Genomic DNA, 94,353 nt, shown 5'->3' with positions numbered 1-94,353 from the left:
CCACAGAATGATGTCACGCTGAAAATGCCGGCCTTTGAATGGGTTCATGTGCAGCTCCATCAGCAAAAGGGGATGATAAGTTTATCACCACCGACTATTTGCAACAGTGCCGTCCAGCAAACGGGATGTTCCGGAAGATAATAAGTATCATGATGTTCGTTCTGTAGCCTCAGATAATTTTCAACATCACTGAGCTGCCAGCTAGAATAAATAATATTTGAAAATCCGACGTTATACATATCAATTGTTGACATAACCTGATCAATATAATCATAGGAGCATTTATAAACTTTGATTCGTGACATGTCTTTTGTAAGTAGTTTCTGAGGGTCCGGGCTGAATACATTAATTTCCAGTGGGGTGAAAAACCCGTGTTCCGGGTACTGATAAAACTTAAGAGCCAAATTATGAGCAAGGGGAAGGTACAGGACGCGTTCTTCTGTCATTTTGCAAAATACATTAGGTGATACTGTAAATACCGGACGTGGTTCTGTACTGTAAAAGTGGTGCCCGGTATGAAATATATCCACACGATGTATTCCGGAAAAAACCTCTCCGCGTAGCCAGGCCATAGTGTCAATCATTGTTATTTTACCCTGAAGTGCGAGAAGGGAAAATAATACAAACATGGCCTTAGCTTTTTCGTCATCCCCAGAAGAAGAACGAGCTATACGAATCAGTTTCTGATAGATACTTAAAGCCGCCAACTCCGGCATAACGTCAGACAAAGAAATTGTTTCGGAAATGATATGCTGAAGGTTGTTTTTTACTAGGTTAATGAATGACTGAAATAACTCATTTTTACCCGGAAATCTGCTTTGCGGGTTATTGAGGTTAAGTAACATCTGAAATATAGCAAAACTTGCAAGCTTCTCTACCGGAAAATCATCAGTGTCACAGTTAGCCAGACGCGCGAAATTATGGTTCTGAACCAGATCCCGGACAAGCAAAGCCATATCCTGTTCATAATCACTGAGCTCATGCTCGATATCAAAAACCTCGCCTGTGTCACCGTCGGTAAGACGAAAGCAGTCCTTACAGACGGCCACGCTGGATATCGGTAGCGGGATGTCCTTTATGTCATTTTTGCCTTCTGCCGTAGGAACCACAACGTGGGCCCAGACCCGTTGCTTCTCCTTCGGACTCTGTGCCGTATCATCACTGCGGAAGTTCCTGAGAAACCACTGTGAGAGCATGTGCTGATTTCTGGTGTATCCCATAATAGTATCCTTACATCACTGAATACAATTTAATTATTGAGCACTTTTAATTCTTTAGACAGATCATATTTCCAGTCTGATGCAGATATTCTGACCACTCCGGACAGGTCTCCAGGAAATTCAACGCCATCTTCAACTATCGCAGCGACGAATTTACGCGATAGCTTGGACATGAGCCAGCCGTGTTCTAAAACAACATTCTGCCGGGCTCTTTTTTTTAGTTCAGTTTCATTCTTGGCTTTCCCTTCATCACAGGCAGTATAAAGCACCACTGCATAGGATACAGTGTCGATATGCTTCTCAAGCTTCTCGATTATGGTCTGTCCTTCATTGGCTTCATGATGAAGTATGACAGGCTGGAAACCTTCATTTGCCAGAAAAATGTAAACCTCGTTTTTTAGTTTATCATCGTGCCCATGGACAATGAATACTTTCTTCTTCATGTTTAACCCTGCATCGCTTGCCATCGTTGTCAACCCGCTGACTTGCTCAGTATTTTTTATTTTATTCTCACTAACAGAATGCTCAATAATTGGTGCGGTTTTATAGCTTGAAAGTATTTTAATAGATTCGCTCTGTAAATACTGTCGTCTTCGCCCCCAAGCTCCATCGCCACCTGTGACGTTTAAACCAACATTATTCTTAATGTCAGCGGGTGACATGGAGAATCTGATCCATGAAGGAATGGTGATAATATTATCGAGTTCAAGTAATTCCTGACGCAAGCGATAAAACTGCGAAGCATATTTATCAGGACTTGATGCGCCCTCATTTACAATGGTGACACACAGAGCAATGAATGTATTTACAGTGGCAATAACTGCTTCCGGTACTGCTGTGGAAGGGGATGATGTCATTTCCTCGGTAGTTGTATTTTCCTTCAGTATCACCTCAGCCTGATAGGTCGCAGGAATACCGCCTACACCCATTCTGAAGTTAGGTTCGATTACAATATATTCTTCAGTACCGCCATGCGGCATACTGCGTATAAGCAGATCCCCCTTTTCAATAGCAATATCGCTCCGGCTAATGAAAATCTTATTCTTTTGAACACTTCCTTTTATCCCATCAGTCCTGTCGCCATTTAGCTTAACAAGGGAAAGAGTGTCACGCTTCAGTTGTGCTAACGGCATGTATTACCCCGAAAAAAGGCTGGTTAGTGTGGCCGTTAGCATAGCAAATGGTGTGAGTAATTTCCCTTGCTCGGCTCGAGAAATGTTCTCCATACCCTAACAACAGAACCACCTAACCTATTATCTCCGTGTTAGCCGGAAACCGGATCTGCGCGGCAGAAAAGACGCAAATGATATGATAATTAAGAAATACACATAAAATCATATCAGATATGATTTTCATCATTAAAAATGAAACAATATCTGATATTATCAGAAATCAAGAGTACATAAATCATACATGATATGATTTTTACCTGTCAGAACATTATCAGATGGAGCGTGCAGGATGGATCAGGAAATGACGTTTTCACTCAGCTATGAACAACTGACCCGGTTTGCGGAACGACGCATCCGGGAATGCAATCTGGACAGCCAGGGCGCGATTTATCTCTGCGAGTCAGCCAAAGCCGGAGCCGTGCTGATCTTCTGGCATGAACTGGCCATAAATGGCTATGCCTCAATGAATGCCATAAAGAGACAGGAGCTCATTGACGCCGACTTTCAGCGCCTCAGAAACCTCATCTGGCCGGAGGATGACAGGTAATGACCCAGAGCCGCCGACCGTCGCCACTGCAGCGGAGAGTGCTGATTGTGCTGGCTGCGCTTGATGAAAAACGGCCGGGCCCCGTGCTGACGCGGGACCTGGAACGGGTGCTGGAGCGAAGCGGGGAAGCCCCGATCTACGGGCCAAACCTGCGCGCGTCCTGCCGTCGTCTGGAGGATGCCGGCTGGCTGCGTACCCTGCGCGCCCCGAATCTGCAGCTGGCTGTCGAGCTGACGGACGCCGGCCGGGCCGTGGCACAGCCTCTGCTGCAGGCAGAACAGGACCGCCTCCGGGCAGAACAGCGTGCGGCAGAAGTCGTCGTACTACCGCTGGTCCCGGCCGCAGGTCTGCCCGCAGAAGGCACTTCTGCCACTGATCTGGCGGTGGAGCTGAACGGCATGACGTATCAGGCCTGCCGTGGGGATTTTGTGGTGCGTCTCGACGGCAGCACCTGTCTGCAGTTATGGAATAAAGAAGGCAGGGTGATACGCCGGGAGGGCGATCCGCTGGAAGTGGCGCAGTGGCTGCAGGCCTGTCATGATGCCGGAATGGAGGTTCGCGTACAGATAAATGAAAGTGCCGCTCCGTAAGAACACGCCTGTGCACGGTTTACACATCATCCCATGGTGGCAGCCGGTTAACTTTCCTGCGCCACCAGTGGATAGGAGATATGATCAGTCATAACATTAAGTCTAAAATTACAGACATCTCAAAAAGTCTGTAGCATAAAAGAGGCCTGATGTAGAATACTGTGCAAAATAGAATATTAAAAGGATTTGATATATCCCCTGTTCACAGTTATATGTTTCTGAATTACATGGTGAATTCCCCCAACATAATGCTAGGATTTAAAAATGGCAGAAAAAAAGAAAAAAACTATTACTGGTCAAGTCTTGAACTCCATTAAAATTAACAAACTAAAATGTATAAATGGATTAAACGAGATTATTTTTAAACCTCATGCGTTAACCGCAATTTTAGGTCCAAATGGAAGCGGAAAATCAACAATACTCCATGCCATAGCAAGCATATACATGCCTGAAAAAGGTTTCCCCGGTGAAGACCATCGGTTAATGCATTTTTTTCCACGCAGTCCACATGCTGAATGGAACGGCAGTGACTTCATTGTAAATTTAACTTATCGTAAAGATGGTGTAATGATTGAAAATGAATTAAAAAATTATGGAAAAGCTGATGTTCGAGGCTCACGATGGATTCAGATTTATGCTCGTCGTCCTTTAAGAGAAGTTTACTATCTTGGCATTGATAAATGTGTTCCTATAATAGAATCAGAAAAAAAGAATAATATTCAGTATGAAACCAGCAGTGTCAGTAATGATTTAATAACAAACATTCTTCATTACGCCTCCTATATACTTAATAAACCATATACAAGTTTCAATCAACATCAACAACCCAATGGAAAAATATTGATTGGAGTTGAGTCAGAGGGACTGGCCTACTCATCATTAAGTATGAGCGCAGGAGAGCAAAAGATATTTTTAATTCTGGAAACAATATTAAAAGCGGACAAGAACGCCTTAATATTAATCGATGAATTAGATTTGCTGTTGCATGACGAAGCATTGAAAAAGTTAATAGACGTCATATCAACTCATGCCGAAGATAAAAATAAACAAATCATCTTCACTACCCATAGAGAAATGGTAACCACTTTATCAGACAAGATAAATATAAGACACGTCGTAAACATTCAAGGCCGTAGTTATTCATTTGAAGAAACAAAACCTGATGCTATAAACAGATTAACAGGTAAATCAACAACTCCCATTGAAATATATGTGGAAGATGATCTTGCTGTTGCAATAATAAATAAAATATGTTCTTTACTTAAGGCCAGCAGATATGTGAAAATATTTAAATTTGGCGCAGCTTCAAACGCATTCACTCTACTTGCCAGTACACTTATTCGTGGAGATAATCTATCTGATAAACTTTATATTCTTGATGGCGATAAATACTCCACAGAAAATGAAAAGAAAGCTGCTCTTGATAAAGTTTTCACCGGCACAGAATCACGAACTTATGAGTTAAAAGCGGCAGCGGAAGGAAAAATAAAACAATTTAATCTCCCAAATGGAGTTAAGCCTGAACAATACATTCATTATCTTATTACAAATGTCCCACTGGACGGATTGGGTGGAGAATATTTAGAAATAATAGAAGCAGCAAGGGATATCAGAGTTGAACTTGATGCTCATAATTATATCTCGAACATTTTAACTAAATTGGGCATTGATCGTCCGTCCGGGTTAACACGAGTGATGGATCTGGCCTCCAGGCATCCCGAATGGCATCAGTATGTAAGTGAAGTCACTGACTGGTTACAGCCCGTAGTTTCTGATTTAATGGAACGATTACCTGAGAATGATACAGTAGATATAACTTAAAATATCCAACCATCCCGAATGAGCAAATACAAAAGCTCATTTGGGATAATGATTAATATAATTATGCTGGCTCATTTCATGCCTGTCATAAAAAAACAACAAATTTTGTTCTGTTATTTTCTTAACGAAGATATTATGTTAATTGTGAAAATATGATATATATTATTATATAAGAACACATCGTAGAGGTTTTTATGGGGAAATATCAGGAAGAAAAGAAAACACCCATCATTATGGTGAAAAAACGTCGCACTCTTTTACCCCCTTCCTTATCTGAAAAAACAGGTGTTATCGCACGTTCAGAGACGGTAAAGATGGAAGATCCAGTATCTGTGGGAAGCAGTTCTCCTGCCGTCGATACTCATCCCCCTGAAGCTTCTGCCAGTAAGAAAAAAAGAAAAAGACGCCGTTTTCCACGCCAGCCTCATTGGACTCATGAATTTACTCACAATTGCGTGGAAAAAGTTAAGTCTCTGTTTCCCCATCTTCGCGCAGAAAGCGGGGGATTTCTTCCACTGAAAATTGGCATAACCAATGATTTTGCCGCATTCCTGACAGAACACCCTGAGACAGAACTGACACTGGATGAATGGTCCTGTGCAATATCCTGCATCACCACCCGACAGGTATATCTGCTGCGTACTGCTGTCGCAGGTATCCCTCGTTATGGACTGGATGGACTACCAGCAGGTCAGGTATCAGAATGCGATGCGCAGAATGCCAGACGCTGGCTGGCAGTAAGGGAAAAACAGAAGCTAAAGATGAAAACCATGCAGGAACAGACCGCGTCAACCGAAAAAATTGAGCGGTAATTTCATCACGATAACAGCAGGTTACCAACACAATGATATTCATTGTGAAGTATTCCTTTCAGGCCAGCTTATGTGTTTTTTGCAGGCTGCTGGTAGCCAGCAGCTTCAATTGATCCCCAAAATCAGGGAAACCTGCTGTGGCAAGTACATCTGCAACAATGTCTGCTTTGGTATGACCACGTTCAAGCCAAACGAGTTTGAGTTTGACTCCTGACTTTATAGTATTGTGCATATTCCGAGGTAATTCTGAATTACCAAATGGGCATTCAAAGGCAATCATCGCCCTGAAAAAGCAGGCTAACCGTTCATCTGCAGGAATAGCAAACAGGTGCCATTGCTGACATAAAGCTGAAACCATCTGCATGTTTACATGGAAGCGACTCAATCTGCCCGTAAGCGGAACAGAAATTCCCAGACGGCATGCCTGATAACGGGCAGCTGCAAAATGATGTGAGCCACCTTCATTCAGCCAATACAGCTTACGCTCAGTCCACGGATATTCAGCAAAGCGCATTCGATGGAGCCTTAACTCCCAGTACTGCATATTTTCTCTGAGATGTTCTTCATTTACCGGGGTAACCAGCCCAGGGCATCTCAGTAGAGGAAATTCATAAATGTCACCAATATCATACATCTCAGATTTCGATGCGGAGATACCCTGAATATCGGTGATATCACACGAAAAATGAGGAATATCTTCTTTGCTAATCAGATTCTGAACTTCGGGAACAACCATATGACATCGTTCTAAACCACGATAGTAGCCTGGCTTATAGAAATCTATCGTACATTGGCGAGAATCAGATGGTATCCATGATGGGGATATCCAGTCCTGCCAGTAAATCACCGATCGCGTCCATAGTGTATCGACAGGAGTTTTTAAAGGACACGGGATTAACTCCCCGGATGCAATCGCTCTTTCAAGTTGCCCTGGTCGCCCCAGAGAATGTCTTATTTTTTCATAGCCCCATCCAACTATACTGCGCAAAACAGAAAGTTGAGTTTTATCTGACAGCTCGGAAGATATGTATCTCTCTTTTTTATCATTCATATATTTTTATTCAGACGATCAATTTTTTCCTGATAATAATGATAAAAGTATTGATTGTTAACAGATGCCGCGCCAGCGGCATGGAAGGCGGCACTCCATTGTTTCATATGATACCGGAGTAAAACCGCCGAAGCCCGGCGTAAGCCGGTACGTATTGATAGATTTCACCTTACCCATCCCCAGCCCTGCCAGACCATACCCGCTTTCAGCTATGAGAGAGCTTCTGTGCGCGGTCGGAGTGGTCCCGACGAGGGTTTACCCGAAGTCGGGGCGTATCTCCGCGTTAGCGGGCCGTGAGGGCCGCTTACGAGCGTGTACTGAGGACTTCCAGCCAGAAGACTGACAGCGATGACAATGTAGTTACAACATTCATAATTAAAAGCGATGTTGTTCCCGCCCTTTGGGCGGGGGCGGCCTCGCTTTTCAGTTATGAGGGGTGGGCACGGTGCTGCGTTTGTGTGGTGTTTTTATTCCTGATGTTTTTTTGTTGTGGTTCCAGAACGGTGAGGTTCGGGGCCCGCGCGTCAGCGTGGGAGGTGCTTTTAGATTCTGAGCGGCGCGGCCTTGGCCGCTGCAAGCGAAGGCCTCTTTGTGTTTGTTCACAGTGGTTTCAGAGATAAAGACTTTCCCTGCGGCGAAGCAACGCAGGGGATTAAATGATGGGGTTAAGAGTATATTGCAGGTTTGCTGTTTCAGGTTTGCAGCTTCTTAAAGTTCTTTGTTTGCGGATTTATGTGGATAACTGAAACAACGTGGCCACGTTCTGATGACTGATGCGTGGTTTTATGGGCAGATATGCCCCTCTGAGGGGATTTAAGGTGACTACTAAGGATTTTGGGCTGAGCGGAATCTGCGCCGAAAGCCCCGGAGGGGCTGGCGATGATTCAGTGCTGAGGGAATGATGCTGTCTAGTGCGGTGGCGGGGCAGCCAGCGTCAGTTCAAGCTGACGCAACTCCCTGATGGCCAGTCGCTTCAGATGGTCATCGGAACAGAAATAGGCTTCATCCGGCGGCAGACGCTTCCGGAGATACTCAGCCATCTCATAAATCTGCTGGTCAACAGGTAATTTCTTCAGGCGGTTGGCACGCTTGCTGGCTGCGGCTTTTTCACGGCGCTTCTTCAGGGCATCCTGGCTGCGCTGCAGATACCAGCGTTTTCTGGCCGCATGAACGGAGATATCTTCATCCTCACGCAGAACACCTTCCCGAATGAGCTGCTGGCGGATTTCACTTTCACGCAGTCGTTTCTGCTGCTGTTCGTGAAGTTTTACCATGTCGACGCCCAGCATCTGCCAGCCAGCCGGTGTTATCCAGACGTAACGTGGCAGACGCTGGCGGGTTTCACGGTCCCACAGGGTTTCCTCTGAAACACCCAGCACACCAAAACGTACCTGTTCGGCCAGCAAACGGGAAAGGCGGGAGACCGTCACTTCCAGTTCCGGAATAACCTTCCCCTTGCTGTCTTTCGGGCTGATTTCTCTGGCCAGACGGGAAACACTCATGCCTACGGTATGTGTGCCCGCATCACTGAAGCTGACCAGAACCGGCCAGATGGCATCGAGGAGGCGTTGTTTTTCCGGACGGAAAGCATATTTGCGACCGGCATACATTCGTTTCTGCACGTAAAAAGGATGCAGAGACATGTGCATGCGCAGGCTCTGCTCGCCGGTCACCGGGTCCTTTTTCACCAGACGGTTGTAGGCGTGCCCGAGCTGCCCGCTCAGCGCCTTATAGCGCTCAGGACGATACCAGGACGGATTTTCGCATTTGGGTTTGGTGGAGTGCTCACCGCGACGACGCTTCGTGCGCTTCCTTTCCGGTTCAACCAGGAAAGTGGTCGCCCTTCCCGCTTCATAGTCTTCCCAGAAACGGATCTGCTCTTCGGGTGCTAACTGACTCCAGTGTACTGCGTTATATGGAGTATTCTTCAGACCTGCCACAAGCTGTCGCTTATGGCGGAGCGATTGTGCCGTGTATTTATACACTGCACAGGGTTGAATCTCTGGTACGGTTTCATTATACTTTACCCGTATTCTGTGAGGCCCCCACTATCTTTCGTCGTTCCGCCAAGTTCGTAAGAAAGATAGTGGGGGTTTTCCTTTTATGGCTTCCGGAGCATCTTCAGTCTTCTGACTTACTGCCCGTACATGCCATCTCTCCTGAATGCCTTATGGTGCATTCTACCGTCCGGCTTTCGCCGCTTTGCTCCACAGAGTGCCACCCTCTGCACAGCTAATAACAGCCGAAATATACCCGCTTTACGTTAATTTGAAAAGCATTACAACGATCTCTTCTCTTCCAGTGCCTCCTCACCGATACCTCTAATGAGTTAATCCTGACCTGCGTCAAAAAAATAAAATCTATTTTTAAAAGCAGATTTTTCTGCTTTAGATCCTTCTTTTGGATTAAAAGATCGACTTTTGTTCTACTCACGATCATTTATCTTACAACCGATCCACCTAACAGAATAATATTCTGTTTTAAGACAATTAAACGATCTAAAAAACCTTTAAAAAATCATTTTGTAGATCATTCGATCGTAAATAGAATAATTCTTAGATAATAAAACCATTTGTTACACAGCCCGCCAATTGTGTAACAACAGCCTCTACAAGAGCATATTTGTTCATATGTTCGTCAGAACTGCGGATTGTCTGGACGAGGGTCAGACACCGTTTCGTGCATATGGACCAGCATGTTCGAACGCCACAAAGCAGAAGCATCATGCCTGGATCGCTTCGGCGCGGAGCGTTAAGTTTTGACGCTTTTTTGTATGTTTTTTAAGCGGTTAGTTGACTCGGTACGTTATACTAAGTACCCTTTACTGGTCACAGGCAAAACTGTGATCGGGCGTAGGAACCCGCGTAGTCATCGTCGGCGCAGAAGTTAATTTCTTCATTTGGCGTCGTTTTTTGCCATACCATAAAGACAGGAACTTGTATTTCTTGTCGTCATCTATGGTAGCTCAGGCGGGGCAGGCATTAGCCTGGCCGGTTTCCGATGACGCCGGTATTCCTACCCCCGTCTGGGCTATCACCAATGAGCGTAGGAACTCGGTGATAGCGTTTTTAGTTGTCATCGGAGACCTTTGCTATGTCACCTCAAATGATACAGAAACTCCCGGCCATCACTCTGTTGGAAGGCATGTTTCCCGAGCTATCAACAAACCAGCTTAAAGTCTGCGTTTTTTACGCAATGGGTGTTCCTTACGACGCCATTGCTCAGAACTGTCGACTTTCTCCCGAAACGGTACGAACCTACCTGAAGCGAAGCCTGAAGAATTTAAATCTGGAAGGATATGATGCACTTCGCTCTGCCGTGCTGATGCGAACGTTCGTTTTCATGATTAGCAATACAGCTAAAGAAAACGAAAAAATGTGAACAGGTGTCCCCATTAAAGGGGACACTTTCATGGAAATTGCATTTTGCACTTTACAGGCGATCCCAAATTGATAAACATAAACACCAAGCACAAGTTACTTTAATAAAGCAAATCACTTCAGACGGTGTCCCAGTTATTTGTATCTGGCTCATGCCAGATATATGGCGACCTTACTCTGAACTGACGTGCTGATGTTTTATTTCGCGTATCACAATACTGTGCCACTGTATTGCTGATATTAGTGCTTAGCCGTTCTTTATCTGTGAGTTCGCCAAATCACCGATACAGAACGTACTAGAGTCTGCTGGTTATATGCCTGTCAGAACTGCAGTTTATCCAGATATGGGCTGGACACTGCTTCAGACATATGATTTAGCATATTCGCCTGACATCGCAAAATCGTCCATCATGGATCGGTTTTGCGCGGAGCGTTGAACTTCGTGAATATAGAACACCTGAATAACCGGAACTGGTATCTTGCGCAATATAATACAGCCGGCAAAAACAGAGAATCTTTATTCTCATGGCTGAATGAGCAAAACGTCGTACCATGGACTCCATTAATAACAAGAAAGATAAGACGGGCAGACTCCAGGTGCTGTTACCGTGAAAGAATATTCGCTATTTTTCCAGGGTACTTTTTTATTCTGGCTAATTTTGACATTCAACCAGTATCGGCATTACGTCGCCATAGCGCCTTCATTGATTTCGTGAAGTTTGGCGGTGAAATAAAACCCGTCAATAAAGATATTGTTGATGGATTAATGAAGATTTACCCGGACCCTGTGCTAAATCCGGGAGCCAGGGAAGAGCTGAATGCGGCTTCCAGCATATGGCTGACAAAAGCACAATATCAGTATCTCCTCAGAATGGAAAATACTCTCCAGCCTGAGTCGAGGATATCCCTGCTCCTGGAACTGGTATCAAATGCCGAACATCACGGCTTTATGGAGCGCCTTGTAAACATCCCATAGCCAGTATTTCCCGGCCTTCGGGCCGGGCTTTTTTCAATTCAAGAGAATATTCTGGAGTGAAGCCTGCACGAATCCATCCCCACCATGGACTCCCCCTGTCTTTTGATGGAACCGTGTATTTCTTAATGGCGAAAGAAATAAAAGGCTTCACCCCAGAGTATTTATTCGTTTTTTCAAAGGCCGGCCCGTGCCATCACGTGTGGCGGAGAGAACGGACACCGGTCTTCTTTTCATCTCACAGTAGGACATTCGCATGACCACGACAGAACATCCCGTGCGCCAGTTGCTCTGGTGTGCACTGAATGCCCTGAAAACGGCACAGGAAAACCACAATATAACCAGTGAAACCGGATTACGGCATTACCTGCTTGAATGGCTTTCTGGTGCCAGCAGACATCCTGAGTTCCGTAGTCTCCCTGGCGAAATCATGGCGTTAAAAGCATTGACCGAAAAAGATCGCAATATTCCCATCATCGGAACGCTGAATACGCTCTTTCTCAGCTCTGCCACTGTCGGGGAATGTCCGTTGTTTCGTTTTCGGGCTGCGCTGGGTAAATTACAGAAAGCAGGCTGGCGCACTTATGTCTGCCCATGGCCTGAGAGGGTGTTCAATGAATCCATTGAACGGGCCTGTTCCGGGAAACGCCATCTGCTACAACTAAGTCGCACCGAAGAGTGTTTTCTACCGACAGGCGATATGAGGGCACCAGTTACGTTGCAGCTGATCACTCCACTACACCGCAAAACTATGCAGCTTCTGGAAACGGCAGAGTTAATATTCTCCGACGAAAGATTTCAGGTGGTGAGAGGATACGAACATCAATTCGGGATCGAACGCAGAGAAACCCTCTTTCACACCCTATTTATCGGGCTGCCCAGCTTGCCAGAAGATGTCTGGGGTGCAACACAGGAACAGACGACTATCACATTACACTGAGGATGTGTAATCCCCGGCATACCCCGTTTCCAGTCTTCGCAGCCTGTACCGCCCTTCCTGCCGTTTCCGACATTCTTTCTGTCACTACTCGCTTGTGCCGTTTTTTCGCAACCGGTACGTGCAGTTATGACGGTACAGCTGCTTCTTTTCCCGTTCCGGAAGGAGTCTTTGATGCCACAGCAACATCCCGGACGACTGCAAATACTGGTCGTCGACGCACACTGCAAACGCAGGCTGTTTTCAACGAAAACACCGACAGACCCCGATGAGCTTGCCCGACGTTTCTGCACGCCGGATAACTGTCTCGTGGTGGTACTACGCGACAACCGATTTCTGTTCCGACTGGAACGTGCTCCCGGCAGCCACTGCCGCTGGCACAAGGGCAGCAGCTCCCGCCATCAGCATCTACAGGACTGGCTATCATGAACGCAACTGAAGCAAAATGTTTATTCTTTTCCTGTGCCGGAGTGCTCATCCTTCTGGCGTACTGCATCCAGTTATTAGACGATGCTCGCTGGAAACAATACAGACAAGAACACCAGTGCACCGTGACGGACTCCCGTGAATCTGAACCCGGTTTAATATTCACCCGTCCTGCCCAGGAGGCCTGGACATGCAACGATGGCTCTGTCCACTGGAAAAAACTCGACCCTAACCGTGACGGACTTCTGTACGGAGAATAATCAATGACCAAATTAATTTGGACTGTTTATTATGTTGTCCTACTCACAATTTTCTGTGTGGGGATATTTACTGCAATACATTATCTGATTTCAAGAGAAACAACAGATGACGAATCTGACATTAATACCCTGTACCTTGATTCATTTAAAAGTAAAAACAACTGCAAATCATTTGAAACTAACACCAATTTACTGGATAAAAATGGTAACCCTGTGGAAATAATGGTGTGTGATGATCAGGAACTGCATTTTTTTGTTCCAAAGAATTAAACAGTTAATCCTCCTTACTCTGTTATTTTAGTCGCCTGCCTCAGCCAACATGAAAAATAATAACGCACCATTATATCTCTGGTTGCTTTGGTGTACGCTTTGTCTGTACATCACTACCCCATGGCAATACTTACGTTATCCATTCACTGACAACATATCATTGCCTTATATGTTATATTTCTTTGTGGTGGTTGTGATTTGCATTTTCCCACTACTTTTCAGATGTGTACTTCTTATTGTAAGGTCTGCATCTAAATACGACTTCACATTCTTTGTGAAGAAGAAAAAGGGCAGCAATAAATCAACTATACATCTTAGCCCCTATGCTGACACACATTGCCCGGAGTCAATGAGGAAACACTGGGATGTGTTGCTTTCTCTGATATCAAAAGCAATTAATAATGACGAAATCATTGTCATGCATTCACATCTCTTTACTCCGGCAAGAATAAGAAAACTTATAAAGAGACTGGAATCTTATGGTTTGAATTTCTCCGTTATTACATACCCACGGAAAACAAGCCTGTACGAAAGATTATCAATTCCTTTTGTATATCTCTTATTTCAGTGGTCTCTCCCACATTTGCATTCGGACGGAATGACAGTCGTCATTCGACCTCACCAGACCCACTACACCAATTAAAAAATACATTTAGATATAAAAAGAACGCCCATAAACAGGATTTTTATTTTCACAAAAAATCCCAAAACACTGGCTTAATTGGCTATTCACAACCTCGCCTTTAAAATAACATGCAACATTAAAACTCAAAAGACAGAATAATGAAAATACTAATCAACAATATTAAAGACCCAAGCAAACTTCTGAATGCGACTAAAACGGGACATTCAGGAGTAATTCTCTCAATATCGGTATACATTACCCATCCAATTGCACATAAAATAATGAACCCTTACTTAAAGTCCGCATTAACTAACAAACACGTATATACGAACACGGAGTCTCCGTTATGAAAAAAAACTATCTGACACTTATACTGCCGTCATTATTGTCCGGCTGTGCCGGAATTTCCGGCAGCAATAACGTGGCACCATCAGATACGCCTGCTCTGGTTTTTGTTGACGGACAAATCAGTGAAAGTGCTGGCGTTCTGGCACTTACGCAACAACGTCTTTCTCCACCTAAAATAACTCCCCCCCCGAGAGTCAGCGTGCCAGAGACAGTAAAAACAGCACAGCCAGTAAGCGAATCCCGACCGTTACCTTCACCTACAATAAGTCAGAATTTCTCCCGGTTAATCATTACAGGCAAGCCTGGTAGCGCCCCTGTAACACTATCGCCGACGGCCCGTAACCGGACCGTCAGTCAGTGGATAAAAACATTACTACCGGAAGGATGGAAATTCAGACAAGAGAATGCAGCCACGCCCAAACTGAATACCAAACTGGTTTCATGGTCTGCCAATGATCAGTGGACCCGTTCTCTGAACCGGTTGCTGGAAGAACAACACCTCTGGGGCCATCTGGACTGGGATAATAAAACGTTGACCGTCACAACATCGGCTGCTGCACCGGCACAGGACACGGCAACCACTATCTCGCCAGCAGCCATGGTAACCACATCCACTTCCCCGGAGTCACCAACGACAGCAAATAGCCAGAACAAACCACGAAACCCATTCAGGGGAAACAGCGTATCTCCGTCTACGCCCGCAGCAATCCCGACTCCGACCGGCTCTACAGTCAAGTCTATCCCACTCATGACCGGGACCCCTGTCAAACCGGTATCTCAGGGTAAAGAGTGGCGTGCGCCGGCAGGCACTACATTAAGGGAAAACATTATTAAGTGGGCAGAAGAAACAAAATGCGAAAGCATGGCATCAACGCACTGGATGGTCATATGGCCACTTTCTGTAACCGATTACCGTCTGGATGCACCTTTGATGTTCCGGGGATCATTTGAATCAGCCATGGAGCAGGTATTTGAGTTATATCGGACCGCGCAAAAACCTTTATACGCACAGGCCTCCCGCATGCAGTGCATCATTACAGTTTCTGATACAAGGGATGGTCGCTAATGGGATGGCTGGTCATGGCCGTCGGCCTGACCATTCTGATTATCACTGGAAGCTACCAGAATCAGCAGATGTCTGAAACCACGAACGCCCAGCAATATGCAAGTGCATCTGTATGGGCAAGTCAGATACTAATGATTGCTAACAGAATCAATGATATCAGATACGTATCAGGCCAGCAGGACGGAGTAATTTCTTCAGATAAACTGGCTCTCCCTGTCACTCCGGACTCCCGAATTAAACATCAGTTACAACAGGGACGTCTGTGGGTATGGATGCCTGAACAACCAGGACTTGTTGAAACTTTGCGTTCAAAAAGTCGTGGTTCTGCACTAATAGGGATCTTCCAAAACGGGCAACTCACCTGGCTATCAGGAACTGTAACCGGTCTGACACCCCCAGCAGGCATTACTGCTGGTTCTGTCGTCTACGTTAACTAATCTGGATATATTCATGAAAAAATCACACCAGCGTTCAATGAAGCTGGCGGTGCTCCCCTGCATGATCGCCGTCGCTCTTTCTATCTCCGGATGTACTTTCAGAGAAATCAATAAAATGCAGAAAAAAGCACAGGAAGACTCAGCACATGCCTGGGAAAAGGTATCAGCCCTTTCTGCCCGTAAATCGCAGGCTCTTACCTGGCTCGATAATCAATGGATAAACCCTGTTCCGGTCGCTCAGGTATCAAGAGAGAAAAAACAAACAGCTCCGGCCTGCTACATCACGCAGGCAAGAAAAGGAGAGATCACTCTGCAGGAACTGGGGCAACGTATTACTGCCGTATGCGGCATCCCTGTGATCATCACGCCTGACGCAGCCAATTCAACTCTTGAAGGAGGCGCTACCCGCCAGATGACAGGAACATTACCAGCACCAGATGAAAATGGACGTCTACCGTTAAGCAGCCTGGGCAGCACAACAATGACTACCTCCACTCAGCCATTAACGCTGAATAACCTCATGTGGCAGGGAGATATCAATGGTCTTCTGGATCTGATGGCCAGCCGGAGTGGTCTGTACTGGCGCATGGATAATGGTCGGATTGTATTCTATCTGACTGAAACCAGAACGTATCCACTTCATATGCTGAACACCAAAACCAGCAGCAGTTCCAGTGTCAGCTCTGGCTCAACAAGCACAATGGGGGCAACAGGAGGCCAGGATAACTCAGCATCCGGTGATGCTACGTCCTCTCAGAGCACAACCGTCGGTCAGGAATACGACCTGTATGAAGACATCCGGAAAACTATTGAAGCGATGCTGACACCAGAAAAAGGCCGTTACTGGTTATCTGCATCGAGCTCAACGCTAACAGTCACTGATACTCCTGCTGTCCAGGAAGCCGTCGCACGATATGTGGACGAACAAAACAGTATTATGAACCGCCAGGTAGCCCTGAACGTACAGGTTCTGAGCGTCAGCAATACCAGAAACGAGCAGTTCGGTCTGGACTGGAATCTTGTTTACAAATCGCTACATTCCGCCGGAGCAACGTTGAACAATGCAAGCGGAGATTTTACAGGCGCTACATCTGCAGGCGTATCAATTCTGGATACGGCAACAGGGAATGCCGCCAAATTCAGCGGTTCCAGCCTTCTGATTAAAGCACTGAGTGAACAAGGCGATGTCAGCGTTGTAACTTCACAAGAAAGCACTGTCACAAACCTGACGCCGGTACCTATCCAGATGGCAGATCAGACAGTTTACGTCGCCCAGTCAGCAACAACTACGACTACGGATGTAGGAGCAACAACAACATTAACACCGGGCATGATCACCACTGGATTCAATATGACCCTGCTGCCTTTAATTCAGAAAACAGGCAATCTCCAGTTGCAGATGAACTTTAATCTGTCTGATCCCCCAACTATCCGTAGCTTTACGTCAAAAGACGGAAACAGTTACATCGAAATGCCATATACCAAACTGCGTTCACTGAGCCAGAAGGTCAATCTGAAAGAAGGGCAATCACTTGTCGTTACTGGTTTCGATCAGAACAATACGACGACAAGTAAAGCCGGTACGTTTACGCCAGCAAATCCATTATTTGGTGGTTCACAAACCGGGAAAAATGAACGCAGCACGCTTGTGATCATCATTACCCCGACTTTCCCGTCAGGAGGCAATAATGGCTGATGAAGATATCAACCCGGTAGTGCTTCTCGCAGATCCTAAAGTAAATCATCGCGTGTGGGCTGCCTGTCTTAAATGGACTCCTGTCGTAAAAAAACAGCGCGTCCCCTCACATCATAAACACAAGTCTCATGTAAAACCCAGACGGCTTACCTCCCTGAAAGTGACTGTAGGCAGCAGAAATTCCCGTGGAAAGATCAGCCGCCTTACCGGCACAGGAATACTGACCAGGCCAGAACGCAATCATTATTTTTCCCTGGCACTGGCTTTCTGCTCATGGGTCAGAAATGGATACGGTGTCTTCCGGTACAGCGATAAGGAGCTCTTATTCCTTGCTTCCATTAATGGCCAGCCTGCCGTTATGGCTGACTTATCAGGAAATGATGCCGACGTTGCCCAAAAGGTCAGCCTTTTTCTGGCGATGAACGAAGAGCCCCCCGAAAAATGGCAGGTTGTATCGTCTCTGGAACATCCTGATAACTGGGAAAGTATTATTACCCGGTTATCATCAGCAGACCTCCGCCGTTGCAAACTTACTGTCGGCAATCGCAGCAAATTCACACTTCCTGCCGTACTGTTTTTAGTAGCAGCCGGCGCAGGCACAGTATTCTGGATGACTCAGCCAGAGCCTGATGTCGGACCGACCGCCGAGGAGATAGCTGCACGGGCAAGATTACAGTTTAAAAAGCTCGAACCACCACCGGAGCTCCCGCATCCATGGGCGTCACAACCTGTAATCAGTGATTTTCTGAAAGCCTGCGCGGACCTTCGAAAACCATCACCGGTCGCGCTAGAAGGCTGGAAACTTACCGGTGGAACATGTACTCCCGAGACATTCACACTGATTTACGAACGACAGCCAGGAGGAACTATTGAAGGCTTTCTGGCAAGAAGCAAAGAAATCTTTAATGTTATTCCTGACTTTAACCTTAAAGATGGTGCACGCCTGGCTTCTGTAACCCGACCACTGCCTTCCCTGCCCCGCAGGGATGAGGCAGTCCCTGCCCCCTCAGAACAACTGATGCGGGTGTTCACGTGGTTTCAGAAAAAACAGTTAACGCCGGCCATTAATGAAATAGCCATACCGGAACCATTACCAGGTAACGATGGTGAACCAGCCCCTGTTCAGAAATGGAAAGAATATCAGTTCAGTTTATCAACGCCTGTAAATCCTGATGAGTTGTTCCCTTTATTTCAGGATACCGGCGTTCGTCTGAGCAATATCCATTTTGAATTAAACGGCGGTACTTTCAGTTATTCCTCAGAAGGTCATATATATGCGTCCAGGTAAATTACTCATTATTCCATCCATATTTTTCTTCTCTGGTTTTTCATTTGCAACAACACAACCTCTTGTCACAATAGGAGAACTTGAAGCACAACAAAACCGGAATATTCTTTTACAGGCAAAAGTTCAGGGCGCACAGCTACAGAAACAACTCGAAGAATCAGATGTTAATCTGTCATCTGAAACTGTTTCAGGTTTCTCTGGTGTGACTGCCTCCTTGCCATCAGTTTCAGAGCAGCCGACATCTAAAAACAGAAAGGAATTGCCCGTTATTATGGAAATAAACGGCAAAGATAAACGTCTTCATGCCGTTCTTCGCATGGCTGATGGACGTCAGACAAGCGTCACCACTGGTAGCCAGCTTCCGGGTACATCCGTCACGGTGAAGTCGATCTCATTGTCTGGCGTCACGTTGAGTGATGGCACCACCCTTACTTTCTGAGTGATGTGATATGGACAAATATAATCTGAAGGATGCTCTCCTTTTTATATCCCGGGGAGACACCCATGAAATTCTCATCGAAACAAATCAGCGAACAAGACCTGACGTACAGAGTAATCTCCAGGAACTGCTAAACTTATACCCTGACATCACCCCAAAAGTAGTCTCGCTGTCTGAGTTACAGGAAGCCGGTCAGGATGATGAAAATAAAGGTCCGAAAGAACGGATTATTCATCTGAAAGATCTTGCAGATGTTAGTGAAAGTGAGAAGAAAGTTCTCTCCTATTTTGAAACAGCCAGAAAACTTGGTGCTTCAGATATTCATTTTTTAATTTCAGAGTCTATTTTCAAAGTTCGCATGAGAATATTCGGTGAACTGCAAACTGTAGATGAAGATCAACCTGCGTTGGGTTATTCACTTTGCGCAACAGCCATTCTGTCAATGGCTGATGTGACTGAAACCAGTTTCTTCCCTCAAAGGGAACAGGATGCGCGCCTGTCCCCACAATTAATGCGAAAAATAGGAATATTTGGTGCACGATACAGTCACAGACCTACGGGAGATGGTCTGATTGCAGTTATGCGCCTGATACCCGATGACGGAGACAAAGTTCCCACGTTTAAGCAACTGGGCTTTATACCGGAGCAAATCCGGTTGCTGAACGTCATGCTGCGCCGCCCGGAAGGGAAAATAGTTCTGTCTGGTCCAACAGGTTCAGGTAAATCAACAACGTTACGCAGTGCCTGCCGTGTATATCTTGACGATAATCAGGGGCGACACCTGCTGACGATCGAAGATCCGCTGGAAGGACAGATTCTGGGGGCAACACAAACCCCGATTATCTGTGACAAATCCGACGAAGAGGCCGTCAAACTGGCATGGAGTCGTGCTATTTCATCGGCAATGCGACTTGACCCCGATGCCATCATGGAAGGGGAAATGCGCGATCTTGTCTCGATGATGTCAACAACCTACGCGGCTCAGACCGGTCACATCGTTCTGACGACATTACATACAAACTCAGCTCTGGGTATACCGGAGCGGATGATTACGATGGGTATGAATGCCGATCTTATTTGCGATGCGCAATTACTGATTGGGATGATCAGCCAGCGTCTTGTACCAACTCTGTGTCCCTCCTGCCGTATTCCATGGGAAAAGCGAGTACCTGAACTTAGCGAAGACGACCGCGCTTACCTTGAGCGGCACTGCAATAAAGATTCACTCTGCAGTACAGATAATATCTGGTTCCGAAATCCTCACGGATGCTCCGACTGTAATCACGACGTAATTATTAACGGCAGAAAGCGCGGTGAAATAGGTAAAGGCCTCACCGGCAGGACCGTAATTGCTGAAGTGATAGAACCTGATAATCGCTTATTTCAGATTCTGAAAACACGCGGCAAAGTTGCAGCACGTAAATACTGGCTTGAAAACATGCATGGCATCAGTCGTGTAGAGCATCTTCTTCGCCGTATCAATGAAGGCCTGGTGGACCCTCTTGAAGCCGACAGAATCATCCCTCTGGACGAAGACGAACGCCTCAGCATCGATGATGCCTAACAGGAGAACAACATGCGTGAAATGAATTTCAGTCAACGGCTGAGACGTTTCATTGTCAGAAAAACGTTCAGCGCCCCCTACAGGGTGCAGTTTTACGAAGCTCTGCGTTTTCTGCTGGAAAATAAACAGCCATTAAAGACCGCACTGGAACAGATGCGGGATGCCTGGACAGACTTTGGACGAAAATGGCATCCCTTTGCTGAACTGGCCACAGACTGTATTGAGTCTCTTCGTGAAAACAGTGGCGAAAACTCTCTGGAATATACTCTTGGTTTATGGGTTCCCCAGGAAGAGGCTGCAGTAATCAGTGCCGGAATAAGAAGTGGTTCCATTGTGGATGCATTACAATTTGCCACCACACTTACAGATGCCAAAAAGCAACTCCATCAGGCCATATGGCAAATGGCTATTTACCCGGTGGGGTTGTTAATCATGATGACGGGGACATTATATGTTCTTAATACAGAGCTAATACCTGTACTGAGCAAAATAAGCTCCCCTGATTCATGGAGTGGTGCTCTTGGTTTTCTCTATGGATTATCTTTGTTTGTCGATAATTACGGCGCTATATGTGCCGTTCTTTTTGCAGTGGTCACAGGTGTAATATCATGGTCTCTGAAAAACTGGAAAAGCCGCTCTTTGGCTGACAATATAATGCCATGGAGTATTTATAAGGATATACAGGGGGCAGCATTCCTCCTGAATATGGCTGCACTTCTGAAAGCCAAAATGACAACGCTCAACTCACTGAACGTTCTTCAGGACTTTGCATCACCATGGTTAAGCACACGCCTTGACAGCATTATTTACCGCGTACGCCAGGGGGATCACCTTGGGCTGGCTTTGCGTCAGTGCGGTTATCAGTTCCCATCCAGGGAAGCAGCCAACTTCCTGTCTTTATTACAGGGAGATGGCGCAACGGAGCTAATCGGCAATTATGGCCAACGGTGGCTTGTACAAACGCTGGAGCGAGTAAAAAAACGAGCAGCTGTTGTGCGTTTAATTATGCTGATATTTCTTGTCATGTCACTCCTGTTACTGGTCATGGCCGTTGTAGACATTCAGTCTATTGGCGACAACAGTATGGGTAATCTTTAAATAAAACGAGGTATTTATGTTAATCCAAAATATTGATGTTAACGCTCTGAAGAAAAATGAGAAAGAAACGTCTCATGACAAAGGCTGGGGTATTATGGAACAGGGTGCAATAGCACTTGTTGTAATTATCGTACTTGCCCTTGTTTTTGGTGGATTGTATATGTTGCGTTCACGAACCGGTGTGGCAAATGAAAGTTCGAACATACAGACAATCATCACAAGTACTCAGGGGCTGCTAAAAGGTAGCGATGGATATACGTTTACCAGTGGAACCAAAATGACGGGTGCTCTCATTCAGATGGGTGGCGTACCCAAGACTATGACAGTGCGTGGTACTCCATCATCAGGTACAGCAACGCTCTATAACTCATGGGGCGGTGCCGTAACTGTTGCTCCGGCTTCAACATCAGGTTTCAACAATGGTTTTACCGTCACCTATGAAAAAGTCCCACAGGATGCCTGTATCCAGATTGCCACACAAATCAGTCGTACTGGTTTAACTAACGGTATTACCCTGAACAGTACGACTCACAATGATGGAAAAGTCACTACTGAAGAAGCCAGTGCGCAATGCACAGCTGATAATGGCAGCACCGGTACAAACAAACTAATCTTCACCATCAATGGCTAAGGAGTTTTAATGTCCGGGGGTAAAGTGCCCCTCAGACTTATTTCATTAATCCTGCTTTGTTCTCTTATTTATCCCGCCCGAGCTTCATACATCGCCCCCAAACAAATCTGGACTAACAAGTGGGACAATTGCTTTGCCGCCGCCGGCGCACGCTATCAAATTGAACCATTATTGTTGAAGGCCATTTCTGCCGGGGAATCTTCATTGAAGCCGGGCGCAATTAACATAAATAAGGACAGAAAAACAGGCAAAGCCAGTAGTACGGATTATGGGTTGATGCAAATAAACTCAACCCATATTCCAAAGCTTATAAAGATGGGCGTAATCAAAAAGTCTGAGGATTTAATTACCAAACCATGTCTTAATATCCATATAGGAAGCTGGATACTGGCAAGACATTTTCAGATATGTGGCGTCAGCTGGAATTGCCTTGGATCATACAATGCCGGATTCCGTAAGGACAGACATGAAACAAGAGAGCAATATGCTAATAAAGTATGGACAATTTATCGTGACATGAAAGGGATATGCCTTCCCGGGCAGGGAGGCAGACAATGCAGACAATCGTAGGCATAAGTCTCTCCCCTGTTTATATCCTCCCATTGATGTTCATATTTTCCATTATTGGACGAACTCTGTTATTCAGAGTTCGTTATTTTTTATCTGATACAGAACATCTCTGGTATAAGACACACACTGCAGTTCTGTCAGGAATATGGCTATATAGTATAGCTGTGGCATTAATTATTTTATCGCCATCCCAACTTCTCTACCGTATTCATGCTGTTCTTATTCTTTCGTTCATGCTGCAAATGGCAGTAACGGATGCACTAACAGGCCTCTTACCTGGTACATTCACCAGGCGTTTTTTAATCGCTGGAATATTATCACAAATCACAACTGATATATGGTGGCTCCGTGCAACAGAAATTGTCTCTGCCGCAATTGTCTTATTCTGTCTGCATAAACTGGTTAACCGCCATCGTCTTAATATTGGCACAGGAGACCTGTGGCTTATTGCAGGTATTACCGCATGGTCAGGGCTATATAACGCCATATGGAGTGTGTTGCTGGGCGCAGGAGGATTTGTCTTATGGCATTCAACATGGTGCATAAAAGGACATAAAGAAGGCCCACTGGGTCCATGGCTGTGTCTTGGCCATGTCCTTTTGCTACTGGATAATCTTTATCAACCACTATGGGTAATCTGATGAAAAAATATGACCGAGGCTGGGCATCGCTGGAAATTGGCGCGGCTTTATTGATTGTTATGATCATAGTTGCCTGGGGAGCAGGCATATGGCAGGACTATTTAAAAACCAAAGGTTGGCAGGCTGAAGCTCGTCTTGTCAGCAACTGGGCCAGTGCAGCCCGCTCTTATATAGGGAAAAACTACACAACTCTCCAGGCAAGTAGTACCACATCAACCCCTGCCGTTATCACGACAACCATGCTGAAAAATACCGGCTTTTTGTCCAGCGGCTTTATTGAGACAAACAGCGAGGGGCAGCGGTTACAGGCATATGTAGTTCGAAACGCCCAAAACCCGGAATTACTACAGGCAATGGTTGTATCCAGTGGTGGCACCCCTTATCCAGTGAAAGCACTTATCCAGATGGCTAAGGATATTACCACTGGTCTTGGTGGATATATCCAGGACGGCAAAACAGCCACAGGTGCATTACGTTCCTGGTCAGTAGCTTTAAGTAATTATGGTGCCAAAAGCGGTAACGGGCATATTGCCGTACTGTTATCGACAGATGAACTTAGTGGTGCAGCAGAGGACACTGATCGTCTTTACAGATTCCAGGTCAATGGTCGCCCTGACTTAAACAAAATGCACACGGCCATTGATATGGGATCAAATAACCTGAATAACATTGGGGCAGTAAATGCCCAGACTGGTAATTTCAGCGGCAATGTGAATGGTGTAAATGGCACTTTCAGCGGTCAGGTAAAAGGCAATAGCGGAAACTTTGACGTAAATGTCACCGCTGGCGGTGATATCAGAAGTAATAATGGTTGGTTAATTACTCGTAACAGCAAAGGCTGGCTCAATGAAACTCACGGTGGCGGATTTTATATGTCCGACGGATCATGGGTTCGAAGTGTAAACAACAAGGGCATCTATACCGGCGGTCAGGTGAAAGGCGGTACTGTTCGTGCTGATGGTCGCCTTTATACTGGTGAATACTTACAACTGGAAAGAACTGCCGTTGCTGGCGCATCATGTTCGCCTAACGGCCTTGTAGGCCGCGATAATACAGGGGCAATACTTTCGTGCCAATCCGGTACGTGGAGGACAATAGGTGGAAAACTCAAAGTTACTCAGCTTTCCACCACAGGTTATCTGGGGCAATTCGACTTCTGTGCCATTGCCAGAATGGGCAACGCAGAGGATGCCCACTACTGCCAGGTAGTTGAGAGCCCAGCAGGTTCACGCAAATGGTACAAATACGAGCATAAGACAGGTTGTATTGCGTCGTGTGTAACGCTCAATTAAGTTTGATATCCAAATAGTGACTGCTCCCCGCCCTGTCGGGCGAGGCTTCCCACTTCTCAGGCCGCAACCGTCTGTGCGACGGATTTACGCTGGCCTCCATGGGCAGAGACGACGAGTCCCGCCGCCTTTAGTTCCAGTATTCCTTTTTGCCGGATGTTGAGTGCCGCATTGATATCGCGGTCGTGCTCTGCTCCACACTCAGGGCATCGCCAGATGCGTTTATGAAGTGGCATTTCCGGCATTTTGTAACCACAACAATGGCACGTTTTCGAACTGGCAAACCACTGGTCGAGTTTTACCAGGTGAACGCCTTTTATGGCGAACGTGTCCCATCTCCCGGAGCGTTACCTGTTAACGACCCTGACTACATTATGATTTGCCCTCTGAACCCGGGCAGCACCCCGCTGTAAACATCATTCGAAACACATACAGAAAGGCGAGTTGCAACAACTCGCCAAACACATTCGATCTGCATGATCGAAATTATTCGTTTCACCAGAAAAAACACCGAAGATACAATAACCACATGAGCTGAAAAGACTTTTTCAGTCGGAGGAACAATGAGACTGAATACGATCGGTATTGCGGCCCGAATGATGCTCTCGCTGGACAAAAAAGCAATCGGCGAAAAACTCATCAACGGTCGTCAGATAAACCCGACACCACTGCAGGTCCGTTACCCACAAGGGGTAAGAGAAGTTCTGGGGATAATGAGCGAACAATTAGCCATATCCACCGCTGATTTAACCCGAATCCTACTTGAGGATGCTCTTCATAATATGTTTATGCCTGCGGATAACACCACAGGAAACATAATAAGCAGAATTGAATACATCATGCTGTCGCATGATATAAATGCGCCATTACTGGCAACATTGCTGTCGCCATGGAATATCCGCTCCACGGTAATACAGGACCCGGCCAGACTTGCAGACTATCTTTCAGTTGACGCTCTCGAACATCTTGCTGAATGTTTTAATCTCAATCCGGACTGGCTGAATGGCCATGAAAACTATCCGATAGCGTTGTCCGGTGAATGGCCAGATACTGCTGATAATTTCAGAATGCTTATTAATGATAGCAGCAACACTGAAGTTATTTTCTGGCATAGTTTCCCCTTCGCAGGAAACACGAAAAGAGAATATTGCGGGGTAATATTGAGACAGGAAAAAGAAATAAATGGCTCTTTAATATATCCGGCACTATCATTATCACCAACACTTCTGAACGATGAAAAAAGAAAATGGTTAACTGAATATACAACCAGGCAGAATACAACAATGTCTTTGCGACGCGTTACGTTGAGACCTGGCCTTGCCGGAAATCTTATTACAGGGCAAATACTACCTGTCAGCTTATTTAATACGTCTTTATTACCCTGGTAAATACCAGATAGTACCAAAGTAAAAATTTACGGCACATCCGTGTCATAGCGTTGTTTTGTCTAAATTCTGATAAACAGGAAATTAAATGATGAAGAAAAATCATATTACCCGCACCATCATTGCATCTGCTGTATTATTTTCCTTTAACGCTGCAGCAGCGACGTCATATTTTGAAGCGCGTAACGATGCAATGGGTGGCACCGGGGTAGCATCTTCCCATTATGGTGTGGCACCTCTGGCAAACCCGGCTTTACTGACAAAGCACAACAGCAATGATGATTTCAGCCTTCTTCTGCCGTCTGTTGGGGCACAAGTTGCTGATCCTGATGATGTATCAAATAAAGCTGATGATGTTAAAGATGACTGGGATTTGTTTGACAGTGCTGTAGATAACCAGCATGGCGTACAACAGGCAGCGGCAAATCTTAAACATCGTCTGCAGGAATTCCGCAATATCAATGCAGATGCTCAGGTAGGTGTATCAGCTGTAGCAGCCATGGCAAATGACACTCTGCCGTTTGCCCTTATGGTCAAGTCTTACGGAACTGTCAGCGTAAACGGAAAAGTAAACGATGCAGACCTGGATTATCTGGACAAAGTTGCCAATGGAACAATTACCGACGTCGATAAGAATGCCCTGACCTCACGCGCATTCGGGCGTGCAGCTGTAATTACCGACGTCGGAATTTCATTTGCCAAAGAACTGGAAACGGCCGGACAAAAATGGTCTCTTGGCGTCACACCAAAATATCAGCGTGTGGACCTGTTTAACTACAACGTAACGGTTCGTGATTACGACAAAGACGATTTTGACGGTGACAAGTACCACAACACGAAAAACGGATTCAACGCCGATATTGGTGCTTATACAGACCTGAATGACAACTGGACTGTCGGTCTTGTTGCCCAGAACATCATTCCACGCAGTATTGATACTAAAGTCGTCAATGGCTTTAAAGAAACCTTCAAAATTCGTCCACAGGCAACCGCCGGTGTATCCTGGCATAATGACCTGTTTACCACTGCTCTTGACGTTGATCTGACTCCTGCCAGTGGCTTCACTTCTGACAGCAAACGTCAGTTTGCAAGTGTTGGTGCTGAATTTAACGCATGGAAATGGGCGCAATTGCGTGCCGGTTATCGTCAGAACATGGCATCAAACTCCGGAAGCGCCTTCACCGCTGGCGTTGGTATCTCTCCATTTGACGTCGTACATATCGATGTTTCCGGCCTGGTAGGAACTGACCACGATTACGGTGCAATGGCACAACTTCAGTTCACTTTCTGATTACAGTCCCCGCCCCCGGCACTAAACCCGGGGGTATTTTTATATTCAGTTTAAATAACATGATGAAACCACGTTCTTCTTATTCAAAAACAGCATTCATTCTTTTATTTTCTGTTTTCCTGGTAGCGGCAGTGACAAAAGCAAAAAGTTCGCTTCCCGATATCACACTGGAACAGGCAAAAGAAATTAATGCTGATAACACCGTTATTTTCCTTTTCCGCCATGGAGAACGTTGCGACCGTTCAGATATGCCCTGCTATTCGGATAAGAGCGGAATCACTATTACCGGTACAGAGAAAGCACAGCAGGAAGGTATTAAGTTCGCAACAATCTTCAGTGAATATGATATTTACTCCAGCAATGCGGTAAGAACCATACAAACTGCAAAATTCTTCTCCGGTAAAGAACCCGTCGTTATGGACAGTTTATCAAACTGCAATAATGATCTTTATAAGACGCTTGAATCAATCGCAAGAAAATCTCATAAAAGGAACATAGTAATAATGACACATAATCATTGTTTATCATTTCTGGCCAGAGATAGGCTCGGCAAGAAATTCAAACCGGCGTACCTTGATGCCCTGATCATGCATTACGATGGTACCCGGCTCATACTTGACGGAAAATACAACAAAGAGGCATAGAGGATATTTGAATTTACATAAATTCTGATATACTCAGTAAGATACAAGAGTGTACGGGCACATGTACCTGTCTGAATTGCAGGTTATCCGGACGAGGGCCGGGAACTGTTTCAGGGACAAGCGCCGGTACATTCGATTCATAAATCGTCGAGTCATCCATCATGGATCGATTCGGCGCGGAGCGTTAAAGATTACGCTCATATTCGTTTTATGTCTGACGACACATCAACCAGCCAGTATCAGGAATAATCACCTTCAGTAAACTATGAGGCTATTTACCTGGCCACACTGGCATTTATTTCCGGTAACGCAAGTATAGCCGGAAACAAACATCATCCTGTCTGTACCGGAGCACCGGTATATCCCATTCTGATTTAACTGCTCAGGAATTATTATGAACCGTATTATACCTGCGGGGTGTCTTGCCGCCCTTTTTCTGGCTGGCTGCAACTCCCCTTCTCAGCATACTCCTGTTCCGCGTAACTACGGTGCTGCCTCTGATGTGGCGGTTACCCGACACACTCAGTACACATTATGGGACAAAGGTGTGTTTTCCGGCCAACTTCTGGTTTCAACGGGGTCTCATCTTCTGACAGCTAACAGCGATCGCCTTTCCTTTGACTGGGAAGGTGATGCGATTGAATTACTGAACGAACTGGCCAGAGTCAGGGGGATGCAGTTTAACTACAATGGTGTCCGCCTGCCGTTACCAGTCAACCTTCACGTCCGGGATATGACGTTTTCCAATACGTTGAGACTTATTGAAGCCCAGACAGCCTGGAGAGCAACAATCCATCAATATCCGGGCCTGTTACAGGTCAGCTTCATGCAGCCGGAGAACCGGAAAAAATGAAAGTACTCACCTCTCTCATTTTGCCAGTAATACTGCTTACTGGTTGTTCTTCTTCCCCCACCATCTCGCCAGGTGGTGTCAATACGCCACCACCTGACATTAATGCATGGCTTAAACCACGAAGTGAAAAGCCCGATAGTCTGTCAGAAACCCGCTGGAAAATGCTGACCGACGCAGGTAAAACGCTTGGATTTCGTGGTGGCAAGGCTCAGCGTTCATGGGAGCTGATTCAGGCACTCAACGCCCGGGAAAGCACACTTAATGCCTTATACGATTTCCGGCCACTGATTAGCCCGGAAGGCTGGCTACCACCGGTTATTGATGAAGCACAGGACGTAGCTCATATCACGCCAGATCAAATCCGGACCTCTTCCCGGGTCTGGACCATCATTCGCCCTGAACGCTTTGTCAGCAATCCACCGGGCTGGCGTGACTGGCTTCTCCGGGGGCTTTCAACAACAGCCACTCCGGGTACAGAAGGCAGCGTCGTTCCAGAAGACAGCGTGCAACGAAAAGTGTGGGAAACCGCATTACGGCAGGGATGGCAGGAAGGAAGACAAAACGCCGACCTGACGCTTGAAGCCAACCAGAAAACCCTCACCCGTGATTACCGGGGCATGATGCTGTACTCACTTCTCTGGCGTCAGGGCATGATCACCCGTCCGGATGTTTCTGATCAAATGCAAACCGTTACAGGTGACGGGAAAAAACTGGTCACTGGAGATCGTGTTCGTCGCCTTAAAAATCATGCGGAATTCAATCTTCAGAAATCTCACTGGCGTCCGCTTATAGGCACTGAAGGAGGCTCCCGATGAATATTCCTGATGAGTTTGGTCTTTTTCCGTTTCAGCGTTTCACTGCAGATGAACTACGGCATTTCTTTGTCTGGTGTGCCGCACATAAAGTCAGTGATGTGGATCTGACCGGTGGGTCACCAGTATCTGTCAGTCGCTTTGGCCGACGGGTGCGTTGTTCCAGTGCAACGTTACCAACCACACTCATGTCCTCCCTGATTGATGAACTGTTCGGTCGGGAAGTCATTCCCCGCGTTCTGGCAGGCAATCCGGTTGACAGGACGATACAGATTAACGGGGATGCCTCCGGTCGCTATGGTCTTAAACGCGGAGAACGCATCCGGTTACGCTCTCACCTCATTCAGGGCACATCTGGTGCGGAGGAGAAAGCAATATCAATAACCATGCGTGTCATCCCGACAGAAATACCGGACATTCTCTCCATGAACATTGAGCCAGACCTGCTTGAAGCAATGGTCTGCAAAAGCGGTCTGGGATTTGTATGTGGTGAAACCGGGTCAGGAAAATCAACGCTGTGTTCAGCACTGTACCGTTACATTATGGACAATTTCCCCGACGCCAAAATCGTGACATATGAAGACCCGGTGGAATATATCCTGGGAAATGAAAACGATCTGCTCCCACCGCATCAGGCAGAAATCGGGCGTGATGTGGTCAGTTTTGCTGCCGGACTGCGTTCTGCGGTACGACGTAATCCCGAAATTATCGGTGTTGGTGAGATCAGGGATAACGAAACCGCCGACGCAGCGGTACAGGCAGGCAACACCGGGCATTACTGCCTGAGCACCATGCATACGAAATCTCCTGGTGAAACGCTGGCACGTCTTCTTGGGCTGTTTCCCCCTGTCATCAGGGATTCGATGGCCTGGGCAGTCCTGTCACTGTTGCAGTTCATTCTGGTTCAGGTTCTGGTCAGAACAAATGACGGTGGTCGTAAAGCAGTCCGGGAATATATCGTCATTAACGATGAGCTTCGCGACAATCTTTCCGGAATGCCACATGCAGAGTGGGGGCATCACATTGATGCCATAATCCGGCAGGAGAAGCGCCGTATCCGGGACCAGATTCTGGAAATGTATATCCGGAATGAAGTTGACCGAAGAGAAGCGATTCTTTTTATCCCGCCAGGGGAGTTACGGTCATGAAAAGAGAAGGTTTCTGGCGATATGCAACACCGCCAGTCAACATCCAGGGCGTACCTCTGCCGTTCACCATGATTTATCTGTTTATATGCCCCTTTCCCTCCAAAACAACCTTCTGGATTTGCACCGGCATCATTTTATTTTTCGTTATTCTCGACCGTTCAGGCTGGACTGTCAGGACTATCTGTACTCGCATTTTCAGCATTCTGAGAGGGGCCATCGCCTCCGGTCGTCCATGGTGGTATCGCCACCATACGGAATCACCACGAGACTGGACTGGCCTCGATTAAATTCTGGAGTCTTTATGTCAGGTAAAAAAACTATCGTTACTCTGCTCCGGGTATCGCTACTGGCATGCCCGTTACTGTTCACGACACCATCGTTTGCAATGATCGACACGCCATCCGTGAAGGTCGGCTTTTCCCCTGAAGGAAGCGCATCCGCTCTGGTGCTTGACACAATCAACAGTGCGGAAAGCTCCATCAGGATGATGGCATATTCCTTCACCGACCCGGATGTAATGCATGCGCTGGCAAAAGCGAAAAAACGCGGAGTGGACGTCCGTATTGTTGTTGATGACAAGGGGAATACGAACCGGGCAAGTCAGGAAGCGATGAAATATATCAACCTGCTGGACATTCCTCTCCGGACTGTAGATGCCTTCCCCATCCATCACGACAAAGTCATCATTGTTGACGGAAACACGGTTGAAACTGGCTCCTATAACTTCTCTCGTGCTGCTGCACGCAAGAATTCAGAGAATGTCGTTGTGCTCAAGAATATGCCGGATGTAGCCGCACAATATCTTGAACACTGGCAGGCTCGCTGGAATAAGGGTACAGACTGGAGACCCTGACAAACATTTCTCCCCCGATTTTCTATCCCCCCAGCCACCCCCGGCTTCCGGCGGTGGTTTTTTTCCGTCTTTTTTCAGGAGAAGCACTCATGCCGTCTGTATCCCGCTACCGCACCTGGCTTGCCGTGCCTGCAGATGAAATAGAAGATCTCAAAAAAGCACATCCCCCGATGAACGGGCACACGCCCGTCATCTGGGACAAGGAGCACAAACTCTGGTTCGCCCGCCCGGGGGCGGACCTGTCCAAGCTGGACCGCTGGCTGCCCCGGCCACAGGACGTCTCCATGAACGGCAGTGATCCGGTCACCGAGTTTGCCCAGGTTCTGGAGAATGCCGGACTGGTTCTGAAAGAACTGCCGGTCATGGACGGGAAAATCCACCGTGTCCCGACCGCCGATGACAAAAAAGGACAAAAAAGTGGCGCATATCGCGGCTTCCTGGACGGCAGACCTGCCGGCTGGTACAGGGATTATCGCAGCGCGGATGATTCGCCGATCACCTGGACCTTCTCCGGCGGAGAACAGACAGATCCCCGCGCAAGACTCCACCTGAAAGCGCATTCAATGCAACGCAGGGAGGACGCGGAGCGGGAACTGAAAGCACAGTACAACCGACAGGCCGCGTATGCCCGCCGCTATATCAACAAATGGCCGCAGGCCACAGCACATGAATACCTGACCCGGAAAGGCATTCAGGCTGCACCGGGGGTGCGGGTAAACAACAAAAATGAACTGGTTATTCCCTTCAGTAACCGTAACGGCGCGATACGCTCTTACCAGCGTATTCCGGTCACCGGGGGGAAAGATGCCCGCATCCTGATAGATTCGGAGAAAACCGGTAACTGGTTTGCGCTGGGCACACCGCGCAACGGTCAGCCGGTACTGTTTGCCGAGGGCTATGCCACTGCCGCCTCCCTGCACGAATCCACGGGCCTTCCGGTACTGATGACGGTGGATGGAGGCAACATGATTGCCGTTGCCGAAAATGCCCGGCAAAAGTGGACGCAAAGCCCCTTTATCTTCTGTGCCGACAACGATCATGCAATCCGGGTTAACAAAGGTATCGTCAGTGCAACAAAAGCCGCAGAACTGACAGGAGGATCGGTCATCTTTCCTGCGTTCACCGATGCCGAAAAAGCGCAGGGGCTGACCGATTTCAATGACCTGGACGCAAGCCGGGGACGGGCCGCTTTTCAGCATGTCATCAACGCCCAGTTAGAACACATCGGGGTTTCCACCCCCAACAGTAACACCCCGGAAATCCGGGAGGCACTGGTGATCGGCAACCTCGTTTTTACACCGGTCCACACTGAGGAAAAAACCATGACTCCGACAGAATATCCTGAAACATCACCCGATACAGGGCACAGCCATGACCAGGGACCTTCTCTGCAGTCCGCCACGCAGCAGGAACAACCAGTTGCTTCCAGCAGTAACATTGCTGATGAAACACTGTCATTTACCAGTCACGCCACTGAAAATAACGGCAAAGATGAGCGGCACCCTGATAACGTTCAGGCGCAAACGGAAAGCTCTGTAGTTCAGGACTCCCCTGCAGAATCACCGGCATCCCCGGAAAGTACAACGGCGTCTGCCCCTGATGAACCCGCTCATCCGGCGGAACCTCCGGAAAAAGTTGTCTCTGTGGCCACAGATAAAGACTGGCGTGAATTTGAAGCCGAACTGTCACAACCGGAAAAAAACGAGTTACAACAGGAGTCCGGCACTTCACCAGAAATACCGGCCCCTGCTGCTGCCCCCGCCGCCCCTGAAGACAGCCCCTCATCTGAAACCATGAATGAATCAACCGAACCATCACCTTCCCCTGATGCAGTCAAAGAGGAAATGACCGTGATGACGGAGCCTGATGACAAACAAAGCACCGGAATATCCCCGGATACTCCCCGGGAAGAGGCGGTCAGCCATGTAACTGAAGACATTCCCCTTCAGCCAGAGCCGTTCCTTCCTGAGTCAGATGGCCCTGAAGAATACGAAGACTACAGCGCATATCAGGAGCTGATGAACAATGAAAATCCTGAGCATCTGCAGGAAAACAGTGATATGCCGTCGCAACCGGACACAGGCCACGTTCAGGCAGATGAGTCAGAACTTCAGGCCACAACAGCCACTATAGAACCGGCTGTCCGGGATGAACCCACTCCGCAGCAACCTGTTCAGAGCACATCACCTTCTGATAATACTTCATCGTTTCTCGACAAAGCGCGTGGCCTTTTTACGCGTAAAAAAACGGATTCACAGGCGCATGAGAACAGTGATCCCACGCCCTCAGCGGAAACCACGACGACTCCACCGATACCTGACAGTATTGTCTACGCCCCGGAACGTTCTGATGCACCGATATCGCTCAACATGGACGAAATTCTTAAAGAGCTTGACTGGGAAAAACGAGCAGACAGAACCGTCCTGTACAAACTGGATGGCAAACCTGCCTTCATTGACCGGGTAAACCGGCTGGAAATGGTCAACGGTGCCAGCAATGACGATCGCAGCGTTCTGGCCGCACTTGCTGTGGCCACCAAATTTTATGGGGGCGTCATAGAGCTGACGGGCAGTGATGCCTTTAAGCAAAAAGCAATGCAGTTGATTATCGAGCACAACATCGATGTCCGGATGAAATTGCCAGATCAACGGGCTGAACTAGAAAAATTACGCAAGGAAATGGCTGTCAGTAAGGATGCAGTTGTCACCCATCAGCCAACACCGGAACTTAACCGGAATACCCCTGAACAACCAGCAGTCCCAGACCCTGTTCAGGAAAAAGAAGCCACACAATCCCCGGCGTCCCCAGTAGCCCCTGAAGCATCAACCGTCAGCACCGTCCCTGCATCATCACCGGCTGAACCTGGCAAAACGGCAGATGCGGCACAAGGTGAAGAACCACCAGGAAAACTTCGCCCGGGAGAGAGCGTGACTGCCGTACTGCACAATTTTGGTCGTGCTGAATATGCACCCGGCAAAGGAGAGAGTTTCTTTGTTGAGCTTAAAAACCGCAGTGGCAGCAAACTCTACTGGGGGGAACAACTGGAAAGTCTGGTCAAAAACCATCAGAAAGGTGACGTGGTGACACTGACACTTCAGAACCGCGAACAATTCATCCTCCCGGGAGAGCAAAAAGCACGTTTCCGGAATAAGTGGTCCATGGAGTCAGTTACCAACGGGATCTCGGTATCACATGATAATCCGGATAAAGGTCAGCGTATTCAGGCGATTCCGGTCGAAACCTTTATGAAAGTGGCTGCGCAAATCAGCCAGGGGTGGCCCGAAGAGATGAAAGCGTTACGTATGCCAGAAAACGTCGGCTCACATCTGTTTATCGGTGAAGACCGACATCCGGTCTCCGCGCCACAGAACGCAAATCAGGTAACAGAAATAACCAGCGCAGCCCCTGACAAGCTGACACCTGTTCTGGGATCAGTGGATAAGGATACGCGTGAACTCAACCTGCTACTTGTCCAGAGTGCCGATGAACATCTGCAGGGTGTGGTCCGGCTGAACGGCACATTGTATCCGGCACTGGCCACCCCATCAGCCGACAACAGTCAGCTGGTTATCAATGCGCTGACCGACAAAGGTTTACGCTTTGCAGGTTATGGTGAAGCGGTAAACCACGATGCTGACAGCACGAATCGCCCCGCACCGGAGCTTATGCAGTTTCATCTGAAAACCCGGGAAGAACCGCTTTTTGCTGCTGTCTACACGCCGGAAAAACAACCTGATGCGTTGTACCGGAACCTGGGCTTCGAGCAGTCATGGCAGCAGTGGTCCAACAACCAAAAGCCGGAGGACAGGCAGGAAAAAACTCTGCATCAGGATCTCTCCCACAGCCCCGGCCGATGAGCCGGTAAGGAAGCCATATGAACATGCATAAGTCTCTGGTTGCCGTGCTCGGCCTTATCCTGATTTCATCCACGGCAAGTGCTGCAACCTGTCGTGCGGGTAGCGCGGCACAGGCCGGCAGTAATACAGGATATGAGCGAGCACGTGCAGCTGCGGATGCATGGTCACAACGTGAAAACGATGTTTCCTCATCCCTGCAGTCCTGTCTGTCACGAATCAAAAAAATCAGCATAAACCTCCCCCAGTTCCCCAGCCTTGACGACATTCTGTCGCAGCTGGAAAACCAGGTCTGCGACGCGGTCGTGGACAAGGTGAATGAAAAGCTGCCGGGGAATATTGATCCCTGGAAGGACTACAACCTATGACCGAAAATACCGAGCCATCCTCGCCATCACATCCGGCACCTGACCCGGAAATACTGAAGAGCACAATCAGGGCTATGAAGCAGTCAGAACAGCGGGCAAATAATGTCCCTGCGCTGATAAAAGCGCTTTTATGTACGGGCACATGTCTTCTTATCAGTATTACTGGTAACGCCATTCAGTACTGGCACTCAACGAATGTGGAGCGCGAATATTTCGCTACAGACAATGGTCGTCTGGTCAGGCTGGCACCAACAAGTCAGCCAGCATGGAGTCAGAATGATGCAATGGCCTTTGGCAGCCAGGCACTGGCGACCGCATTCAACCTGGATTTTGTGCACTATCGTTCACAGATCTCCTCCCTGTCTCCGCGTTTTTCTGACGAAGGTTTTGTCGGATATGTGAATGCATTACAGGCATCTAACATTCTGGAGACGATCAAGAAAGAGAAGATGAATCTGACCGCCACGACAGGTGCTGGCGTTCTGGTACGACAGGGACAAATGTCCGACGGCGTATGGTTCTGGACATTCCAGTATCCTGTCCGTATGCGTCTGGTCGGCCAGACAACCAGCAAGCCAGAACAGTCTTTTGTTTTCGAAATCACCATCCAGCGTGTTGACCCCAGACTGAAACCATCCGGTATGGAAATCCGGCAGATGATCTCCCGTAACGCCGGACCGAACTCCTGAGATAAGTAATATGCAATCACGTTATTTACTGAGCACACTGCTCCTGGTGTGCAGCGCCGCCACGTCTGCAGATAACGCAGGATGGCAGAACGCACGCACACCACAAACGACAAATTCTGCCAGCGATCACGTTCAGAACGCCTCCCAAAACACCGGAGGTGTTCCGGCTACACTGGTAAAAGGTGAGCTGCCTGCCCCCGGGCAGGCCAGCCCGCTGGTACAGGATGCGGCAAGGCTTGATTCTGAGCTCTCCGCCGATGAGATTCGCTCACTACGCAGTCTCATGGCGGATAACGAGCGGGCCATCAATGCGCCCATCACCAGTGTTGTACCCCGTATCAGCTCTCTGACAGTTAATCTGTCCCCCGGTGCCAGCCTTCCTCTTGTTCGCACAGCCATGAACAACCTGAGCGTGGTGACATTTACCGATATCAACGGTTCACCATGGCCACAATCCGATCCTCCTTATAACGCGGCACCAAAACTCTTTGATGTGCAGTACAACGAGAACATGGTGACAATCACACCATTGCGGCCATGGGCATCCGGAAACATTTCTGTCTACCTGAAAGGTCTGTCGGTACCGGTCATCCTGAACGTAACCAGTGGCGAAACAGATACGCCGTCATCCAGTCAGGAAATGGACAGTCGTCTGGATCTGCGAATACCACGGCAGGGACCAACCAGCCCGGTTGTCTCCATCCCGACGGATAAGATCGCCCTGCATGATGCAACATTACAGGCATTTCTGGATGGTATTCCTCCCCGGGACCCTTCAGTTAAGAGGCTGAAATTCACAGGTAATGTCCCGGATACAACGATCTGGCAACACGGCGATGACCTTCTGGTTCGTTCCCGGGCGATGTTGCGCGATGAATTTGAACAGACCTTGTCCTCTGCCGACGGAACTCATCTCTGGAAGCTTCCCGTCACCCCACTACTGACTTTCTCTGTGAATGGCCAGTCCGTTCACGTGACACCAGAACTGGAGTAATCATGAGTGCTGAACAGGATGCCGGTAAATCCGGAAAGAAACTGGCTGCCCTGCTTGGACTGGGCAGCATCATCTTATTTGGCGGCGGCTATATCACGTTTTCCAAACTATCAGGGAGTAACAGCGATATGCAGTCAGCCGTGAACATTAACAGTGCAGCAAGCGGCGGAACGCGCAGCGTTACCGAAACGCCTCACTATCGTGAACTGTTAAGAGCGGATAATGAACGAGGGGCCGCAGCTGCAGCCCGCAATAATCAGACGTTCATTGCCAGTCTTCCACAGGGGCTTGATATTCCGGACACTCCGGAAAAGCAACAACAGCCTGCAGCAAAACCGGAAAACTATGCTCATCGCCAGGCTTCCGGCACACCACAGGAGGATCGAGCAGCCAGTGAAAAACGTATGGAGCGGCTGCAAAAGCTGATTGTAAGAATAAAAGATCAGCATCCTGCCGGTAGTACACCAACCATAGCAACGACTATGTGGAATAAATCTCCGGCAGAAACAACAGGGCAGAATGGTATGCAGCAATTCGCATTACAGAATGCCAGCCTGTCCACGCCTGTAGCAGAAAAAGGGATACAACTGATACCTGCTCTGACCCGTATACCGGCATATATTGATACTGCAGTGGATTCTGATAACCCGTCATCCAAGGTTATCGCAACCATTCCCGCTGGCCCCTGGGCAGGGGCAACGCTGTTCAGTCCGGGAGTCAAACTGGTGGGTAACGGCGTGGAGATCCATTTCGACCGGATGAGCTGGAACGGCATGGACCTTAAGGTCAATGCATATGCTCAACGGGAAGACAACCTGATGTCATCCGTGGCCAGCAATGTGAATACACGCTGGTTTAAACATATCATTCTGCCGTCAGTGTTAGGAGGTGTGGGCAGTATTGGCACACTTTATAAAGATGCCAACACGCAGGTTATTCAGGGTAACTATGGCACGGTTACCGGACGCGTGGGAATGCCCAGTGGTGAAGCTGTTGCGGGCGTTATTGCCGGTGGTATGGCGGAAAGAGGAAGTCAGATATTAACCCGCCAGGCAGAAAGTGAGCCCTATAAACAGGTAGAAGTGTATCAGCATGAAGTCGTATCAATTCTGTTTGTTGACCCGGTAATGACAAACGACGCCAGGTCATCTTCCCTTTCCAGTGGCATTTCCCCTTCAGTTAATCGTACATCACAGGCGGAACAACGCTCGCAGGCACGAATGCAGACAGCCATGGAGCAAAGAAAAGCTGTGATGCAACGTCGGTATGATGAACAACCGGAGACACCATAATGAAACCTGAAACAGAAATAGATGAAACCGGCAGCTTCGGTGAACCCGAAGAGAAACCCGCCCCCTTCTGGAAACGTTCCGTCTGGGGGATATCTGTAGCAACATGGGGGCTATGTGCAGTCGTGTTGCTCGCAGCCATATGGTATCTGTTCCTGAGAGCGCCATCGGAAACAGGCATGCCTCCGTTTAATGATGCGGATGCTGGCGTACAGACCTGGCAAACCACACAAGAATCATCACCTTCCGTTCAGTCCACTGAGACTATGACTGTCCGGACAGGAGAAGATATGAGCCAGCTTGCCCGGGATGTAAAAACAGAGCTGGATAACCGCGATGAAAAAATTCAGGCAACACTGAATATGCTTCACGACAGCATTAACAAGCTGGGCGAAGCTATAAAAAAGGATGAAGAATACGCACAGGAAACACGCCGTCAGCTGGATGATATCCGGAGCCGCCTGAACGGAATAATGACACAGAAAAGCGTCACTGAATCCTCTTCCACACCGCATCCAGCAAAGAAAAAAACGTCGTCTGTACTTAACGGAATGAAAATCATGTCGATGGAAACTGGTATGGCCTGGATTCGCTGGCAGGGTAGTACCTGGGCTGTCAGAGAAGGTCAGACGCTGGGCAATGTGGTGATCCAGCGGATTGATCCGACTACCCGGACCATCATCACCAGTGCAGGGACGTTACGCTGATGAACATGGATGCCCTGACCGCCATTGAGAACTTTGCCAGCAGTATTTTCAGTGCCGGAATGGATTTCCTGTTTACCTGGGGAGAATTCATCGGGGTGATCAGCATGATTACCCTGTTTGCCCGCGCCCGTTCAGCCGGTCCGGTAAAAATGTCTCCAGGAAAATTTATTGCGGGGATGTTAACCAGCTGCATGCTCGTATCACTCCCGGCAATGATTAACGCCGGAGGCGTACAAATGGGATTCAGGGCTGACTCATTTGGCCCGATTGCATATGTACAACCTCAGACGTTTGGCGCTGCTGCTGGCGCAGCAAATGCAGTTCTGTCGCTGGCCAAGCTGGCCGGTGTTGGATTTGTCATGAACGGGATATCCATCTGGCGCAAGGCCGGACTCGATGGACATACCGCACTGAGTGCCAGTGAATCCGTCAGTAAGGGAAACGTCAAATTTATTGCCGGCGTCCTGCTGGTCTTTATCGATCGTGTCCTCAATGCCCTGCTGGCAAGCATTGGAATCGTCTTCTGATTTTTTTCACCTTCATATAAACCACTGATATATCCATTTAAGGAGAAACTATGTCACGTATTCGTGTCGTAGCGGCCCGTCTGTACGCCGCATTTATCCACGCACAACTGTTTGTAATGTCATGCCGGAGCAAACTGACTAAGTTCCTGCTGCTCATTCCCATGATGTTGCTGCCCAAAGCCGTTCTTGCCGATGGAGATCTTGCCGATATGGTTCGCAATGTCGAACAAGGTGCCAAAACAGCACAGTCATCATCACTGACTATTGCGCAGTTCATCGGCGTAATTCTGTTTCTCGGGGGCCTGATTGGCCTGAAAAAAGTTGGGAAACAAGGGGGGATGGGACTGGCTGGTTGCATTGTATCTATCGTCATTGGGGCGGTACTTGTCGCCGGACCTGAAATGATGAGTCGCAGCCAGAAACAGTTGGGGATTTCCTCAATTTCCATTGGCTAATCTTGTCCAGGGCACTGGCATTTATCCGGTGCCCTTCCTATTCGGCAATACAAGGAGGCACATATGTCTGCCTGGAGCCCGGAGCACATAACGTTACGACGAACAGAAAACGGCAATGTGATTGCCCACGACAGTCGGGACGATCAGGAATTCATTTTTGCAGAATGCGGTTCCGATGAAATCGCAAACATCATTCTGGAAGCCGTGAAATGTTACACCAGTACGGAGCCTGCTCATGCAACACAGCATTAAAGACTTGTGGTTGTATCCCTTTCCAGAAATTGATGTGGTTCATACTCAGGAGGCACTGTTACCGGAACCGGAATTAACAACGCCCGGTCGATGTATCTGCTGCCGGCAAAACGTCAGGCACCGTTTCAGACTGGATGACTCATGGCCACTCAGACAGCTTACCGACACAATCAGTAACACACGAGTTCGTCTTAATAAGGCCACAGAACATCTGGTTAAGTTAATCAGGCGTGGTGAACCAGTCGCAACCGGCAAAAAGGAAAAGTACAACACGGCAGTAAAAGCCGCTGAACGGGCGCTTGAGCATGCCCGTCTGTCTGCCAGACGTCTTTCACTCCGCCATGTACAGAAAGCTGAAATCACCAGTACAGAGCCGTTGTCAGAGAAAGAGCAGGAGCTGTTTCATGAAGACGGCCCGCCTTACAGCTTATGTGCTTTCTGCCACGCCTGGCATTCACTGAATGGTTATGCCGCAGCACAGGGCGTTATGGTGTGGCTACCCGACCTTCATCCATCCACGGTCGTGGCCCTTAACCGTCGTTCATTACAGGAAGTTTTCAGTAATGATAAGTTCCGGGTCCGGCGAGGACGGGAAGCGCTCTCTGCACTGATGCAAAACAGACTGGCGGTTGAGGATAAATTCCGAAGTTTCCGCCCGGCCGATTTCGCTGACGTTTTTCGTCGCTACCCACCTTCCGGTCGTTCGCCTCTGCGTGAAAAAATGAACGGTATTGCCCTGATTCTGACACCAGATTCATTCATCAAAAAAGAATACGTTGATTGATTTTTCTTCATGCCACTCCAGCGCGGGGTGGCATTAAAAAAATCAAACTGCACAAACCTCCCTCCTGTAAGTCCGGAGTTCCCTCACCTATGAACATAAACCGTTTAATCTTCACTATCGAAGACTGTCTGAACACGCTATCCCGTTTCTCTGTCGCAAGCAGTTTTGTTGAGTATTGCGATTTACGTACTGTAATTGGTCTGGACAGACAGGATCGTGAACGTCGCCCATGGCTGAATTCGCCCTATATTGCAGCCACAAAGCGTGGAGAATATCTCTCTGTCTTTGAAGTCAGCGGTGCTTTCAGGGAAATGGATGAAGCATCCGACCAGACTGGCCCAGGTTCACTGGAATCGCTGATCACCAGCATGAGTGACAGCCTGAATACGGCATATAAAAACAGCGGTCATAAAATCAGCTTCGTTTTTGAGCGTGATCCTGACATGGGAAAAGAAGAAATCGAAGACATGGTCGCCCCACAAAAGCGCTCACTGGCTAATACAGGTATCCAGTTACAGGATGTGGTCGATGAGAAAGTCACAACACTGTCCCCATGGCTGGTCCGGGAGCGTTGCTGGCTGGCGATCTGGAGTGGACCCGACCTTATCAGCAACAGCGATCGCACCGCCCATGATGAGCTTGTCAGAAGACTGGCTGAACGGGTACCGAAAGCACGCTTTGCCCAGTCCCCCTGGCAGTGGACCTTATCTGCACTGAAAATCCGCCACGAAGCTTTTCTTGATAATGTGGAACAGGCACTGAGACATTCATCTGATGGCCTGATTCTCCGGCTACTGGATATACACGAGGTCGGGCGTGAAATACGTCGTCAGACAGAACGGCACAGCACACCGCGTAACTGGCAACCCCACCTGCCTGAAGATGCCCAGCCAGCGGGATATCGCTGGACTGACGATGAATCCGTACTACATGCTCCTTCATTGCATTTGCAGTTATTCAACACTCAGGTGACCACACAGGGCAACCTGGTTCAGGCGGGCGGACTCTGGCACGGAATGGTATCGATTACTTTACCTCCGCAAAATCTGCAGACGTTTAACGAACTGGTCCGTGCCGTCCCCCGCGCAGTCCCCTGGCGCATCAGAATGGATCTGATGCCCGGCGGGATGAAGGCTCTTAATCTGAAGAAAACGCTTCTGACTTACAGCAGCTTCATTTCTGCCGTTCGTCCAATGTATGAATCCGTTATGACCCTGGCGGCAACGGATGAAAAAGAACCTGTCTGCATAATGAGCATCATGGCCTCCACGTGGGGAAAAACACGTGAAATATGCACACGAAACCAGGCCATTCTGAAATCGGCCATTGAAGGCTGGGGCGTATGTGGCACCACGACAACATTTGGCGATCCCCGACGCGCCTGGGTGAATACCATTCTCGCGGCATCCGGAGGCTCCGGCCCGGTTCCCCTGTATCCCCCGTTGTCACATGCCATCTCGCTTTTCCCGCTTAACAGGGCAGGCTCTGTCTGGCGAGGTAAAGGGAATCTTATGTTACATACAGAAGACGGTTCCGCATTTGAGGTTGGTCTGGCGTCATCCCAACAAAATAAACATACAGAACTGGCACCAGGCGATCCGGGACTGGGTAAATCAGTTCTGATTAATACGTTGTCGGAAATACAGATATCATCTGCTCAGAAAAACCTGCCCTTCATTGCCTATATCGATAAGGGATACAGTGCTCAGGGACTGGTTCAGCTTATTCGCGACAGTCTTCCTCCGGAAAGAAAAGACGAAGCTGTCGGTATTATTCTGAGCAATGATCCGGAATACACCCGTAACCTTTTTGACGTGATGTACGGCGCTAAAAAGCCTATTACGCCGGAAAAGAATTTCATGTCATCTGTGCTGTGTGCTCTCTGTGTCGATACCGGTACCGGTCAACCCTGTAACCCCGGAGACACCCGACAAATTATCAACCTGCTTATCGAGCTGGCTTTTAAAGAGTACGGTGAAAATAATCCGCGACTTTATCGCGCCTCAACGGAAGAACTGGTGGATTCAGCACTGCAGGACTCGGGACTGTATGAAAAACATGATGCAGCCTGGTGGGCCAGATCAACCTGGTTCGAAGTCCGGGATATGCTCCACAATGCCGGGTATATCATGGCGGCTCAGCGGGCACATTATCAGGCAATGCCCCAGCTTCCCGAAGTGTCCTCGATGCTGGGCCATACCAGTCTCAGGGATGTTTTCGGTACTGTTCAGCGTGATGGTTCAAACGAACTTCTGCTGGACTACATCCGCCGCGCTCTCGAGCAGGGACATAACGACTACCCCATGATATCCGGGTATACCCGGTTTATGATCAACCCGGAAACCCGGGTCATCGCTGTCGATCTGAATAATGTTGCCGGTGACAAAACGCCTGCAGGCAGGCTTAAAACCGGCATCATGTACCTGCTTGCAGGTCAGATCGCCGGTGGTGACTTCACCCTGCCACAATACAGGGATGAAGTGTTAAAGCAGCTTCCACGGGAATACCATGAAATCGCTCTTAAACGTATTAACCAACTTGATCAGGAGGTTAAGACAAAAGTTTATGATGAACTGCATAACGCCCGGGGCATTGACTTCATCTGGGAAAATCTGGATACCCAGGAGCGTGAGCAACGCAAGTTTGCTATCCGCACGGTTCTGAGTACGCAGTATCTGAGGGACTACCCGGAAAGCGTTCTTAAGTCAGCAAATACTCTCTGGTTACTGCGCTACAAACCCGAAGATATCCCCGTACTGAGGGATAACTTCAACGTGCCTGAATTTATGCTGAAACGCTTCCTGAAAATGCCGGAAGGCCCGGCACCAGATGGTAGTGGTGTTCCTGTTCTGGGAGTATTCAGGGTAAAAAGTGGCACGCTTGCGAGAATACTCAAATTTACCGTCGGTCCACTGGAGCTATGGGCGCTGAACTCATCGCCAAAAGACAGTGCCCTGCGTAAAACACTGACAAATAAGTTAGGTTCAGTTCGGGCACGTAAGATTCTGGCCGAAAACTTCCCCAGAGGTTCTGCAACGTCATTAATTGAGCACCGGGCGGGCCAACATAACAGTGACAATGTTATTGAAGAACTGGCCTCGGAGCTCATCCGAAAACAGGGATACAATCTCTGATGTGTACAATTCATATCACCCCACGCTGCCGGAGACCTGCCAGAGGGCAGGTATTTCTTAAAAAACTTGAGGTAAAAGGTGACAGTTTCTCATTCACTCTGCCGTCACGTGTCTTCAGGTTACATCCGGCCCCCAATCCCAGAGTGATATACGCCTCGGATGCCAGAACACAGGGAAAGGTTACAGGCATGCGGCTGTTGTTGCCGTCCAGCACAGATGAGCTGATAACAACGGCAATATGGCAGGTTTCTGTCCCGGATGAAGCACCATTCGACGTTCAGCATGTCATCCAGTGGATACTCCCTTCACCGCTGGCTTCGCTGATGTCCGATGATACCTGGTTATGGCCATCCGTTCCCGGAACGCCGGCACTGAGTGCCGGTGACTGGCCTGTAATGGATACTGACCCTTCCACCTTACGGCGCGTCAGACGTCGTTCTTTCAGCATCATCGATAACCGGAACAGGAAAGGTTATATCACCAGGCGATATCAGTGTTTCCCACTGGCCCCACTACCTGAAGACAGAAAATACGACAGCCTTCCTGACCTTGTGCTCCACCCCGAGCAGGAGACAATAAAATGCAAAGAAAAACATTACTCGCAGCCCTTATAGCTATCCTGAATGGAACGGCATACCAGGCTCATGCTTATTCAGTCACCGTCGTCGCCAGCCGTCCCGTTGAACAGCAGGTCGTCCCCAGAATGGAGGCCATCAAAGGTGTGCTGAGTGACATACTGAGTACCCAGACAGCCACGGGTACCGCTATCAATCAGAACTCTGAAAAGCTGGCAAGTGTCATTGCCCAGAACGGACAGGCGACACGTCAGCAGATGATTTTCAGTAATGAAACTCAGCGCCTCGAGGAGGCACGGAAAAGCTTCACCGTGCCAGACTCCATCTGCAGTGAATCCGCATCAGGGATTGCAACAGAAAGCAAAAGTGCCTCAGCATCCGCAGCCTCAAAACTCAGTAAAGGTGGCGGTGTGAGCAACCGTAGCATCCGCGACCGTCTGGCCAGCGCAGCAAACTCTCCCGTGCGGGAAGCTTATGATGGCGCGGCCATACACGCCAGTTACTGTACAGAAGCAGAATATGCACGTTTTGGAGGAACCGCCGTTTGTCCTTCTGTGGGCGAAATACCAGGTGGAGACAGTCAGGTACGCTCGATTTACCACGGCGCAGGTACAGCGGACACACCTGCGGCACTGACATGGGATCAGAAGCAAATAGATGCAGCGACTGCTTACATGAAAAACACTTCCCGCCCCTCTGCCGGTCGTGCTCTGGGTAAAGGAGAAGTGAATACCCAGAGTGGGCGAACCTACGTCGGACTCCAGAACGAATACAACGGCATCATTGATTCTGCGTCGAATCCCCAACTGACGTTGATTGCTGACAGCACGCCTAATGAAAGCACACGTAAAGCACTGGCTGAAACACTGCAGTCAGACTCAGCGGCCGCTTACTTCGACCAGGTGGCTTCACCAGAAGCAAAAGCACGGGGATATATGAGTACCCGTGAGTTTGAAGCTTTTGAGGCTGGCCGGCGCTACGCCAACACAGCATACCTGGTGGATTTACAGGAAATGCAGGGGGATAACCTGCTCCGTGAACTGGTAAGAATCACTGCGCAAATGAACTGGCAGCTGAACGATCTGAAAGAACAGATCCGCCAGGGTAATGTTATCTCTGGCCAGCAACTGGCTCTGACTGCCCGCCAGTATTATGAAAAACAACTCGGTAGCCTTGAGAAAACAATCAATCAGGCAAACGCACGTTGAAAGCTGACGTCAGAACAGGACTGAAAAAATGAATAAGTTACCGGAAAATTCAGACCAGACGAAAAACGTCAAAAAATCACCATCCATAACCCGCATAGCCACCCGGGGGATTATTAACATTTTTGTTCCTCTGATGGAGACTCGCCTGATAACGAATTCTGTACAGCATATGCTGGAACAACAAAAACGCAGGCTGGACAGATTTCGTCAGGTAAATAATAAAAAGGCGCAACTCCACCTCACGTGGGAAGAAGCTCTGCAGGCCAGCCATATGTCAGTAGACGATCTGGATCGTCGTTTCCGCCGGCGCAGAACAGTATGGCGATTCTGTTGCTGGAGTCTGCTGGCCATCGCTTTGTTTCTCAGTGGTATGCTCTTTGCCGCCTCTTCATTACCTCTTACGACTCTGGTACGCGCCATCAGCACTCTTGTGTTGATACTGTCAGGCGTCGCTCTTTGTGCTTCCAGAGCACTGATTGTTACATACCGCCTCTGGCAGTTGCATGAACGAAAAGTCAGCGAACCCGAGCAGGGGACTTTCCGTGATTTTCTGAACGACCGCAATGGCTGGCGCAATGCCACATTAATTGCCGTAACCAGTAAACAATACTGATCACGTCCAGATGCCAGTACCACTGGCATGTCGCCATCCCCCTTAATTAAATCCTGTGTGGCCTTTGCCCATACGCAATTCTATTCCGGAGTTACTGTGAAAATTTTACTTCGCGCACTCTGTGCAGGCCTTGCTATATCCTCACTGCCGGCAATGGCTTCAGTGACCTATCAGGATATTGTGTCTGCCGCAACCAATCCTGACGATCTGTCCCGTCAGGCGCTGGTCACGATATTCGGTGATGTAGTCACCAATCCACTGTCAACCAGCGCCCCCACTCTGATCGGAAGCATGTTCGGGGCGTTCAACAGTATCATCGCCGTACTTGCCGTTGTCTGGTTTATGTTCATTGGTATCCGTCATGTTGTGCGTTCGGGGCATCAGGGACAGGTATTCAGCACCGGACGCGATATCGTCGGCACACTGAGTGTCGTTGCAGGTTTTCTGATGATCGTTCCAACCGGAAATGGCTGGAGTATCGCTCAGCTCATTATGTTATGGGGCGCATCGATAATGGGGGTTGGGTCCGCCAATGTGATGGTGCAACTTGCCGCTGATAATATCGCAAATGGTTATTCAATGACTGTACAGCCAGTTCAGGCATCCACACGAACAGCAGCGCGTGGCATTTTTGAAATGGAACTGTGTAAGTATGCGGTTAACGCAGGACTAAATGATTTTAATCAGACGGTCAAATCCTCGACTTCACTGATGACAGAATCAGCTAAAACCGCCAGTGGTAATTACACTGTCACGGTATCCAATGGCAGCGGTATCTGTGGTTCAGCCAGCCTGTCAGTAGAAGGAAACGGAACTACAGATCAATCGACGATTGGAAAATTCTTTAATCCCTTCAGTAAAAACGAATACAGCGGTGTTATCTCAGCACAACGTGCAGCCATGGATAATATGATTAGCGACATGGACAACGCTGCCAGTGAGTTTGTGACAACATTTCTGGAAAAAAGAAATTCTGGCAACGGAACATTGCCGGATATCGAGACACGGATTCAGAGAGCAGCCGACGAGTATGAACGCGCTGTACAAAAATCGCTACCTATTGATAACGGAGAACAATCCAGGAAAGAAGCTCTCAAGTCTTATCTCACAACCTATGGATGGGTGACGCTTGGCGCGTGGTATCAGACCTTTGCCACTGCTAACCAGCGTCTGGCAGAGCTGGCTGACAGAGCTCCAGCTGTAACTTCAATGTCATCACTTGGGGAAGTTGGCGATACTGATTTATTTAGTGCTGTTATGGGGGCATACAAGACTCAATTACAGAACTCCACATATACTCCAACGATAGGAACGATAACAACTCAAGATGAAAGTAATGCAGCTAATAGCACAGACCCACAAAGTGTGGTCATGAAAAGTATAGCGCCAACCATATTAAAATGGACAAACCAAGCTGCTACTGAATGGTCAGGAACAGGAACAACCAGCAACCAAGTTAACCCATTAATTAAGATGAAAAACATCGGCGATTATACATTGGGTACAACAGAAATTCTCTGGACAGGATATACAACTGTCAGAGTTCTCGCGACAATGGGTGATAACTCTATTTTCGGAAAGGCTGTTAATTTGTTCTCTGGATTACCTAAAGGATTTGTTGCTCTGCTGGATGCTGCAGCTCCCCCAATATATTTCTTGTTGTTCCTGTTGTTTTGTGCGGGTTTTTCCTTATCAATTTACCTACCATTTATACCATTCATTTTCTGGATGACAGGCATTGGGAACTGGATAGTAAGCGTATTAATAGGATGCACCGCCGGGCCTCTGTGGGCAGCAACACATCTAGGAACATCAGAGGACAGAGGAAGTCGAGCAGCTTACGGATATATATACTTAATTGACAGCATGATAAGACCACCTCTCATGGTATTCGGTTTCTTTTTTGCCTCTGTCGCCATCATTGCCGTCGGCACAATATTAAACTCACTGTTTGGCGCAGCACTAGTTAACGTACAGGTAAAATCATTAACAGGGATATTCAGCCTTGCCGGGTTCCTGCTAATTTACGCCCGTATGTGTACAACGTCTGTAGCTGCAATATTTGCTTTACAAGCATATCTTCCTGACCATGTTATCAATTTCTTGGGTGGTAGAGATGGTGTAAATACTCTTGGCAACCTCACCTCATCAGTAAAAGATATTTTTGCAGGTTCTAATAGAAATATTAGACACAGCCCTGGAGTTAGAGAGGACAGACTAAAAAATGTCACAAAGGATGATAATAAAGATGGAATAAAAGGATAATTTTAATAAAACAACCTTGCCATAAACACTCAATCGCATTAAAATATCGATGAGTGTTTATGGAGGGTTTATTATGCAAATGGTAAAAACAATCAATAGATATCCTGCTTGGTGGACATTATATTACGCCCTTAGATTTATATATTTCATAAGCATACCAGTGTTATCCATTTTTATTCTTTTCGGAGTGCTCTCCATTACATCTTCAAGATATGTGACGCAAGAAGATTATATTTATACTTGCGTCTGTCTGTTTTTACTAATTGCCCCTGCAATATTGATGTATTCCCGAGCAAGCTCAAGAAAAGACAAAATAAAAAAAATTGTCGCGGAGATAAAAAACACCGGTTTTTATTCACCTGACAAAGAATATGAGGGACTGTCTTTTACTCAGGGCGTCTATTTTGGCGTGGATACCAAAAAAGGCACTATGCTGTATGCTCGTGCTTACCCTGGAAATATAATGGATATTATCGGCTTTGACATTGACAACTTCACACGCACTGTGACCGACGCCAAGACACTAGAGATTTATACAAAATACATAAATATACCAATGGTCTCAATTCCGTCAGGATGCATCCATCCCAAAATGATGGCGGATACAATGCATGCAATGGCAGAAAGAGGATATGATTACCCTGTCGACTTTCCTCGCCTAATTCAGGAGAAGCGTAAGGAGTGGGAGCAGATTGCAGGCATGCCTGTAGCCGAAGTATTTTAAGATAAGCTCCCTCCATAACAGCCGGTTCAAATGAGCCGGCTTTTGTTCATTACAACAGATAACTTATGCCGTTACCGATAAATTCGACCAAGTGCTTTAATCGCAGCAATTTTTATTTCCATATCATCACTTTGACTCAATCTATGTAATTCACGAGTAATGTTCTCCGCCTGACACCGGCCTTCACCTAATGCATAGATCGCAGCAAGTGTAACGTCTTTTGATTTACTCTTCATCATTTCAAACAAGAAAGTATTAGCTATCGCAGGAGGCATGCTCATAATCAATCCTCTTCATGAAATAAACAATGGCACTCACTTACAAACAGGAGTCCACTATCGCAAGCGACTCAACTTAGCAATATCTCTCAATTTGAATGAAAAAACCAGATGGCATGTGACAGGGAACCGTCCGCATGATGTCCGTGACCATTTAACCCCATAAGCTAACCTTGTCACAAACGGGCGCAGAACAGCCTGCCAGACAGACAGACAACAAAACAAAAATCCAAGATAAAACATGAATACCGGTATCTCAATGCGAAGAAATAATCTCCGTAGAAACCCCCATGAGAAAAATATCATATGGGAGAAAATCGCAATTATCACAGCCAGCGCATTCATTATTTTCGCTGTGCTCTGGCATTAATTATTTTCAACACAAAAAGGAAAAAACAATGAATCTGGTAGACGCCTTTGTCAAAAAAGTAATATCCGAGCCATATGAAGAATATGGAAAATGGTGGATAGATGTTGAATACATTTCATGGGGTGTTCCCGGGAAAACAAGACTGATGTTTGAGTCAAAGGAGCAGGCACTGGAAGTTAAAGAAGGGTACAAATTTTTAACGTGAGATCTCTTTTTGTTAAAGGGCAGGAAGCGGTAACTCCCTGCCCTTAGTTACGTTTCCAGGCTTATCAGTCGACAAGTTCCCGGATCAGTTCCAGAACAGCAATCAGCGCGTTTGCAACGGCAACTACTGCCCTGAGAACGATGATTAACAGATTAATCATCCGCTTCTCCATCACTGGAGGAAATCACCGTTGCTTACTCTTACATTGCCTGTCACAACGGCACTTTCAGTGTTAGTTGAAAAGAGACTTCCTCCTGCCAGAGCACTGAACACAGCACCACCTGTTTGTTCAGCCAGGACTTAAAATCTTGCATCCATAGTCCCGATGGATATCACGGCAGAAGTGTCGCCAGACAGAGCTAACCTGCGGATTATAAGGATGGTTGCTATCAAATGAACAGCTCGCTATTATAAGAACGTTAGTTGAAAAGAGATTTCCTCCGGTCAGGGCCACCCACTCTGTAACGGAACAGTAAAAAAACCGACCTCACCAGTCGGTTTTTTTACATCTGTTGTTTCTCAAAATCCGCCCGACATGCCCGTCACACCGAGGAAACTCATGCTCTGAATCAGAACCAATCATCTCAACTTTGCCGTCTCCTGAAAAAACTGGCACATTCAGTTCGATAACTACCCATAAATACAGAGAGAAAATCCGATGTCAGAAAAGTGGAGTAAAGAATTCGACTCTTGCTTTCAGGTGGGGAGCATAGAAGAAATTGCCGATGCTCTCGAGAAACGCAGCGGAAGCGAGGAAAACGCGTTAGCCATGCTGGCAATGACAGCCTTCACACTCATGACCCGACGTGGTATCTGCGAAATGCAGAACGTGGCCCCCGATGGCAAAGGCATTCGGCTGGAGCTAATCGGCTTCAGGGAAAATGAAACAATACCGGATACGCTTCATTGAAGAAGAAAGGGCGCAATGAGGTCAGCCTTCGCAACAAAGCGGCGGCAGAAAACCTGCCGCCGTGTTGCCCGTTAACGTTTAACTTCGTAGGCTAACGTTGCCACAAGCACTGTGTTTCCCTGCTGGAGCCGGAGTCCGCAAAGCGAATCCCTCACCATCCAGACAAAACACAGAATCGTCACACAGATGACGATTAACATCATTAAAAACGTTCGCTGTGGCATCATAGCCCCTCCATTGCCTTACGGCGGTTATCGGGCTACTATAATGTTGTCTAGGCATTACAGTAGAGCCCTTGGTTGATTGATAAAAAAATCTCCAGGGGCTTTCTGCTGTATACCGTCCACAAAACGCTTTCGGCATACAGCCTCAAGCGCCCGCAGCTATTCTAACGACTTTCGTATCTGCAACAATCCTTTTATCGCACGGCTAATTCCTCTGGTTAGCTCTTATCGCCTGCAAATAAATTTTTAACCTTTCCGTTTGATTTAAATTCCAGAAATGGAGACTTTGTCATGTCTTACAATCGACAGCCTGTCGCAGAAGATCCTATGCAGATATGGGGCGCTGTTGGTGTCCTTCTTATCCTGCTGCTATTCGTTATATGGTTATTCTTGCCGGAAGTGGTTTACGCCAGCTGCCTGATTCTTCATACCTTATGGGGACTGGTTGACTGGGGACCATTTCATAACTATGCAGCACCACGATACAACCTGCTTGCCATGACCGGTAACAACGCCGCCAACATAAGCTATAGCCAGTGGGTTAACGTCATGGAGCAGACCATAGGTATTCTGTGGATGTACCTCTTACCTGTGACACTCTGGTGTTTGTGGGAGTGGTATCAACATCCGGGACAAAGTCGTTTCACCCGCAGACCAGTAGATATTACCCGACTGCCACACATCTTTGCTTCGTTGTCCCCTGCTATCGCCCCTGTACTGGCAGATGGTGATCCGGAAAAACTCTTTCATGGTGGCAAACGACCTGAACGGCGGGTTGCTCTCACCCCGGAAGCATTTGTCGAGCAGCATACTCTCATCACCAATATGCAGCTCGATGTTGCAGCTGCAAGACGATGTTTCATGGCCCAGTTGGGTAAACCTTTAACGTCCTGGAAAGACATGGCACCACATGAAAAAGCGCTCTTTGCCATATTTGGTCTTCAGTATTTCCTGGATGATCGTAAGGCAGCATTAAAGCTCATGGATACACTGAACCTCTCATGCAGAATTAAAAGCAAACGGGACAGTGGGAAATTCTGTACCCCTATTTATTCACTGGCCAAATCAGCTTTCCAGAGAGTGATTAAAAGCAACGGAGCACAGCAATGGCTGAAACAACATCGCTACGTCCGCAGTGGGCTGGTCTGGCTGTATGCACATGACCTGCGGCTTACGCCACCCAACTGGATTTGGCTGAAAGGCGTGGACAGGACGCTGTTTTATGCATTACACCGCGCCAATACCACGAAAGGATTTATTGAAGGCGCTGGCGTGGTGGCCGTTGCACGTGCAGAGGCCGAAGCCATGCGTTTTGGTCTTCCCTGCCCTGAACCCTGTGTTGATGAAGCGGTGGAAGGCTTACGGCGGGATATGCTCAGTCTCGGTCTTATCTGGGATGAACCACAACCAGATCGCGACCGGAAACGCCGCATCCTGACCAACTGGTCCCTCACCGACGACATCCTGCCCCGCACACCTGCTACAGACAACGAATTCTGATTATCCGGAGAACTGAAAATGACAATCGAGTACTTTGCAACACGCATTGCAAAACATATTTCCGTGCAGGCAATCTGGCCGGATGGCAGGACAGAAATTATTGCCGTCCTTCCACGGGATGCCCTGTCAGGGCTGGTAACACGAAATAATCAACTGATTCATATAGCCTTTGACGCCATGGGCACCCGTAACAGAGAAACCGTCCTGATTGATAAACAGGAGCATAACGCTGACCAGATACTTACAGCTATTGATTCCTGCCTGCGCCTTGAATATCTGATGGAACGCCGCTTCAGCAGAACACCTTTGTTCCGTGGCATAATCGCCAGCGTTGTGCTGTTCGTAATGGCAACGATTGGCTTCTCTCTGTTCCGCTATGTTGATCGTGTATTCTGGAATGATACAACGCCTGAAGCAGTACAGACAGCAGGTGAGCCACGACTGCTACCCCCTCACCTGAATCACACTGTGCCATTAAATGAAGGCATTCAACTCCCGGTTCCCCCGAAAAAAGACGTCCAGGTCCCGGAGAAAACAATCACAGGCAAAAATCCGGAAGCCGCAGCTGCGCGACATAATCTGGCTACTGTTCTGAAGCGGAACGCCGATCGGGGCATGTTTACCATCAACCTGTCATCCGGTCATGAACGAACCCTGTTCGCATTTCTCGATCCTGCCTGTCCTAACTGCAGACTTCTGGAGCCGGCCTTAAAACGCCTGGCCAGCGACTTCAATGTCGTTATCTACCCGGTTTCAGTTATTGGTGGAGAGGAATCCACCGACCGTGTGGCACCACTGCTGTGTGAAAAAGATGCTCAGAAACGTGCTGCCGGCTGGCACCGACTGTATTCCGCAGATAACGGAATGATGACGCCATCAGAAGAAACAACGCCTGCAGATGAAACATGCCTGAAAGCAGCCAGAGCTGCGATTGATGTTAACAATGTCGCCTTCCGTAAGTTCGGATTTGCCGGTACCCCATGGGTGCTGTCCGACACCGGCTGGCATCTGCCTACAGGAATTCTGCAGGAAACTGGCACGCTTAATTTATTCCTGAAAACCACCGACAGCGAGTCTGGCCATGAGTGAACATCGCGTTAACCCCGAGCTTTTACACCGTACAGCCTGGGGAAATCCTGTCTGGAATGCACTCCAGAGTCTCAATATCTATGGCTTTTGCCTGGTGGCAAGTCTTGTGGCCAGTTTTATCTGGCCACTTGCATTACCGGCATGTCTGTTGTTCACACTGATAACAATGCTGGTATTTAGTCTGCAGCGATGGCGCTGCCCTCTTCGTATGCCCATGACGCTGGAATGTGCTGACCCGTCACAGGACAGAATGATTAAAAGAAGTCTTTTCAGCTTCTGGCCAACCCTGTTCCAGTATGAGGTCATTCTGGAATCACCGGCCAGCGGCATATTCTATGTTGGTTATCAACGCGTCAGGGATATTGGCAGGGAGTTATGGCTGAGTATGGACGATCTGACCCGCCATATAATGTTTTTCGCCACCACCGGTGGCGGTAAAACGGAAACCATCTTTGCCTGGGCGATTAACCCACTTTGCTGGGCAAGAGGATTCACCCTTGTCGATGGCAAGGCACAGAATGATACGGCAAGAACGATCTGGTATCTGGCCAGACGCTTTGGACGTGAAGACGATGTGGAAGTCATTAACTTCATGAACGGAGGAAAATCCCGCAGTGAAATCATTCTGAGTGGTGAAAAAACGCGTCCTCAGTCAAATACCTGGAATCCCTTCTGTTACAGCACTGAGGCATTCACAGCGGAGACAATGCAGTCAATGCTGCCCCAGAACGTCCAGGGGGGCGAGTGGCAGTCCCGGGCCATTGCCATGAATAAGGCACTAGTATTTGGTACTAAATTCTGGTGTGTGCGCGAAGGCAAAACAATGTCGCTGCAGATGCTCCGTGAACATATGACTCTCGAAGGGATGGCCAGACTTTACTGTCGTGGCCTCGATGATCAGTGGCCGGAAGAAGCTATCGCACCGTTACGTAACTACCTTCAGGACGTTCCCGGTTTCGACCTGTCGCTGGTCAGGACACCATCAGCCTGGACGGAAGAACCCAGAAAACAACATGCTTATCTCTCCGGGCAGTTTTCTGAAACTTTCAGCACATTCACGGAAGCATTCGGGGATATTTTTGCTGAAGATTCCGGTGATATCGATATCCGTGACAGCATTCACAGCGACAGGATTCTGATGGTAATGATCCCCGCTCTGGATACATCAGCGCATACAACGTCTGCTCTTGGACGAATGTTTATCACCCAGAAAAGTATGATTCTCGCCCGTGATTTGGGCTACCGCCTCGAAGGAACTGATTCCGATGCACTGGAAGTCAAAAAATATAAGGGGCGTTTCCCTTATCTGTGTTTCCTTGATGAAGTGGGGGCATACTATACGGACCGTATTGCTGTGGAAGCCACTCAGGTGCGTTCACTGGATTTTGCTCTGATTTTGATGGCACAGGACCAGGAACGTATAGAAGGACAGACAACAGCCACGAATACTGCAACACTGATGCAGAACACGGGGACAAAATTTGCCGGCAGGATTGTCAGCGAGGGTAGTACGGCCAGAACGCTGAAAAGCGCCGCCGGTGAAGAAGCCAGGGCGAGAATGAACAACCTGCAGCGTCAGGACGGCATATTTGGTGAATCATGGATTGACAGCCCACAAATCAGCATCCTGATGGAAAGCAAGATAAATGTTCAGGAGTTGATTGAACTTCATCCTGGCGAGTTCTTTTCTATTTTCCGGGGAGAAACCGTACCATCAGCATCATTCTTCATCCCTGACGATGAGAAAAGCTGCAGCAGCGATCCCGTTGTTATAAACAGGTATATCAGCGTGGATGCGCCACGCCTGGACCGTCTCCGCCGTCTTGTTCCCCGTACTACTCAACGTCGAATACCGTCACCGGAAAATGTCAGTGCCATCATTGGCGTCCTGACTGCAAAACCCTCCAGAAAAAGACGAAAAATTCGCACAGAGCCGCACACGATCGTGGATACATTCCAGCAACGCATTGCAGGACGTCAGGCGGCTATGGCAATGCTGGAAGAGTACGACACAGATATCAACGCACGTGAAAGTGCCTTGTGGGAAACAGCGGTGAATACGCTTAAAACGACCACACGGGAAGAGCGACGAATTCGCTATATCACGCTGAACAGACCAGAACTACCTGAAACAAAAGAGGAAAATCAGATATCAGTGAGAGCAGAAAGAGCAGGTATAAACCTGTTAACGCTTCCACAGGACAATAACCACCCGACAGGGCGTCCTGTAAACGGGTTTCATCATAAAAAAACCAACCGTCCGGACTGGGACGGAATGTACTGAACAGTGGCCGCGCCGGATTCTGGCGCGGCCTTTTTTTTAACCTGGAGAAGGCGGTTCCCAGCGTTTATCCTGCTCCGGCGGAGGCAGTGATGCGTCATCGTTGCTGTTCGCCGCGATATAATCGCGGTAGTAGCGTTCACTTCCTTCACGGTGATGATCCACGTCCGGTCGCGTAATCCTGTAGTCTTCGTGACCGGTACGGCCTGTCACATTATGCCAGGCAACCATTTCAGCAAAGACCTGGTTAAATTGTTTGTCGTTTCCTTCTGGTTCAAAACCCATGCGTGGATCACGCCCGAATAATACCGGTGCAATCAAATCCAGTTTATCTGCCAGCGCATTGCGGTCATGGTGATTACGGAAAACAACCCTGTCACCATAATCCGTACAGACAAACTCTCCCGTCCGACGGTCACGGAAACGAACACTCCCGTTCTTCTGCAGACGGGCCTCGAGATCACCGGTATTACCGTATACCGGCGTTCCGCCCGGTTCACAAAGCACGACACAGCGGTCTGTCGTCGTTGTGCGTGACCTGTCTTTACGGCGATCGCGATAATCCCAGCCTCTCAGCTGCGATACAGCAGCCCTGTCTCCCTGAGCAGCCTGAATTTCGACCCACTGACGGTAAGAGGGTGGATACCATTTCCCATCAGCAATAAGTTTCTGTCGCTCATCCCTGATGTCTTCTTTCAGCCTGATCAATGCCTGCATTCGCTGAACTTCTGCAATGTGATAATGCAGCTTACGTAATGCCGGATCATCGTACTGCGCACGAATGTGTGACTTCCGCAGACGGCATGCCTGATGAATTTCCCGACAACGTTCCCCATAACGCAGATCTGGTTTACGCCATTGTTCACGCCATGCCAGATAGCGGGCACGCAGGTCAGCACGGGCCTCAGCTCTGGCTTCACGTCGCTGCCGGCGCAGCATTGGGTCACGTTTACTGCTGACCCCGTACCTGTCACTGACAGCCAGCTCCGGGTTATAGCGACTTTCAGGTTGCACCCTGTCAAACAAATCTGCTGGGGCACTCACAAAAGGTCCGGCCTGTGGCTCTGCACGCCCCAGTGTCAGATCAGGATGAATGCTGCTGGCCTTCACCGGCGTTTGCTCATGATTAAAGGCATCAACGACAACAAGCCCGTGATGTTGTTTCTGTAGCATCAGTCCCTGTTGTGCAAACAGCTCATGACAACGCTGCCAGGTAAACTCACCCTGTGTGATCATTTCTTCAATCTGAGGGCTACAATGGCTGATGCTGTATCCCCACAGACTTTCTTTGTCAGAAAACAGTTCGCGTTTGATAGCCCCCTGCGGCCCCGTGCCTGTACGCATACGGTGCCATTCTTTATCGGTCGCAGGACAGCTCTCCATACGACGACCACGGAAGCGTTCTGTTGGCGTAACCTGGCGGAAAATATCTGTTGGTACAGGCTGCCAGCCACCATCGAGTTGATTCACATTGTCGAGCGTCAGCAGCGACCATACGCTGTCAGCACGAACGGGAGTCTGGTTATGATCATAACCGTCACAGATAACCAGGTGACCATGCTGAACACGCATCCATAATCCCGCTTCAGCCAGTGTGCGGTGAATAGCCTGGCAGTTTTCCAGCCGTCCTTCCCGTGCCATTTCCGGCAGACGTTCTCCAAGATGACGACAGGCATACTGCTGCAGACTTTCTGTTTCAGCGATTTTTTCCGGGCGAACATCAGCGGCAATGAAGTCCGGATTATAGCGTCCTGGTGCTTCCACCTGGCTGAAAATGTCTTTTGGTACTGGCGTGTAGTCACCCATTTTTTTCATGAGTTTTTCTGCACACCAGGAGGGACCAAACGAGTCAAGCTGTACACCTTCCCTGTTGCGATCCCAGCCATCCATCACCAGAAATTTTCCGTCCATCTGAGACAGGTACAGACCATCTTCCGCAAGACGACGATGCAGGGATAACCAGTCATTTACAGGTTCACTGCGTAAACCAGCGACCGCTGTCTGCGCGACATACTCGCGAAAAGTTTGTTTTTTCCCGCGTGTCCACGCGTTCTGGCGATCACGTTCAACGGCGGTTTTGCGAACGATACGATTTCCCGGTGCATGGACCCAGCAACCGTTATCCGGAGCAAAACCATGCTTCAGTTCAAGCTCACGGCAGGCACGACTAAGTTTTTCCTGACTCCAGGATAACCGGTTCAGATAACCCGTTTCAGGGTGTACCCGGTTAACAGCCACATGGACGTGCAGATTATCTGTATCAGTATGCACGGCAGAGACATACTGATGGTCGGCAAGGCCGAGTGATTTCAGCGTATGACGTACACTGTCATAAATCTGTTCCGGACGCGGGCTTTCATGTGACTGCCAGGAAAGGATGTAGTGAAAAACAGGATCAGTGTCATCTTTTGCATAGTGTGCCTGCCGGGCAATGTACTCCATATCTGCAGCGGCCGTTTCAAGAGAAGTACAGTTATGAAAGCAGGTGACACCATAAAAGTTGACCCATTCGCAGCCGTCCTTCATGACATCAACCAGCGCCACGAATGACTCATTTCGAAGACGTGTCGCATAATCAACAAGGCGACTGAAACGGCTTCGGTGCGGTTGTTCAGCCTGCGAAGAAGAAGATAAATCCAGTTCCTCATCGGTCATGTCATCCCGGACAGAGACGTAGGATACCAGGTCTTCGAACGAAGACTTGCCGTCCCTTCTCTTTTTCGGAATGACTGCATTCACCGGAGAATCCTCAACCTTCCATTAACTGTTTACGCAATGTATTTGTAAGTTCGGTTATGGCAACAAGCACTTCTGCGTATTCCTTGTCACCGGTTCTTTTTCCCTGAACAAACAGATGCTTCTGCATCCTTCCCAGTCTCATTAACTCCTTCAGAAAAGCATCATCTGTACGGGAGTTAATTCGCTTATTCAGTGCTGCATTTCGGATGTAAGCAGATACAGTAAGTCCGGAATCTTCAGCTTTTTTCCTGATGGTTTCATCCTCAACAGGAGAGAATCTGAGTGTCCTGACAACTGTCTTTTGCCGTACCTCACTTTTCTTTCTTACCGCACTATCACTCACTTCAGGCTCCTTACGGGGTGTCGGGGCGAAGCCCTGACCAGATGGCAATTGTAATAGCGTCGCGTGTGACGGTATTACAATTGCACATCCTGTCCCGTTTTTCAGACCATTATAGCCTGTTATTTTTGTGCATCATAGTCTTATGCAGACGGCAGAGGCAGGGCGCAGCCCTGCCAGGAGTCAGTTTTTGATGATAAAATCAGGCTTCAACATGAAACGGAGAGAAAGTGCCAATGGCTTCTAAAAAATTTTACTCAGATGATGACATCCAGCTGGCAAAAGCTGCTTTATCAGAATTGCCGGACCTCACCGCTCAACGGAAAACATTGCGTGATTTTCTTGATGCCATTCGTGATGACATCATTGTCCTGGTAAGGACAAAGGGTTATACACTGGCAGATGTTCGTGACACGCTCAAAAATGCAGGGTATGAAGTAGGAGAGAAGGCACTTCGTGACATTATTCGGGAAGCAGAATCGAAAAAACCATCCCGCCATTCTTCCTCTAAAACAGCACCTAAAAAGACGATTCAGGCAGGAAAGATGGCATCGATATGAACAACAATTGATGTGACAATGTCACATCGTGTTCTGAGATTATGATGATTACAGAAAAAAAAGCCCCGGCATAAATACCAGGGCTTTTCTGTTTAATCAGACTCGTGGCGGCAATGCACCTGGATAATGCCGTGCAATAATATCATTCAGTTTTTCAACAAGGTCAGAACGCTTAAAGACAATGTGTACGGTCCCTTTCTGGTAGCCACGCACCGTAAAATATTCCCCTTCTAACAGCTTACCGACATTGTCGCCGTTCCCGAGAAATTCACCATACTGCGCCCCGATGCTGTTCCTGAAGTCAGGAACGTTGCGCCCCTCCAGCAGATAAAACGGACGTACCAGGTCATCCAGTGCCTCCCGTCCGCTGCAGTCCAGCGTCACACGCCCGTTACTCCAGCGGTACAGCAGGTTTTCAATAATGATTTTCTTACCCAGACGGCAGGGATTATTGGTTCTGTAATCCCATGACAATTTCCGGTAGACATCAATCAGCCCCTGTTCAAACGTCTGCATTTTGCTGGCATTAAGATGGCGGAATGTTGCCAGTACATTGTCCAGGGTGATTTCAGGACAGGTGTCGCTCATCAGCTGGCTGTTCCACTCATCACGCTGGCATGAACTCATGAAGGTGTACATGCCCGTATCTGTCATCAGGCGGTCCCAGATTTTCCGGTCGGCAAGACGGGTGATATTCCTTTTCGCTTCTTCCGGCTTATCCATGCGACGAACGGAATCAGTCACGCAGTCTTCAAACCCGTAAAGAAAAATATCACCTGACGCATCGAGCAGAATCTTGCGCGCTGTCGCCAGGCATTCCATCGCCTGCATGAACAGTGCAATACCTTCGTTACGCTGCGCGATGATGCGGTCGATAGCCACAGACGGAATAACATCTGTCGTGCCGGCAGTATTCAGGTCAGCAGTGGGTAAAGTCTGATTCATCACATTGTCTCCTCATCGTCACGACTGCCGGGTCAGCCAGGTCATTTCCCGGAGGAGCGAAGCTCCTTCTGCCGTCCGGGTCTTAGGGTATTTCCCCGCAGTGGACCTTTCCGACGGGGGACGCTCACCACGTCACGGGGCAGTTGTCCGGGGGCAGACGCAAAAGTTTTTGACGCCAGCGGCAAAAAGTTTTGTGGCTGGTACATCTCTCCCCTGGACGACTGAAACGGGATGTGGTCGTGTATGTACCCCCGGAAAGTCCGTCTGCGGAGAACAGGCCGCAGTGCGGCGGCAGACAGGCAGAGACAGCTGCGCCATCAGGCGCAGTGGCCTTACACACCGTAAGGTGTGCAGGGAGCGCCGCATCCGGCGCGACCGGAGAAAACCGACGGCACAACAACGGCATGCGGTGGTCACTGGTACACCACTCCCGCACAGGTGAAAACAGAGAAAACAGCACGACATCCACAATCAAAAAAGTGAAATTTCTTCACTTTTTCACACTTATTTTTCGCGCTGATTTGGTGATTATGGTGATAAAATAAAGTGAAGTTTTTTCACTTTTTCAAAGGTATTTTATGACCGGCTGGGAACTGCGAATCTGGCGAAAAAGCATGCTCTGGTCACGCGAAAAAGCGGCCAGAGAATTTGGCGTGACACAGAGAACATGGCACGCCTGGGAAAATGCGGAGCAGGTGGATGTCACCGTCTGGAGGACCACCCAGGCACTTTCAGTCCGTGACCTGCTGCCTCACATGCAGGGGATGCGCAAGGCAGATATCATCAGGCGACTGGAAAATGAACTGGGGGAAACGGCAGAGGATGTGTGAGCGTAATTCACAGCCTGGCTGAATGCCAGGCTACTGCTCATCAGGAAACAGTTTTTTCAGTTCTTCACCGGAAAGTCCGGTCGCCTCCTGAATCCGTTCCGGCGGCCAGCCCATATCCCGCAGCCGGCAGGCTATTTCCCGCGCCACTTCAAGAGCGCCTTTTTGAATAAGACGTTCTGCAATCGTCATGCTGTTTGCTCTGCTCCTGCTGGCAAAAAAGCCCGGGATTTTGCCGGGCTTTGCGGTTCTCATCAGTGAGTTATTTTCTTCAGTTCGTCATCGGAAAGTCCGGTAGCCTGCTTAATCTGCTCCGGCGTCATCCCCATTTTCTGAAGCTGGCACGCAATAGCCAGGGCTTTTTCAAGCGCTCCTTCCATGCGTCCTTCCATCCTGCCTTCCTGGCGACCTTTTTGCTCAAGACGTTCTGCGATAGTCATCAGTTTATCCTCATGCTGCGGCAGACGCTCAGCCAGCGCCCGCATAAATTCCGGTGATACAGAGTCCCCTGCGTTAACGATGTAATGAATCAGAACACGCACCTGCTCGTCTGAAATTTCCACCATGACCTGCGGGAGTTTGTCCAGCAGCTCCATCATGTCACGATGGCGGATATGCTTCATCAGCAGCGTCAGTGCGGCCATCCGGCGATGGTTCATGATTTCATTGTCATCAACGACAGTGATATCAACCAGCGGAAACGGCTTTGTGTATATTTTAGCCGCAAGTGCCGGATTCTCAAAACAGTCCAGCCAGTTCATGCTGTACGGATACGGGCTGCGCTCACCATGATAGAACAGCACCGGAATCACCAGTGGCAACGTTTTGTGCTGCTCCAGATGTCTCTGCATCGCCGCCACACTGTAACGTAACATGCGGAAAGGCATGTACAGATTTTCGGTGCTCTGGTGCTCGATGAGCGTATAAACATAGCCATCTTCACCCCCGGTGGTTTTCACGCTCCAGAGGATATCGCTGGCGTACTGATGCAGGTCCGGCTCAACAAAGGTGGCGGGTTCCAGCTTCAGCGTGGACAGGTCGCACAACTGCCGGTACTCCGCCGGAAGATGCAGTTCCAGAAAATCTCTGGCGACGTCGGGATTCGCCAGGAACGACCGGAACGCGGCATCATGCGGCGTGGGCGTTGTGGTGTTTTTCTTCTTACTCACGGTTCCTCCTGGTGAGATGTCTGAACGTATCCTGCCGCCTGCACAGGCAGACGGCAAGGGTTAATCAGTGGCAGACCCGCTCAATTTCAAGCGCGCGGAGCAGGTGGCCCCATTCGCTGACTTTCATAGCGGGGATACGCACCCGCTTCTGCTCACTGCAGCGTCTGGCGATATGGCCGCTCATCGCCAGGACGTCCGGGTTAATCTCATCCTGTGCCAGCTCCTGACGTCTGAAGCGGGTATGGCGGTGCAGGGGTTTATTCTCCCGCAGGCACTCTTCACGCAGACGCTTTACATACTCGGCGGTTGCGAAGATAATTGATGGTCTCATGGCATAATCTCCATAGATAGTGATTGAGATGCCGGACTTCCTGGCGGGGAAGCGCCGGCGGAGAGAGGCAGGGTTTATCGCCCTGCCTTTTTTTCATTTCGGACAGCGACGCAGTGCCAGCGCGAGCGCTTTCATCTTCCAGCCTTCCGGTGTGCGGTACATCACCTTCCAGTAGCCGTCGATGAACACATAATGGAAGCGCACCTCTTCAGTGCTTTCAGTGGCAATAGCCTCCATGAAAGAACGGTACTCACGCGCCTCACTGTCCATCCGGAAACCACTGTCACGTCCGTAATAAGCCGTCACACCGTCCACCGGGTTCTGAAGCGTATGCCCGGCGGGTTTGTCACAACGGGGACCGAGGCAACGGATATCACCGTGTTCAACCAGGGCTTCGGCCTGCTGACCGGTGGCATAGTGGGTATGCAGGATGCGACCGTTCCAGGTCGGCTCACCGTGCAGGTGGCAGTAAACGGTACGGAACACCCCGTCGCGGCAAAAAACGGAAATCGTGCTGCTGACAGTCATGAAAACGTCTCCTTCTGCTGAATCAGGTCGCCGGGCCGACCGGTTGCTCCCCGGAGGGGCGAAAGCCCCTTCTGCCGTCCACTTCTTCGGGGTTTCTCCCCGCAGTGGACCTTTCCGATGGGGCGTCCGTCACCACGTCACGGGGCAGCTGTCCGGGGGCGGACGCAAAATTTTTTGCCGGGTTTATGGCTAAAAATTTTGTGGACGGTATATCTTCCCCTGGACTGCTGAAACGGGATGTGGTTACTCCAGCCCCCGGAAAGTCCACAGCGGGAAACAGGCCGCAGGGGTGGCGGCGGAAGGGTTGACTGCGCCATCAGGCGCAGTGGCCTTACACACCGTCAGGTGTGCAGGGAGCGCCGTTTCCGGCGCGACAGGGGCGGCGCGACCGGAACGGTCGCTGCAAGCCTGGTTTTTCAGACATCGGACCGTAGCGGCAGCCCGAAACCGCGCCAGCGGGTTCGGCGGAGACTGGCGGGTGCGCCAGCAGCTGCCTGTCGGAGTCGGGCCTGACGACCGGATGCCGCCAGGCAGCCGGGAGCCGAAGGTGTCCCCGCCTCCGGAAATCAGAACAACAGAAACGACATAACAGAAAAATGCCTCACACCATGACGGGCAGGAAGGGCAGCGCCGCAGGCGCGGCCCTCCTGCATTTCAGGCAGGCGTAAGCCTGCCAGGGTTTTCCGGCGGCCTGGCAGGCCATACCCCCGCCGGAGCGGGGGAGTAAATCACCGACGGAACACATGACCGTCAATAAAGGTGAAGGAGTCCAGGAATAAATCCCGCGCATACGCCTCATAGTCAAAATAGAGCGCCACCGTCTCCGGCACGTCAGCCAGCAGGCCGGTATCACTGGCGAACTCAACCGCAAAAGCCTCCTCACTGTCAGCCTCGCCCCACCAGGCATCGCGGAAGGTGTCAAAATCCGTCTCACCGGTATCATCCACCCAGAGACGATAAGCCTCTTCGCAGCCTTCATCCCGTGCCTGGCGGAAGCCTTCAACCCAGGCCCAGTTGATATGGCATTCAGAGGCCATATTCCCCGGGAATCCCTCATAATCCTGAAACATCAGTTCAGGATCGGCTTCATCCTGGTGAAGAGCACGGCAGGCGGCGAAAAAGTCGCGCTCATCATCAAACGTGGTCAGGTCAAACCAGCGTCCGGCGATGCTTCCACAGTTGTATTTGTGCCAGGTTCCAACGTATACAGCAGGTGCAACAACAGACATTCCCGAATCCTCCATAGTCACATGTTCTGCGGCACCGGGCGGTGCCGTGCCTCCATAAAAGCCGGGCGATAAGGCGGGGATGCACAGGGCGCAAGGGAAGCCGCAGCCTGACGCACACGGCTGGCGGGAGTTGCAGGGTGAGGCCGCGAAACCTGAGCGGGCGAACGACCGGAAAATCACGGCAGACGGGAAGGAGGGACCGGGTGACCGCAGCGGCGAAGCGTACCCTTGCATCAACGCCAGCCCGGCTACGATGGAGGCACGGCACAGCCCGCACACGACGCTGAGGCCACATAACTGAAAAACCACAAGGCCATGCCCTGCATGGCCGGGTAAAGCGGAGCCGCCGGCGACTTCCTTATTCCGGCGAGTGCAGAGGACACGCCGCATGACCTCCAGACCACCCCTGATATGAAACGATCATGATCGGCGTGTCCCTGCGTAAAATATACATGCCTGGTTCACCGGAGAATATCTGTGATATCCACAAGTTTTCTGTCGCACAGCCAGTCCTGCGCTTCACGCACCACGCTACTGTCGGGTTTCACCGCTTTCAGCGATGATGCCAGTCGCTTGATCAACATAACCAGTTCCCGTATCTGTATGTCCGGCATTGTCTCCGGCGGAGCAGAGGGACTCTCATTTCCGACGCCCATCCCATGCGCTTCCAGTGTGGCACGGACAAACCAGGCGGCATCGATCAGTTGCTGGCGAATCCAGGTCAGATCGGCATTTCTGTCACGGGCTGCCATTCGCTCACCCGACAGCGCCTTGCTGATATGGCTGCGCACCAGATTATCCAGGAGTTCCTGCGCTTCTTCCGGTGAAAAGCCACCTGGTATCTCTGTGCGCAACAGTCCTTTCCTGTACAGTAGCTGCAGCAGATCAATCTGCGACCGCACTGCAACTATCAGTACATAACGGACAATATTCGCACTGGCGGTGGTTTCTGTATCATTCAGCAGTTCCTCCGGATCATTACCACCGGTATTGCAGAGCAACGGCAACAGAGGTCGCATCCACACGGGAACCTGATATTGTTAGTCTGATTTCATCATATTGCGTTCTCCAGCTTGTTCGGGATCATCCACTGCTCAAGTGCACGTACCTGTACCGGTGCACCACGACCGGCCTCACCGGCTTCAAAAATCAGCCGCCAGAGTGGTTCCTCCTGCCAGAAAAACCGGTCAAATGATGACAGTGATGGAAAACGCCCGCACCACCCCCAGAAAATCGTTTCCAGATCATGCTCCTCAACAACACCAGACCAGCGGGACAACCAGCTTCCGACCGTGGCGGGAGTATGAAACGCAAGGTCAATCTGCGCCTGAGCAAAACATGTCTGGTATTCCAGTTCCCGTCGTTCTGCCTCACGTTCCCGCTGGCGGCTGTATTTCTGCTCTGTCAGCGTGGTTTTCTGACGACGCCGCTCACCTTCACGAAAAGGAACGGACGGGAACAGACGATGCCCCGCATCGGATGGCAGGGGAAGAACACAGACTTCACCAAAACTTTCAATCAGTTTATCCACGGCAGCCAGCCACAGGAGACGGTTGCCATGAAATTCCTCCTTCGTCAGCGCAGGAGCAAAAAAGCGGAGATCGGTCAGCGAAATCCGGCGACTGCCATTCAGGCAGCGAAAGAAAGCGCTGGCATAAGGCCATGCTGAAAGTGTGCGTCCCTGACGACGACGTTGTTCGGTGACAGCCACAGCCTGCATGGCGGCCTGTTGCTCTGCGCTGAGGGGGATCAGTGCCCGTGAACGTGCGCTCATGCCTGACCTCCTTCTGCCATCAGGATATGGATGATGTCGTTAACACTGTACCCCTGCGCATCAAGTGTCGCGGCAAGCGCCAGCGTGTGACTGATAGCGACAGGCGTGAAGATATGTTGCACCTGAACGACGGCGAAAGGCTGTCCACCACAATTCACCAGAACCAGCATCCAGAGCCGAGAGACGTCTCCCGGCGAACATAATGCCAGGTGGAAACGTTCGTGGGCTGGCGTGAAACGAACCTGGACGGGGAAAAAGCCCCCGAACTCACTGCCATACTCGCCATTCATCATCCAGTTAGCCGGTGCGTCCACTTCACGCATCACCTCGTGAGTGAGATTACGGCGCATATCGCTTCCCGCAGCACGGATATCTTCATATTCCTGTGCGTTCATGGACTGCAGGGCATTCAGGGTCAGTTCAGTTTTCATCACGGTATCTCCCTTGCTGCCGCCCCGTCTCCGGCGGGGCGGTGTGGTTGTTCATCAGGCGGCATCAGCCAGGTTATCGGTGCGTTCAGTGGCATCTGTCTGTGGATGTGGTGCACACATCCAGCCTGGAACCCAGCGGTTGTCTTTCATATGGTGCTCTGCATGTTCAGCCGCATCACCTTTCTTCATCTTCTCCACGTCCCGTGCGGCACCGGACAGTCCTGCCTCATTCAGGGCTGTGATAATCTGCGGCTTTTTCAGGTGTCCGAAAAAGTTTGCTTTTGTCGGCTGCCACCAGTCGCGCATGTGAAAACCAATGGCGCTCTCCAGCGTGTCCAGCGGGCTGCGTGACGTGTGACCACACTCGCGGGTCTGAACGCCGTGGATGCTGCACGCGGTGCAGAAACTGAGCAGGGATAACAGCACCTCCTGACTGAGTGACAGGAACGTCGTCATGTCCCGTGACCATCCCTCCGGTAACAGGGCCGCAAGACGGGCTTTTTCTGCCATCATCGCCATGAACGCGGCACCTTCCTTCCCTGACGGCGCATCGCTGGTCAGCGAATAATGTTTACATTCCAGGCTGATTTGTGCTGGTTTACTGTACGCTCCGCTGCCAAACACATTCAGGCAGAGCGTCCATGCCAGCAGTGTCAGGGATTTGTCCGGTTGCTGCATGAGTGCCGCCTGGACTGCCAGCGTGCGTTCGGAAGACATTTTCGTCAGCAGTGGCAGACTGATTTCCGCCACTGATGCTTTCTCCTGCACCTGTTCCGTGCGGTCAGCGTCATCAGTCGCGTCATCTTCACTGCGCAACTGCACACCACGCTGGACACATACGTTTCCATAACGCCAGGACACCACCACGCCACTTCCGGCACGCATCTCCGGCGTCCACGCCCTGACCTTCGCCATGCAGTCAATCAGCTTCATTTCTGCTTCCAGCAGGTCAGATTCCTCACACTGGTTTTCCAGCGCGTCGTAACGTGCCATCAGTTCGTTCAGGCGTTCTTCTTCTGCCTCCGTCAGCACCGCTTCCGGCTCCGGCAGACTGCGGTATGTTCCGGCATCCTCACGGCAGGAACCAACAGGCTCCATACGTCCGGCGCACCATTCCCAGCCTTCTGCTTCCCGAAGGTGTTCAGCGACAGCCTGGAGTTTTTCCAGCAGGGCAGCATCGAGCGCAACACAGTCCACATAGCCACCCTCGTCGTCGCTGAACAAATCGGTGCGCAGTTCATCTGGCGAGAAGGCATCAGCCCCCACAAAGCGGAATTTAGTGTTCCCCGCCACCGCCACTTCACTTTCGGTCACCAGACGACGAATGGTCTGTACTTCCGGTTTACCGCCCCATCCCGACTGACAGGCGGCTTCAAACACCTGCACCTGACGCGCGGTGTCGTTCTCCAGCGCCAGCGCCTGACAGTGCTCTGTGGTGATGCGGTCTTCTGCCAGCGCATCGAGGATGACAGGCGCAAGGTCTGCCAGTTTCAGCATTCGCTGAACGTGGCGGGGCGAATAACCCAGCAAATCACCGATTTGTGCCGGTGTTTTGCCTTCCTGCGCCATTGCGCGGAATCCGGCAATCTGTTCGGCAGGGTGCATATCCCGACGCTGACCGTTTTCAGTCATTGATGCGGCAGTCGCCAGTTCCTGCGGAATAACCTTCACGCGTACAGGACAGTCAGCCGTAAGGATGTTGCGCTCTGCCAGCATGTTGAGTGCTGCCAGTCGGCGACCGCCTGCGGCGACACCGTAACGGTCACCTGGCAGGGCATGAACAACCAGATTCTGTAACAGGCCGACACCTTTAATGGAGTCCGCCAGTTCGCTGACGGACTCCGCAGAATACGGCACCGTGCGCACATTCAGCGGTGACTTAATCAGCGAGGCCAGCGGCACGCTCACTTCCTCCGTCTGCGCCAGCAGGGCAGACAGGACTGTTTCCTGCGTTTTTGCATATTTACGGCTTGCTTTGCGGGTGGTTTCTGGTTCACACTTCGTTACAGGCATAATCATCCCCTTATAATTGCTTATGTCCTGCCGGACGTTCGCGCGTCCGGCACCTCTCTTACTTAAGAATCCCGAAATCCCTGATGGCATGATTCATCCAGTACCCGGCACCGTCCTCAAAATTCCAGGTACGCCAGACCAGGGCACCGTTATTGCGGACAACCAGGCGAAAATGTTCCCCGTGGTCATCCTCGATAAAGACGTTCCGGTACTGTGCGGCAACGGCTTCCGCCTGTTCGCGGGTAAAGGAGCCGTCCGGCAGCCCCTGAAGTATTCTGAAATATTCGCTCATCCTCATATCTCCGGTGATGCCCCGCGCAGGGCGGGGCGGTTATCACAGTCAGGCCAGTCAGAACGGGATATCGTCTGAAAACCCGTAATCCTCCCCCTCCGGCGGTTGCGGCTGAGGCTCGGGCTGCGCGGCCTTACGTCCACGGCCTTTCGTTTTCGCGCCACCTTTTTTCGTCGCGTCAGCACTCTGTGGCTGCCCATTCTGCTGAGGCTTCGGTTGCGCCTGAGCGTTCTGCTGTGGTGCACTCCCCAGCATCTGCATGGTGCCCGTGGTCTTAACAAGAATTTCAGTGACGTAACGGGTGATACCGTTATCTTCCCAGCTACGGGTACGGAGTTGCCCCTCGATGTAGACCTGCGCGCCCTTGCGCAGATATTCACCGGCCACTTCCGCGAGCTTGCCGAACAGCACCACGCGGTGCCATTCCGTCTGCTCCCGCATCTCCCCCGTCTGTTTGTCGCGCCAGCTTTCTGACGTAGCCACCTGCAGGTTTGCCACTGCGCCCCCGTTGGGGATGTAACGGACTTCCGGATCATTGCCCAGACGCCCGACGAGGATGACCTTGTTGATACCACGTGCACTCATAAGAACCTCCTGACTGAAAGATGTGAGATAAACCGGATACCGGCGACGGGACGTTCATGTGCCCCTTCAGAGGAGCGAAAGCTCCTCCTGCCGTCCACTTCACAGGGGTTTCTCCCCGCAGTGGACCTTTCCGATGGGGGCCCGTTTACCGCCTCACGGGACAGCTGTCCGGGGGCGGACGCAAAATTTTTTGCCGGGTTCATGGCTAAAAATTTTGTGGCCGGTGCATCTCACCCTGGACAGATGGAACGGGAGGGGGTTACGTCTGCCCCCCGGAAAGTCCACAGCGGGAAACAGGCCGCAGAGGTGGCGGCAGGAGGGAGGACTGCTGCGCCATCAGGCGCAGTTTCCTCACACACCGTCAGGTGTGCAGGGAGCGCAGGTCACGGCGCGACAGGGGCGGCGCGACCGGAACGGTCGCTGCAAGCCCGGGTTTTCACGCATCGGACCGTAGCGACAGCCCGAAACCGCGCCAGCGGGTTCGGCGGAGACTGGCGGGTGCGCAAGCAGCTGCCTGTCGGAGTCGGGCCTGACGACCGGATGCCGCCAGGCAGCCGGGAGCCGAAGTGGGCGCAATAAAAGACAGCCAGAAACGGTGACAGTGTCACGGAATATCACACCTGTTCCCTGCATACAGCCATACACTACCTTCTGACCGGAAAGCCGGGCCGGCAGCGCCGCAGGCGCTGCACCCCGCATTTCCGGCAGGCGTCAGCCTGCCAGGGGTTTTCGCGCGGGCTGACAGGCGGCCTCCACCGCCTGCCCCTGTATCACCTGTTTCTGCTGCCCTGAAGGATGTAGTGACCGCCCAGGAAAACAGCCTGCTGATTCGCCACAAAATCGCAGATTTCATCAACAATCTGCGCAGTGGTGAGCGGTTTCTGCCCCATTTCACGACGCCGCGCATTAATCACGGCTTTGTAATTGCGCAGAATTTCGCGGGTTTCTGTGCTGATATTCATGACATGTGCTCCCCGTCCAGCGCCTGTAACACAACGTCCATTGCTTCGCGTTCTTCCCTGACGAATGCGTCACCGTCGCCCCCGTTCTCGCTCCCGACGGCATACAGGCGCTTCATTTCACTGCCTGCCAGCGCCATCACTTTTTCCAGCATCACCGCCGGGACTGTCACCTGACGGCTGGCGCGCTTTTCTTCCATCAGCTCACGAACAACGTCGTGAACAATGCTGACATCCGCACCATGCTCAAAGGCATCGTCCAGTCGCTGCATGACGGTTTCCAGCTCATCGTCTGTCAGACTCCAGTCCTGGGCTATGTGGCGCACATCCCCACGGGTCAGCACCACGGCAAAAACGCATTCACTGTCCGGCACGTCTGTATCCAGTACATCGCGGATAATTTCTTTAACAGTACAGTACATGTTCTCGTCTCCTTTACAGGGGCGTCATTGCCGCCCCGTCCGTTAATCAGTCCAGTGCTGCGTAAATCGCGTTGCATTCAGGGTGAAATTCGATGTGACGCCACAACTGCGCATCGCGCATCCGGTAAAGCTGGGTCAGTCCTGCATCCCCGCTGTCGTGGTACAGCCACAACTGGCGGTTAATCACAAGGGAGGTAAGGATGATGCCTGCGGCATCAGCACTCACGGTACGGTCAAACCAGTTTGCACCGTTCACCATGTGGAAACGGTCGCCATCCGGCATCATGTAGCCGCCACCGTCCGGCAGGCGGATGAAGTGCCAGAATCCGCCTTCGTATTCCGGCATCATTTTTTTCGCCAGCGCGTACACAGACGCCTCGACATACAGAAAATCCTGGCCAAACAGGTAAGGCAGAAAGAAGAGGCGGTCGCATTCTTCAACATTCAGAGTGACAGGTTTCGCATATTGCATGATGTTTTCCTCCGTTGTTCACATATTCCGCGACACCGGGCGGTGCCGTGCCTCCATAAAAGCCGGGCGAACAGGCGGGGATGCAGGGGCGCAAGGGAAGCCGCAGCCTGACGCACACGGCTGACGGGAGTTGCAGGGTGAGGCCGCGAAACCTGAGCGGGCGAACGACCGGAAAATCACGGCAGACGGGAAGGAGGGACCGGGTGACCGCAGCGGCGAAGCGTACCCTTGCATCAACGCCAGCCCGGCTAAGATGGAGGCACGGCACAGCCCGCACACGACGCTGAGGCCACATAACTGAAAAACCACAAGGCCATGCCCTGCATGGCCGGGTAAAGCGGAGCCGGCGGCGACTTCCTTTGTGCTCTTTCCGGTGACCGGCAGGAAAAAGGCGGGGATTTTCCCCGCCATCGTCATCATTTCCGGATTTTTGCCAGGGCATCCGCCATGCTGCGAATTTCAGCCCGGGCTTCCCGGACCACCTCCCGCAGAACACCACGGTCAAACCAGCGGCGGGGCGGTTCATCCGGTATACGCAGCACATCGCAGGCCAGCCCACTGGACAGGATATGCTCAATACAATCGCTGACCAGGTACATTTCCACCGACGAAAAACGTGCTCCCCGGTTCACGATGGCATCGAGCACCACGGGCAGGTTTTCGTCATCTTCATCGAGCCAGCAGGGGTGATCGCTTTCCTTCACGACCAGGCGAAAGCGGCGCGTCTGGCGGGTCAGCAACGTCTGACCGGTGGTGGTCAGCGCCGCACGGATACGCCGCGCATCTTCTGCCACCTGGTAACAGATGCTTCGTACCGCATCGTGCACCGCATCAAGAACAGCCCTGATTTCGTCTTCGGTCAGCCATTCTCCGGCATACGGGAAAGACACCTGCGTTCCGTCTGCCGGAAGTACCGGCAGCGATTGCCACTGACTGCCGGACAGTACCAGTTCCGCCCCGGTTCCGGTCAGTCTCTGAATGGCGGAGGCCAGGAGCGGCGGCAGTACGCCGCCGTGACGGTTGATAAGTAACGTCGCCAGCCGGGGCGCATCCAGCCGCACGTAAATGCTGATCCAGCCCGGATACTTCGGGTTACGCTGGTCAACATCCGTCTCTTCCGGCCAGCCCTGCGCCAGCAGCAGGTTACGGGCGTGACGACAAACCAGTGCATTCAGCGTTTTGTTCATGATTAAGCGTTCTCCCTGTATCGCCGCCCGCAGGGCAGGCGGCGATAACATCAGTTGTTTTCGTGTGTGTTGTTTTTCAGCAGGGTGCGGGCCTGATTAATCACTGCCTGACGGCGGGTAACACATTCCGGGACGGCAAGGCCGTTATCACGGGCGGCCCATTCACGTTTCCACAGTGCCTGTTCAGCGGTCTGAATCAGGGACGCCAGCAGTTCAGCAGAGACGGTCACCAGGCGGTTTTCGCTCACGTTGCTGATAATCTCCATCGCAGCGGCGGAAGAAATACCGGACTCCATCCGCTGGTCTTCCGGGATGTCCTCCAGGTGCGCCAGGACAGTCCTGATTTCATGATCGGTCAGAGAAATTTCCATACCGTCGGCCAGTGCCTGAATCTCTTCCGGGGACCAGATAAGCAGCATCAGCGGCGTGTTTCCCGGATACTTTGCTGCCAGCTCACGGCAGAGCGTTTCGCATGTTCCGTACATTTCGTCTCCTCCTTAATCTTTGAAGCACGCATCCAGTTCAAGAATTTCGGTATATGCCTCCATCAGGAGGCGGTTTGCGCGAAACAACGTCTGACGCACCAGACGTTCCGGCAGGGTGTCAGCATTAAAGCTGTACCGCCGCTCCATCTCATTCATGGTTGTACGCAGGTCGCACATGGCATTGGCCACCTCCGCCACTTCGGCGCGAAGTTTTTCGTGTCCGGCATAGTTCATTTACGCAGCCTCCGGCATAAACCAGTCATCATTCGCGGCCCCCTGCTGCATGGCCCGTTGTACGGCAGCCAGTCGTTGCTGTCCGGCACGGTGATACTGCTCAAGCAGCTCGATACCGATATACCGGCGTCCGGACTGGAGGGCGGCAACGCAGGTTGAGCCGCTGCCTGCAAACGGGTCCAGCACAATTGCGTTCGGGTGTGTGAAGCTCTCAATCAGTGGTTGCAGGCTGGTAACGGGCTTTTCCGTCGGGTGATGACGATTGCCTGAATATTTCCAGCCCAGCACGTCGGGTAATGGCTTCTGAGGCAGCGCCGGACGGCCTTTTGCCAGGATATAGGCGCATTCGTGACGGTACGCGACATACGCAGATTTGGATGTGTAGTTTTTGGTGAACACAAGGTGCCCTACCACGCTGAATCCGGCGCGTTTCCAGGCCGCCATAAAGCGGTCAATACGGTTCCAGCCGTAGAAGCTCACCATCAGCGCATCTTTTTTCAGCACGCGGTACATCTCATTGCTGGCAGGTTGCAGCCAGTCATCATTAACGTCACCGGCAATGGTGCGCCCGGAACGGTCACGGAAACCGACGAGATATGGCGGGTCGGTTAAGATGAAATCAATGGCGTTATCAGGAATCGTGGCCATAACATCGATGCAGTTACCGAGGACAAAACGGGACATACAAAACTCCTTCTCTTACAGAGGGCACCGGGAGGGCACCCCTGTGGTGCCCGTTCCCCGCTGCCTGTGGGCTGTTCACCGCGTCCGGTAACGGGTCAGGCCGACCGTGGAATACCGCAGCCGTCGTCTTTTTGACGGCAAGGTTATGCCGCGAAAGCGGCTTGAAGGGCGTTCATCAGAAAAGGGCGACTGGCTGGCGTACACTGTCACCGACGCCAGCCGGGAGCGGTAAAAGCGCCCGTCCCGTGCCCGGCCGGACGCGGGACACTGACCACAGGTAGCGTTTATGCCGCGCCGCATCAGCCGGCGCAGTAAAAAGAGGAGCACAGCGACATCCTTTACCGGAAAAGAAACGGGCGGTTGCCCGCCCGTCTCCGTCATACTTCATCCGCCATAATGCGCCACCTTGTCGACTATCCACACAGGTCCGGTGACTTCCGGCAGCTCATCATCATCTGTCGGATGTGACCATTCCAGTTCCCCCCACAGCACATCAACGAGCTCTCCGCGCTCATACAACTGCCAGCCACAGAAATCACAGCCCTGTTCGGCATACCAGTGCTCCAGCGTGCAGCTGAAACGGCGGCTTAATTCTGCAATAACGTCGCTTTCCGGCTGACACCACGGCGTGTCGAAATCCACCTTAATGAAGTTGTCTCCCTGACTGCTGATATTCACCTCATACCCACAAGGCCACTTCACGCCATACTGTTCCGTATACCAGTGATATGCAGAAGGAACACCGTTCAGAACACCACCGTTAAAGCCATTCACTTCAACATCCAGGCGGGTGGGCAGAACCGTCAGCAGGTCAAACGGCATGGTTTTTTCCGGCAGTACGTTGTCACACAGACGGTTCCACCACACCGATACAGCCTCGTTACTCCAGAAGCCACACCAGTCACCTCTTTTTGCGGTGAAAAGTGCGGTGATGGTATCCCTGACATCGTCCGGTAATCCTTCCCAGCGACGCTGGCCAGTACCGCTCTGCAGCCAGAGTTCATGCAGCATCAGGCAGTTTTGCTCATCCAGCAGTACACCGTTCTGCAGGTATGTCAGCCAGCGGGTGAACGCGATATTCTCCGGCGATACAACGCCACGCCCGGCAGCCGTCAGTCCGGGGCATGGTTCAAACCGCACATCTTCAGTGGTCTGCAGAAGTCCGGCACTTCCGGCCAGAAACAGCTGAATACCTTCATTTGTGGCGCGGCGATAAAACGGTGTGACTGCACCGCTGGCCAGTCGTTTAATCTCAGCAATCCGTGCCGGTTCACCAGAAAAATGCATACGATTTGAGCACCAGTTTGGCATGGGAATTCTCCTCTCACATGCGGCCTCCATCAGGCCGTGCCGCACCTGTAACCGGGCGACCGCATACGAATGCAGGTGCGGCCCCGAAGCCGCAGCGCGTGGAGGAGGAACGACGAAACGTGACCGGGTGAGGAGGCCGGCGACAGCGACACACTTGCATCGGATGCAGCCCGGTTAACGTGCCGGCACGACCTGGGTGAACAGGTATTTTGTCCACAGAACCGTGCACAAAATGCTGTGGATAAGCTGGACACAGCAGTCCACAGCAGGCATACAGCCACACCCTCAGAGAATTGAGCGTTTTTTAGTCACAATATGACATTTGACTGTGTGTGGATTCAGTTATTAGAATACTGTATATATATACAGCAAAAGAAAAGGGAGATGAGAACATGATCCGCATTGAAATTCTTTTCGACCGCCAGAGCACAAAAAACCTCAAATCAGGCACACTTCAGGCGCTACAGAATGAAATCGAACAACGTCTGAAACCACACTACCCGGAAATCTGGCTGCGTATAGACCAGGGCAGCGCCCCGTCTGTATCTGTCACTGGAGCCCGCAACGACAAGGATAAAGAACGTATCCTGTCTCTGCTGGAAGAAATCTGGCAGGACGACAGCTGGCTGCCTGCAGCATGAGTACCGTTTATCACCGTCCGGCTGACCCTTCAGGCAATGACAGTTACGTGCGACCGTTGTTTGCCGATCGTTGCCAGGCCGGTTTTCCTTCGCCTGCCACTGATTATGCTGAGCAGGAACTGGATCTGAACAGCTATTGCATCAGCAGACCTGCAGCCACCTTCTTTCTGCGCGCCAGCGGTGAATCGATGAACCAGGCTGGCGTGCAGAATGGTGATCTGCTGGTAGTGGACAGGGCCGAAAAACCACAACACGGGGACATCGTTATCGCTGAGATCGACGGGGAGTTCACCGTCAAACGACTGCTGTTGCGCCCACGCCCGGCACTGGAGCCGGTTTCAGACAGCCCGGAGTTCCGCACACTGTATCCGGAAAACATCTGTATTTTTGGTGTTGTCACTCACGTGATACACAGGACGCGGGAGTTACGCTGATGTTTGCACTGGCTGATATCAACAGTTTCTACGCCTCATGTGAAAAAGTTTTCCGCCCGGACCTTCGCAACGAACCGGTCATCGTACTCAGCAATAACGATGGCTGTGTGATCGCGCGCAGCCCGGAGGCAAAAGCCCTTGGCATCAGAATGGGGCAGCCCTGGTTTCAGGTGAGACAAATGCGCCTGGAGAAGAAAATACATGTATTTTCCAGCAATTATGCGCTGTACCACAGCATGAGCCAACGGGTTATGGCTGTTCTGGAGTCGCTTTCTCCCGCAGTTGAGCCCTACTCAATTGATGAAATGTTCATTGATTTGCGGGGGATAAATCATTGCATCTCTCCGGAGGTTTTTGGTCATCAGCTCAGGGAACAGGTAAAGAGCTGGACAGGACTCACCATGGGGGTGGGCATTGCGCCTACAAAAACGCTGGCTAAAAGTGCACAGTGGGCAACAAAGCAATGGCCACAGTTTTCCGGTGTGGTCGCGCTGACGGCAGAAAACCGTAATCGGATCTTGAAGCTACTGGGGCTGCAGCCAGTTGGTGAGGTCTGGGGAGTAGGACGCAGACTGACGGAAAAGCTGAATGCGCTGGGTATTAACACAGCACTGCAGCTGGCGCAGGCTAACACGGCATTCATCCGGAAAAACTTCAGCGTCATTCTTGAGCGTACGGTACGCGAACTCAACGGCGAGTCCTGCATATCCCTGGAAGAAGCACCACCGGCAAAACAGCAGATTGTCTGTAGTCGCAGTTTTGGTGAACGAATCACAGACAAAGATGCCATGCACCAGGCTGTTGTTCAGTATGCAGAGCGGGCCGCAGAGAAACTACGTGGGGAGCGTCAGTATTGCCGGCAGGTGACGACATTTGTACGGACATCCCCCTTTGCAGTAAAAGAACCCTGTTACAGCAATGCCGCTGTGGAAAAGCTTCCATTGCCCACACAGGACAGCCGGGACATTATTGCCGCAGCATGCAGAGCGTTAAACCATGTCTGGCGTGAAGGGTACCGCTATATGAAGGCAGGAGTCATGCTGGCTGATTTCACACCATCGGGTATAGCGCAGCCGGGATTATTTGATGAGATCCAGCCCCGTAAAAACAGCGAAAAGTTAATGAAAACACTCGATGAACTGAACCAGTCTGGAAAAGGGAAAGTGTGGTTTGCGGGGCGAGGAACCGCCCCTGAATGGCAAATGAAACGGGAAATGCTCTCGCCTTCGTATACAACACAATGGACTGAGATCCCCATTGCTTCATTCTGATATATCAGAATAATTTTTGCATTTTAAGGCGCACATCATTCATTGCCTCCTGCACCGAATCAGTAGCAGAAGGAGGCATTTTTTCAGCAGATTGCAAAGCACCGAGTTCAGTCAACACAGCTCTGATATCGGCCTGAGAAGGCTTCCATCCAGTCGTCTGACTGAGTAAGGTTACAACCTGATCTGCTGAAAACTCCTCGCTCAAAATGGCAGTCAGCAATACAGGCAGGCGAGGATCAAGTTGGTGTAACGCCATTCCAGAAATAAATGCATTCCGGAACAGCTCACCACGCTCAGAACGCGGAACGGACTCTATCGCTTCCAAAGTTTGAAAGTCTGCAGCTTTTTCCGGATGCAGATAAAGTGTGAATTTTTTCCTTTTCCGTTCATCGTCCACAATATTACTCCTCTTTGAAAGCCGCGATAGCTTCAACCAGTGCTGTCTGTGGCGACTCCATCATCACTACTTTTTGCCCAAGATGGTGCCATGCCGTTTTTATCGAATCATAGATCAACGGGGCCCCACCACCGACAACATAAACACGATTCACATGATGAAAATCACCGAGCTCATTGACTACTTGCTCCCCCAGACTGGCAATAGCCCCCTCAATGGTATTAAGGACCAGATCAGTTTTTGTTTCGTCATTTATAACCTGCCGAACAAAGTCCGGGTCATTACGACGTTTAATCAATTCATCTGCAACGAGGAAACTGGTATCACTGGATGCCATGCGCAATGCACTCATTGCAGCTTTCGTAACTGAAGACACACCAATGCCAGAATTACCATGAATGGCACTTACAGAGTCAAATTGACCAACGATAACACCAACATCAAGCGTAGTGCCGCCAATATCAACTACCAGTGATTTTTCGAACTGACCAACTTTATCCATGACCAGACGAGAAAACACAGCTGGCAATGATTCAGGCATCACATCAACGTGTTCAATGGTGAAAACATCGCCTTTATTAAGACGAATCGGCCTCATTAAATTCTCAATTTTACGCTGAATGTTGAGTTCATTTTTTTGACACTCTTTCGTGTAGAACTCACTGATAGGCAAAGTCACAGTCAATGATACAGGCTGAGGCGCTAATCCACTATTCAGTAAAGCGTGATGCACAGCTAACAGGTTAACATCCGTATATTGATACTCAATATGAGTCGTAAGAATAGATTGGTTGCTAACTTCATCATACGTGTATTTTTTACCATCCAGTTCATAGTTAAATGTCTGGCGAATCCCTAACCCGTCAACCTTCCATCCATGACGAAATGAGTTTTGCGACAACGACTTACAGATTTTCCCATTGTCATTCCATGCCAACTTGATTGTTGTTGAACCATCATCGCAGTATACGTTCATCTATAGCCCCTTAAATACTCAATCTGAGTAAATCACTGTTTCTGGTTGCAAGGTAATACTCAATTTGAGCACTATCATAGTTGTGAAATCACAAAACACAAGTAATATTTATTACATCATATGACATACTTCATATTTCATACTTCATAAATATGAACACATATTGACACCTCAGGTTACCGTGTCAAAATATCATCATACTTCACACATCACATTTATGAGGTTGCAATGATTACTGTAGTTGGTGGGAACAAAGGTGGTTCAGGGAAAACTACCATTGCATCAAACCTGGCTATTGCTCTCGCAAATAAAGGAAGGGAAGTCTGCCTGTTAAACGGAGATCTACAACGAACAGCCGCAAAACATCATGCGGAACGAGAAGCTGCAGGACTGTTACCAGCAATAACCCTTGTTGAGAAATTTGATAACCTGACACAAACACTACAGGCTCTGAATGAAAAGTTCGATGATGTAATAGTGGATGTCGCAGGAAGAAACTCAAAGGAATTCATAACGAGTGGAGTTGTCGCACATCAAATAATTGCGCCACTACAGTGTTCTCAACCAGATCTGGATACTCTTACAGAACTAGAACAACAGATAGACGCAATGCGTAACCTTAACCCGGAACTTAAGGTTTATTGTTTACAAAGTATGGCAACAACCAACCCGGTTTTGAGGGGAAATGAGAGAAAAGAATTCCTTGAATATCTTGAAGAATTCCCAACAATTCAAGTCCTGGATTCAGTTATTTGTTTCAGAAAAGTCTATCGCGATTGCATGAGCAACGGCACCGGTGTAGTTGAAACGAACAATACAGCAGCCAGAGCAGAAATTGAACATTTAATGAATGAGGTATTTGGCCCATGGTGAAGAAACCCAGCCAGCAAGCATTAAACAGAGCTGCAGTTACGGTAGAACAAGCAGAGGCTCTGGCTCAGCGCCTTGCGGATAAACCATACGGCGCGCCGGAAAAACCCGAACCAGAAAAACAATGTCGGACGACAATTTCTCTTGGTGAAAGCATGCTTGTCACAATAGAAGATCTGGCATTGAGGAATAAACGCAATGGTAAAGATCCAAAAAATGTAAGTGCCATCGTCAGAGTAGCCCTTGAGCAATACTTAAAAACACTAACGTAATAATCAAGAAGTTATTACTTATGAAATCACACTTGTGAATTCATACTGTTTAAGCCCCCTTGCATACAAGAGATCACATATTGCAGTGGTCTCTTTTTTATAGAATAAATCACAATTCATAATTATGATTTATGAATTATGCGTGTCTGTTTTTCAGCATTGTGACCGCATCGGACTCAGGCATCAAAAACTGCACCCGGTGCCGTGCAGCCACGTCCAGCGCAAACACCTTCGTGTAGACCTCCGTTGAGCTGATGGACTTATGCCCCATCAGGCTCTGCAGGACCTTCAGCGGTATACCGGCATACAGCATGTGCATCGCATAGGAATGGCGGAACGTATGTGGCGTGACCGGGACAGAGAACGTCACACCATCAGCGGCAGCGGCGGCAACCGCCTCCCCAATCCAGGTCCTGACCGTTCTGTCCGTCACTTCCCAGATCCGCGCTTTCTCTGTCCTGCCTGTTCGTTTATTACGCCGTTCCATGGGGATTTTCAGTGTGGCCACCATCGTCTGCAGCTGGCTGACGTACCAGGCGTCGGAGAGCGGAACCAGCCGGTGAGTCTGCTGACCGGCGGGCATTCTTCCTGCCGTCCTGGCGGCTTTTTCGGTCCGCTGCTTCAGAGTGGCCAGCTGCACAAACGGATACGGAGGCGTGAGCGAAAAATCCCCCCGCGTCAGCGCCAGTGCTTCATTAATGCGCGCACCGGTGTTCCACAGTGTGGCCAGCAGCATCTTGCGGCGCAGATCCGGGACGTAATGGAGCAGGGCGCTCACTTCAGGGGCCAGCAGGTATTTTGGCAGTTCATCATGAACCATCGACATCTGGCGGAGTGCCAGCGCTGCCGGATAATCGATGGCAACAGGAAGCTGAGCGGCATCCCGGGCATGGTGGATCGGTGCCGGCAGGTGCTGCATATCAGTGTTCACTCCACGGGGAAACGTCGGGCAGGTTTTCCACAACCCGGTACTTTCCCGGATAACGGAGCTGGTTACCGCCACGCGTCCAGACGGTGACAACAAAACCCCCTCCCTGGTTGTTTTCGGGGAGCAGGCGATCGCACTGCTCACTCAGCATGTGGATCACAAACGGCGCATCGCGGCCATGCAGCGTTCCCTTACTGATGATGACGTACTCAGCCCCCCGCATCTCCCTGAGTAAATGTTTTGCCGCATCCGGGACAAGCAGCCTGGCTGCGCCGGCATTCCAGCTGAGGTAGACATATCCGGCCTGCGCCTGTACAGACTGCCAGTAATCCGTTCCGGCGACAGCCTGACCTTCATTCTCAATAAAAAACATGGGTGACTCCTTTTTTCTTTTCCGGGCAGGGACGGTCATGCGATAACGTCATCCATCATCACTGCCCTTACCGTCACGCCGTCAGATAACATCATGCCGTTATCATCATCACCATGATAACAAGCATCCATATAACCACGCCGTTAAATTACCGGAGAGCCGTTTCCGTCAGATCCGACTTTCCGGAATATCACAACTTTCCGGAAGTGTACCACGCTGAGGAAATCATCATATCGCTGTTTTCCGCCTCTGCGCGACGCATCACAGGTCAGGGAGATGACACAACATATAGTGTCATCAGCAGCTGAATCCGGCACCACATGTTGTGCTGACGGGAGGTGGCGTTGTGTGGGGGGAGAAGAAGATCCGTGACCACCAGAAACCGGATCTGCACGGGGAAAGAGAGAAAATAACATAGGCTGAACATATCCATATGCCTGACATCTGCATATTCATGGTATACGCATATCCTCACCATCTGCATATGCTGAATCTATACATATGCCTAACATCTGCCTATACTAAACATATGCACACACCCGGTGCAATGAACATCATTCCGGATATGCATCACATATCCACACTTACCCGGGAGAGAATCATGAGAACCGTATCCATTTTTAAAAATGGCAACAACCGTGCTATCCGCCTTCCACGCGATCTGGATTTTGAGGGGGTGAGCGAGCTGGAGATCGTCCGGGAAGGGGACAGCATCATTCTGCGCCCCGTCCGGCCGACCTGGGGCTCATTCCTGGAGCTAGAAAAGGCCGATCCGGACTTTATGACGGAGCGCGAGGACGTTGTCAGCGACGAAGGACGAGTTAACCTGTGAACAAGATCTATATGCTCGACACAAACATCTGCTCGTTCATCATGCGCGAGCAACCTGAAGCATTGCTTAAGCACCTGGAGCAGTCGGTGCTGCGCGGTCACCGTATCGTGGTCTCGGCCATCACCTACTCCGAGATGCGCTTCGGTGCCACCGGTCCGAAGGCCTCGCCACGCCACGTGCAACTGGTTGACGCGTTCTGTGAGAGGCTCGATGCCGTCCTGCCGTGGGACCGCGCCGCGGTGGATGCGACCACGGAGATTAAGGTGGCACTGCGTCTCGCCGGCACGCCGATCGGTCCGAACGACACGGCGATAGCCGGACACGCCATCGCTGCCTGTGCCATTCTGGTGACGAATAATGTGAGAGAGTTTGAGCGGGTACCGGGTCTTGTGCTGGAAGACTGGGTAAGATAACGCTGTAAAACAAAACAGGCGGTCAGGCGCGGCCGGCCGCTCTTTCAGGCAGCGGTATATAAAGGAATAAAAAAATGCCCCTGATCACGCGGCTTATGCTGCAAAACTTCAAAAAGTTTCCGGAACTGGACCTGCGCTTCAGCAACGATCGTAACATTCTGGTTGGGGACAATGAGTCCGGGAAAAGCACTATTCTGCTGGCTCTTGACCTTGTGCTGAGTGACAGCAGGCATCGGGTTGAGGCGCTGGGGGTGGAATCGCTCCTGTCACAGTCAGCAGTCAGGCATTTTCAGGAAGGTGAGCGCCGTGCCGATCAGTTACCCGTGCTGACCGCTGACGTTTTCCTGAGTAATGGGGGAGAGCCTGACCTGAACGGCAGGCAAAATCTGGCGGGTATCGATGCGGATGGTCTCAGAATGCGCATTGCTCCCATGATGGAGGAATACGGTCAGGATATACACCATGTTTTGCAGCAGGATCCTGATAATTTTCCCTATGAATACTATTCCGTGCAGTTCAGCACATTCTCCGGTGGTCATTTCGCAGGCTTCAGACGCTATCTGCGCCATCTGTTCTTAGACAGTGCACGCATTGATAACGAGCATGCCGCACAGGAGTATACGCGCACAGTTTACAGCGTCAATGTGCCGGTGGCCGATCGGTACCGGCTTGAAAACAGTTACCGGCAACAGAAAATGCACTTCTGCGCCAGGCATCTGTCCGCCATAAACGACACGCTGAAAACGTATCAGTTTGGCGTGCGTTCCGGCGCTAAATCAGGTCTTGAGGCGAACCTGGACATTACTGAGGACGGTATTTCCATTCGTCACCGCGGAAAAGGAAGGCAGTGTTTCATCAAAACGGAGTTTGCGCTGCAGCGGCATCAGCAGCAGGGGGGAGAGATCCACGCGCTGTTGCTTGAGGAGCCGGAGAATCATCTCAGCCATGTCAGTATGAAGAGGCTGGTTAATCAGCTTGCCACGGAACGGCAGACGCAGGTGTTTATTGCCACACACAGTAGCCATATCTCCTCCCGCCTCGACCTACGTAAGGCTATTCTCCTCGGAGCTACCCGGCCGGTACTGATGAATGAACTTTCCGCTGAGACTGCCGCCTTCTTCATGAAAGCACCGGATAATAACGTGCTGGAATTTGCGCTGGCCAGACGCGTGCTGCTCGTGGAGGGGGATGCTGAGTTTATTCTGATCGAGGCCTTTTATCACCGCCTGTATGGCAGGGCACCGGAGGATGACGGGGTTCACATCATCGCTATCGGCGGAACGAGTTTCCGTCGTTATCTTGAACTGGCCCGTCTTCTGGAAAATCGTGTCGCGGCCCTTCGCGACAATGACGGCAACTATCAGCAAAATTGCGATGAACGCTATGCTGACGTGCTTTGTTCCCGCTCCCGGGTATTTGCTGACCACGACAACAGCCGCTCCACATTTGAAATCTGCCTGTATCAGGATAATGCCGACCTGTGTGATGCGCTTTTCCGCGGAACCCGCCGGACACTCACGGTTCAGGATTACATGCTGGCCAATAAGGCAGAAGCAGCATTCCAGCTGTTACAGTTGCACGCCGAAAAGCTGACCGTTCCTGATTATATCCAGGAGGCACTGGCATGGATAAGAGAGTGATATTTGCGGTTGCCGGCTCGGGTAAAACCACGCTGCTGATACGTCGGTTAAGAGAGGACCGGCGGACGCTGATCCTGACCTTCACCGTAAATAATGAAGCACATCTGCGGGCGCAGATTATCAGACGCTTTGGCTACATACCGTACGGGATCCGTGTGATGACCTGGTTTGAGTTTCTGCACGGTTTCTGTTTTCGCCCTTTCCTGCAGGAGCAACTGTCATCGCGTGGTCTGAGCTTCAACCAGCCCCCTTCCAGAATACCGCGCACGAATATCCGGCATTATCAGGATCCCGCCGGACGGCTGTATCACCGGCGGCTCGCACACCTGCTGACAGCCCGGGGGTTGCTGCCAGATATCCGTACCCGACTTGCCCGTTACTACGATGAGTTGTTCGTTGATGAAGTCCAGGACTTTGCCGGCCATGACTTTAATTTTCTGCTGGAGCTATGCCGCGCGGAAATCTCAGTGCTGTGCTGCGGGGATTTTTATCAGCATACCTTTGACACAAGCCGCGACGGTAACGTCAATGCTACGCTGCATGAAGACATAACCCGATACGAGGCTCGCTTCAGGGCTGCGGGTATCATGGTGGATTGTGAGACGCTCAGCCGGACATGGCGCTGTTCAGCTACAGTGTGTGAGTTCATTACCGGACAACTGAACATTCGCATTTCGGCTCATGGAACACATACCACCCAGATTGAAATCGTCACGGATGAAGCGCGTTCAGCGGCCCTGCACGCGGACAACACGATGATCAAGCTCTTCTATCGCGAACATCACCGTTACGGATGCCACTCAATGAACTGGGGGGGCAGTAAAGGACTCGACCACTTTCAGGACGTCTGCATCGTGATGGGGGCCAACCACTGGATGCGCCTCATCCAACAGAAGCTGGCAGCACTTCCACCATCATCCCGTAACAGGCTATACGTGGCCTGCTCACGGGCGCGGGGCAACATCTATTTTATTCCGGAAAGCCATCTTCGGAGATTCAGAAACTAAGTCAGCGGCTTCTCAACTGGGCACAAGCCGGTAAAAAGTGGTCAACAACAAAACTTCAGGCCGAAAAATGAGGCTCCGGTTTCGCCGGAAACCGGACCTGCGTGGAGGGAAACCCGCAGATGATATGATATTTATCATTAATCGCATAATAAATCCTGGCCTGATATTTACAGGCAGAGAAATAAATCATTCGATATATGATTTTATCGTCATCAGCCATTAACCCCCCAGGAAGCGCAACATGACCAGTACCGGGCCGACACTGAATCTCAACTATGACCAGCTGCTTGACGAAATCAAAGGCATCCTTCGCGTACTCTGCCGGCACAACAGTAATCCCCAGGATTACGCTTCCCTCACGGATGCCTATGACAGAGGCTGCCGCCACGGTGCCATTGCGCTCTGGTATTCACTGGCATTATCAATGAGAGCGCCAGGACGGGACTGTGAGGAGGACCGCAAACATCTTAAGCTCATGGCCGGTCTGACCCGCGAAAACCAGGAGCCGTCTGCCGACGTCCGTCACCACTGCAGCGGCGGGTGCTGATTGTGCTGGCTGCCCTTGATGAAAAACGACCGGGCCCCGTGCTGACGCGGGACATAGAGCGGGTGCTGGAGCGAAGCGGGGAAGCCACGGTCTACGGGCCAAATCTGCGCGCCTCCTGCCGTCGCCTGGAGGATGCCGGCTGGCTTCGGACCCTGCGTGCGCCTGATCTGCGACTGGCCGTGGCACAGCCTCTGCTGCAGGCTGAACAGGATCGCCTCCGGGAAGAAGGCGGAAATCGTCGTTCTGCCGCTGGTCCCGGTATCAGGTCTGTCCGCAGACTGCACTTCTGCCACAGACCTGCCGGTGGAGCTGGGCGGCATGACGTATCAGGCCTGCCGTGGGGATTTTGTGGTGCGTCTCGACGGCAGCACCTGTCTGCAGTTATGGAATAAAGAAGGCAGGGTGGTACGCCGGGAGGGCGATCCGCTGGAAGTGGCGCAGTGGCTGCAGGCCTGTCACAATGCAGGAATGGAGGTTCGTGTGCAGGTTAATGAAAGCGTCGCCCCGCAAGAACTGGCCTGATAATGGTCGCTCGTGTAACCCGGTTCATTCCGCATTTCACTGTTTTCTCAAACAGGGCAATGCTTTCCACATCAATAGCTGATTTCCGTTCCTGCACATCAGCGTATTCGTAGCTGCCAACAATACGCTCTGTCATGTCGGTGCCAACTTCATTACCAGACCCCCTGTCAGCACAGGCAAGCGCCAGTGCTTCCCGAAATTTTTCTATTGTGCCAGGCAACTCATCGGCAATAGTAACAGACGGTCTCGCTTGACTTGTGAGCCAGCGACGAATCGTTGACTTGTTAATTTCAAACATACGCGTGACAGGCGTGATCCAGTTTGGGCCGAATAATTCATGTCCGATTGTTTCCAGTTTTTTGATATTTGTCCTTTGCCCCCCCTTATACCCCGGCGAGTCGTGGCGTTCATGATTATTCGATATCTGTTCCAATACCCTGTTGCCGAGTCGCTTGCTCCCTTCGCCAGTTCACACCAGCAGTCTTCACAGGCGTTACAAAATTTACAACGTCAACTGGGATTAATAGCCGGAGGTGAGGCTGGAAAACGGGCAGCAACGGCAGTGGGTCTCCGTTGCAGTGCTGATACTCTTCTTCGCAGGGTTATCAATCCCCCGGAGACGAAACAGTCATGCACGCTTCATGTCGGTATTGATGAGTGGGCGTGGCATCGGGGCCACCGTTACGGTACGCTAATAGTCAATCTTGATACTCACCGTCCCCTCGTCCTGCTTCCCGGCCGTGATCAGCGTACGCTGGCGACCTGGTTCAGAAAATATCCGGAAATACAGGTTGTCTCGCGTGATCGCAGTGGAGTCTATGCGACGGCAGCACGTGAAGGTGCACCTCAGGCCAGACAGGTAGCCGATCGATGGCACCTGCTAAAAAATATTGGCGATGCGCCTGAACGAATGATGTACAGACATATACCTCTGATACGTCTTGTTGCCAGTGAGTTGTCACCAAAGAAATCACCTGAGTCAGAACTGTCTGTGCCTGCAGCATCGCTCCGTCGTCCGGAACGCCTTAAACAGCAAACCCGCAAAAAACGGCATCAGCGTTGGACAGAGGTTATAGCCCTGCATAACAAGGGATGTAGTTTCAGGGAAATATCCCGTATTACAGGCCTGTCGCGAGTGACAGTCAGTCGCTGGGTGGGTTCAGGAACATTCCCTGAAATGTCAGCCCGGCCTCCAAAGCGAGGGCTTCTGGACCCATGGAGGGAGTGGTTAAAAGAGCAACGAGAAAGTGGTAATTATAACGCCAGCCGGATATGGCGGGAAATGGTGGCCCGGGGGTTTACAGGCAGTGAAACCATCGTCAGGGATGCTGTTACCAAATGGCGTAAAGGCTGGATCCCACCGGTTACTACTGCCGCCAGACTTCCTTCAGTGTCCCGGGTAAGCCGCTGGTTGATGCCCTGGAGAATAATCAGGGATGAAGAAAATTATGCTTCCCGATTTATTAGTCTGATGTGTGAAAAAGAACCGGAGCTGAAAATAGCGCAGCAACTGGCACTCGAGTTCTACCGTATTCTGAAAAACCAAAATAAATCAAAGCTAAGCAGCTGGTTCACTCGAGTCCACGAAAGCGGTTCAGCAGAATTTCGGCGCGTGGCGGCGGGGATGGAAGCTGATGCTGCAGCTATATGTGAGGCAATCAGTAGTCGCTGGAGTAATGGTGTTGTCGAAGGTCATGTAAATCGCCTGAAGATGCTAAAACGCCAGATGTATGGTCGAGCCGGATTTGAACTACTCAGGCAGAGGGTCATGAGTCCACTGGCATGAAAATCTTCACCCAGGTTGCGGAAGAACCACTTTTCATCCGTCGTTGACACCGAACTGCAGATTGTGTATCGATGCGTGCCCCACCGATCGGGATGTACGGAGTGTTCCCATTATGCCGATGAAATCTGGATTACAACAGAAAGCCGCCTTAACGGCGGCCTGGATTGTGTAGTTTATCGGACTAAGTGAAGGAAGTGCAGATGCTTTTCATATTGGTCAAGTATATCATTGATAATCTGTTCCTGGTTCCACCCCATCACATCGTAATTCTGACCACCTTCTTTCAGGTAGACTTCAGCACGATAATATCGATGTTGCTCTGCCAGCTGCTCATCATTATCAATTGAAGTCAAAGCAAAGGTGGGCGTGTTATATCCGCGAAGTCTGATTTCATAAATAAAATTTAACTCATTGCCTAAATCCACTTCAAATATAATACGATCATCACTGGTATCATTTATATGGCTAACCGTTCCCTGTTTGTTAAGTTCATCCTGAACTAACGACATGGCTGGCTGAATAACGTCGTCCATAAAACGTTTCACAAGAGAGCGTTTCGGTAAATAAGCAATATTGCGTAAGCGTCTTTGCCATGGTATTGGATTACGTGCTGCTGTTGGAGCAATGGTTGCCATGCTCAGGCTTTCACGTTTTGTCAGATCCCGACGAAGAGCTTTTAATAATCCATATATTGATATCAATAAGATAACAGAAAAAGGTAATGCGCTTGCTATTGTTACAGTTTGCAATGCACCCAGCCCCCCGGCAATCAGAAGAGCAACAGCAACAATCCCCATGAGCGAGGCCCAGAAGATTCTTTGCCAGACAGGAGTGTTAACAATTCCACCTGAAGCCAGGGTATCAACAACCATTGCCCCGGAGTCAGCAGAAGTGACAAAGAATACGATAACCATCGCTATTGCAATGAAAGACAATACTGATGAAAACGGGAAATGTTCCAGAAAATTAAACAGCGCCACTGCAACATCCTGCTGAACAGTATTTGCCAGCTCATCAGCCCCCTTGTTCATTATGAGATAGATAGCGCTGTTACCAAATACCGTCATCCACATAAGTGTAAAACCAGCCGGAACAAACAGCACTCCAGTGACAAACTCACGAATTGTCCTGCCCCGGGATACTCGCGCGATGAACATGCCAACAAACGGCGACCACGACAGCCACCACCCCCAGTATAATAATGTCCAGCCACCAAGCCAGTTGCTTGATTTTGGTTCATAAGCGTAAAGATTGAAAGTTTTACTCACTAATTCTGAAAGATACCCCCCTGTATTTTCAACAAATGATTTCAGCAGAAGCACTGTCGGCCCCAGACATAAAACCAGGGACAGGAGTAAAACAGCCAGACCAAGGTTGAGTTCTGACAGGATGCGAATTCCCTTGTCCAGACCGGAAATTACCGAGAGCGTCGCCAGGCCAGTGATGGTCACGATCAGAGTGACCTGTACCATTTCATTCACTGGCACCCCGAAAAGATGGTTCAGGCCCGCATTAACCTGCAAAACACCATATCCCAGCGATGTGGCGACGCCAAAAACAGTACCTGTGACGGCGAAAATATCGACAGCATGTCCAACAGGGCCATAGATACGATCACCTATGATGGGATAAAGTGCGGAGCGAAGTGTTAAAGGGAGACCGTGACGGTAACTGAAAAATGCCAGGATTAGCGCCACAATTGCATAAATTGCCCATGCATGAAGCCCCCAGTGAAAGAACGTCAGGCGCATTGCTTCTTTTGCCGCTGTCACTGTTTCAGGGGTACCAACTGGTGGAGAGAGATAGTGCATGACAGGTTCAGCTACACCAAAAAACATCAGGCCGATCCCCATTCCTGCAGAAAAAAGCATCGCAAACCAGGAATGATAGCTGAAATCTGGTTGAGAATGGTCAGGCCCAAGCTTTATATCTCCGTAACGGGAAAGCCCCAGAAAAGCGACACTCAGTAAAATCAGGGCGACAGCAAGGATATAAAACCAACTTGCATTCGTAAAAATCTGTTGCTGAAGTAATTTAAAATTCCTGTCTGCCATATCCGGAAATACAGCAGCAAAAGCAACAAGCAGGAAAATCAACAAAGCAGATGTACAGAATACAGCTTTGTTTATCTGGTTTTCAGTTTTCTTCTGGGAAGTATCATGTTCACTCATCATTATTTATTCCATTAATTTATATGCTCTCTGGATTAGAAAAATTGCCCGCTTGTAGAGTAGCAAAAATCACCCCAGAGTGGGCTCTTGTATCCTGAAATTTAGGCTGTTCGTTGAAGAACAGGTGATTGATGTCATGAAGTCTACTGCGGGACACCGTACAGGTGAAAATCGCTATTTTTCAACAGAATTTTGAACACGAAAGGCGTGGTCGGGGGTGTGAGTGGCCGAAAATGAAAGCGTGAAGTACCGGATTAATGTGCTGACAGAACTTTGTTATCTGTTTTTGTGAACGTCAGGACGGTCACCTCTGCATCTCCGGCGATGTGGAATTATAGAAAATAAGTTCTTGCTGAATTGATCAGAGAATGCCCCAGAAAACATTTACCGGAAACCTAAAATCACTGTTTCAGCAAGATTACTTTATGAGTCCTGTCTAAATGTGTGTTTAAAAGACCCGCCCGAAGGGCGGGAAACGGAAGAGTAACGACTTATCGTATTTTATTGACAGCGATTATTATAAATGTGAACGTAAAGCATGTGAATAAGTTTTTCAGGATATTGTCCTCCATTGATAGATATGAATGGTATTATGATAGACGTTTATCTCCCATCCAGACTCTAATACGGACAGGTGCTTTCCGTGGGGGGGACTTTAACCAGCGTGATATTTCCATACGTGACATATATAACATTATATTTCTTTTTGAAAAAAGCATAAATCATTGCAGACAGCAAGCAATACAAAGAGCATGCCCAAACAAATATCTGAAAAATAAATTATTGCAAATGATAATTCTTATCGGTTGTATTTGTGTGATTTTAAAAGAACTCTCACGGTATATTCCAATCCTTCAGGTGTTAATATCAGTCTGGATAAATTTAATGATAATTTGCTTTTATGTGTTATTATTGCTCCAGGTAGTATATATCCTTTTTTTATAAACATATGAATATTTAGCAAAAGCTTCTGTTCATTATACTTCGCAAGTCTGATGAAATAGTCACCACCGGTTGGGGGATTGGGATAAGAGAACAGTAGCGTTTTAAGTAAATCATATTGAATTTTTTCTGAATTGTTGTTGTTTTTCATCAGGTATTACTGAAAATGATTACGGTATAATATATTTACGCAGTATGATATGGTAATTATTTTGTGATATACAACACACTTTATGTGTACATAAAGTGTGTTGCTGAATAGTTATTTATTTCAGTGACAAACACTCATAATGCTTGTCGCTGGTATCCATACGCAGAATTTTCTTAAGGTACAGCGTTTCGTCATAAGTCACCGCTCTGCCATGTTCTTGATGGCCAGTGTTCTTAACAAGTAAAGATACATAAATGCCAGAAAGACTATTATCATACGCATGCTGACTATAATATTTCTGAAGTGTCTTCAGGTTTGCTTCATCTGCATGCAGCCAGTATATTTTTCTTGAATGACATGGGCGAAATGCACTGATCTCATCAGTCTGAAAGTAAAAACCATCAACGATTTGTATTTTATCTGCAGGAGGTGTGGCAGCACATCCGGAAAGTGATAATAACGTAATGAAAATTGTCAATAATCTGTATAGGTTCATGATTGTGTTACCTCGATTTCCTTCCGTATTTTATTACTTTATTCATCGCAGAGAATTCATTTACCTGTTTTTAACAGCCTGTTTGTCGGAGCAGGCCTCAATCACAGAACGGTAGATCCAGCATGGTCGAGCTGTTTTTATGATTGTAACTAATTGTATCCGATCAAAACCGTAATCAGAATTGATATTCCTCAACAGCGAGATTCAAAAAATTACTTTTATTACAGTTGACAATAAATTAAAAACGGGCTTGGCAGATCTTATGTCCAGACGTTACGGTATCATGCCTCTGATTTCCGGAGGATCTCCTTCCCAGTGCATTACCCAGTGCGCCGTAAAGCCCCTTTCTTCAAATCGGGGTATAAGGCGCGGTTTTTCACCTAACAGGAATCCACGTTCTTTAGGGCGTGGAGGATGTCTACTGACTGAATAGCTGTGGAAGCTCGGTTTTTCATAATAGTTTCCCTGTTGAAGTTCTACCTCCAACATAGTACAGGAATGGTAAACAGGCTTGGCGTAAGGAAAATTGCTTTTGACAAGAGCAGATAAAAGATTTCTTACTGATGGCCTGAGCATTATCCTGTGTCCCCACACTGGTCGCACTCTTTTCTATCTGGAATATCAGGTAATGACTCCAACTTATTGATAGTGTTTTATGTTCAGATAATGCCCGATGACTTTGTCATGCAGCTCCACCGATTTTGAGAACGACAGCGACTTCCGTCCCAGCCGTGC

General features: G+C 49.8%; 98 protein-coding genes and 6 pseudogenes. 65 read left to right on the top strand and 39 right to left on the bottom strand.

Features of this window, described 5'->3' with window-relative positions:
- Positions 1 to 59 precede the first annotated feature (59 nt).
- Positions 60 to 1,220, bottom strand: a complete 1,161-nt coding sequence (locus ACJHX7_RS20025; RefSeq protein ID WP_064148452.1) for a DUF4238 domain-containing protein — start codon at positions 1,218 to 1,220, stop codon at positions 60 to 62.
- A gap of 29 nt (positions 1,221 to 1,249) precedes the next feature.
- On the bottom strand, positions 1,250 to 2,353 hold the full coding sequence (locus ACJHX7_RS20020; protein WP_001127573.1) for a TIR domain-containing protein: 1,104 nt from the start codon (positions 2,351 to 2,353) through the stop codon (positions 1,250 to 1,252).
- A gap of 328 nt (positions 2,354 to 2,681) precedes the next feature.
- On the opposite strand from ACJHX7_RS20020, the gene ACJHX7_RS20015 reads away from it, so the two are divergent.
- The 4 genes from ACJHX7_RS20015 to ACJHX7_RS20000 all read left to right on the top strand — a co-directional run bounded on the left by ACJHX7_RS20015 (position 2,682) and on the right by ACJHX7_RS20000 (position 6,162).
- Positions 2,682 to 2,939, top strand: coding sequence for a hypothetical protein (locus tag ACJHX7_RS20015; RefSeq protein ID WP_000371888.1), 258 nt, complete (start codon positions 2,682 to 2,684; stop codon positions 2,937 to 2,939).
- The gene (locus tag ACJHX7_RS20010; protein ID WP_065800293.1) at positions 2,939 to 3,529 is read left to right on the top strand and encodes a hypothetical protein; all 591 of its coding nucleotides are present in this window, start codon (positions 2,939 to 2,941) and stop codon (positions 3,527 to 3,529) included. Before ACJHX7_RS20015 ends, ACJHX7_RS20010 begins: the two co-directional genes overlap by 1 nt.
- 264 nt (positions 3,530 to 3,793) lie before the next feature.
- Positions 3,794 to 5,350, top strand: coding sequence for an AAA family ATPase (locus ACJHX7_RS20005; RefSeq protein WP_410231683.1), 1,557 nt, complete (start codon positions 3,794 to 3,796; stop codon positions 5,348 to 5,350).
- A 194-nt stretch (positions 5,351 to 5,544) separates the two neighbouring features.
- Positions 5,545 to 6,162 carry a ProQ/FINO family protein gene (locus tag ACJHX7_RS20000; RefSeq protein WP_000521604.1) on the top strand — a complete coding sequence of 206 codons (618 nt, stop codon included), beginning with the start codon at positions 5,545 to 5,547 and terminating at the stop codon, positions 6,160 to 6,162.
- 58 nt (positions 6,163 to 6,220) lie between these two features.
- Here ACJHX7_RS20000 and ACJHX7_RS19995 read toward each other — a convergent pair whose 3' ends face one another.
- Both ACJHX7_RS19995 and repA read right to left on the bottom strand, forming a co-directional pair.
- Complete coding sequence (locus ACJHX7_RS19995) at positions 6,221 to 7,213, bottom strand: DUF6685 family protein (protein ID WP_001579760.1); 993 nt, start codon at positions 7,211 to 7,213, stop codon at positions 6,221 to 6,223.
- 908 nt (positions 7,214 to 8,121) lie between these two features.
- Positions 8,122 to 9,153 carry a plasmid replication initiator RepA gene (gene repA / locus ACJHX7_RS19990; RefSeq protein WP_282655690.1) on the bottom strand — a complete coding sequence of 344 codons (1,032 nt, stop codon included), beginning with the start codon at positions 9,151 to 9,153 and terminating at the stop codon, positions 8,122 to 8,124.
- A 972-nt stretch (positions 9,154 to 10,125) separates the two neighbouring features.
- Between repA and ACJHX7_RS19985 the strand changes: the two genes are divergently transcribed.
- The 18 genes and pseudogenes from ACJHX7_RS19985 (at position 10,126) to ACJHX7_RS19900 (ending at position 25,154) form a co-directional block, all read left to right on the top strand.
- The gene (locus ACJHX7_RS19985; RefSeq protein ID WP_001387472.1) at positions 10,126 to 10,389 is read left to right on the top strand and encodes an ash family protein; all 264 of its coding nucleotides are present in this window, start codon (positions 10,126 to 10,128) and stop codon (positions 10,387 to 10,389) included.
- Entirely contained in the window at positions 10,307 to 10,594 is a 288-nt protein-coding gene (locus tag ACJHX7_RS19980) for a helix-turn-helix transcriptional regulator (protein WP_000074855.1), read from the top strand. The genes ACJHX7_RS19985 and ACJHX7_RS19980 overlap by 83 nt, the downstream gene beginning before the upstream one ends.
- Positions 10,595 to 11,035: 441 nt before the next feature.
- Positions 11,036 to 11,569 carry a transcription termination/antitermination NusG family protein gene (locus tag ACJHX7_RS19975; protein WP_001372168.1) on the top strand — a complete coding sequence of 178 codons (534 nt, stop codon included), beginning with the start codon at positions 11,036 to 11,038 and terminating at the stop codon, positions 11,567 to 11,569.
- Positions 11,570 to 11,822: 253 nt separating this feature from the next.
- Complete coding sequence (locus ACJHX7_RS19970; RefSeq protein ID WP_023196143.1) at positions 11,823 to 12,506, top strand: conjugal transfer protein TraC; 684 nt, start codon at positions 11,823 to 11,825, stop codon at positions 12,504 to 12,506.
- Positions 12,507 to 12,677: 171 nt separating this feature from the next.
- Complete coding sequence (locus tag ACJHX7_RS19965) at positions 12,678 to 12,932, top strand: PilI type IV pilus biogenesis protein (protein ID WP_001136187.1); 255 nt, start codon at positions 12,678 to 12,680, stop codon at positions 12,930 to 12,932.
- 341 nt (positions 12,933 to 13,273) lie between these two features.
- Positions 13,274 to 13,459 (top strand): annotated as a pseudogene (locus ACJHX7_RS19960) (hypothetical protein); the annotation flags it as partial.
- A 49-nt stretch (positions 13,460 to 13,508) separates the two neighbouring features.
- Positions 13,509 to 14,102 carry a hypothetical protein gene (locus tag ACJHX7_RS19955; RefSeq protein WP_001545760.1) on the top strand — a complete coding sequence of 198 codons (594 nt, stop codon included), beginning with the start codon at positions 13,509 to 13,511 and terminating at the stop codon, positions 14,100 to 14,102.
- A 328-nt stretch (positions 14,103 to 14,430) separates the two neighbouring features.
- On the top strand, positions 14,431 to 15,498 hold the full coding sequence (gene pilL, locus ACJHX7_RS19950; RefSeq protein ID WP_001545759.1) for a type IV pilus biogenesis lipoprotein PilL: 1,068 nt from the start codon (positions 14,431 to 14,433) through the stop codon (positions 15,496 to 15,498).
- Complete coding sequence (pilM, locus tag ACJHX7_RS19945) at positions 15,498 to 15,935, top strand: type IV pilus biogenesis protein PilM (RefSeq protein WP_001545758.1); 438 nt, start codon at positions 15,498 to 15,500, stop codon at positions 15,933 to 15,935. The genes pilL and pilM overlap by 1 nt, the downstream gene beginning before the upstream one ends.
- Positions 15,936 to 15,948: 13 nt before the next feature.
- Positions 15,949 to 17,631, top strand: coding sequence for a PilN family type IVB pilus formation outer membrane protein (locus tag ACJHX7_RS19940; protein ID WP_282655692.1), 1,683 nt, complete (start codon positions 15,949 to 15,951; stop codon positions 17,629 to 17,631).
- Entirely contained in the window at positions 17,624 to 18,919 is a 1,296-nt protein-coding gene (pilO2, locus tag ACJHX7_RS19935; protein ID WP_016245572.1) for a type 4b pilus protein PilO2, read from the top strand. The genes ACJHX7_RS19940 and pilO2 overlap by 8 nt, the downstream gene beginning before the upstream one ends.
- Positions 18,906 to 19,358: a type IV pilus biogenesis protein PilP gene (gene pilP / locus ACJHX7_RS19930; RefSeq protein WP_001247333.1), complete on the top strand. Its 453-nt coding sequence runs from the start codon at positions 18,906 to 18,908 to the stop codon at positions 19,356 to 19,358. Before pilO2 ends, pilP begins: the two co-directional genes overlap by 14 nt.
- A gap of 10 nt (positions 19,359 to 19,368) precedes the next feature.
- Positions 19,369 to 20,922, top strand: coding sequence for a GspE/PulE family protein (locus ACJHX7_RS19925; RefSeq protein WP_001545756.1), 1,554 nt, complete (start codon positions 19,369 to 19,371; stop codon positions 20,920 to 20,922).
- 12 nt (positions 20,923 to 20,934) lie between these two features.
- Positions 20,935 to 22,020 (top strand): type II secretion system F family protein, encoded by a 1,086-nt coding sequence (locus ACJHX7_RS19920; protein WP_001208802.1) that lies wholly within the window; start codon positions 20,935 to 20,937, stop codon positions 22,018 to 22,020.
- Between the two features lie 16 nt (positions 22,021 to 22,036).
- Complete coding sequence (locus ACJHX7_RS19915; RefSeq protein WP_000908227.1) at positions 22,037 to 22,651, top strand: type 4 pilus major pilin; 615 nt, start codon at positions 22,037 to 22,039, stop codon at positions 22,649 to 22,651.
- Positions 22,652 to 22,660: 9 nt separating this feature from the next.
- The gene (locus tag ACJHX7_RS19910) at positions 22,661 to 23,221 is read left to right on the top strand and encodes a lytic transglycosylase domain-containing protein (RefSeq protein WP_410231682.1); all 561 of its coding nucleotides are present in this window, start codon (positions 22,661 to 22,663) and stop codon (positions 23,219 to 23,221) included.
- Positions 23,206 to 23,862 carry an A24 family peptidase gene (locus tag ACJHX7_RS19905; protein ID WP_001193549.1) on the top strand — a complete coding sequence of 219 codons (657 nt, stop codon included), beginning with the start codon at positions 23,206 to 23,208 and terminating at the stop codon, positions 23,860 to 23,862. Before ACJHX7_RS19910 ends, ACJHX7_RS19905 begins: the two co-directional genes overlap by 16 nt.
- Positions 23,862 to 25,154: a shufflon system plasmid conjugative transfer pilus tip adhesin PilV gene (locus ACJHX7_RS19900; RefSeq protein ID WP_024145563.1), complete on the top strand. Its 1,293-nt coding sequence runs from the start codon at positions 23,862 to 23,864 to the stop codon at positions 25,152 to 25,154. The genes ACJHX7_RS19905 and ACJHX7_RS19900 overlap by 1 nt, the downstream gene beginning before the upstream one ends.
- Positions 25,155 to 25,210: 56 nt before the next feature.
- Here ACJHX7_RS19900 and ACJHX7_RS19895 read toward each other — a convergent pair.
- Positions 25,211 to 25,468 (bottom strand): annotated as a pseudogene (locus ACJHX7_RS19895) (zinc ribbon domain-containing protein); the annotation flags it as partial.
- On the opposite strand from ACJHX7_RS19895, the pseudogene ACJHX7_RS19890 reads away from it, so the two are divergent.
- The 25 genes and pseudogenes from ACJHX7_RS19890 to excA all read left to right on the top strand — a co-directional run.
- A pseudogene (locus tag ACJHX7_RS19890) lies at positions 25,463 to 25,564 on the top strand (shufflon-specific DNA recombinase); the annotation flags it as partial. The pseudogenes ACJHX7_RS19895 and ACJHX7_RS19890 overlap by 6 nt on opposite strands.
- A gap of 150 nt (positions 25,565 to 25,714) precedes the next feature.
- Positions 25,715 to 26,539 (top strand): conjugal transfer protein TraE, encoded by an 825-nt coding sequence (gene traE, locus ACJHX7_RS19885; protein ID WP_109217201.1) that lies wholly within the window; start codon positions 25,715 to 25,717, stop codon positions 26,537 to 26,539.
- An 85-nt stretch (positions 26,540 to 26,624) separates the two neighbouring features.
- On the top strand, positions 26,625 to 27,827 hold the full coding sequence (locus ACJHX7_RS19880) for a conjugal transfer protein TraF (RefSeq protein ID WP_023196138.1): 1,203 nt from the start codon (positions 26,625 to 26,627) through the stop codon (positions 27,825 to 27,827).
- A gap of 59 nt (positions 27,828 to 27,886) precedes the next feature.
- A complete protein-coding gene (locus ACJHX7_RS19875; RefSeq protein ID WP_001611722.1) occupies positions 27,887 to 28,471 on the top strand; it encodes a histidine phosphatase family protein in 585 nt (194 codons plus the stop codon).
- 394 nt (positions 28,472 to 28,865) lie between these two features.
- A complete protein-coding gene (gene traH, locus ACJHX7_RS19870; RefSeq protein WP_022630640.1) occupies positions 28,866 to 29,324 on the top strand; it encodes an IncI1-type conjugal transfer lipoprotein TraH in 459 nt (152 codons plus the stop codon).
- A complete protein-coding gene (gene traI / locus ACJHX7_RS19865) occupies positions 29,321 to 30,139 on the top strand; it encodes an IncI1-type conjugal transfer lipoprotein TraI (RefSeq protein ID WP_000866663.1) in 819 nt (272 codons plus the stop codon). Before traH ends, traI begins: the two co-directional genes overlap by 4 nt.
- On the top strand, positions 30,136 to 31,284 hold the full coding sequence (gene traJ, locus ACJHX7_RS19860) for a plasmid transfer ATPase TraJ (RefSeq protein WP_001024972.1): 1,149 nt from the start codon (positions 30,136 to 30,138) through the stop codon (positions 31,282 to 31,284). The genes traI and traJ overlap by 4 nt, the downstream gene beginning before the upstream one ends.
- Positions 31,281 to 31,571 carry a hypothetical protein gene (locus ACJHX7_RS19855; RefSeq protein ID WP_001299214.1) on the top strand — a complete coding sequence of 97 codons (291 nt, stop codon included), beginning with the start codon at positions 31,281 to 31,283 and terminating at the stop codon, positions 31,569 to 31,571. The genes traJ and ACJHX7_RS19855 overlap by 4 nt, the downstream gene beginning before the upstream one ends.
- Positions 31,572 to 31,585: 14 nt before the next feature.
- The gene (locus tag ACJHX7_RS19850; protein ID WP_022630639.1) at positions 31,586 to 32,137 is read left to right on the top strand and encodes a phospholipase D family protein; all 552 of its coding nucleotides are present in this window, start codon (positions 31,586 to 31,588) and stop codon (positions 32,135 to 32,137) included.
- An 89-nt stretch (positions 32,138 to 32,226) separates the two neighbouring features.
- A complete protein-coding gene (locus ACJHX7_RS19845) occupies positions 32,227 to 35,994 on the top strand; it encodes an LPD7 domain-containing protein (RefSeq protein WP_282655694.1) in 3,768 nt (1,255 codons plus the stop codon).
- A 17-nt stretch (positions 35,995 to 36,011) separates the two neighbouring features.
- Entirely contained in the window at positions 36,012 to 36,359 is a 348-nt protein-coding gene (locus ACJHX7_RS19840; protein ID WP_001055900.1) for a conjugal transfer protein, read from the top strand.
- Complete coding sequence (locus ACJHX7_RS19835) at positions 36,356 to 37,048, top strand: DotI/IcmL family type IV secretion protein (protein WP_000138552.1); 693 nt, start codon at positions 36,356 to 36,358, stop codon at positions 37,046 to 37,048. Before ACJHX7_RS19840 ends, ACJHX7_RS19835 begins: the two co-directional genes overlap by 4 nt.
- Positions 37,049 to 37,058: 10 nt before the next feature.
- The gene (traN, locus tag ACJHX7_RS19830; RefSeq protein WP_001191879.1) at positions 37,059 to 38,042 is read left to right on the top strand and encodes an IncI1-type conjugal transfer protein TraN; all 984 of its coding nucleotides are present in this window, start codon (positions 37,059 to 37,061) and stop codon (positions 38,040 to 38,042) included.
- A 2-nt stretch (positions 38,043 to 38,044) separates the two neighbouring features.
- Complete coding sequence (gene traO, locus ACJHX7_RS19825; protein ID WP_282655695.1) at positions 38,045 to 39,334, top strand: conjugal transfer protein TraO; 1,290 nt, start codon at positions 38,045 to 38,047, stop codon at positions 39,332 to 39,334.
- Positions 39,334 to 40,038 carry an IncI1-type conjugal transfer protein TraP gene (gene traP / locus ACJHX7_RS19820; protein WP_000801920.1) on the top strand — a complete coding sequence of 235 codons (705 nt, stop codon included), beginning with the start codon at positions 39,334 to 39,336 and terminating at the stop codon, positions 40,036 to 40,038. The genes traO and traP overlap by 1 nt, the downstream gene beginning before the upstream one ends.
- Complete coding sequence (gene traQ / locus ACJHX7_RS19815) at positions 40,038 to 40,565, top strand: conjugal transfer protein TraQ (protein ID WP_001055569.1); 528 nt, start codon at positions 40,038 to 40,040, stop codon at positions 40,563 to 40,565. The genes traP and traQ overlap by 1 nt, the downstream gene beginning before the upstream one ends.
- 50 nt (positions 40,566 to 40,615) lie before the next feature.
- On the top strand, positions 40,616 to 41,020 hold the full coding sequence (gene traR / locus ACJHX7_RS19810) for an IncI1-type conjugal transfer protein TraR (RefSeq protein WP_001422824.1): 405 nt from the start codon (positions 40,616 to 40,618) through the stop codon (positions 41,018 to 41,020).
- A gap of 63 nt (positions 41,021 to 41,083) precedes the next feature.
- Entirely contained in the window at positions 41,084 to 41,272 is a 189-nt protein-coding gene (gene traS / locus ACJHX7_RS19805; protein ID WP_282655696.1) for a putative conjugal transfer protein TraS, read from the top strand.
- Entirely contained in the window at positions 41,256 to 42,056 is an 801-nt protein-coding gene (gene traT, locus ACJHX7_RS19800; RefSeq protein ID WP_001164783.1) for an IncI1-type conjugal transfer protein TraT, read from the top strand. The genes traS and traT overlap by 17 nt, the downstream gene beginning before the upstream one ends.
- Before the next feature lie 89 nt (positions 42,057 to 42,145).
- Positions 42,146 to 45,190 (top strand): IncI1-type conjugal transfer protein TraU, encoded by a 3,045-nt coding sequence (traU, locus tag ACJHX7_RS19795; RefSeq protein WP_282655697.1) that lies wholly within the window; start codon positions 42,146 to 42,148, stop codon positions 45,188 to 45,190.
- Positions 45,190 to 45,804: an IncI1-type conjugal transfer protein TraV gene (gene traV / locus ACJHX7_RS19790; RefSeq protein ID WP_000337399.1), complete on the top strand. Its 615-nt coding sequence runs from the start codon at positions 45,190 to 45,192 to the stop codon at positions 45,802 to 45,804. Before traU ends, traV begins: the two co-directional genes overlap by 1 nt.
- Complete coding sequence (traW, locus tag ACJHX7_RS19785; RefSeq protein ID WP_001189156.1) at positions 45,771 to 46,973, top strand: IncI1-type conjugal transfer protein TraW; 1,203 nt, start codon at positions 45,771 to 45,773, stop codon at positions 46,971 to 46,973. The genes traV and traW overlap by 34 nt, the downstream gene beginning before the upstream one ends.
- 28 nt (positions 46,974 to 47,001) lie before the next feature.
- On the top strand, positions 47,002 to 47,586 hold the full coding sequence (gene traX / locus ACJHX7_RS19780; protein ID WP_001037987.1) for an IncI1-type conjugal transfer protein TraX: 585 nt from the start codon (positions 47,002 to 47,004) through the stop codon (positions 47,584 to 47,586).
- A 96-nt stretch (positions 47,587 to 47,682) separates the two neighbouring features.
- On the top strand, positions 47,683 to 49,851 hold the full coding sequence (locus ACJHX7_RS19775; RefSeq protein ID WP_000698357.1) for a DotA/TraY family protein: 2,169 nt from the start codon (positions 47,683 to 47,685) through the stop codon (positions 49,849 to 49,851).
- A 73-nt stretch (positions 49,852 to 49,924) separates the two neighbouring features.
- The gene (gene excA / locus ACJHX7_RS19770; protein WP_001178506.1) at positions 49,925 to 50,575 is read left to right on the top strand and encodes a plasmid IncI1-type surface exclusion protein ExcA; all 651 of its coding nucleotides are present in this window, start codon (positions 49,925 to 49,927) and stop codon (positions 50,573 to 50,575) included.
- Positions 50,576 to 50,646: 71 nt separating this feature from the next.
- Here the strand turns inward: excA and ACJHX7_RS19765 are convergent, their stop codons facing one another.
- On the bottom strand, positions 50,647 to 50,856 hold the full coding sequence (locus ACJHX7_RS19765) for a HEAT repeat domain-containing protein (protein ID WP_000062603.1): 210 nt from the start codon (positions 50,854 to 50,856) through the stop codon (positions 50,647 to 50,649).
- A 395-nt stretch (positions 50,857 to 51,251) separates the two neighbouring features.
- Here ACJHX7_RS19765 and ACJHX7_RS19760 point away from each other — a divergent pair, with 395 nt between their 5' ends.
- A complete protein-coding gene (locus ACJHX7_RS19760) occupies positions 51,252 to 51,428 on the top strand; it encodes a hypothetical protein (RefSeq protein WP_001054897.1) in 177 nt (58 codons plus the stop codon).
- 64 nt (positions 51,429 to 51,492) lie between these two features.
- Here ACJHX7_RS19760 and dqlB read toward each other — a convergent pair whose 3' ends face one another.
- Positions 51,493 to 51,588: a DinQ-like type I toxin DqlB gene (gene dqlB / locus ACJHX7_RS19755; RefSeq protein ID WP_001303310.1), complete on the bottom strand. Its 96-nt coding sequence runs from the start codon at positions 51,586 to 51,588 to the stop codon at positions 51,493 to 51,495.
- A gap of 498 nt (positions 51,589 to 52,086) precedes the next feature.
- Between dqlB and ACJHX7_RS19750 the strand changes: the two genes are divergently transcribed.
- Positions 52,087 to 52,338 carry a hypothetical protein gene (locus tag ACJHX7_RS19750; RefSeq protein ID WP_001291964.1) on the top strand — a complete coding sequence of 84 codons (252 nt, stop codon included), beginning with the start codon at positions 52,087 to 52,089 and terminating at the stop codon, positions 52,336 to 52,338.
- 71 nt (positions 52,339 to 52,409) lie between these two features.
- Here ACJHX7_RS19750 and ACJHX7_RS19745 read toward each other — a convergent pair whose 3' ends face one another.
- On the bottom strand, positions 52,410 to 52,562 hold the full coding sequence (locus ACJHX7_RS19745) for a Hok/Gef family protein (protein ID WP_001331364.1): 153 nt from the start codon (positions 52,560 to 52,562) through the stop codon (positions 52,410 to 52,412).
- A gap of 291 nt (positions 52,563 to 52,853) precedes the next feature.
- On the opposite strand from ACJHX7_RS19745, the gene trbA reads away from it, so the two are divergent.
- The 3 genes from trbA to trbC are packed head-to-tail and all read left to right on the top strand — an operon-like array spanning position 52,854 to position 57,435.
- A complete protein-coding gene (gene trbA / locus ACJHX7_RS19740) occupies positions 52,854 to 54,062 on the top strand; it encodes an IncI1-type conjugal transfer protein TrbA (protein WP_016245570.1) in 1,209 nt (402 codons plus the stop codon).
- An 18-nt stretch (positions 54,063 to 54,080) separates the two neighbouring features.
- Positions 54,081 to 55,151, top strand: a complete 1,071-nt coding sequence (trbB, locus tag ACJHX7_RS19735; RefSeq protein ID WP_410231680.1) for an IncI1-type conjugal transfer protein TrbB — start codon at positions 54,081 to 54,083, stop codon at positions 55,149 to 55,151.
- Entirely contained in the window at positions 55,144 to 57,435 is a 2,292-nt protein-coding gene (gene trbC / locus ACJHX7_RS19730) for an F-type conjugative transfer protein TrbC (RefSeq protein ID WP_001289282.1), read from the top strand. Before trbB ends, trbC begins: the two co-directional genes overlap by 8 nt.
- Before the next feature lie 36 nt (positions 57,436 to 57,471).
- On the opposite strand, the gene nikB is transcribed toward trbC, so the two are convergent.
- Both nikB and nikA read right to left on the bottom strand, forming a co-directional pair.
- Positions 57,472 to 60,171: an IncI1-type relaxase NikB gene (gene nikB / locus ACJHX7_RS19725; protein WP_001360283.1), complete on the bottom strand. Its 2,700-nt coding sequence runs from the start codon at positions 60,169 to 60,171 to the stop codon at positions 57,472 to 57,474.
- Between the two features lie 10 nt (positions 60,172 to 60,181).
- On the bottom strand, positions 60,182 to 60,514 hold the full coding sequence (nikA, locus tag ACJHX7_RS19720) for an IncI1-type relaxosome accessory protein NikA (protein ID WP_001283947.1): 333 nt from the start codon (positions 60,512 to 60,514) through the stop codon (positions 60,182 to 60,184).
- A gap of 233 nt (positions 60,515 to 60,747) precedes the next feature.
- On the opposite strand from nikA, the pseudogene ACJHX7_RS19715 reads away from it, so the two are divergent.
- Positions 60,748 to 61,082 (top strand): annotated as a pseudogene (locus tag ACJHX7_RS19715) (molybdopterin-guanine dinucleotide biosynthesis protein MobC).
- An 85-nt stretch (positions 61,083 to 61,167) separates the two neighbouring features.
- Here the strand turns inward: ACJHX7_RS19715 and ACJHX7_RS19710 are convergent.
- The gene (locus tag ACJHX7_RS19710) at positions 61,168 to 62,016 is read right to left on the bottom strand and encodes a DUF4942 domain-containing protein (RefSeq protein ID WP_001599394.1); all 849 of its coding nucleotides are present in this window, start codon (positions 62,014 to 62,016) and stop codon (positions 61,168 to 61,170) included.
- A 578-nt stretch (positions 62,017 to 62,594) separates the two neighbouring features.
- Between ACJHX7_RS19710 and ACJHX7_RS19705 the strand changes: the two genes are divergently transcribed.
- Complete coding sequence (locus ACJHX7_RS19705) at positions 62,595 to 62,846, top strand: helix-turn-helix transcriptional regulator (RefSeq protein WP_000148285.1); 252 nt, start codon at positions 62,595 to 62,597, stop codon at positions 62,844 to 62,846.
- 30 nt (positions 62,847 to 62,876) lie between these two features.
- On the opposite strand, the gene ACJHX7_RS19700 is transcribed toward ACJHX7_RS19705, so the two are convergent.
- From ACJHX7_RS19700 to ACJHX7_RS19605, 20 genes are all read right to left on the bottom strand, one after another.
- Positions 62,877 to 63,098: a hypothetical protein gene (locus ACJHX7_RS19700; RefSeq protein WP_001604501.1), complete on the bottom strand. Its 222-nt coding sequence runs from the start codon at positions 63,096 to 63,098 to the stop codon at positions 62,877 to 62,879.
- Positions 63,098 to 64,012 (bottom strand): Rpn family recombination-promoting nuclease/putative transposase, encoded by a 915-nt coding sequence (locus tag ACJHX7_RS19695; protein ID WP_000038334.1) that lies wholly within the window; start codon positions 64,010 to 64,012, stop codon positions 63,098 to 63,100. Before ACJHX7_RS19695 ends, ACJHX7_RS19700 begins: the two co-directional genes overlap by 1 nt.
- A gap of 64 nt (positions 64,013 to 64,076) precedes the next feature.
- The gene (locus ACJHX7_RS19690; RefSeq protein ID WP_001247862.1) at positions 64,077 to 64,343 is read right to left on the bottom strand and encodes a hypothetical protein; all 267 of its coding nucleotides are present in this window, start codon (positions 64,341 to 64,343) and stop codon (positions 64,077 to 64,079) included.
- Between the two features lie 93 nt (positions 64,344 to 64,436).
- Complete coding sequence (locus tag ACJHX7_RS19685) at positions 64,437 to 64,871, bottom strand: hypothetical protein (protein WP_000218858.1); 435 nt, start codon at positions 64,869 to 64,871, stop codon at positions 64,437 to 64,439.
- Positions 64,872 to 65,599: 728 nt separating this feature from the next.
- A complete protein-coding gene (locus ACJHX7_RS19680) occupies positions 65,600 to 66,100 on the bottom strand; it encodes an antirestriction protein ArdA (RefSeq protein ID WP_000117618.1) in 501 nt (166 codons plus the stop codon).
- Positions 66,101 to 66,561: 461 nt separating this feature from the next.
- Positions 66,562 to 67,119: a hypothetical protein gene (locus ACJHX7_RS19675; protein ID WP_282655698.1), complete on the bottom strand. Its 558-nt coding sequence runs from the start codon at positions 67,117 to 67,119 to the stop codon at positions 66,562 to 66,564.
- Between the two features lie 35 nt (positions 67,120 to 67,154).
- A complete protein-coding gene (locus ACJHX7_RS19670) occupies positions 67,155 to 67,874 on the bottom strand; it encodes a plasmid SOS inhibition protein A (protein WP_001276261.1) in 720 nt (239 codons plus the stop codon).
- The gene (gene psiB, locus ACJHX7_RS19665) at positions 67,871 to 68,305 is read right to left on the bottom strand and encodes a conjugation system SOS inhibitor PsiB (protein ID WP_282655700.1); all 435 of its coding nucleotides are present in this window, start codon (positions 68,303 to 68,305) and stop codon (positions 67,871 to 67,873) included. The genes ACJHX7_RS19670 and psiB overlap by 4 nt, the downstream gene beginning before the upstream one ends.
- Positions 68,306 to 68,359: 54 nt before the next feature.
- Positions 68,360 to 70,318 (bottom strand): ParB/RepB/Spo0J family partition protein, encoded by a 1,959-nt coding sequence (locus ACJHX7_RS19660; protein WP_282655701.1) that lies wholly within the window; start codon positions 70,316 to 70,318, stop codon positions 68,360 to 68,362.
- Positions 70,319 to 70,376: 58 nt separating this feature from the next.
- A complete protein-coding gene (locus ACJHX7_RS19655) occupies positions 70,377 to 70,610 on the bottom strand; it encodes a DUF905 family protein (protein WP_000006012.1) in 234 nt (77 codons plus the stop codon).
- A 57-nt stretch (positions 70,611 to 70,667) separates the two neighbouring features.
- Complete coding sequence (locus ACJHX7_RS19650; RefSeq protein ID WP_001276114.1) at positions 70,668 to 71,195, bottom strand: single-stranded DNA-binding protein; 528 nt, start codon at positions 71,193 to 71,195, stop codon at positions 70,668 to 70,670.
- Between the two features lie 770 nt (positions 71,196 to 71,965).
- Complete coding sequence (locus ACJHX7_RS19645; protein WP_001027495.1) at positions 71,966 to 72,157, bottom strand: hypothetical protein; 192 nt, start codon at positions 72,155 to 72,157, stop codon at positions 71,966 to 71,968.
- On the bottom strand, positions 72,154 to 72,576 hold the full coding sequence (locus tag ACJHX7_RS19640; protein WP_000271694.1) for a DUF1380 family protein: 423 nt from the start codon (positions 72,574 to 72,576) through the stop codon (positions 72,154 to 72,156). Before ACJHX7_RS19640 ends, ACJHX7_RS19645 begins: the two co-directional genes overlap by 4 nt.
- 46 nt (positions 72,577 to 72,622) lie before the next feature.
- Positions 72,623 to 73,048, bottom strand: coding sequence for an antirestriction protein (locus tag ACJHX7_RS19635; RefSeq protein WP_001198889.1), 426 nt, complete (start codon positions 73,046 to 73,048; stop codon positions 72,623 to 72,625).
- Between the two features lie 416 nt (positions 73,049 to 73,464).
- Positions 73,465 to 74,235 (bottom strand): hypothetical protein, encoded by a 771-nt coding sequence (locus ACJHX7_RS19630; protein ID WP_069722655.1) that lies wholly within the window; start codon positions 74,233 to 74,235, stop codon positions 73,465 to 73,467.
- 50 nt (positions 74,236 to 74,285) lie between these two features.
- The gene (locus tag ACJHX7_RS19625) at positions 74,286 to 74,720 is read right to left on the bottom strand and encodes a DUF1380 family protein (RefSeq protein ID WP_000274472.1); all 435 of its coding nucleotides are present in this window, start codon (positions 74,718 to 74,720) and stop codon (positions 74,286 to 74,288) included.
- Positions 74,721 to 74,732: 12 nt separating this feature from the next.
- Positions 74,733 to 74,954: a hypothetical protein gene (locus tag ACJHX7_RS19620; RefSeq protein ID WP_001104885.1), complete on the bottom strand. Its 222-nt coding sequence runs from the start codon at positions 74,952 to 74,954 to the stop codon at positions 74,733 to 74,735.
- On the bottom strand, positions 74,955 to 75,638 hold the full coding sequence (locus tag ACJHX7_RS19615; RefSeq protein ID WP_089558122.1) for a DNA methylase: 684 nt from the start codon (positions 75,636 to 75,638) through the stop codon (positions 74,955 to 74,957).
- Between the two features lie 75 nt (positions 75,639 to 75,713).
- On the bottom strand, positions 75,714 to 76,019 hold the full coding sequence (locus ACJHX7_RS19610; RefSeq protein ID WP_282655702.1) for a hypothetical protein: 306 nt from the start codon (positions 76,017 to 76,019) through the stop codon (positions 75,714 to 75,716).
- Positions 76,020 to 76,022: 3 nt separating this feature from the next.
- Positions 76,023 to 76,925: a DUF1281 domain-containing protein gene (locus tag ACJHX7_RS19605; protein ID WP_282655706.1), complete on the bottom strand. Its 903-nt coding sequence runs from the start codon at positions 76,923 to 76,925 to the stop codon at positions 76,023 to 76,025.
- A 416-nt stretch (positions 76,926 to 77,341) separates the two neighbouring features.
- On the opposite strand from ACJHX7_RS19605, the gene ACJHX7_RS19600 reads away from it, so the two are divergent.
- From ACJHX7_RS19600 to ACJHX7_RS19590, 3 genes are read left to right on the top strand one after another with little or no spacing between them, the layout of a single operon-like run.
- Positions 77,342 to 77,590: a DinI-like family protein gene (locus ACJHX7_RS19600; protein ID WP_000618110.1), complete on the top strand. Its 249-nt coding sequence runs from the start codon at positions 77,342 to 77,344 to the stop codon at positions 77,588 to 77,590.
- The gene (gene umuD, locus ACJHX7_RS19595) at positions 77,587 to 78,024 is read left to right on the top strand and encodes a translesion error-prone DNA polymerase V autoproteolytic subunit (RefSeq protein ID WP_032285024.1); all 438 of its coding nucleotides are present in this window, start codon (positions 77,587 to 77,589) and stop codon (positions 78,022 to 78,024) included. Before ACJHX7_RS19600 ends, umuD begins: the two co-directional genes overlap by 4 nt.
- Positions 78,024 to 79,295: a Y-family DNA polymerase gene (locus ACJHX7_RS19590; protein WP_052971087.1), complete on the top strand. Its 1,272-nt coding sequence runs from the start codon at positions 78,024 to 78,026 to the stop codon at positions 79,293 to 79,295. Before umuD ends, ACJHX7_RS19590 begins: the two co-directional genes overlap by 1 nt.
- Positions 79,296 to 79,299: 4 nt before the next feature.
- Here the strand turns inward: ACJHX7_RS19590 and ACJHX7_RS19585 are convergent, their stop codons facing one another.
- On the bottom strand, positions 79,300 to 79,692 hold the full coding sequence (locus ACJHX7_RS19585; RefSeq protein ID WP_000340829.1) for a plasmid partitioning/stability family protein: 393 nt from the start codon (positions 79,690 to 79,692) through the stop codon (positions 79,300 to 79,302).
- A gap of 4 nt (positions 79,693 to 79,696) precedes the next feature.
- Positions 79,697 to 80,668 (bottom strand): plasmid segregation protein ParM domain-containing protein, encoded by a 972-nt coding sequence (parM, locus tag ACJHX7_RS19580; RefSeq protein WP_001103690.1) that lies wholly within the window; start codon positions 80,666 to 80,668, stop codon positions 79,697 to 79,699.
- A 228-nt stretch (positions 80,669 to 80,896) separates the two neighbouring features.
- On the opposite strand from parM, the gene ACJHX7_RS19575 reads away from it, so the two are divergent.
- Both ACJHX7_RS19575 and ACJHX7_RS19570 read left to right on the top strand, forming a co-directional pair.
- Complete coding sequence (locus ACJHX7_RS19575; RefSeq protein ID WP_000633913.1) at positions 80,897 to 81,541, top strand: division plane positioning ATPase MipZ; 645 nt, start codon at positions 80,897 to 80,899, stop codon at positions 81,539 to 81,541.
- Positions 81,535 to 81,810 (top strand): hypothetical protein, encoded by a 276-nt coding sequence (locus tag ACJHX7_RS19570; RefSeq protein ID WP_000239529.1) that lies wholly within the window; start codon positions 81,535 to 81,537, stop codon positions 81,808 to 81,810. The genes ACJHX7_RS19575 and ACJHX7_RS19570 overlap by 7 nt, the downstream gene beginning before the upstream one ends.
- Before the next feature lie 136 nt (positions 81,811 to 81,946).
- On the opposite strand, the gene ACJHX7_RS19565 is transcribed toward ACJHX7_RS19570, so the two are convergent.
- On the bottom strand, positions 81,947 to 82,729 hold the full coding sequence (locus tag ACJHX7_RS19565) for a site-specific integrase (protein ID WP_097742209.1): 783 nt from the start codon (positions 82,727 to 82,729) through the stop codon (positions 81,947 to 81,949).
- Position 82,730: 1 nt separating this feature from the next.
- Positions 82,731 to 83,111, bottom strand: a complete 381-nt coding sequence (locus tag ACJHX7_RS19560; RefSeq protein WP_251300257.1) for a hypothetical protein — start codon at positions 83,109 to 83,111, stop codon at positions 82,731 to 82,733.
- A 601-nt stretch (positions 83,112 to 83,712) separates the two neighbouring features.
- Here ACJHX7_RS19560 and vapB point away from each other — a divergent pair.
- The 5 genes and pseudogenes from vapB (at position 83,713) to ACJHX7_RS19535 (ending at position 88,072) form a co-directional block, all read left to right on the top strand.
- Positions 83,713 to 83,943, top strand: coding sequence for a type II toxin-antitoxin system VapB family antitoxin (gene vapB, locus ACJHX7_RS19555; protein WP_001261286.1), 231 nt, complete (start codon positions 83,713 to 83,715; stop codon positions 83,941 to 83,943).
- Positions 83,940 to 84,356 carry a type II toxin-antitoxin system VapC family toxin gene (locus tag ACJHX7_RS19550; RefSeq protein WP_001034044.1) on the top strand — a complete coding sequence of 139 codons (417 nt, stop codon included), beginning with the start codon at positions 83,940 to 83,942 and terminating at the stop codon, positions 84,354 to 84,356. Before vapB ends, ACJHX7_RS19550 begins: the two co-directional genes overlap by 4 nt.
- Positions 84,357 to 84,430: 74 nt before the next feature.
- The gene (locus tag ACJHX7_RS19545; protein WP_001128474.1) at positions 84,431 to 85,996 is read left to right on the top strand and encodes an ATP-dependent nuclease; all 1,566 of its coding nucleotides are present in this window, start codon (positions 84,431 to 84,433) and stop codon (positions 85,994 to 85,996) included.
- Entirely contained in the window at positions 85,981 to 87,003 is a 1,023-nt protein-coding gene (locus tag ACJHX7_RS19540) for a helicase UvrD (RefSeq protein ID WP_000361402.1), read from the top strand. Before ACJHX7_RS19545 ends, ACJHX7_RS19540 begins: the two co-directional genes overlap by 16 nt.
- A 540-nt stretch (positions 87,004 to 87,543) precedes the next feature.
- A pseudogene (locus ACJHX7_RS19535) lies at positions 87,544 to 88,072 on the top strand (hypothetical protein).
- On the opposite strand, the gene ACJHX7_RS19530 reads toward ACJHX7_RS19535, so the two are convergent.
- Positions 88,038 to 88,505, bottom strand: a complete 468-nt coding sequence (locus tag ACJHX7_RS19530; RefSeq protein ID WP_282655704.1) for a hypothetical protein — start codon at positions 88,503 to 88,505, stop codon at positions 88,038 to 88,040. The pseudogene ACJHX7_RS19535 and the gene ACJHX7_RS19530 overlap by 35 nt on opposite strands.
- A 9-nt stretch (positions 88,506 to 88,514) precedes the next feature.
- Here ACJHX7_RS19530 and ACJHX7_RS19525 point away from each other — a divergent pair.
- A pseudogene (locus ACJHX7_RS19525) lies at positions 88,515 to 89,858 on the top strand (ISL3 family transposase); the annotation flags it as partial.
- 173 nt (positions 89,859 to 90,031) lie between these two features.
- Here the strand turns inward: ACJHX7_RS19525 and ACJHX7_RS19520 are convergent.
- The 3 genes from ACJHX7_RS19520 to ACJHX7_RS19510 form a co-directional block, all read right to left on the bottom strand.
- Positions 90,032 to 92,029, bottom strand: a complete 1,998-nt coding sequence (locus ACJHX7_RS19520; protein WP_038822832.1) for a BCCT family transporter — start codon at positions 92,027 to 92,029, stop codon at positions 90,032 to 90,034.
- 1,208 nt (positions 92,030 to 93,237) lie between these two features.
- On the bottom strand, positions 93,238 to 93,618 hold the full coding sequence (locus ACJHX7_RS19515; RefSeq protein ID WP_024214822.1) for a hypothetical protein: 381 nt from the start codon (positions 93,616 to 93,618) through the stop codon (positions 93,238 to 93,240).
- 639 nt (positions 93,619 to 94,257) lie between these two features.
- Positions 94,258 to 94,353 (bottom strand): IS1 family transposase (locus ACJHX7_RS19510; protein WP_000851394.1); only part of this gene is annotated, 96 nt, incomplete at its 5' end.

The sequence above is a fragment of the Escherichia sp. WS1451 genome, from assembly GCF_046487365.1.
Classification (GTDB): domain Bacteria; phylum Pseudomonadota; class Gammaproteobacteria; order Enterobacterales; family Enterobacteriaceae; genus Escherichia; species Escherichia coli.
Note: the sequence above shows the minus strand (reverse complement) of the source record. Positions and strands in the feature narration are given on the sequence as shown.

Excerpts from the sequence above, each read along its gene's own strand:
- ACJHX7_RS20025 (WP_064148452.1), bottom strand. The coding sequence starts at position 1,220 with ATGGGATACACCAGAAATCAGCACATGCTCTCACAGTGGTTTCTCAGG.
- ACJHX7_RS20020 (WP_001127573.1), bottom strand. The coding sequence starts at position 2,353 with ATGCCGTTAGCACAACTGAAGCGTGACACTCTTTCCCTTGTTAAGCTA.
- ACJHX7_RS20015 (WP_000371888.1), top strand. The coding sequence starts at position 2,682 with ATGGATCAGGAAATGACGTTTTCACTCAGCTATGAACAACTGACCCGG.
- ACJHX7_RS20010 (WP_065800293.1), top strand. The coding sequence starts at position 2,939 with ATGACCCAGAGCCGCCGACCGTCGCCACTGCAGCGGAGAGTGCTGATT.
- ACJHX7_RS20005 (WP_410231683.1), top strand. The coding sequence starts at position 3,794 with ATGGCAGAAAAAAAGAAAAAAACTATTACTGGTCAAGTCTTGAACTCC.
- ACJHX7_RS20000 (WP_000521604.1), top strand. The coding sequence starts at position 5,545 with ATGGGGAAATATCAGGAAGAAAAGAAAACACCCATCATTATGGTGAAA.
- ACJHX7_RS19995 (WP_001579760.1), bottom strand. The coding sequence starts at position 7,213 with ATGAATGATAAAAAAGAGAGATACATATCTTCCGAGCTGTCAGATAAA.
- ACJHX7_RS19980 (WP_000074855.1), top strand. The coding sequence starts at position 10,307 with ATGTCACCTCAAATGATACAGAAACTCCCGGCCATCACTCTGTTGGAA.
- ACJHX7_RS19970 (WP_023196143.1), top strand. The coding sequence starts at position 11,823 with ATGACCACGACAGAACATCCCGTGCGCCAGTTGCTCTGGTGTGCACTG.
- ACJHX7_RS19965 (WP_001136187.1), top strand. The coding sequence starts at position 12,678 with ATGCCACAGCAACATCCCGGACGACTGCAAATACTGGTCGTCGACGCA.
- ACJHX7_RS19955 (WP_001545760.1), top strand. The coding sequence starts at position 13,509 with ATGAAAAATAATAACGCACCATTATATCTCTGGTTGCTTTGGTGTACG.
- pilL (WP_001545759.1), top strand. The coding sequence starts at position 14,431 with ATGAAAAAAAACTATCTGACACTTATACTGCCGTCATTATTGTCCGGC.
- pilM (WP_001545758.1), top strand. The coding sequence starts at position 15,498 with ATGGGATGGCTGGTCATGGCCGTCGGCCTGACCATTCTGATTATCACT.
- ACJHX7_RS19940 (WP_282655692.1), top strand. The coding sequence starts at position 15,949 with ATGAAAAAATCACACCAGCGTTCAATGAAGCTGGCGGTGCTCCCCTGC.
- pilO2 (WP_016245572.1), top strand. The coding sequence starts at position 17,624 with ATGGCTGATGAAGATATCAACCCGGTAGTGCTTCTCGCAGATCCTAAA.
- pilP (WP_001247333.1), top strand. The coding sequence starts at position 18,906 with ATGCGTCCAGGTAAATTACTCATTATTCCATCCATATTTTTCTTCTCT.
- ACJHX7_RS19925 (WP_001545756.1), top strand. The coding sequence starts at position 19,369 with ATGGACAAATATAATCTGAAGGATGCTCTCCTTTTTATATCCCGGGGA.
- ACJHX7_RS19920 (WP_001208802.1), top strand. The coding sequence starts at position 20,935 with ATGCGTGAAATGAATTTCAGTCAACGGCTGAGACGTTTCATTGTCAGA.
- ACJHX7_RS19915 (WP_000908227.1), top strand. The coding sequence starts at position 22,037 with ATGTTAATCCAAAATATTGATGTTAACGCTCTGAAGAAAAATGAGAAA.
- ACJHX7_RS19910 (WP_410231682.1), top strand. The coding sequence starts at position 22,661 with ATGTCCGGGGGTAAAGTGCCCCTCAGACTTATTTCATTAATCCTGCTT.
- ACJHX7_RS19905 (WP_001193549.1), top strand. The coding sequence starts at position 23,206 with ATGCAGACAATCGTAGGCATAAGTCTCTCCCCTGTTTATATCCTCCCA.
- ACJHX7_RS19900 (WP_024145563.1), top strand. The coding sequence starts at position 23,862 with ATGAAAAAATATGACCGAGGCTGGGCATCGCTGGAAATTGGCGCGGCT.
- traE (WP_109217201.1), top strand. The coding sequence starts at position 25,715 with ATGAGACTGAATACGATCGGTATTGCGGCCCGAATGATGCTCTCGCTG.
- ACJHX7_RS19880 (WP_023196138.1), top strand. The coding sequence starts at position 26,625 with ATGATGAAGAAAAATCATATTACCCGCACCATCATTGCATCTGCTGTA.
- ACJHX7_RS19875 (WP_001611722.1), top strand. The coding sequence starts at position 27,887 with ATGATGAAACCACGTTCTTCTTATTCAAAAACAGCATTCATTCTTTTA.
- traH (WP_022630640.1), top strand. The coding sequence starts at position 28,866 with ATGAACCGTATTATACCTGCGGGGTGTCTTGCCGCCCTTTTTCTGGCT.
- traI (WP_000866663.1), top strand. The coding sequence starts at position 29,321 with ATGAAAGTACTCACCTCTCTCATTTTGCCAGTAATACTGCTTACTGGT.
- traJ (WP_001024972.1), top strand. The coding sequence starts at position 30,136 with ATGAATATTCCTGATGAGTTTGGTCTTTTTCCGTTTCAGCGTTTCACT.
- ACJHX7_RS19855 (WP_001299214.1), top strand. The coding sequence starts at position 31,281 with ATGAAAAGAGAAGGTTTCTGGCGATATGCAACACCGCCAGTCAACATC.
- ACJHX7_RS19850 (WP_022630639.1), top strand. The coding sequence starts at position 31,586 with ATGTCAGGTAAAAAAACTATCGTTACTCTGCTCCGGGTATCGCTACTG.
- ACJHX7_RS19845 (WP_282655694.1), top strand. The coding sequence starts at position 32,227 with ATGCCGTCTGTATCCCGCTACCGCACCTGGCTTGCCGTGCCTGCAGAT.
- ACJHX7_RS19840 (WP_001055900.1), top strand. The coding sequence starts at position 36,012 with ATGAACATGCATAAGTCTCTGGTTGCCGTGCTCGGCCTTATCCTGATT.
- ACJHX7_RS19835 (WP_000138552.1), top strand. The coding sequence starts at position 36,356 with ATGACCGAAAATACCGAGCCATCCTCGCCATCACATCCGGCACCTGAC.
- traN (WP_001191879.1), top strand. The coding sequence starts at position 37,059 with ATGCAATCACGTTATTTACTGAGCACACTGCTCCTGGTGTGCAGCGCC.
- traO (WP_282655695.1), top strand. The coding sequence starts at position 38,045 with ATGAGTGCTGAACAGGATGCCGGTAAATCCGGAAAGAAACTGGCTGCC.
- traP (WP_000801920.1), top strand. The coding sequence starts at position 39,334 with ATGAAACCTGAAACAGAAATAGATGAAACCGGCAGCTTCGGTGAACCC.
- traQ (WP_001055569.1), top strand. The coding sequence starts at position 40,038 with ATGAACATGGATGCCCTGACCGCCATTGAGAACTTTGCCAGCAGTATT.
- traR (WP_001422824.1), top strand. The coding sequence starts at position 40,616 with ATGTCACGTATTCGTGTCGTAGCGGCCCGTCTGTACGCCGCATTTATC.
- traS (WP_282655696.1), top strand. The coding sequence starts at position 41,084 with ATGTCTGCCTGGAGCCCGGAGCACATAACGTTACGACGAACAGAAAAC.
- traT (WP_001164783.1), top strand. The coding sequence starts at position 41,256 with ATGCAACACAGCATTAAAGACTTGTGGTTGTATCCCTTTCCAGAAATT.
- traU (WP_282655697.1), top strand. The coding sequence starts at position 42,146 with ATGAACATAAACCGTTTAATCTTCACTATCGAAGACTGTCTGAACACG.
- traV (WP_000337399.1), top strand. The coding sequence starts at position 45,190 with ATGTGTACAATTCATATCACCCCACGCTGCCGGAGACCTGCCAGAGGG.
- traW (WP_001189156.1), top strand. The coding sequence starts at position 45,771 with ATGCAAAGAAAAACATTACTCGCAGCCCTTATAGCTATCCTGAATGGA.
- traX (WP_001037987.1), top strand. The coding sequence starts at position 47,002 with ATGAATAAGTTACCGGAAAATTCAGACCAGACGAAAAACGTCAAAAAA.
- excA (WP_001178506.1), top strand. The coding sequence starts at position 49,925 with ATGCAAATGGTAAAAACAATCAATAGATATCCTGCTTGGTGGACATTA.
- ACJHX7_RS19765 (WP_000062603.1), bottom strand. The coding sequence starts at position 50,856 with ATGAGCATGCCTCCTGCGATAGCTAATACTTTCTTGTTTGAAATGATG.
- ACJHX7_RS19760 (WP_001054897.1), top strand. The coding sequence starts at position 51,252 with ATGAATCTGGTAGACGCCTTTGTCAAAAAAGTAATATCCGAGCCATAT.
- dqlB (WP_001303310.1), bottom strand. The coding sequence starts at position 51,588 with ATGATTAATCTGTTAATCATCGTTCTCAGGGCAGTAGTTGCCGTTGCA.
- ACJHX7_RS19750 (WP_001291964.1), top strand. The coding sequence starts at position 52,087 with ATGTCAGAAAAGTGGAGTAAAGAATTCGACTCTTGCTTTCAGGTGGGG.
- ACJHX7_RS19745 (WP_001331364.1), bottom strand. The coding sequence starts at position 52,562 with ATGCCACAGCGAACGTTTTTAATGATGTTAATCGTCATCTGTGTGACG.
- trbA (WP_016245570.1), top strand. The coding sequence starts at position 52,854 with ATGTCTTACAATCGACAGCCTGTCGCAGAAGATCCTATGCAGATATGG.
- trbB (WP_410231680.1), top strand. The coding sequence starts at position 54,081 with ATGACAATCGAGTACTTTGCAACACGCATTGCAAAACATATTTCCGTG.
- trbC (WP_001289282.1), top strand. The coding sequence starts at position 55,144 with ATGAGTGAACATCGCGTTAACCCCGAGCTTTTACACCGTACAGCCTGG.
- ACJHX7_RS19710 (WP_001599394.1), bottom strand. The coding sequence starts at position 62,016 with ATGAATCAGACTTTACCCACTGCTGACCTGAATACTGCCGGCACGACA.
- ACJHX7_RS19705 (WP_000148285.1), top strand. The coding sequence starts at position 62,595 with ATGACCGGCTGGGAACTGCGAATCTGGCGAAAAAGCATGCTCTGGTCA.
- ACJHX7_RS19700 (WP_001604501.1), bottom strand. The coding sequence starts at position 63,098 with ATGAGAACCGCAAAGCCCGGCAAAATCCCGGGCTTTTTTGCCAGCAGG.
- ACJHX7_RS19690 (WP_001247862.1), bottom strand. The coding sequence starts at position 64,343 with ATGAGACCATCAATTATCTTCGCAACCGCCGAGTATGTAAAGCGTCTG.
- ACJHX7_RS19685 (WP_000218858.1), bottom strand. The coding sequence starts at position 64,871 with ATGACTGTCAGCAGCACGATTTCCGTTTTTTGCCGCGACGGGGTGTTC.
- ACJHX7_RS19680 (WP_000117618.1), bottom strand. The coding sequence starts at position 66,100 with ATGTCTGTTGTTGCACCTGCTGTATACGTTGGAACCTGGCACAAATAC.
- ACJHX7_RS19675 (WP_282655698.1), bottom strand. The coding sequence starts at position 67,119 with ATGCGACCTCTGTTGCCGTTGCTCTGCAATACCGGTGGTAATGATCCG.
- ACJHX7_RS19670 (WP_001276261.1), bottom strand. The coding sequence starts at position 67,874 with ATGAGCGCACGTTCACGGGCACTGATCCCCCTCAGCGCAGAGCAACAG.
- psiB (WP_282655700.1), bottom strand. The coding sequence starts at position 68,305 with ATGAAAACTGAACTGACCCTGAATGCCCTGCAGTCCATGAACGCACAG.
- ACJHX7_RS19660 (WP_282655701.1), bottom strand. The coding sequence starts at position 70,318 with ATGCCTGTAACGAAGTGTGAACCAGAAACCACCCGCAAAGCAAGCCGT.
- ACJHX7_RS19655 (WP_000006012.1), bottom strand. The coding sequence starts at position 70,610 with ATGAGCGAATATTTCAGAATACTTCAGGGGCTGCCGGACGGCTCCTTT.
- ACJHX7_RS19650 (WP_001276114.1), bottom strand. The coding sequence starts at position 71,195 with ATGAGTGCACGTGGTATCAACAAGGTCATCCTCGTCGGGCGTCTGGGC.
- ACJHX7_RS19645 (WP_001027495.1), bottom strand. The coding sequence starts at position 72,157 with ATGAATATCAGCACAGAAACCCGCGAAATTCTGCGCAATTACAAAGCC.
- ACJHX7_RS19640 (WP_000271694.1), bottom strand. The coding sequence starts at position 72,576 with ATGTACTGTACTGTTAAAGAAATTATCCGCGATGTACTGGATACAGAC.
- ACJHX7_RS19635 (WP_001198889.1), bottom strand. The coding sequence starts at position 73,048 with ATGCAATATGCGAAACCTGTCACTCTGAATGTTGAAGAATGCGACCGC.
- ACJHX7_RS19630 (WP_069722655.1), bottom strand. The coding sequence starts at position 74,235 with ATGAACAAAACGCTGAATGCACTGGTTTGTCGTCACGCCCGTAACCTG.
- ACJHX7_RS19625 (WP_000274472.1), bottom strand. The coding sequence starts at position 74,720 with ATGTACGGAACATGCGAAACGCTCTGCCGTGAGCTGGCAGCAAAGTAT.
- ACJHX7_RS19620 (WP_001104885.1), bottom strand. The coding sequence starts at position 74,954 with ATGAACTATGCCGGACACGAAAAACTTCGCGCCGAAGTGGCGGAGGTG.
- ACJHX7_RS19615 (WP_089558122.1), bottom strand. The coding sequence starts at position 75,638 with ATGTCCCGTTTTGTCCTCGGTAACTGCATCGATGTTATGGCCACGATT.
- ACJHX7_RS19610 (WP_282655702.1), bottom strand. The coding sequence starts at position 76,019 with ATGACGGAGACGGGCGGGCAACCGCCCGTTTCTTTTCCGGTAAAGGAT.
- ACJHX7_RS19605 (WP_282655706.1), bottom strand. The coding sequence starts at position 76,925 with ATGCATTTTTCTGGTGAACCGGCACGGATTGCTGAGATTAAACGACTG.
- ACJHX7_RS19600 (WP_000618110.1), top strand. The coding sequence starts at position 77,342 with ATGATCCGCATTGAAATTCTTTTCGACCGCCAGAGCACAAAAAACCTC.
- umuD (WP_032285024.1), top strand. The coding sequence starts at position 77,587 with ATGAGTACCGTTTATCACCGTCCGGCTGACCCTTCAGGCAATGACAGT.
- ACJHX7_RS19590 (WP_052971087.1), top strand. The coding sequence starts at position 78,024 with ATGTTTGCACTGGCTGATATCAACAGTTTCTACGCCTCATGTGAAAAA.
- parM (WP_001103690.1), bottom strand. The coding sequence starts at position 80,668 with ATGAACGTATACTGCGATGATGGTTCAACAACAATCAAGTTGGCATGG.
- ACJHX7_RS19575 (WP_000633913.1), top strand. The coding sequence starts at position 80,897 with ATGATTACTGTAGTTGGTGGGAACAAAGGTGGTTCAGGGAAAACTACC.
- ACJHX7_RS19570 (WP_000239529.1), top strand. The coding sequence starts at position 81,535 with ATGGTGAAGAAACCCAGCCAGCAAGCATTAAACAGAGCTGCAGTTACG.
- ACJHX7_RS19565 (WP_097742209.1), bottom strand. The coding sequence starts at position 82,729 with ATGCAGCACCTGCCGGCACCGATCCACCATGCCCGGGATGCCGCTCAG.
- ACJHX7_RS19560 (WP_251300257.1), bottom strand. The coding sequence starts at position 83,111 with ATGTTTTTTATTGAGAATGAAGGTCAGGCTGTCGCCGGAACGGATTAC.
- vapB (WP_001261286.1), top strand. The coding sequence starts at position 83,713 with ATGAGAACCGTATCCATTTTTAAAAATGGCAACAACCGTGCTATCCGC.
- ACJHX7_RS19545 (WP_001128474.1), top strand. The coding sequence starts at position 84,431 with ATGCCCCTGATCACGCGGCTTATGCTGCAAAACTTCAAAAAGTTTCCG.
- ACJHX7_RS19540 (WP_000361402.1), top strand. The coding sequence starts at position 85,981 with ATGGATAAGAGAGTGATATTTGCGGTTGCCGGCTCGGGTAAAACCACG.
- ACJHX7_RS19520 (WP_038822832.1), bottom strand. The coding sequence starts at position 92,029 with ATGAGTGAACATGATACTTCCCAGAAGAAAACTGAAAACCAGATAAAC.
- ACJHX7_RS19515 (WP_024214822.1), bottom strand. The coding sequence starts at position 93,618 with ATGAACCTATACAGATTATTGACAATTTTCATTACGTTATTATCACTT.